Source organism: Priestia sp. 10L35 (assembly GCF_056395685.1).
The window spans coordinates 57,672-173,014 of sequence record NZ_JBFTKA010000005.1 but is presented as its reverse complement, the minus strand read 5'-3'; the positions used below and the strand labels follow the sequence as shown (position 1 = coordinate 173,014).

The window sequence follows — 115,343 nt, the reverse complement described above, 5'->3', positions numbered from 1 at the left end:
AGGGCAAAGTTTTGAAAAACCATGCTCATTTTTTTTCGGCGCATGTCGCGGAGTTCATCTTTGTTCATTTTTACTACATCGTCACCGTCTAAAATAAGGGATCCAGATGTTGGTTCAACAAGGCGATTAAACATACGAACTAAAGTGGATTTACCACTTCCAGACAGGCCCATAATAACGAAGATTTCACCGGATTTGATTTCGAAGTTTGCTTGATTAACCCCTATTGTCATTCCTGTTTCTTCTAGAATTTCTTTTTTTGTTTTTCCTTTTTGAAGTAAATCAATCGCTTTTGACGGATTCTTACCAAACACTTTGGTTATATTTTGTACTTTTAATTTTACGTGTTCCATATGTCCACCTCAATTGTTGTTTTCTTTTACGTCCATTAATCTTTTGTCCAACTGTCAACTAGCTTTTTATGCTTTTTTACCCATTCTTGCGCTGCTTCTTCAGGATTCGAAGATTTTTCAACTTGTGATAGAAGAGGACTGATTAATTTATCATTCATCTCTGCATTATTCATCCATTTTATGACTTGAGGATTTGTCTTTTTAAATTCCTTGCTTGTCATTGTGTAAATGTTGTCAGGGTCTCCAAACGAATTTTTAGGATCTTTTAAGTATTTGATATCAAAGTCTGCAAAAGCCCAGTGAGGATTCCACATAGTAACAACAATTGGTTTTTTGGCATCATAGGCTTTGCGCAGTTCACTGAGCATGGCTGCCTCAGACGATTTTACAAGCGTATAGCTTTTAAGGTCATAATCCTTTAACGCCTGTTCGGCTAATCCATTAATACTGGAGCCTGGGTCAATTCCAATTACTTTGTTATCGACATCAGAAGCAACCTTAGCAAGGTCTTCCGTTGTGTTCACATCTTTCATATAGGCGGGAACTGCGAATCCTAAGCGCGCGTTTTTTAGCCAAGGGTCTTCGATGTTCACTTGATCTTTATACTTTTTGTAAAAAGGCGCATCTGTTGTAGGCAGCCATGGTGCAAACGAAATATCAATGTCGTCATTGGCCGTTCCTACCCAAACACCGGCTTTCTCTAAGAAAACAGTTCTAACCTTGTAGCCTCGATCTTCTAAAATCTGTTTCCATACGTACGTGTAGGCGATGTTTTCAGTATAGTTATTCATGCCGATGGTAATGGTTTTTTTATCTTTAAATGCGCCATTACCGTTGCCGCAAGCCGAAGTAATAACTAGAAGAAAACAAATCATGCTGATTAACAATAGTTTCTTCATGCAATGTAACTCCTTTATAAAGTTTTAAATCAATCTGACTGATATGTAGAACGAGTGCTAAACACAACGAAGTGTATACCCGGTTTTTTTAGGTGGTAAACATAGAAAATATAAAATGTGAAATAGAGTGGGTGATTTTTCGGCGTTATAAAGTTATTTTTAGCTAAAAATGTACATCGTAGTTAAGAGAAATTATGGGAAATAAATGGATAAAATAAGTGACTGTAGAATCAGTTTTACATGTTACCACTCTTTTTTTTACTCCGTCAACTTCGAGTGAAGAGTAATTAAGCGATAAAGCTTTATAAATAAACGCAGAAAAGTATCTTTCTACTAAAGATACTTTTTCAGAAAAATAGTTGCTTAAAGAGCGTTGTATCAGCTTTTACTTTGGATGGTGAAAGGAAGAGAAATAACAGTGAGACATATAAAAAGAGCGAGGGTAAAATGATAAAATAAAAAAATATTTTGAAGGCGGCATGCGACCGATTTTTTAATTAAATTTAAAGATTCAGAAAATTTTATCTTGCATAATTTGTGTTGCTTATAGTAAAATGAATGAAAGTCATTCATTTTATAGGTGGAGGGAAAGAGTTGGTTACAAGCACAAGTGAAAAATACGATAAAATCTTACAGGCAGCGATTGAAGTTATATCTGAAAAGGGGCTTGATAAAACGTCAATTTCAGACATTGTAAAGCGTGCAGGCGTAGCTCAAGGAACTTTTTATCTTTATTTCAGATCCAAAAATGCCCTTGTTCCTGCGATTGCAGAAAACTTACTTTCTTTGTCGCTTGAAAAAATTAAAGAAAGAGCTAAAACAGCAACGGATTTTTTAAGTACATTAGAGGTAATGATTGACGAAACGTATAAAACAACTGATGAATATAGAGATGTTCTTGTTTTATGCTATTCGGGGCTCGCTTTTGACTATTCATTAGAAACATGGGAAGCTATTTACTTACCTTATTACAACTGGTTTGAAGAGGTATTAAACGAGGCTGTTAGAAAGGAAGAAGTCATTAAGCAGCTTAATGTTAAATGGACAGCTAAAACGATGATCAATTTGATTGAAAATGCTGCGGAACTTTTTTATATCGGGCGAGAGCAAGATGTCACACTTGAGCAATCAAAGGAAGAACTTTTTCAATTCTTAAAGCGTTCTCTTGTGCCATCCGTGTAATATTAGCGCTGCTGATATTACACCTATCAAAATGACTGACATTCATTCAAACTATATAATTAATTATCAGAATTATAAGTTTTTAAAAGTTTAAAATGACTGACAATCAGTCGTTATTTAATAAGGAGGTATCTTATGGATCGTACAGCCGTTAAAACGTTAACTTTAAATATGTACATAAACGGAGAGTGGAAAAAAGCAGAGAAGCAACGTCCTACTGTTAACCCAGCCACAGGTGAAGTAATTGGATATGCTGCAGAAGGCAGCGCAGAAGATATGAAAGCAGCAATTGAAGCTGCACGGGAAGCCTTTGACAGCGGAAGTTGGTCTGAGACTTCTGCATCTGAAAGAGCAGCTATCTTATTTAAAATTGCCGATAAGCTTGAAGAAGCGAAAGAGGAATTAGCAGCGCTAGAAACAATGGATAACGGAAAGCCATATCGCGAGGCTGAGGCTGATGTGGAAGATGCAGCTGCTTGTTTTAGATATTACGCTGGATTAATTACAAAGCCAGACGGTCAAACGTACAGTGTTCCTGCACCTATGCAAGCAATGGTTATAAAAGAACCAATTGGGGTGTGCGGACTGATTGTACCTTGGAATTATCCGCTGTTGATGAGCGTGTGGAAAATTGCACCTGCTTTAGCTGCAGGAAATACGATTGTATTTAAACCTTCTGAAGTGACACCGGTTACTCCTACAAAACTTTTTGAGATTTTAGAAAGCGTAGGATTGCCAGAAGGAGTAGCAAACCTTGTTATGGGAGCCGGAGATACTGTAGGAAATACGCTTATTCAAGATAAGCGTGTTGATAAGATTTCCTTTACGGGCGGAACGGTAACTGGAAAACACATCATGCGTCAAGCAGCAGAGAATGTAACGAAAGTCTCTTTAGAACTTGGAGGAAAGTCACCGAACATTATATTTGCTGACGCTGATTTTGAAACAGCTGTAGATTATGCCTTATTTGGAATTTTTGCAGGGAGCGGCCAAATTTGCGCTGCAGGTTCTCGTATTTTAGTAGAAGAAAGCATCGCTGAGAAATTTATTGAACGTTTTGCAGAGCGTGCTCAAAAAATTAAAGTAGGAAATGGAATGAATCAAGAGATTGAAATGGGCCCTCTTGTAAGTGAAGAACATATGAAAAAAGTATTAAAGTACATCGAAATTGGAAAGCAAGAAGGCGCCCGCCTTGTATGCGGAGGCAATCGAATCACCAGCAGTGGATTGGAAAAAGGATTCTTTGTAGAACCTACGGTTTTTAGTAACGTTACGTCAAATATGAAAATTGTGCAAGATGAAATCTTTGGACCCGTTGTTGTTATTCAAACGTTTAAAGACGAAAAAGAAGCTATTAAGCTTGCAAATGATACGGAATATGGTTTGGCAGGCAGTGTGTTTACAAACAACGGTGCAAAAGCTCTTCGGGTGATTAAAAAGCTGCGTGCGGGCATCACTTGGGTAAACACATATCATTTTACATTTAACGAAGCGCCTTGGGGCGGATATAAGCAGAGCGGAATTGGTCGAGGGCTGGGCACGTTTGGATTGGAAGAATTTCAAGAAGTAAAACAAATTAATATTAATTTACAAGTAGAGCCAATCGGCTGGTTTAAAAATTAAAAAGTAGAGAAGGAGCGATATTAAAATGAATACAGTGACGAAAAATCAAGAGGTAAACAAAGCATATGGTGAAGTAAACGAATATATCAACAAAGTGCTGGGACTTATTGAAAAAAGCGAAGTTTCAGCTGAAGAAGCACAGTGGATTACGAAAGAAACAGTAGACGGATTTCGTGAGCATGTTAACCCAGGCTTTTTAGAATATCGCAAAACAGTAACGGTGGATACGCAGTTTGCAGCTGTGGAATGGTCAGATGAAGGCTCTTGTTTTACGGATGTAAACGGTAAAAAATACATTGATTGTTTGGGCGGATTTGGAATTTATAACGTGGGGCACCGCCATCCTAAAGTAGTCAAAGCTGTTCAAGATCAGCTTCAGCGTCAAGCGCTCCATAGCCAAGACTTATTAGATCCACTTCGTGCGATGCTTGCGAAAATTTTAGCAGATATTACACCGGGTGATTTGAAGTATTCCTTTTTCACAAACAGCGGAACAGAAAGTGTAGAAGCCGCTTTAAAATTAGCGAAAATGTATAGTGATCGAACAACGTTTATTTCCACAACACGTTCTTTTCACGGAAAAAGTCTAGGTTCTTTATCAGGTACGGCAAAAGGAATGTTCCGTAAACCATTTCTGCCGTTAATTCCAGGTTTCCGTCACGTGCCGTTTGGTGATATTGACATGATGCGCAAAACATTTGAAACGTGCGCGCTTGTAGGGGAAGATGTGGCAGCTGTTTTATTAGAACCAATTCAAGGAGAAGGCGGCATTATTCTTCCTCCTGAAAATTATTTAAAAGAAGTGCGTGCACTATGTGATGAGTACGACGCTATCTTAATTTTTGATGAAGTTCAAACAGGTATGGGACGTACCGGTGAAATGTTTGCATCAGAACTATACGATGTTGTACCCGATATTTTATGTCTTGCTAAAGCGTTTGGAGGAGGAGTTATGCCTGCTGGCGCGGTTGTAGCAAAAGAAAAAGTGTTTTCAAGCTTCTTTGATAATCCGTTTATGCACACAACAACGTTTGGAGGCAACCCGCTTGCCTGCGCAGCCGCTATTGCAACCATTAACGTGTTGATTGAAGAACAGCTGCCAAACCGTGCAAAAGAGCTGGGAGAATATTTCCTTGCTGGTTTAAAGAAAGCAGCTGAAAAACATGGAGATAAAGTACTTGAAATCAGAGGGCAAGGTTTAATGATTGGAATTGAGTTTCACCAAGATGAAATTGGCTACGCGCTTTCTAAAGGTATGTTTGATGAAGGGATTCTAGTAGCCGGCACGCTTGTAAACTCTAAAACAATTCGTATTGAGCCACCGTTGACTATTTCAGCGGAAGAAGTAGATCAAGTCATTTCTACATTTGAAAAAGTATTAAATGAGCTGAACCACCAATAAATGTAACAAGGAGCAACGAATATGAGTCGGCAAACGTTTCTTATTCCCGTATTGCTTTCAATGATTTTAGTAGTGGAAATGCCTAGCGACTAACTGAAATCATTGAAACGGAGGAGTGAATTATGAAATATCCATTGTCCCCAGATGTCAAACCAGAATTTTGTACAACGGGCTCATTTATGAGGCTGCCAGCGGAAAGAGAAAATGCAAAAGTAGGGCTAGTAGGGATGCCGTTTGATACGGCAGCATCTTTCAGAGTAGGTGCGCGCTTTGCACCTCAGGCAATTCGGCAAGCTTCCATGACGCTGTTTCCTTATCATCCGGTACACGACGTATATCCATTCGATGATACAAATGCTATCGATATTGGTGATGTGCCCGTGATTCCGCATAATATTCACAGAAGCTATGAATTAATGGAAGAAGCGGTAGGCACTCTTATGGATAGAGGAATTGTTCCAATTGGAATTGGAGGAGATCATTCGATTACCTTGGCAAGCCTTCGTGCTGCTGCTAAAAGATATGGTCCAGTGGCTATGATTCATTTTGATTCTCATACAGACACGTGGGATACGTATTACGATGAAAAATATTGGCACGGATCTCCTTTTATACGCGCATATGAAGAAGGGCTAGTAGATCCAAAGAAGGTCTTTCAAATTGGTATCAGAGGAACATTAAATCATCCGGGAGATGTTCAAGAAAGCAAAGACCTCGGTTATCATGTAGTAACGGCCGGGGAGCTTGAACATCAAGGATTTTCAGTGATTTTAGAGCAAATGAAGACAGCGATTGGAGATACTCCGTGCTTTTTAACGTTTGATATTGATTTTGTTGATCCTTCTTGTGCACCAGGAACAGGAACGCTTGAAGTAGGCGGATTCAGCAGCAGAGAAACGCTGAAAATGATCCGTTCTCTGGCGGAATTTAACTATGTTGGATTTGACCTGGTGGAAGTGCTGCCTTCTTATGATCCAACTCAGATAACCTCGTTGCTTGCAGCTACAATCATTCATGATTTTGCTAGTTTAGTTGCAGTGAAAACGAAAAGAGAGTCATTGGATACGATGATTGAATAACGGCTTGTAAGCAGAAATCCCTCTTATTCAGAGGGTATTTCTGCGTTGATATAGCAGGAGATTAGGAACATATAGCTATTTAAAATAAAACGCTTTCATAATATGATAAAAGAAAAAGATAGGTTGTTAGCAACCCTTACCAACTTAAAGAAATAAATCATATATTTGCTATAGTAAATGTAACTACTCTTTATATAAAAATGAATGAAAGTCATTCATTTTTATATAAAGAAATTAAATACAGGCATTTATGGATTTAATTGTCAGAATGTTCTTAATAAATAGAAGGGGGAAGATAAATGAAACATGAAACAGTAACATTAAAAAGGTCGTTGAAATTATGGCAGATTGTATTAATGGGGATCGGATATATGACTCCGATGGTAGTGTTTGATACGTTTGGGATTGCGTCTGATATGACGAATGGACACGTTCCCACGTCTTATATCATAGCCCTTGTCGGGATGCTTCTCACGGCAGTAAGCTATAAAAAGATGATTCAAGTGTTTCCAAATGCAGGGTCAGCTTATACATATACGCAAAAGACAATCAATCCACATTTAGGATTCTTAGTTGGCTGGTCTGCACTAATGGATTATCTCTTTTTACCGATGGTTAACGCACTTATTTTTCAAATTTATTTATCATCTATTTTTCCTTCGGTACCATCGTGGGTTTGGGTTGTCAGCTTCGTCATTATCGTTACGCTGCTAAATTTACGAAGCGTTAATTTCACCGCCAATTTCAATACGTTTCTTGTTATATTTCAAATGACGATTTTAGTATTGTTTGTTGCTGTTTCAATCAAAGCCTTGCTAGGAGGAATGGGGGAAGGTACTCTTTTTTCTATGAAGCCTTTCTTTAATCAGAACATGACGTCATCAGGGCTAATAGCGGGAGCCACACTTATGTGTTTTTCCTATTTAGGATTTGATGCAGTGGCTATGTTATCAGAAGAAACGCCTAATCCTAAAAAAACGATTCCGCAAGCTATTTTTTTAGTTGCGTTAATCGGAGGAGTCATGTTTACCGTGACATCTTATTTTATTCAAGCGGTTTTTCCAACGTTAGAAGGATTCAAGCATCCAGACGCTGCGGCTCCTGAAATTGCTATGTATGTGAGCGGTACGCTGTTTCAAATTGTCTTTTTAGCTGGAGGAATTGCAGGAACATTATCATCAGGCATGTCATCGCATGCAAGCGTTTCGCGTTTATTATACGTAATGGGACGCGATCGAATTTTACCTCAGTCATTTTTTGGTTATGTTCATCCTAAGCTGCGCACCCCTTCGCGAAATATTGTATTAGTCGGAGTTGTATCAGCAAGTGCCATTTTCTTCAGTCTGGCAACAGCTACGTCATTTATTAATTTTGGAGCACTCATTGCGTTTTCTTTTGTTAATATTTCGGTTATTGCGCACTATGCTGTTCATCAAAAGCAGCACCGGTCGGCTAAGGGATTTTGGTCATACATTGTTATGCCACTATTAGGAGCAGCAGCGATTGGCGTTTTATGGCTTAACTTGGAGCGCAACTCCTTTTTACTTGGTATTGGCTGGGGGATTGCTGGTTTGGTTTATTTAGCGTATGCAACGAAAGGTTTTAGAAGGCAGCTGTCTTCCATTGAGTTTAAGGAAACAGAAGAAATGTCACCTTTGATGAAAGTCGGAGAAAAGTAAGGATAGAAACTACCTGTTTAAGCCTATCTTATTAAGGAAGCCACATTTATGGATTACGCATTTTGAACGTGTTACTATGTAAGAACGATAAGATAGAAAAAGGTAGGTAAATTATGATTAAAGCAGTTGTGTTTGATTTTGATGGATTAATTATTGATACAGAATCAGTGTGGTATGAGGTATACCAAGAAATGTTAGAAGACAGGGGAGTAGATCTACCGATTGCAACGTTTGCTTCTTATGTGGGAACGGATGCTACGGCACTTTACGATTACTTGCTTCAGCAGTTTAACAATGAGTTCACAAAAGAGGAACTAGCTCAAGAATCGTTAAGACGTCATCAAGAAAAAATGAAATCATTAGTAGCCCGAGAAGGTGTAGCGGAGTACTTGGCAGAAGCAAAAGAACTTGGATTGAAAATTGGTTTAGCAAGCAGCTCATATCGCGACTGGGTAACAGCTTTTTTAAAAGAGCTAGATTTGCTGCACTATTTTGAAGTCATTCAAACGCGCGATGATGTAGAAAAAGTGAAGCCAGATCCGGCTCTTTACCGAAATGTAATTGAAAAGCTAGGAGTAGAGCCCTCTGAAGCTTTGGCATTTGAAGATTCTTCTAATGGAGCAAAAGCTGCTATGGCAGCAGGCTTGCGCTGTGTGATTGTACCAAATCCGTTAACTAAACATCTGTCGTTCGAAAGATATCACTTACACATCGAATCGATGAAAGAGAAAAGTTTAAAAGAAGTGATTCAGTATCTTTGTATTGAAGATTAAAAAGAAAGGACGCTCCTGCTGCGTCCTTTCTTTTTTTATAGAATAGATATAATTTTTTTAATTAAAAAATAACGAATCAGCTTGTTTAAATAGATAAAACTGATATAATGATAACGATTATCAGTTTCAAGAGTCGATTATCTACATAAAGATACAAGCAGGAGGAATGACATTTGAATAAGAAAAAAATAGGACTGCTGGCTTTTATTACAATGCTGGCAATCGGAATGCTTATCGGCTGCAGCAGCACGAATAAGGGAGATTCAGCTGATGAAAAAAGTGAAAAAACAAGAGTGGTCAAGCATGAGCTTGGAGAGACAAAGGTAAAAGAGAATCCAAAGCGAGTAGTCGTATTAGAGTTAGGCTTTATTGATGCATTGTTAGATGCTGGTATCAAACCTGTAGGAGTAGCTGATGATGATAAAGCAGAACAGCTTATTGATAAAGATGTACTAAAAGAAATCAAAGGATACAAATCAGTTGGCACGCGAGCGCAGCCAAGCTTGGAATCGATTAAACTGCTGAAGCCCGATTTGATTATCGCCGATTCAGAACGTCATAAAAATGTATACAAAGAGTTATCGAAAATTGCGCCAACTATTGAGTTAAAAAACTTAAATGCTAATTACGATGATTTACTAAATACAGAGTTAAAAGTAGGAGAAGCGGTTGGCAAGAAAGCAAAAGTTGAAAAAGTGGTAGAAGAGCATAAGCAAAAAATGAAGGATTTAAAAGCAAAAGCACCAAAAAATCCGGGCAACGTACTTGTTATCGCTGATGCAAATGGTAATATTAATGCTAGAACTTCAAATTTCTTTACAACGGGTGTTCTTGAGCAATTAGGCTTCAAAAATGCATTAACAGATCCTACAAAAGAGTACAGTGTAAAAATGACAATGGAACAGCTTGTAAAAGCAGATCCGGACAAACTCATTGTTATGCGAAATGAAAAAGGTCATACGCCTTTAGCAAAACAGCCATTATGGAAAGAGCTAAAAGCGGTTAAAAATAATCAAGTGTATGAAGTTGATGTATTTAAATGGTCTCTTCGCCGAAGTGTACAAGGTGCAAATGGTATTGCAGATGAAGCAGAAAAGTTATTATTTGAAGGCAAATAATAACGAAGAAAAGAACAATCCAGCGGGATTGTTTTTTTTCTTTTTAATGAACTTTCAAATAGAAGGAGGCGCATTCTACTATGAAAGCTGTTCACGGCTTATCCAAAAGAAACAAATCTCCGCTTCGTATAATAGCTATTTTTTTTGCGGTTATTATTCTTTTACTGATTTCAATGTTTTTATCTATTTCCATCGGTTCTATACATATTTCTTTTGGAACGATTAAGCAAGCTATACTAAATTTTGACGGATCAAAAGAACAGTCTATTATTCAAACTGTCCGTCTGCCTCGCTTACTGGTAACGGCATTTGTTGGCGCTAATTTGGCTGTCGCTGGAGCGTTGATGCAAGCATTAACTAGAAATCCATTAGCTTCTCCTGGTATTTTTGGTATTAATGCCGGCGCATCAGCGGCAATGGTATTTTTAACGGTTTTAGTGCCTAGTGTAAGCATGATTGGCGGGGTATTTGGTGCATTTTTAGGAGGCGCATTTGCTGCTGTTATTGTTTATGTCATGAGTTCGTTGATTAAAGGAGGCGACAGTGATGTAAAGCTTGCTTTAACAGGTGTTGCTATACAAGGTATGCTTATGTCTCTCACGCAAACGCTGCTGATTTTTAATGAAAGCAAAACAGAAGGCGTTATGTTCTGGCTCACTGGTTCAGTTATTGGGCGAGATTGGGGACATGTTCATGTATTGGTTCCTTTTAGTATCGCGGGCCTGCTTATTGCGTTTGGTCTGGGAAGAGCGTCTTCTTTATTGTCTTTAGGAGATGACGTAGCTAGAGGACTGGGGCAGCGAGTCTTTGCCATTAGAGCGTTCACTGCAGTTGTTGTGATTGTATTAGCAGGTGTTTCGGTGGCAATTGCGGGTCCCATTGGCTTTGTAGGGCTTGTTGTTCCTCATATGGTACGCTATTTAATAGGTGTAGATTACCGGTTCGTTTTGCCAATGAGCGCGCTGCTTGGTGCATCTTTATTGCTGCTAGCAGACGTATTATCACGATTTATTACATACCCGTATGAGACTCCTGTAGGTGCAGTAACAGCGTTGCTCGGAACGCCGTACTTTATTTACTTAGCGAGACGCAAAAAAACAGAAAGGAAGGCATGAGTTATATGCAGACTGTCAATAAAACAAAAAAGCAGCCATCTCGATTCAAGTCTGTCGGCCTGTTTATCATTCTTTCTGTCTTAATTATAGCGCTGAGTGTGATAAGCCTTAGCTTAGGAGACATTAACATACCTCCTCTAGACATTATTACGTCTTTTATTGGTATTGGCGATCCTGACTTGACGTCCATTTTAGTAGAATTTCGTCTGCCTCGTATTTTGCTGGCTATTTTAACAGGAGTCGGCCTAGCTGTGTCCGGAGTCGTCGTACAGTCCATTATGAGAAATCCGCTCGCTAGTCCAGATACATTAGGTCTATCAAGCGGATCAGGATTAGCAGCTGTTGCAGTCACTATTTTACTGCCTTTAGCAAGCCCATCTGTTTTATCTGTCGCTGCGTTTGCAGGAGGCTCGCTTGTCTTTGTAATCGTCTATTTGCTTGCTTATAAAAAAGGAGTAGAACCTATTCGATTTGCATTAATAGGTGTAGCAGTCAGCGCTTTTTGTTCATCCGGTATTCACTTGTTAATTTCAAAAGCAAATCCAAACGTAAATGCGGCACTGATTTGGCTGAGCGGCAGCTTATGGGGAAGAACATGGGATCAATTAATTGGTTTACTTCCCTGGGTCGTTATATTAGTACCGTTGATTTGGCTGTTAGCTGCTCGGTTAGATTTAATTCATTTAGGTGATGAAGTGGCTCGAGGACTAGGGGCTAGAGTAGAGTTAATTCGTCTAGTATTGCTGGCAAGCGCAGTGGCAATGACGGCTGCGGTTGTATCGGTGGTTGGCACAATTGGCTTTGTAGGGCTTATTATTCCTCATGTGGCCAAACGGTTAGTGGGACCGAGACACAAAAAATTGATTCCTACAGCCGCTTTGCTTGGCGCTTTGTTTGTATTAGCAGCAGATTTAATTGGGAGAGGAATTGCTCCTCCGATTGAAATTCCGGCTGGATTAATCATTGGCATTATCGGCGCTCCGTATTTTCTTTATTTACTGTGGAGAGAATCTAAAAAATGAGGCTGTGACAAAAGTAGTGTAGTTAAAGTTAAACACGAACTATTCATCAAAAATGGATGAATAGTTCGTGTTTTTTTGTAATCATGGTGAACGTAGGTTTCATATATGCAGGTGCTTCTAGCTGTTGTTTGTAGAGCAAGGCGAAGACTCCTGCGGGAAAAGCGCAACAGGTGAGACCCCGCAGGAGCGCAAGCGACGAGGAGGCTCAGCGGGCGCCCGCGGAAAGCGAAGCCTTTCACGGAAATCAACAGCGGTGTCACAAGCAGTCCAACTCATTGCTCGTCTTTAGATTGGGTTCATTTCGTTATGTCCCAATCTCATTTTTATTCCAAATGAATTTTTGGGAATGGAATATGCGGAGGCTCTTCTAGCCATCCTTGTTCAATGCTTATTCTTGATACTTCTTTGGCGTATTCCAAAATTTCATTCGTGAAGTTTGTATAGTTTAAAGCGAGATCTAAACGCGGGCTCGTTGACATCGCCAGCCCGTATCCACGTACATTTTCAGTAATCATCGCAGCCAGGTGAAACATCATGAGTTTTTCTGAAAATGGAGGAACGGAAGACTTTTCTACTCCGTAATCCCACTTCATTGTGACCGGTATGTTTTCTACCATTAGCGGTTGTGACAGGGATTCAATGTGCTGCTGTACCTGCTCTCTACCTTTTAACAAAAAAGCTTGAATTTCCTGAGAAGGAGCTGTTTGAGCAAACCCTAAAATTAAATCCTTTGCAATTAAGTTCGTCTGTATGCTTGACACGATATGAGAAATTTCAATGACCGTTAACGGCCGCTTTTCATCAAAATAGCTTCCTAAGAAGAGTTCTTTATCGTTCATATCAGACGCATCTGCAATAGGAATAGGAGGAAGCTCTATAAAAATTTGTTTTTCTAACAGCAAATCTGTAATCGTTTGATTAAGCTTTTCTGCTTTTAATAGCAAGCTGCGAAAAAAAGATCGTACATCACTTCTTGCGGCAACATCGACGCCCGTAGTTGCTGATAGCAGAAGGACATTTGAAATATGCTTCAAATAAAGCAAATAAAAAGAATCCGAAAATAATTTTGGAGCTTCAATATTAAGGTCTTCTTCGCCGAAACCTAGCGGGATTGGCATATTTTCTTTTAAAAAGATAGCAGTGAGCGCATCACTGTTTTTTGTTGTGATATGCAGTGTACCTTGAATCGCTTTTTGAATATCTAAATCGTCTACATGACACAGAAAATGTTTAAGCATACAAGAAATTGCTTTATCGTTCATATATTGCTTCCAAATAACAGCCATCTCGGCGGCTGATAGTGGAGAAAATGATTGATTGTTCATAATAAACTCCTCATATATAGATAAATAACAAGTTTCTAAAAGGTTATCAACTAGTATAAGTCAAAGGAAGTAAGATAAACACTATAGAAAGTAAAAAAGGTATCAACATTTTACTATAAGAGTAACCGTCATGCATAATTTAAAGGTTCTTTTAGGAAAAGAAGAGTTCAACCGCTTCTTTCTTGCAAAGCAGAAATAAAACCGAAATAATAAATGAAGAAAGTTAGGCAAGAAAGGAGTTTCATTATATGCCAGAAGGTCCAGAAATTAGACGAGCAGCCGATGAAGTGGAAAAAGCGATTATTAGTCTTCCCGTTAGAGAGATATGGTTTGCTTTTCCATCTTTACAGCATTACGAAGAAGTATTAACGGGTGCTCGTATTAAAAGGGTAGATACAAAAGGGAAGGCTATGCTTATTCGTTTTGACAATGGTTATACCATTTATTCACATAATCAGCTTTATGGAAAATGGTATGTACGTTCATCTTACAATTATCCATCTACAAACAGACAGCTGCGTCTTGCTATTCATAATGAAAAAAAATCAGCGCTGCTCTATAGCGCTTCTGATATTGAAGTATTGCGTGATGAAGAAGTTTCTGCTCATCCTTTTGTATCAAGAGTAGGTCCGGATATTTTAAGTGAAGAAGTAACGGCAGAAGAGCTTTTAGATCGCTTTTACTCTAAGTCATTTTACTGCAGAAAATGGGCGTCACTGCTGCTAGACCAAAGCTTTATAGCGGGGATTGGAAATTATTTGCGCAGTGAAATCTTATTTGTAGCGGGAATTAATCCTGCAGCTCGTCCGGTAGACTGCACGGAAGAACAGCTTAAAAAGGCAGCTGAAGCAACCATTTCTCTTGTCAAACGGTCCTATGAAACAGGTGGCATTACAAATGATGTAAAGCTTGCTGAAACGTTAAAAAAGAAAGGCCAAAAGCGCTCTGAATACCGCCACTGGGTTTTTAACCGTGAAGGAGAAGCTTGCCGAATTGACGGCACGCCTATCTTAAAAGTGCAAGCTGCTTCTAGAAGGCTTTATTACTGTCCTACTTGTCAAAAATAGCAGGATATATTTATTCTGCTATTTTTTTGATGTAGGAATGAATGACTGTTCATTTTTTGTGATATAGTTAAAAAGTAAAGTCATAATCTTAAGGGGAGGGATAAGATGGAATGTAAAACAGGAGATACATTTACGTGGCAAAGAACGTTTCAAGAGGAAGAAATCATGCAGTTTGCGGAGATGACTGGAGACCGGGGCAAACATCATATAGAACGTGACGAAAAAGGGCGGATAATGGTGCATGGACTTATGACTGCTAGTATTGGAACAAAAATAGGAGGAGACTTAAACTACATTGCAAGAGAAATGGTGAGTGAATTTCTTCGTCCAGTTTTTGCAGGAGATACAGTTACCTGTGAATGCATATTAACTGAAGTAGAAAAAGCAGATGGTTTTAAAAAAGTGAAAATCAAATCAGTGTATCGAAATCAACAAGGTAAAGAAGTACTGATAGGGACAAGTAATGGAGTTATTAGAGATTAAAATGAAAACGCTAACAAAAAATAAGTTATGAATGTTGTTAGAAAAGTCACGGATTCGTGACTTTTTTATTATGCAATTTCCTTCTTTTGTTGGTTACCATTTAAATGTAAATATGGTAATTTAGTAAAGTTGAGTTTCGCAAATGGTAAAAATGTGTATTTACTAAGTACATAGATTCTTATTTTTGGAAAAATATTTAAAAAAGGAGTTTCTTATATGAAAAAAATAATGAATACAGGCTTAGCACTATCATTCGCTCTATTGCTTTCGGCATGTGGGATGCCGTCTTCAGAGGAATTAACGGGTGACGTGAAAGAAGCACAAGAAAAGGTGAAAAATGTTCAAGTGAAAGTCACTGGAAAAGCAGAAGGATCCTCTGATTACCAAGTAAACGGAGTACAAGAGTTTGATTTTAAAAGTAAAGCAGGTTACATTAACACAAAAATGAACGGCGAAGAATTGAAGATGTATCATGATGGTGATGAAACGCTAGCTGTGGCTGGAGAAGAAAGCACAAAAGTACAGGGAGAAGAAAAAAAGTACGTTGCGGCTTTAATTAATAACGCTATGGAGCTTCAACAAAATCCAATACGCTACTATCAAAAATATGATAAAAATCTTCCAAATGAATTTGGCGTCACCGAAAAAGACAAAGAGTATGTATTAACATTTAACGGAGACAAAGACAAAAAGCAAAAAATTGTAGCAGGTGATGCTAAAGCTTATTATAAAATAACAAATCAAGGCAGCGATACCGCTGTAGACCTTGACCAAATTAAGGGAAAAGATTTTTCGCTTGTTGTGACAATTGATAAAGAAACGAAGCAAATAAAGAAAGTAGTAAAAAATCAGTCGTATTCAGTTAAAGTAGACGGGAAAACAGAAAACTCAAAGTCTAAGCAAACGTATACGTATACATATAACCAATTAGACAATGTAACAAAACCAAAAGTGGAAGCAAAAGCCGCTGCTGCTTCTAAAGATAGCAGCACCGAAACGCCAAGTAAGGAAAAGCAAGCTGCCTATGCCAAGGAAGCAGGACAATACGTGGATGCTTTAATTCAAGCAACTGTTTATCAAAATACAGATCAATTTGTTGCTAAACATCCGAATCAGCAAGATAAGAAACAGGTGAAAGAAAAAGGGGAGTTCCAAAAGAGTTCGTTTGTAGAGTTTTTTGAAACGAATTTTAAAGGTGCTTTATCATCATTGAGCTCAAATATAACCGACGAGCAGTTAAACGAAGTAAGCAGCGCTTTTCTAAAAGCTCTTTCATCTACAAAATATAAAATTAAAGATGCAGCGTATAGTGATGAAGATGATGCGTACGTCGTACAAGTCGAAATTCAAGGATTTAACGATGCAAGTGTATTAGCGGAAGTCATGACACCACTTGCAGAAAAATATCAGGCGGGTGAGCTGAGTAACGAGCAGTTAGTAAACGAACTTATTAACGGAGTGGCAAAACGCTATCGTGAGCCAGTTGAATTACTTCCTGCAAAAACAGTCCCTGTACACGTCGTAAGAAATGGTGAACAAGATTACGAAGTTTTAATGCAAGATGAGTATCTGTTAACATTTGCTCAACAATCATAAATAGACATAAAAAAAGATTTTAGCTATATGCCAGAAGTCTTTTTTTGTGTTTTTCAAAATATAATTTTAAAAAATAAAATAAATTATTGAAATTATATTTCAAACAAATTATAATAGCCATAACTTCACTATATGATGAAAAAGGAGCCCAAAAGATGAATGAACAGCTTACGTTATTAACAACAGAGTCCCAAAACGAACACACAATGAAGATAGATACAGCTAGTACAAAGGAAATTTTAAACATAATGAATAATGAAGATCAAAAAGTGGCGCTGGCTGTACAAAAAGTACTTCCAGACGTAGAGGTGGCAGTTGAATTTGTAAGTGAATCGTTTCAAAAGGAAGGCCGGCTTATTTATGTCGGAGCAGGAACAAGCGGGAGGCTGGGAGTATTGGATGCTGTTGAATGCCCGCCTACTTTCAGTACCAATCCCAATCAGGTACAGGGATTGATGGCTGGAGGAGAAAAAGCATTTGTTAAAGCAGTTGAAGGTGCTGAAGATAACGAAGAATTGGGAGCAGCAGATTTACAAAAAATTCATTTGAATGAACGAGACACAGTCATTGGAATTGCTGCAAGCGGACGCACTCCTTATGTGATTGGTGCATTAAGATATGCAAAATCTGTAAAAGCTAAAACGGTGGCGCTGTCTTGCAATGGTAATTCTCTTATTGGAAAAGAAGCGGACCATAGTATTGAGGTGATAGTAGGTCCGGAAGTGCTAACAGGTTCCACAAGGTTAAAAGCAGCAAGCGCTCATAAAATGATTCTCAACATGATTTCTACAGCGGCTATGATCAAAGTAGGAAAAGCGTATGAAAACTTAATGATAGATGTTCATGTGAGTAATGAAAAGCTTAAAGAACGAGCAATAGGTATTATTTGTAAAATTACGGGTGTTTCTTATGAGCAAGCAAGTCGAACGCTTGAAGAAGCAAATAATGAGGTAAAAACAGCAGTGGTTATGATCAAAACAAATGAAAATTATGACACCGCGAAGATGTTACTGAATAATGCGGACGGTTATGTGAGAAAAGCGATTGAACATTACGTATAAAGGAGAGAAACGATGTCAACAGGCGGATTAACAATGATTAAAAACACGGTGGCTAAGCTTCCTGATTCGGAGAGGAAAATTGCTGAATATATTTTAAACAACCCGCATACTGTGGTAAACAGTACGGCTGGGGAACTAGGTAGACTAGCGAATGCGAGCAGTGCTGCTGTTATTCGTTTGTGTAAATCTATCGGGGTTAGCGGGTTTCAAGAATTAAAGGTAAGAGTAGCCGGTGATTTAGCTAGAGATACGGAGCAAGGATACCGCGATATTGAAACAAATGAAACGATTCAATCTATTGTCAAAAAAACGGCAAGCAACAGCATTCAAAGTCTAAGTGATACGGCCGAGCTTGTGAATTACAAAGAAGCAGAGCGGGCTGTTTTGGCGCTGATTGAAGCTAAAAACATTCATTTTTTTGGAATCGGTGCTTCACATATTATTGCTATGGATGCGCAGCAAAAATTTCTTCGAATTAATAAAAATGCGACTGCTTTTGCAGATAGCCATCTAGCAGCTACACTTATCGCAAATGCAAGTAAAGACGATGTAGTTGTGGGCATCTCTTTTTCAGGGGAGACTCCTGAAGTAAGCAATGTCTTATCTTTAGCTAAAAATCGCGGAGTAAAGACGATTAGCTTAACCAAGTACGGACAGTCTACCGTTTCGTCTTTAGCTGATATTTGTTTGTATACGTCTTATTCTCAAGAAGCGCCGTTTCGAAGCGCAGCTACATCGTCTCGTTTAGCCCAGCTTTATGTGATTGATGTGTTATTTTTAAGTATTGCAGCGCAGCAGTATGACCAGACGATTGAGTATATTGATAAAACAAGGGATGCCATTCAGTTTTTGAAAACTAAGAAATAAAAAAAGAAAACGATTACAAAAGAGGGTTTTGTGGTCTGTTTCCTCAGTACCGTGTCCATCTAAGAGGAAAATACAAAGGGGGATTAACATGTCTGTAGATAATCATCAATTAGCAAAGGTTATTTTGGAGATGCTTGGGGGAGCATCAAATATTGAAGCGTATACGCATTGTATGACTCGGCTGCGCGTGACTGTAAAAGATGATTCAATTGTAAAAAAGGCAGATATACGAAAGCTTGAAGGCGTACTTGGATTAGTTGAAGAAGAAACGCTGCAAATCATTATTGGTCCTGGAAAAGTAAACAAAGTAACAGAGGAATTTGGAAAGTTAATTGATGAATCTGGCGGTATTAATTTAGAAAATCGTGCGGCTCAGCGGAAATCGGAGCTGAAAGAAAAAAATGCAACGCCGTTTAAGCTCTTGCTTCGCCGAATTGCGAGTATTTTTATTCCGTTAATACCTGCTCTTGTAGCATCTGGACTTATCACCGGAGTGACAAAAGCAGCTGTTCAAGCGAAGTGGCTTCCGGCAGATTCACAGATTGCTATTCTTTTAACCGTTATCGGAAGCGGTTTATTTGCTTATCTTGGTATTTTAGTAGGTATTAATGCGGCAAAAGAATTTGGTGGTTCGCCGGCTCTAGGAGGCTTAGCCGGTATTTTAGTCATTAATCCTACCGTAGCTGATATTAAACTTTTTGGTGAAGCACTTTTGCCGGGACGGGGCGGCTTAATAGGCGTATTGCTTGCAGCAATCTTTATGGCCGTAGTGGAAAAACGAGTGCGTAAATTTGTCCCTCAGTCACTGGATATTATTATTACACCGACCGTTACGGTGTTAATTACAGGCATTATTACGTATGTAGTGTTCATGCCAATCGGAGGTTTGATTTCAGATGGAATCACAAAAGGCCTTTTAGGAGTTTTAGAGGTTGGAGGAGTTGTAGCAGGCTTTGTTTTAGGAGCAACGTTCTTGCCGCTTGTCATTACAGGACTGCATCAAGGTCTTACTCCTGTTCATTTAGAGCTTATCAATTCAATTGGAGATGATCCGCTTCTTCCTATACTAGCAATGGGCGGAGCCGGTCAGGTAGGTGCTGCTTTTGCTATTTATATCAAAACGAAGAAAAAACGTTTAAAGCGAGCAATTGGAGGCGCTCTTCCTTCAGGGCTGCTTGGAATCGGAGAGCCGCTTATTTTTGGAGTCACACTTCCTTTAGGGCGTCCATTCTTAACCGCTTGTCTCGGAGCTGGAATCGGCGGAGCGTTTCAGGCGCACTTTCATATTGCAACTGTAGCGGTGGGGGTATCAGGTTTACCGCTTACGTTTTTAGTTCATGCGCATCAAATTCTTCTTTATTTACTTGGATTAGTTGTTGCTTATGCAGCAGGCTTTGTTTGTACCTATTTCTTTGGATTTAACGATGAAATGGCGAGGGAGTTTGAATGATCGGTATTTCGTTTTATTTAAATGATAGTGATGCCCCCGAAAAATTAATAGAAGCGAGTGAGTGCGGGGTTACACGTGCATTCACTTCGCTTCACATTCCAGAAGAAAAAGGGGATTTGGCTGAACGGGCAAAAGAATTGCTTCATGTGGCTAGAGATTGTGGAATAAGCGTGTATGCAGACGTATCTAAGCATACGCCAGTTCATTTAGGTATTGAAAGCCTTATGTCGCTATCTTCACTTGGCGTATCTGGTATTAGACTAGACGATGGCTTTAGCGCAGAAGAAACTCTTTCGCTTGCGAATGAATTTTATATTGCTGTTAATGCAAGTACGTTATCCAAACAAGAAATTGAAGCACTCTTATCTGCAGGTCTTCATCATCATCAGCTACTTGCATGGCATAATTTTTATCCGCGGCCTGAAACAGGGCTTGAAGAAACGTTTTTTCAACAGCAGACAGATTTATTTAATGAACTTCGTATTCCAGTCTGCGCTTATATTCCTGGAGAAGACGAAAAAAGAGGCCCTATTTATCAAGGTCTTCCTACTAGAGAAAAAGACCGTAATAGATGTCCTTTTACCTCTGCAGTAGATTTATACGGATGCGGAGTAGCAGAGGTTTATATTGGAGATCCATGCGCCGGTTCAAGTTTATTAAAGCGTTTGGTTCAATATCAAGAAAGCCGTATTATTCCGCTGCGCATTCGTTCACCTCATATAGAGGGAACATACAGCGTGCGTCCGGATGTATCAAAAGACGTTCTGCGTTTAGTTGATACTCGATCTGTAAAACCAGTACCGCCATTTCATACAGTAGAGCGCAGAATGGGAGCAATTACAATGGACAATGGTGGCTACGGACGTTACAGAGGAGAGGTTCAAATAGCTAAAACGAATTTGCCTGCAAATGCTAATGTGAATGTGATTGGGTATGTAATAGAAGAAGATCATGAGCTGCTTTCGTTAGTGAGACCGGGGCAAAAACTTGAGCTTGTCACTGTCTAAATGGAAAAACCGCGTATTTTTAAAAAAGCCGCTAACTAGTAAGCTTATAAAAGTAAAGAGCACACACTGCTTAAAAAAGGTGTGTGCTTTTTATTTTACTAAAAAGGAAACTATTTTCATTGCTGAATCATGAACCTTTCTATTGAATAAAACGCTTTACTATGATAAAACTATTACAGGTAAACATATGATAATCGTTTAATTTTATAGAGATACAACGCCACTAGGGGTGCTTTCTAAGCTGAGAGAGACGAGAAGTCTTAACCCTTATAACCTGAACTAGGTAATACTAGCGTAGGAAAGAGGTATTGTAATGGATGTTTTGTATGGTATTTCCTTACGAACTCGTTATAATAATTTTTTGTATATAAACAAAAACACTTCTTTCCTGCGAAAGAAGTGTTTTTTTATGCGTAAAGGAAGGTGTCATACATGGAAGAAACAATTGATTTGATTGTCAAACAGGTAGAGGAGCGCAAAGGGGAGCTAATCCAGTTAGTAAAAACGCTTGTTTCATATAAAACGCCGGCGCCTCCTGCACGAAATTCTCATGAAGCGCAGCGTTACGTAGCAGATTTCCTTAAAAACTGCGGTTTTTCCATCGATATGTGGGACTTATATTCCAACGATCCCATCGTAGTAGGTACGTTAAAAGGACAAAAATCAGCTGACTATCAAAGCTTGATTATTAACGGGCATATGGATGTTGCTGAGGTACAAGAAAATGAAAAGTGGGGGACAAATCCGTTTGAAGCTGTGGTAAAAGACAATATGATAATCGGACGCGGAGTTGCTGATATGAAAGGCGGCTTGGCAGGAGCATTATTTGCAGTGCAGCTTTTAACGGAAGCAGGAATTGAACTGCCGGGAGACTTGATTTTTGAATCCGTTGTAGGAGAAGAAGTGGGAGAAGCAGGTACGCTGCAATGCTGTCAGAAAGGATATACAGCTGACTTTGCGCTTGTAGCCGATACGAGTGATTTACATATTCAAGGTCAAGGCGGAGTAATCACAGGATGGATTACGATAAAAAGCAGCAAAACCTATCATGACGGTACACGCCGAAGCATGATTCATGCTGGAGGAGGGCTGTTAGCTGCGAGCGCTATCGAAAAGATGGCAAAAGTGATCGGAGGGCTACAAGAATTGGAGCGCCACTGGGCTGTTACAAAGAGCTATCCAGGATTTTTGCCAGGAACAAACACGATTAACCCAGCAGTAATCGAAGGCGGAAGGCATGCTGCGTTTATTGCAGATGAATGCAGGCTGTGGATCACCGTTCACTATTATCCTAATGAATCATACGACCAAGTATCAAAAGAAGTGGAAGAATACATTTTAGCTATTGCAAAAGCAGATCCATGGTTAAAAGATAATCTGCCAACCTTTGAATGGGGAGGCACATCAATGATTGAAGACAGAGGAGAAATCTTTCCGTCATTAGAAATTGATGAAGGTCATGCAGGAGTGCAGCTGCTTGCACATACTCACGAACAAATTGAAGGGAAAAAGCCCCCAATCGATGTGTCAACTAGCGTAACAGATGGCGGTTGGCTAGCTGATGCGGGAATTCCGGCAGCTATTTATGGTCCGGGAAATTTAGCAAATGCACATGCTGTGAATGAACAATTAGATATGAATCAGCTTATTCAATATACAAAAGTGATGGTGCAGTTCATTTATACGTGGCTGCATACGCATAAGGAGTGATCATCATGAAATTTAGTGAACGATTATACGAAAAGCTGCAGCCTATTTGGCGTCAAAATCATAATCATCCCTTTGTACAGGGAATGGGAGACGGAACGCTTGAAAAGGAGAAGTTTCGCTTTTACATGATTCAAGATTACCTTTACCTAATTGATTATGCTAAATTATTTGCGATTGGAGCCATGAAAGCTACCGATGTTCAAACGATGGGGAAATTTGCTGCACTTTTGGATTCTACATTAAACGAAGAAATGAGCCTGCACCGTGAGTATGCCAAGAAATTTGAAATCAGCGAAAAAGAATTAGAAAAAGCGCAGCCATCTCCTACAACGCTTGCATACACACACTATATGCTGCACGTTGGTCAAAGCGGAACATTAGCTGAATTAGTGGCGGCTCTTTTGCCTTGTATGTGGAGCTATTGGGAAATAGGAAAAGAACTCAGTGAAAAGCCCGGAGCTAACAATGAGTTTTATCGTGAGTGGATTGAAATGTATAGCTCAGAAGAATTTGGAGAACTAGCGACATGGTGTATTAATTTATTCGACTCACTTACTGAAGACAAATCAGAAGCGGAGTTAGAAAAGCTCGAAGAAATTTTCTTAAATACAACGCGTTTTGAGTATATGTTCTGGGATATGGCTTATAACGAAGCGATGTGGCCAATTCATGAATAAGTCTGTGTTATCTTTTCAAAACGTCAGTTTTACGTACAAAAATGGTGATCAACCGATTTTAACATCATTAAACTTAGACGTGAAAGAAGGCGAGTTTGTCAGTATAGTTGGAGCGAGCGGTTCTGGGAAAAGTACGTTGTTTCGTCTCATTACAGGTCTTGAACAGCAGAGTGAAGGCGATATCGTGATTAACGGACAGTCTTATGAAAAGCGGCTTGGAAAAGTAGGCTACATGCCGCAGCAAGATTTGCTTCTTCCGTGGCGCACGATTTTAGACAATGCAGCGCTGCCGCTTGAGCTTCACAATGTGTCAAAAGCAAGTGCTCATAGGCAAGTATCTCAGCTGCTCGAAGAGTTTGGTTTAAAAGGGTATGAAAATCGTTTTCCAAGTGATTTATCTGGAGGGATGAAGCAGCGTGTTTCTTTTCTGCGAACTGTATTAAGCGGTTCTAACGTACTGCTTTTAGATGAGCCTTTCAGTGCGCTTGATGCCATTACGCGTTTGTCGATGCAAGAATGGCTGCTTGAACAATGGCAAAAGCGTAAGCACACCATCTTATTTATCACTCATGACGTAAACGAAGCGCTTTTTTTATCAGATCGTATTTTTATCTTTTCAGACAAGCCGGTAAGTCATCTTGAAGAGATTCAAGTGCCGCTTAGCAGACCTCGAACGCAAAAAGATTTGAATCAACAGCGTGTGCTTGACGTAAAAGATTATTTAATTGAACAGCTTAGATCGAAGGTGAACACATGAAAAAGTACGGAGCTTCAGTGATATTAGTAGTCATTTTACTGGTTGCTTGGGAAATTGGAGCACGCATTGTAAACTATCCGTTTATTTTACCAACGCCCACCGGTATTTTAACGAAGCTTTGGGATTTGCGAATGGATTTATTGTTTAAGCATTTACCAGCTACGTTATCTATTGTCGTAATTGGGCTGGTTATATCCGTTGTGCTAGGGGTTCTGCTGGCCGTGTGGATGAATTGGAGCTCGCTTATTGAGCGTGCTTTCTATCCGCTTATTATTGCGTCACAAATGATTCCGACCATTGCCATTGCTCCTGTATTTGTTCTCTGGTTTGGCTACTCCATTTGGAGCAAAGTGATTGTGACCGTATTAATTACGTTTTTTCCCATTACCGTTAGCACGTTTGACGGGCTTCGTTCCACAAACAAAGAGTTAAAAGAACTCATGTTAACGATGGGAGCAACAAAAAAAGATATTTTCTTTAAGTTGAACATTCCTTCTGCACTGCCTCATTTTTATTCAGGGCTCAAAGTAGCGGTTACCTTTAGTATAATAGGTGCTGCCATTGGCGAATGGTTAGGTGCACAAGCAGGCTTAGGATATTTCAGTCGTCGTATGATGACACAGTTTGATGCAGCTGGTGTATTTGCACCAATTGTAATTTTATCTGCGCTTGGTATTTTATTCTTTATTATTGTAGTAGGTTTTGAAAAACGTTCATTAAAGTGGAGGAAAACAGAATGAAAAAATGGTTTGTAATTGGCTTAAGCCTGATGCTTGTTTTGATGCTCGCTGCTTGTGGTCAGAACAAGGAAAATAAAGCTGGTGACAGTAAAAAATTAAAAGACGTTACAATTATGCTTGATTGGTATCCAAATGCAGTGCACAGCTTCATTTACGCTGCACAAGAAAAAGGATATTTCAAAAAAGAAGGGCTGAATGTAAAAGTACAGTTTCCTGCTAATCCAACAGACTCGCTTAATTTAGCAGCTGCGGGGAAAGTTACGCTCGGCCTTTATTATCAGCCTGATGTAGCAATGGCACGAGCAAATGAAGATGTGCCGGTAAAGTCGGTAGGAGCAATCGTAAGGTCTCCGTTAAACCGAGTTGTGGCGCTGAAAGATAGCGGTATTACGCGTCCTAAAGATTTAGAAGGAAAAGTAGTAGGCTACAGCGGAACACCATTAAGCGAGTCTGTTCTAAAGAAAATGGTGAAAAGCGATGGAGGAGATCCGAATAAAGTCAAACTAGTAGACGTAGGATTTGAGTTAAATTCATCGCTGATTAGTAAAAAAGTAGATGCCGTAATAGGGGCATATATTAATCATGAAGTACCATTGCTTCACAAAAAAGGATACAAAACGGTTGACATTGATCCTTCGGATTACGGCGTACCATCTTACTATGAGCTAGTGGCAGTTACTGGGGATCAAACATGGGCAAAAGATTCTGATACGATTAAAGCGTTTTGGCGTGCTGCGACAAAAGGATATGAGTACACAGAGAAGCATCCAAAAGAATCACTTCAAATTCTATTAGATAACCAAGATAAATCAAACTTCCCTCTTGAAAAAGACGTGGAAACAAAAAGTTTAAATATTTTACTTCCGAAAATGAAGTCTGAACACGGATTTGGCAGTCAAACGAAAGAATCATGGCAGTCAAATGTGGACTGGTTAAAAGAGTCAGGATTAATTAAGAAAAAGCCAAATGTAGATGAAATGTTTGAGAATATCGGAGAATCTAAGTAAATAATTTAAGACGAATTTAAAAAAACCTTCTTATACTGAACGTAACTTTCTGAACGAGAAAGTGAAAAGGTAAAGGAGGTTTTTTTATGGCTTTTACGATGGTAGATAAGGAAACATGTATTGCTTGCGGAGCATGTGGAGGGAGCGCACCAGATCTTTATGATTATGATTCAGAAGGTCTTGCTTATGCGTTGTTAGATAACAACGAAGGAATAAAAGAGGTTCCTGAACATCAGCAAGATGAGATGATGGAAGCGTACGAAGGATGCCCAACAGACTCGATTAAAGTTGCAGAGCAGCCCTTTTATGGAGATGCAACAAAATTCGAATAGGGTTTTTGAAAAAAGTTAACGATAAAGTACATTTAGTTATGCGATAAATAAATATTTGGTGAAATAGAAAGTTTCAAAACAAAAAAGGTCTTGCCTAGAGCAAGACCTTTTTTTATTCTAAATTTGCATGCTTTCCGTACATTGTATGGGTATCAAGTTCTTTCTTCTCCATGAAGCGAAGAATCAGCGCATCGTAAAAGAGAAGAAGCGTTTGTTCAAACAATGATGCCATAGGCTGTACTGTTTGATAACTGCTTTGTTCTTGATCCTTCGGAGCACCGGGCAGCTTCACGATAAAGTCAGCCAGCTTGCCAAGCGTGGAGTCGGGAGAAATTGTGACTACTCCAACTTTTCCTCCAAGTTCTTTTGCTTTTTGAGCGATAGGAATCAAGCTCTTCGTCTCCCCAGAACCTGATCCGATGATTAATAAATCATCCTGCGTGAAAGTGGACGTCACGGTTTCTCCAATGACATACGCATCAATGCCCATATGCATCATACGCATAGCAAACGACTTGCCCATAAGACCTGAACGGCCTGCTCCAGTGACAAACACTTTTTTAGATGAGATGATGCCATTTACAAGCTGCTCAGCTTCATCATCAGCGATTAGAGCTGTTGTTTGTAAAAGCTCATTCATAACTGTTTTTAAATGTTCGCTCGTCTGCATAGAAAACTCCTTAATTTGTAATAAGCTCTTTCATTTGAGAAGCAACTGATTTTTTATCGTCTTGGCTCGTGATTCCTCCGCCAACGATAACAAGATCAGGCTGTGCTTTTACTACTTCAGGTAAAGATTCTAATTTAATTCCGCCAGCAACGGCTGTTTTTGCATTTTTTACAACGCTTTTAATTGTTACTAAATCTTCAAAAGAGTTTTGACCAACAGCTTGAAGATCGTATCCTGTGTGTACACAGATATAGTCAACGCCAAATTCGTCTAGCTCTTTTGCGCGTCCTTTAATATCTTTTACCCCAATCATATCGACAAGAATTTTTTTACCTTGTTTTTTGGCTTCTTCAACTGCACCTTTGATTGACATATCTTCAGCAACACCTAAGATGGTAATGATGTCTGCTCCAGCTTGAGAAGCTTGCTGTACTTCATAGCCAGCTGCATCCATAATTTTTAGGTCAGCTAATACTTTTAAATTAGGAAATGCTTCTTTAATTTCTTTAACGGCGCGAAGCCCTTCATTGATTACAACGGGCGTACCGATTTCCACGATATCAATATGTTCTTCAACTTCTTTTACTACCTCTTTTGCTTGAGAGATATTAACAAGATCTAATGCTAATTGTAATTCCATTCTACTCCACTCCTTACAGAAATGTATAAATACCTTTTGTGCTTTTTTATATATAAAGCAGCTGGTGTAGTTATTGTACCCCCAGTTTGAGGTTCTTAAAAGTACGCACTTTTCCCACAAATAGTGTGGGGAATGATAGTATACAGAAGTATACTAATGGACATATCAGTCTTGTAACCGCTTAATCTTCATTAAAAATGCGGATGATGTTGAGTAACATCATCCGCATAAAAAAATAAAAACTATGGAATAGAAGGAGTAGTTTCCATCATTTAATCAACGTTTCCGCCTTTTGTTCTTGATTGATCAGCACTGTATCACGGTAATTTTTACCCCAATCATACATGGCTGTCAAAATGGGCATTAAACTTTCTCCTTCTTTTGTAAGTGAGTATTCGACTTTAGGTGGTACGACAGGATAAACTTTACGGTTAACAATTAGATCTTCTTCCAGTTCCCGCAGTTGGTTAACCAGCATACGCGGCGTAATATCAGGAATAAGCGATTTTAGTTCCCCGAACCGTTTTGTTCCTTCACGTCCTAAGTGCCATAGTATCAGCATCTTCCATTTCCCACCGATAATAGCAAGCGTTAATTCTTTTTCACAGTTAAATTCCTTATTAAGCTGGCTCAATTGCTTCACCCCTATGACCAATAGTATAAAATTTATTTTAAAGTACTTCTTATTATACCGGTGCTGACAATCCTTTTACAAAAATCCGGCTTGCGCTTTTCCGTTAAAAAAGGGGAGCTTTTTTAATACATAGTTATTCTTGACTAGTGGGAGCAAAAAGGTGGCCTTTAGTCATGTTTTTTGTGTTCAATTGTTTAAATATAAAAAAAGATGGGAATTCACTCAATAACAATGCTAAAGGAGGCAGTAAAAATGGAAAGAAGCCGATCTGAATTACAAAACCCTGCTTTAAGCAACAGCGCAGGCATTAATAACGACGTAGGAATCAATAACAATCCACAGACAGCTAATAGCACTACTGCTGTTAGCACTGGAAAAAGCTGCAGCAGCAAGCTAGTAAAAGGTGTTGTTGTCGGGGCAGTTGTGGGTGGATGTATAACATTACTTGATAATAAAACTCGCTCATCTGTTAAAAGAAGAGCCGTTACATTAAAGGACTCTTCTGCAAACATGATTAATCAAGTAAAAGAGAACCCTCAAGAAACAAAAGAAAAAATGGTGCAGCAAATGAAAAACGCATCGAATCTTTTAAAAGATGCAATTAATGATGCTAAACATTTGTACGAGCGTGTAAATGAAGATTTCTTTAAGCAAGCAGAAGATGTGAAAAGCGTTACGCATGATGCAAAATCGACGGTAGAAGATGCTAAAAGTGATTTACAGCAAATTGGTGAAAAAGTGAAAGATGCAACTTCTGAAATAAGTAAGGAAAAGATGACGCCAGACGAAAAACCAGAAGCTGAGCGTGAAAGAACATACCAGTCTATTCACTAAAAGGGAGATGTTAACTGTGAGTCAAATGAATGAAGGAACTACAAAAGACATGAATAAAATTGAAGAAACGGCAGATAATTTAGGGACGGAGAAAAAAGAAGCAATTTTGCAGAACTTTGATACGTTTACCGATTATTTAAGTCAAAAAGTTCATGTCGGTAAAAAGCTCGGGTTAAGTGAGGAACAATTAACGGCCGCTACAAAAAAAGTGGCTAGCTATTTAGCCAAAAATGAGGAGCCTCGAAACCGAGAAGAAAAAGTCCTTCATGAGTTATGGAAAGTCAGCAGTGAAGAGGAAAAGGAAGTCCTTTCTCATCTCATTTTAAAACTAGTTGCGTAACATTAAAAAAGCATCCCATCTATCAGGATGCTTTTTTAATGTATTAAGATGATTGATTTTGAGCCTCTTGAATCGTTTTATCCCAGTCAATACCGCAATCATCCGTTGCACAAGAAGATTGCTGTGCGCAGCTTGCACATTTTCCCTGAGTACTCTTGCGGAAGAATTTTGTCATATGATAAAGAGCATATCCAAATATCAAAACCCCAATTAAAATGTTAATAATCAATGTTATTCACTCCTTTTAAGAAAAACCAAGTACTTTTCCAATAGTGTGTACAAGCAAAGCTACGAGATAAGCGACAACCAAAGGGTAGGCCACAGCAAATGCTGTCCATTTCAATGAGCCGGTTTCTCGTCGAATAACAGCGACGGTTGCTAGACACGGAACATAAAGAAGAACAAACACCATAAACGTATAGGCTGTTAGCGGTGTAAAGAATGTCTTCATTGTGTCGCCAAGCTGTCCTTCTTGTACTTTATAAATGATGCTCATAGTCGAAACAACCACTTCTTTTGCTAGGAAGCCTGTAATCAGTGATGCTACAGCTTGCCATGTCGCAAAACCTAAAGGGATAAATAGCGGAGCGATAGCACCTCCAATAATAGCCATAAAGCTATTTTCCATATCTACTCCAAAACCGCCAGGGCCAGCGTAAGATGATAGCCAGATAAATACAGAGCCAGCTAAAATAACCGTACCTGCTTTTCGGACGAAATTTCGGCCTTTTTCCCACGTGCTTCTCCAAAGAGTCTTGGCTTGAGGTACGCGGTAAGGAGGAAGTTCAACAATAAAAGTTGATTGTTCGTCTTTAAGAAGCGTTACTGATAAAATTTTCGTTACAACAAGTGCTAAAATAATGCCAAGCAAGTACATAGAAAACACCACAGCTGCTCCGTTTTGTACAAAAAACGCACCTACAAACAAAGCGTATACAGGAAGGCGTGCTGAGCAGCTCATAAATGGATTTACTAAAATGGTCATAAGGCGCTCTTTTCGCTGTTCAATTGTACGCGCGGCCATGATCCCTGGTACGTTACATCCAAAGCTAATAATCATCGGAATAAATGCTTTTCCGTTCAAACCGAAAAATTCCATGATACGATCCATTACTACAGCAATTCGAGCCATGTATCCTGAATCTTCAAGCAGTGAAATGAAAAAGAACAGGACAAAAATTTGTGGTACAAATACTAGTACGCCGCCTACGCCTGCGATGATGCCGTCCACAATTAAATCATGAATAAATGGAGCGGCACCAGCTGCAGTTAGAAGAGAATCAGCGCCTTTACTAAGCGTTCCGCCAAAAAAACCGTCCAGTTTATCAGAAAGAGGAACGCCAATCCAAGTAAACGTAATATTAAAAATCAAATACATTAAGCCAAGAAAAATAGGGAGACCAAGCCACTTATGCGTCACAATTCGATCGATTCGATCTGTGAAGGTTAGAGGTGTTTCGCTGCCCTTTATGATACACTCGCTGGAAATGCGTTCAATAAATGCTGTACGCACGTCGAAGAAATGCTCGCTAAGCGGCTTGGTTAATTTTTGTGCAGCCGCTTTTCGAAGCTCAAGCAGCTCTGAGTAACTCGTTTTTTCTTTTAATGTTGATTCGATTACGCTATTTTCCGCTAAAAATTGAATGGCAATCCATCTGCTGACATCCGCTTTTGTTTGAATCATATGAATTGCTTGTTCAGCGGTTTCCCCGTAATTTAATTGAAATGAAGGGGCTTTTAAATCTTGCTTCAAAGTGGAGAGAAGCTCATTAATTCCTTTTCCATTGCGGGCAATAATTGCAGAAACCGGAATATGTAATGATTTGCTAAGCTTTTCCAAATGAAAAGTTAATCCACGTTTTTCCGCTACATCAATCATATTTAAGCCGATTACTAATGGCTTTCCATATTCCAATGCTTGAATAGTGAGGTGCATGCTTCTTTCAAACTGAGAAGCGTCTACAATATTCAGCATACTGTTAAATTCTCCGGTTAACAAAAAGTTAGTTACCACTGCTTCATCTGAAGAAAGAGGAGTAAAATCATATACACCCGGCAAATCAACCAGCTGGCTGTTTTGCTTTTTAATAGACCCAACTTTCTTTTCAACGGTTACACCGCTCCAATTTCCTACGTATTCATAGGAATCTGTTAATATATTGAATAAAGAAGTTTTTCCTGTGTTTGGATTTCCTAAAAGTGCAATTGTACTCATGCTGTCTCAACCTCAATTTTAGCCGCATCGCGTTTTCGGATGCTAATCATTTGACCTTGACATTCAATAATACAAGGTCCCCCTAAGATGGTTTTTTGCTTCATGCATAGTTCGCAGCCTTTTTTTACTCCAAAAGAAAGAAGGCGGCGTTCTAATGATCTATCTAAAAATTCAATGTTTTTAACTTTTACTTTGTCGCCAATACTCACGGTAGTTAAATTCATCATTCAGCACTCCTGTTAATGATAATCATTTTCAATTTGTATCTATCTCGATTATACATAAGGTTCTAAAATCAATCAATGCTTCTAGAGCGTTACAATTAAAAATATATATTTATAACTATATTTTTCAGGTGAAATTATGTACGATTTTAGCAGCAAATTGTCAGGAGGGATGTGAGTGGAGGTAATCATTCGCAAAATGAGAAAAGAAGATATTACGTCTGTTCAATACGTCGCAAAGATGAGCTGGTATGATACATATGAAGGGATTATTCCTAGAAGCGTTCAGAATCGGTTTCTTTCAGAAGCATACTCCAATAAAAGGCTGCTGTGGCGCTTGCGCAATTCGTTCATTTATGTAGCAACTATTGATGAGAAAATCGTAGGGTACGCTAACTTTTTCCGACTACAAAACAGAGGGGAAATAGAACTAGGATCTATCTATATACTTCCTGCTTATCAAGGAAAAGGAATCGGTTCGCAATTGTTAGAAAAAGGAATGAAGCGCTCGAAGGAATTAAAAATCGTTTACATTAACGTAGAAAGGGAAAACGGAATAGGCCGTGCTTTTTATCAATCAAAAGGTTTCCAGCTCGTGGATGAATTTGATGATGAATTTGAAGGGCACTTGTTAAAAACGATGCGGATGAAGTTAATGATTTAAGCCTATAGCATGAACGTTATCTTAAAAAAGCTGATTTTAAACTTTCTGCTAAAATCAGCTTTTAATTACAGAATAACGATTGACCTTATTCTTGTGAATATGGTAACATTAATCAGAACTTAATGACCGAAAATGTTTTTCGGTCAAACAGTCAGGCGGAAGTAAGGATTATTGGAGGCTAAAAAACATGAATATGATTAAAGGAGAATGGAAAAAAATCTTTTCCAAACCAATGACTATTGTTGTGATTTGCGGATTGTTATTTGTTCCATTACTTTATAATGTCATCTTTTTATCTGCTTACTGGGATCCATATGGAAAAACAGATCAAATTCCAGTTGCAGTGGTAAATGAAGATAAAGGTGCTACGTTAGATGGAAAGAAATTGAATGTCGGTCGTGATTTTGTTGATGATTTAAAGAAAAATGATAAATTTGACTGGAAATTTACGAACAAAGAAAAAGCGTTAGAAGGCCTAAAAAATGAGGACTACTATTTAGTTTTAGAAATTCCAAAGAATTTCTCCAAAAATGCAACAACATTAATGGATAAAGATCCTAAAAAAATGAAATTTATCTATCATACAAATGCCGGAAAGAACTATTCAGGCGCTCAAATTAGCTCAAATGCAGTGGCTAAAATCAATGATCAGATTAAAGAAGCAGTCACAAAGCAGTATGCTGAAACGGTATTTGACAGCTTTAAGCAAGTAGCGGACGGTCTTCAAAAAGCAAGTGACGGTGCAGGAGAGCTCGAAAATGGTTCAAAAACGCTGCGGGATAACATGAAGAAATTAGCAGACAGCACGGTTACATTCGAAGACGGTACAGCTAAATTGGCAAGTGGGTTAACGGATGCACGAAAAGGAGCGACAGATTTAAATGCAGGTGCAGCTAAGCTCCTAAACGGTGCGGATAAGATTAATGAAAACTTAGGCAGTCTAAACAGCGGTTTAGGAAAGTTAGAAAGTGGGAGCGGACAGCTTTATGCGGCTTCTAAAGAACTTGAAACAGGTGCGGGGAAGCTTAGTAATGGATTAGGACAACTACAAGACGGAACTGCAAAACTGCAAGGAGCAACACAGCAGCTCAATGAAGGAACAAAGACACTTCAAGGGAAACTACCACAGTTTACAAGCGGCTTAAATCAAGTGGACGCTGAAGTGAGCAGCGTTACGCAGCAAATTAATCAAGCGGAACAGGAAATTACACAGATTAAACAGCAGGTTGATTCAAAAAAAGCAGAGTTTGAACAGCAGCAGCAAGCCCTCATTGACAGCATTAACAGCAACGAGTCCATTCCTGATGAGCAAAAACAAACGCTGATTGCAGGAATTAAAAAACTCACGTCTCAGCAGTTTATGGATGAACAGCAGCAAAAAGCAGAGCAGCTAAAAGCAAAAGTAGATAAAGTGCAAGAGTTATCAGCAGCGCTTCAAAAGCTCTCTAAAGGCGGAGAAGATATTCAAAGCGCTATTAATAAAATTGCTGATGGACAAAGTCAGCTGTACAATGGCCAGACAAAATTATATAATGCCCAAACTCAATTATACAACGGTGCTGTTAAACTAGCAGACGGAGAAAAGCAGTTCAACAGCAAATTTGCAGAATTAAACAGCGGTATTACTGACGCTCATACAGGAGCTGGAAAGCTTGCTGACGGGCAGCAGCAAATTGTGGATGGACTTAAGAAGTCTGAACAAGGAAGCGCAGCGCTAGCAAATGGTTTAACACAGCTAGAAAACGGGGCAACCAAATTAGCAAATGGTTCTAAAGAGTTAACAAATGGTTCGTCTAAACTATATGATGGTTCATCTAAATTATCAGATGGAACAAGCGAGCTTCATTCATCTTTAGCAGATGGTGCAAAAGATGCAAAAGATGTTAAAGCGGATGATAAAACATATAGCATGTTTTCAAATCCAACGGATTTAAAATCAGATAAACAAAACAACGTAGATAAGTACGGTGTCGGATTAGCTCCATACATCTTATGTATTGGCTTGTTTGCGGGAACGTTAATGTTCTCAGCGGTATATCCAATGAAAGAGCCATCAATTCGACCGACATCAGGCATTTCGTGGTTCTTAAGTAAGTTTAGTGTCATCACTATTGTAGGTATGCTGCAGGCAGCGATTGCTGTTACAGCTCTTCTATGGGGCTTGCATTTAAACGTAACAAGCATTTGGCACTTCTATATCTTTACCATGATTACAGGTGTGACGTTCTTTACACTTATCTTGTTCTTAACAACAGGGTTAGGAAAAGTAGGGCAGTATTTAGCCTTCATTATTTTGCTGCTTCAAATTGGCGGCAGTGCAGGTACATTCCCTAAAGCACTTGTGCCGGAATTCTTCCAGGCAATTAATCCGTACTTGCCTATGACCTATGCAATTCGCGGTTTCCGTGAAATCATCTCAATTGGTGATGATTTCGGCTATGTATGGCATCAGGCTGGCGTACTTGGAATCTTTGCAGCAATCTTCATCACTCTTTCATTGATAATGTTTTATATCAATGCCAGAAAAGAGAAGCATCACACAGAGGAAGAGGCAGCAGCATAATTTAACTAATATAAAAAGAGAGTTCCAGTTTAAAAAGGAACTCTCTTTTTCTTTATGATAGTATAGGTTTACGTATAAAAGAGGGGAACGTGAATGCATGCAGCTTACAAAATTTTCGGTATATGAAAGTGATCGTGTAAAAAAGTGGCAGGAAGGGCTGAAAGAATGGGACGGTTCAATATCGGAACGGATGATAAACGACCGAGCTGAAGATGAATTTTGGCAGCAGTATTTAGAGAAAATGTCTTTTAATTCAGTAAATGACCCTGTAGTAAAACAGCTTCAACAAGAACTTCTTGCTTTTTTGAATCCAAATGACTCTGTTATGGAAATTGGCCCTGGCTGGGGAAATTATACGTTTTCGATTGCTGATTATGTAAAAGAACTTACGTGTATGGATTGTTCGCCAAGCATTATTCGCTACTTACAAACGCAATCAGATGCCCGCTCTAATCTAAAGTTCATAGAAGGTAAATGGGAGTATGAGCGTCTAACAGATAACTACGATGCCGTAGTAGGAATAAACTGTTTTTACCGTATGCATAATATTGTCGATGGTCTCTTAAATATGAACGATTCGGCTAATCGTTTGGCGGTTATAGGCATGTCAACGGGTCCAGAAAAGCCTCACTACGTAGAGTTACATAGAAAGCTTGGGTACGAGATTAAATGGCGCCGTAAGGAATATATTGACTTACTAAATATTTTATATGAACTGGGTATTTACGCAGATTGTAAGCTGGTTCCTATAACCAAAACGGTAACTTATGAGACGTACGAAGATCTCATCAAGAAGAACTCGACAAAGGTGCTTTCTAAAGATATTGACAAGTTAGAAACTGAGAAGATTATTTTACAGCATGTAAAGAAAATAAATGGCACATATGAATATACGTATCAATATCATATGGCTTTTATTTATTGGAAACCGATAAAAAGAACCCGTTGAGTAAAATCAGCGGGTTCTTTTTAGTAGGGATAAAGCTGTAATTTAGAATAAGCAATATTAAAATCGTCGCCGCTTAGAAGAACTTTCAATTCCTGCTTCTTCACGGTATTTAGCTACTGTTCTTCTTGAAATTTGAATTCCTTCGCTGGAAAGAAGAGACATGAGCTTTTGATCTGAAAGAGGTTTTAATTTATTTTCTTCGGCAATTAATGTTTTGATTTTTTCTTTTATAAAGGCAGTAGAATTGCTTTGTTCGCCATCAGTTCGCTCTAAGGAATTGGTGAAAAAGTATTTTAACTCAAACAGCCCGCGTGGCGTTTGAATATACTTTCCGTTAGTCGCACGACTTACCGTTGATTCGTGACAGTCTATTTTTTGAGCAATATCTTTTAAGTTAAGCGGCTTTAGCCCCGAAATACCCATTTCAAAAAAATCTTGCTGATGTTCCACAATGGCTTTGGACACGTTGTAAATCGTCGCATTACGCTGCTCAATACTATTGATTAGCCAAGTAGCTTCATGAATTTTTTCCTGTACGTATCGATCGGTTGTTACGCATGCAGAGCGATGAACCAGCTTTTGATAGGTGCCGTTAATTTCGATGGGCGGAAGCAGCTCGCTATGAAGAATAACATGATAGCGGCCGTCAACTTTTTGTACCGTTACATCAGGCGAGATGTACTTTGTAAGCGGGACGTGGAAATCTCCTGCTGGACGAGGATTTAATGTCCGCAAGCAGTCAACAATTTCTTGTACTTCACGCATCGAAATAGAGTATTTTTTTGAAATGTTCCGATATTTTTTGTTGGCAATATCTTCAATATCGTGTTTTACCACGTCGTATAAAAGAGGAGGCTTTGACTTTTTGGCCTTAATTTGAATAAGCAGTGAATCGACAAAATTTTGAGCGCCCACGCCAATCGGATCAAAGCTTTGCAAAACGTGAATCATATCGTTGACTTCGTTAATTGAAACATTCAGCAGTTCGGCTGCCAATTTTGGCTCAATTGCTAAAAAGCCGTTTTTATTTAAGTTTCCAATTAGAAATTGAACGATGTGTTTTTGGTGTGAGTGTAAATGATTTAGCATAGACAGCTGCTCTAATAAATGACTCTCTAAAGTCACAGTTTGATCAGATATATAATTAAACGGATTATAATCGTCATCGGTATAACCTTTTGAATATGAACGCTGTTCTCGAGTATCAAATGAATCTTTTTGCTGAGAGTCGCCAGCAGACAGTTTAATTACAGGATTTTCATTGACTTGCTGATGAAGATAATGAACTAAATCGGCCGTAGAATAATTTAAAATGTTGATAGACTGACGTAATTCAGGTGTCATGGCCAATTTTAATAGTTGTTTTTGGGATAAATCTAAACCTAATTGCATCATTGAATCACCTATCATTCTTGAGTTTTATTTCGACAATTCTGGCTGCATCGTTCGACATCATCATAGCTGAAAATGCGAAAGAATTCTATAGTGTTGTCAGATGTTCTTACACAGGGGCTAATCGCAAGAAAGAGTAGGAGAATAGATAAAACAAAAACGAATAGCTCCTGGCAATAGCTATTCGTTTGTTTTAACAAAGCCGCTAGGAGAACTTAGCTACAATTTGGGGTGTTTCCCATTCTTCTATCTCCCCATGCGCACATCATATTTAAAATTTCTCGTAAGGTTTCGCCTTCTTCACTGAGTGAGTACTCTACTTTAGGAGGAACTTCATTGTATACTTTTCTATTAACCACACCGTCTTTTTCTAATTCTTTTAGCTGTTGAGACAGCATTTTTTTGGTAATAGCAGGCATAGCTCGCTGAAGTTCACTAAAACGTTTTTCACCTTCTTTTAATAGGCATAAAATAACGACTTTCCATTTCCCGCCGATTACTTCAAGCGTTGCTTCAACAGGTACATTATAGTGGGGTGCTTTCACCGTTAATCCTCCATTCATAAACAGATATGAAATATGGATATAATAATTTAATATCCATAGACCTAGGTTACCGGGAAGGTACCTGGTTACATGAAAGTGCCGTCTTTTGTAAACAACATGTATTTATTATACTGAAAAAGAACTTTTAATTGAAGGAAGAAATGTAAAAGGGGAGATCTTGATGAAAGCTTTACTGCTAGAAGGCAAAGGGAAAGTAAGTGAGATGAAAGTCGGAAATATCCAAAAGCCACATCCAGCTAAAGGTGAAATTTTAGTTAAAATTAAAGCTACTGCTTTGAACCCTGTAGATTATAAAACAGGAAACGGCGGTAATCCTAGTTGGACATATCCTCACGTATTAGGACTTGATTCAGCGGGCGTTGTCGAGGAAGTGGGAGAAGAAGTCACAGCTGTCAAAGTCGGAGACCGCGTTGTATATCATAGCGATTTATCAAAAAAAGGCGGGTTTGCACAATACGGAGTGACAACAGCCCACACAGTTTCTCTTATTCCGCAAGGGGTTTCATTCGAAGACGCTGCGGCTATTCCATGTGCGGGATATACAGCATATCAAGCATTGTTTCACAAAATGAACGCTTCAAAAGGACAAACGATTTTAATTCACGCAGGTGCTGGAGGGGTTGGAGGATTTGCCATTCAGCTTGCCCAAAATGCAGGTCTTACAGTGCTCACAACCGCATCTTCTGCCAATCATGAGTTTGTAAAAAGTTTAGGTGCTGATTATGTAATCGACTACCGTAAAGAAGACTTTGTGAAAAAAGTGCTGGAGCTTACCGATGGAATCGGTGTAGATTTAGTCTTGGATACCGTTGGACGAGACAATGCAGACGAGTCGGTAAAGGCTCTTGCTTTTAATGGTCAAATTGCATTCATCGCAGGACCGCCTAATGTAAACGATGCGATTTCGTTTGCGCACCCACTATCGTTTCATCAAGTTGCATTAGGGAGTGTACATCAGTCTAATAACGTAAAAGAACAGCAAAAACTTGCTGAGATGGGAAATAAAATGCTTTTGCTTTTACAAGAAAATACGCTAAATGCACTCGTGGAAAAAGTCATTTCACTAGAAGAAGTGCCAGCAGCATTAGATGAACTGGCGACTCGTCGAGTAAAAGGGAAAATTGTAGCTGTAATAGATAAATGATAGAACGAAAAAGAGATTGAGACATAACTACATCAATTCAATCTAAAGACAAACAAATGGAATAAAGGAGCTCGTATCGACCATTTATTACACCGCTGTTGATTTCCGTGCAAGGCTTCGCTTTCCGCGGCCGGCTGATGAGCCTCCTCGTTGCTTGCGCTCCTGGGGGTCTCATCCCTTCCGCTGTTCCCGCAAGAGTCTTCGCTTTGCCCTCCAATCAACAGCTAGAAGTAGCTAACTGGATGAACCCTACGTTTACCAGCACAATGAAAAGGTCCGAACGATTACTCGTTCGGACCTTCTTTAAACTAACATACTTTTTATTTTACCTCTTTTAAATTGTAAACTGCTGCGTATAGAGTTGGTGATAAAACCCTTGTTTTTCTAGCAGCTCGCGATGATTTCCTTCTTCAATAATTTGTCCGTCTTTTAAGACAAGAATTTGATCTGCATTTTCAATCGTTTTAAGGCGGTGGGCAATGACAAAGCTTGTTTTTCCTTTTAATAGATTACTCATTCCTCGTTGAATATCAATTTCTGTTTTTGTATCAATGTTGGAAGTAGCTTCGTCTAAAATTAAAATATCACAGTCAGAAAGCATGGCTCGAGCAATCGATAAAAGCTGCTTTTGACCTTCACTTAAATTTCCTCCGCCAGCTGAAATCGCGGTATTGTATTGCTGCGGCAAATGTTTGATAAACGAATGAGCATTGGCCATTTTAGCTGCGCTTTTCACTTCTTCATCGCTGGCATCTAACCGGCCAAATCGAATGTTATCCGCAATCGTACCGGAAAATAAATAGGTATCTTGAAGAACAATGCCGATTCGGTTTCGTAAATCATGGATGTTATAGTCACTGATGGAACGTCCGTCAATTTTAATGTCTCCGTTTGAGATGTCATAAAATCGTGTGAGCAAGTTAATGATGGTTGTTTTACCAGAACCTGTGGGACCGACCAAGGCAACTATTTCACCTTTTTTTGCTGTCAGTGTAACATTTTTTAAAATCATTTTTTCATCGTTATAGCCAAATGATACGTTCTCAAAAGCAACGTCTCCTGCAAATTTTGTAACAGAAAGAGCGTTTGGCTTGTTTGTGACGTCCGGCTGCTCATCCATAATCGCAAACACGCGCTCTGCGCCGGCAATAGCCGAAAGAATGGTGTTTACTAAGTTTGCCATTTGACTGATTGGGCGAGAGAACTGACGTGAGTAGTTAACAAATGAAGCGATCATCCCAACTGTAACGCTACCTTGAACAGCCATAAATGCTCCCGCTCCGATCACTAGTGCTAAGCCTAAGTTGTTAATAAAGTTTGTGACAGGACCTAAAAAGCCTGAAAATGTTTCCGCTTTTGTTGCTGAACTTCTCAGCTGTTCATTTCGTTCATTAAAAACAGTTAAAAAGTCTTTTTCCTTACTAAAAAGCGTAACAACTTCTCCTCCAGAGATTGCTTCTTCTACAAAGCCGTTTAGCTCACCTAAGTCTTTTTGACGTTTGACAAAATTTTCACTGCTGCGTTTTAATATTTGTCGAACGATTATAACCATCAAGGGAATAACAATCAGCGTGATAATGGCAAGAATCCAGTTGAGCGAGAACATCGCAATGGTAATGCCGACTAAAGACAAAATAGAGGACAGAGCCTGAATAACGCTTTGACTCAGAGCGCTGTTTAGATTATCAATATCATTTGTGACTCTGCTCATTAACTCTCCGTGAGCTCGTTTGTCAAAAAAACGAAGGGAGAGAGTCTGAAGCTTTGCAAATAAATCTTGTCGAAGCATTCCAATAGTCGTAAACGAAACGTTCACCATTAAATAGGTTTGCAGCCATGTTAACAAAGATGTCGTAATATAAATTCCTGCAAGAATAAGGGACATTCGTATCGTTCCGCTGATATCTTTAGGAATAATATGCTCATCAATAATAACTCCAATTAAATAAGGGCCTAATAAATTAAGCAGGGAAGTCACAATAACTAAGATTATCGCAGCCGCAAGCGGAGGTTTTCTTTTCCCCATATATGACCAGATTCTGTACAGTGTTTTTTTCGCATTTTTTGGCTTAACTACAGGGCCTTTCATCATTCCTCTAGGGCCGCGAATAGAGCTCATTTGATTTTTACCTTGGTTATTCACTAGGCAACACCTCTTTTCCGCCTTGTGCAAGGTAAATGTCGTAATAAAGAGAGCGATAACGAAGCAATTCTTCATGAGTCCCTTGTTCAGCAATTTTGCCTTCATCCATGACGATAATATGATCAGCGTGGAGAAGAGACGAAATTTTAGAAGCAATAATGATAACGGTCGCATCAGCAAACTCTTCTTTTAAATGTTTTAGTACCTGCGCTTCTGAGACAGCGTCTAATGCCGAAGTTGCATCATCGATGACCAGGATAGCGGGCTTTCTAACAAATGCACGCGCAATTGAAAGACGCTGCTTTTGCCCTCCTGATAAATTGGTTGCTCCTCGCGTTAAAGGATACTCATATCTTTCTGGAAGTTTTTCAATAAACTCCGTTGCGCATGCAAAATCCGCAGCATCTTCAATTTCTGAGGAAGAAGCCTGATCTTTTCCCATTCGAATATTCATATCAATCGTGCCGGTAAACAGCGTAGCTTTTTGAGGAATAAATCCAATGGATGAGCGAAGCACTTTTACGTCATAGTCCGTAAGGTTTTTTCCATCTACGAAGATTTCGCCGTCATCAGGATCATATAAGCGGGAAATAAGTTTTGCAAGCGTCGACTTCCCGCTTCCAGTAGAGCCGATAATGCCAATGGTTTCCCCGTGTCTAGCAGTGAACGAAATATCTTTTAATACGTTTTCGCCATTTTTACTATAGCTGTATGTAACGTTTTGAAACGATAGATCACCTTTAAGTCTGTTGATTTGAGCAGCAGAGTTTGGTGGAGGGATGTCTATTTTTGTTTTTAAAACAGAATCGATTCGTTCAGCTGAAGGGAATGCGCGTGTAATTTGCATCAGCACCATGCTGCTTGACATAAGTCCGTTTAAAATAATCGTTAAGTAATTAATAAAAGCTAAAATCACACCTGCTTCAATTTTTCCTGCTTCGACTTGAAGTCCTCCCAGCCATAGAGTAGCTACCATTCCGATATTTACGACAAATAAAATAACGGGCATTAAAAGCGAAATAAGCTGAACAGCACTCATATTAGCTCGCGTCAAGGAACTGTTTGCTTCTTTAAACTGATTGATTTCATACGATTCTCTTACATAAGCTTTTACTACACGCATCCCTGATAAATTTTCTTGGACTTTTGTATTTACACGATCAACGCTTTGCTGAACTTTTTTAAAAAGTTTTCCAGCTTTCGTGATCACAAACCAAATGCATAAAAATAAAATAGGGACGACCACAACGATAATAGGAAACAAAGAACGAGCGGTTAATAACACGATCACAATACTTCCTGCAAAAAGTAAAGGACCTCTAACTAATACTTTTAGCGTCATATTCAATGCGTTTTGAACACTCGTTACATCATTTGTTATGACGGTAATTAAGTGACCAGTCCCTAGTTTGTCTCTGTTGCTGTTTGAGAGGTTTTCAATTTTTTTAAAAAGCGATTTCCGAATATCGGTAGAAAAATTTACTGCCGCTTTTGTGCTAAGGATGGCGCAGACGATACCGGCAGCTAAGCCAATGACTGCTAACATAAGCATAAGGATACTTCGAGTGATAACATATGTTTGATCGTTGTTTGCAATGCCATAATCAATGATATGCTGCATAATAGTAGGCTGAAGAAGGTCAGCTAACACTTCAATTACCATCAATAGCGGGGCAAACAGCGCGAGCCATTTGTAAGGTTTTAAGTAAGGGTACAAAGATTTAATTGTATTCACACATTGTGGCACTCCTTTCTGTAAAAAATATGGTAACATAGAATAAGTTTAGAAGTTTGTTTCAAGCACCATTTATTATACGCCAATGCAAGCAGAAATCCACTTTTTGAGAGGGTCAGGTATGCAATGAATCAAACATTACGAGTACATCATCCGCTTTTTGGATCTTTGTTATATGACTCGGCCTGGGTTGGAGAAAAACAGGTCACTTTCTTTGGACAAAAACAACAGGTGTTGCTGACAATTGATGGAGATAAAGAGAAGCCATTTCAAAAACGACAAGAAGAGGCCTTTCAAGCATTTTGGCTTCAAGGTGAATTATTGTTAAAGAGGACGGAAAAAGCTCTTTTTGATTATTATCAACAGGTGCGAGATGAATACAGAACTCAAGTTGAAAAAGACGTGGTAGACTTATTAGTTCCGAATGTAAAAAAGCGAAAAGACATCGGGTTTTTAGTTGAGTGTATTCAAATCTTTGTTCCTGAAGCACCTCATGATACAAGAGAACTTGGTTTGTTTTTTGAATGTACGTGGGAAGAAGAGCATATGTTAGCTGTAAAGTTTAGAAATGAACAAATTTCCGCTATTGGTTTACAAGAAGATTTATTCTAGTAAAAAGCCTTGAAGCAACCTGCTTCAAGGCTTTTTGGCATTAATGCTTGACGGGCTCTTCGATTCCCATACCTGTATTTGCTTTTACTAAAATCTCATCAAATTTCTTTTCGTCTGCTTTTTTAGACGAAAGAAGTGTTCCTATAAAAGCAGCTAAGAAGCCTAGAGGAATAGAGATAATACCAGGGTTTGTTAGCGTAATGAGCGGTTCACCTACAAAGATAGCAGCTCCCGGCTCAGGTGCCCATACGTTAGGACTAATGGCAACTAAAAACAGGGAGCTGAACAGTCCAACCAGCATGCCAGTGACTGCTCCTGCTGTATTAAAACGTTTCCAAAAAATAGTGAGAAGAATAATTGGCAAGTTAGCGCTCGCTGCTACCGCAAACGCAAGTGCCACTAAAAATGCCACGTTCATGTTTTGAGCAAATAATGCAAGAATAATAGATAAAATGGATACCCCAATAGAAGCCCATCGTGCAGCCACTACCTGTTCTTTTTCAGTAGCAGCTCCTTTACGCAGAATATGACTATAGAAGTCGTGCGCGAATGCTGAAGCTGCTGAGAGCACCAGTCCAGCTACAACAGCTAAAATTGTAGCAAATGCTACAGCTGAAACGAACGCAAAAAGAAAGTCTCCGCCAAGAACTTGAGCGAGCAGAGGAGCCGCCATATTTCCTGCTGCATTTGCTTTGATAATATCATCATATCCTACAAAAGCAGCAGCACCGAATCCTAAAAAGATTGTCATAATGTAAAAAACGCCAATGATCCACGTTGCATAAATAACAGACTTTCTTGCGGTGATGGCATCTTTTACTGTGAAGAAACGAATAAGGATATGAGGCAGGCCTGCTGTACCAAGAACAAGAGCTAAATTCAACGAAATCATGTCCAGCGGATTTTTGAATTTATTTCCTGGATTTAAAAAGCCGTCACCAAGAGGAGTTGCAGTTTTCATCTCGGAAAACATTTTAGCTAAGCTAAAATCAAATTTTGAAAATACGATAATGGAAATAATGAACGTACCAATCATCAGAAGCAAGGCTTTGACAATCTGCACCCAGCTAGTCGCTGTCATTCCTCCAAATACAACGTAAACCGTCATCAAGACGCCGACAATCAAGACAGAGTACACGTAATCTAGACCAAGTAATAAATGAATTAATGCTCCTGCTCCAACAAGCTGCGCAATCATATAAAAAATGGAAATGGTGATCGTGTTTAACGCAGCAACTCCCCGCACTTTCTTTTCGTTAAAACGAGCTGCTATCATATCTGCCATCGTGTACTTTCCTAAGTTGCGAAGGGGTTCAGCTACAATGTATAACACAACCAGGTAGGCAACTAAAAAGCCGATGCTGTAAAAAAAACCGTCAAATCCAGAAAGCGCTACCATCCCAGCTATGCCTAAAAATGATGCAGCAGACATATAATCTCCGGCAATTGCCATACCGTTTTGCCAGCCGGTTAAACTTCCATCTGCTGTATAAAAGTCACTGGTCGTTTTTGTCCGCTTGGATGCCGCATACGTAATGATTAGCGTAAGACCTACAATGGCTAAAAAAAGTGAAAAAGCTAGTACGTTCATTCATTTAACCCCCTATTTAATTTGCAGCTTCTTTTTTAATCGTGTCAACAAGTTCATCGAATTTCGAGGCTCTTTTTGTGTATAGAATGCATAGGGTCCAGGTCATCACAAACTGTGAAAAAGCAAATACCCACGCCCAGGTAATAGAAGCAAAAGCTGGTTTGTTTAGGACGGTTGTGTAAGCCGTTAAGATAGGCAAGGTAAAATAAAAAGCAAGAAAAAACAGAGAGAGCGGTAAAATAAAATTGCGTTTTTGTTTCAAAAGCTTTTGAAATGAAGCAGACTGTACAATTTCTGTGTAATCAGGAGAGGAAGAAGCATTGTTTACCTTCTTTAAAGAATTTTCATTCATCGCCAAGCGGAATTCCCCCTTTGATAATAAATAGATGAAGCGAAAAGCTTCATATCACTTGAATTATATTATTTTCGGAATAAAAAGTAAATTCTGTCTTTTTGTGAGAATGGTAACTGTGTAGGTTTTTTAATATACTGAAGGTTCGTAATAAATGCATACTGACATAATAAAAAAAGAACAACATTTAATACAAAGGAAAAATCATTCGCAAAAGAAATGTTGAAATTAATCCTTAGTTTCTTATATATATAAGGCTTTTCTTTATTATTTAAACGTTATTTGTTTGTTTGATCTTTTGAAAAATAAGAGAAGATGATGATAGAATCATAAGCACACGATAATGCTTAGAGAGGAAACAGGTTGAGAAAATAAGCTATTATTTAGAGATGGTTATAAATAGACAAGATATTATGAAAGATTTCTATATGAATGATATTTTTTCTTTATAGTAAACAAATCATGTGACTACTTATATAAAAGAGAAAAGGTGAAAGAATGGCATTTGGAATTAAACGCCCGGAACTAAACGCATGGAAAGCAGCTGTTAAGCGAGGAGAGATCGCGTTTTTAACTCATTATTGGCTTGATGAGCGTTTTCCACATGCAACTACCGTAACAAAAGTAGGTTGCAGTGACTTAAATAAGCTGATTAAGTGGGGAAAAAAGTACGGTATTCCCCCTAAGTATATTGATAATCGATCCGCCTATCCTCATTTCGATTTACTAGGTGAGCGTCAGAAAGAAATTATGAAAAAGGAAAATCAGCTGGAGCAGCTGAAGCGATTTGAAGAAGTTAACGAGTGAAAAGCAAAACTAATTTCAAAAAATGTAAAAAAATTCTATTGTTAAGACTTTTTTTATGTTTAAATAGAAAAAACAGTGGAATAGATTAAGAAGAACAATTACGTTATGTATTCTCTTATATAGGGAAAATAATTTAGTGTAGTTTCCTTATTTGATACGATAAAGAGCTTTGTTTTATAATAAAATTGTTGTTCGGATAAAAGGAGGAAGAAGGGCATGTCCGAGGTTGGAACTTTAAAAAAAGGATTAGATATCTTCTCTTTGCTTTTAAACCGTCCGAATATGACTATTCCAGAAATGATGGAAGCGCTCGGTTTTAATAAGAGTACGATGTATCGTCTTGTGAGCACGCTTGAGCAAAACGGATTTATTGTAAGAAACCCGTCTAACCGCTATACGGTTTCACCGCAACTGGTGCTGGCACTCGTGCAAAATACGATGCATACGAACTATGAAATGAATTGGCTCTCTGTTCCTGCTATGCAGAAGCTGAGTGAAGAGACCAAAGAGACCATTTATGCGGGAATTCTCCATCATAAACAAATGGTTACAACTCAGGTGGTTAACGGGCAATATAGCACTCGTACGCATTCTGAAGTAGGAAATAAAAAGCCGCTTCATGCAAATGCTATTGGAAAGTGTATTCTTGCTTATCAAGAGGACAGCGTACAAAAATCTATTCTTCATGAACTTTCGCTTGAAGCTTATACAGATCGAACGATCACCGAGCTGGACAAGCTTGAAGCTGATTTAGCTTTAAGTAAGGAAAGAGGATATGCTGTCGACGATGAAGAACGGGAGCCGGGCGTTCGCTGTATTGCAGCCCCTATTTTCAGAAAAGGAAAAATAATGGCGGCTATTGCTTTATCAGGTCCATCCTTTCGTATTTCACAAGAGAAAGACGAAGAACATGCTGCACTTGTTAAACAGTGCGCAGAACAAATTTCACAAGCAATTACTCTTTACGAATAATTTAATAGTAAAAAAGGGGATGAACAGCAACATGGAAAACTTACAGTCAACGACGACCTTAGCAAACGGCGTTAAAATGCCTTGGTTAGGTTTAGGTGTTTATAAAGTAGAAGATGGTCAAGAAGTTGTAGATTCAGTTAAATATGCAATCAAAGCTGGATATAAAAGCATTGATACGGCTAAAATTTATGAAAATGAAGAAGGCGTGGGACAAGCGATCAAAGAATCAGGTGTTTCTCGCGAAGAACTGTTTGTTACATCAAAAGTGTGGAATGCAGATCAAGGATATGACACAACTATTCAAGCGTTTGAAACAAGCTTAAACAAGCTAGGTCTTGAATATTTAGATTTATACTTAATTCACTGGCCAGTTGAAGGTAAGTATAAAGATACGTGGAAAGCACTTGAAAAGCTTTATAAAGACGGGAAAATTCGTGCAATCGGCGTATCGAATTTCCAAGTACATCATTTAGAAGACTTGATTGCAGATGCAGAAGTCAAGCCGATGGTAAACCAAATCGAATTTCATCCACTTTTAACACAAACAGAAGTGCGTGAATACTGCAAAAAACAAGGAATCCAAGTGGAAGCATGGTCACCGCTTGCACAAGGTGAGCTACTTGATAACGAAGTGTTAACTCAGATTGCTGAAAAGCACGGAAAATCAACTGCTCAAGTTATCTTACGTTGGGACTTGCAAAACGAAGTAGTAACTATTCCTAAGTCAACAAAAGAACATCGTATTATCCAAAATGCAGACGTATTTGATTTTGAATTAAATGCAGATGAAGTTGAAAAAATTAACGCATTAAATCAAAATCATCGCGTAGGTCCCGATCCGGATAACTTTGACTTTTAATTTTAAAGCAAGACTAAAACGTCTTGTAAGATAAATAATAAACAAAGCGCTATTGTCATTCATGCAGTAGCGCTTTGTTTATTAAAGAGTAAATGCGATGGTTGAACGAGGAGGAAAAGTAATGAAGATGTCAGAAAATACTATTTTAATTACGGGCGGAGCATCAGGAATTGGGTTGGCGCTTGCAGAACGGTTTTTAAATGAAGGAAATGAAGTTATTATTTGTGGAAGAAGGGAGTCAAAGCTGCAAGAAGCAAAAGAAAGATTCCCTTCATTACATACAAAAGTGTGCGATGTATCAATAGAAGAAAGCAGAGTAGAGCTAGTAAAATGGGCGACTGAAAGATTCCCGAAATTAAATGTTATTGTGAATAATGCAGGCATTCAGCAGCGCGTAAATCTTTTACACATGCACAAAGAGTGGCAGTATTACGAAAAAGAACTAATGAGTAATGTAAGTGCTCCTATTCATTTAACGTCGTTATTGATTCCTCATTTCGTTCAACAAGAACGTGCTGCGGTTATTAACGTTACTTCCGGGCTGTCTTTAACACCTGGAGCATGGGTGCCAATCTACAGCGCAACAAAAGCGGCATTAAGGTCGTTTACGATTAGTCTAAGACATCAATTAGAAGAAACAAATACCGAAGTGATAGAAATTCTTCCTCCAGCCGTGAACACGGATTTAGGAGGACCGGGACTTCATACATTTGGAGCACCGCTTGATGACTTTGCCGATTCGATATTTGAAGAATTGAAAAAAGGTAAAATCGAAATTGGCTATGGAGACAGCGCTAAGAGGCTTCATGCTTCCAAAGAAGAAATTGAGAAAGCTACAGCACAGGCTTGGAGTGGATTTTTGAAAAATAATCCTGAATTTTAAAGACAGCAAACAAAAAGCTTCCTAAACTCGTCAATAGTAGCGGGTCATAAAAAGCGTGTGTCCATAAAATAAATGAACACACGCTTTTTAGCATTAACGATCTACAGTTTGTCTAATTCGTTTTTCCATTTTTTCAAGCATGCGGAGGTACTCATCCTGTTCTTCAGGAGTTAGAGCAAAAAGCATGTCTTGCCAAAATAAATTCCGCTGCTCAATTACATAGTTCACTAATGTTTCGCCAGCCTCTGTTAAGGATATCCATACAATTCGGCGGTCTTTTTGGTCACGTACGCGCTTAATGAGTGCATCAGCTTCTAATTGATTTAATAAAATGGTAGTAGCCCCGGAGGTTAGCTTTAGATTTGAAGAAATTTCGGCTACCATACGTTTAGAGCTGACTCCAATGAATTTTAGAATTAAAAATTTCGTAATGGTCAAATTATAGGGCTGCTCACTGATTTTATCTTCCAAGAGCTTTCGCTTGAGTTCAAATAATGAGGTTTTAACTTGGTCAAGTTTTTCTAGTTTATCTATTAACTGCTGATCCATTATAATCACCTTTTCTTTATCATTATAGGTGTTAAACAATTGCTGCTAGTTACCTATTGTGGTTTATGTATATAGGGAGTTTGTTCCAAAAAAAGAAGCTGTTTTTGTGTATAACCCTATGCTTATGTATCTAACTTTAAAGTAAAGTAAAGTACTTGTAAAGAAACCAAAACTTTTAAGTTGTATTTCAGTTAAAGATGTAGTAAAGTATTCAGTCGGGAAAACTTTATGAAACATAAATGTTTAGTTTTAAAAATAAATTAAAATCAAAGTTATTTACAACTAAATATCTTTGTGATAAAGTTATCTAGCGTAATACTTAACTGAATGAAATATTAAGGAGGTAAAATAAATGTCAAGAGGGCGTTTAATTTTAATGAACTTTATCGGAATTATTGTAGTATTAGCTTTAATTATTGGTGGGGGATACTATTATATTCAAAAATCTAATTATGTATCCACAGACAATGCAAAAGTGTCCGGCGACCTTTATACAGTAGTAGCACCAGCGGCAGGTAAAGTAGCAAGCTGGAACGTTGAAGAAGGTAAAGATGTTTCAAAAGATGATGAGGTAGCTAAAATCCAATCAGAAGATGGAGAAAAAACAGTTACAGTACCAGAAGACGGTAAAATCATCAAAACACAGGTAAAAGAAAATCAAATGGTTCAAGCTGGTCAACAAATTGCTAGCGAAGTAGATATGAATAACTTATTCATCATTGCAAACATTAAAGAAGACAAATTAAAAGATATTGAAGCTGGCGATGACGTTGATGTAACAGTTGACGGAGATACTAAAACAACAATCGATGGAAAAGTAGAAGAAATCGGTTATGCAACAAACTCAATTTTCTCATTAATGCCAAGTTCTAATTCAGACGGCAACTATACGAAAGTATCACAAACAGTTCCTGTTAAAATCTCTATTTCTAACTACTCTGAAAACGTACTACCAGGTATGAACGCAGAAGTTAAAATCTCTAAAAACTAAGAACGTACATGATTAAGAAGAGAAGAAAGGAGGAAGGAACTGATGTCAGCAAACACGATACAACCAGAGGAAAGCTCAGTTAAAAAACATATTCCGCTACTAGTCGTACTTATGCTTGGATTGTTCTTAGCAATTTTAAATCAAACGCTGCTAAATGTTGCGATCCCGCATCTGATTACAGAGTTTGGCGTTACGGCTAATACGGCACAGTGGTTGCTTACAGGATATATGCTTGTAAATGGTGCACTTATTCCATTATCAGCCTATTTAATTGAACGTTTTGGAGTTCGTCGCTTATTCTTATTTGCAATGGCCTGCTTTACAATAGGGGCACTTGTCTGCGGAATTGCGCCGACTTTCTCGATTATGCTAATCGGACGTCTGGTTCAAGCAGTCGGAGGCGGAGTGCTAGCACCTCTAGTTATGACCATTATCGTATTTATTTTCCCTCCTCATATGCGCGGAAAAGGAATGGGTATCTTTGGTTTAGCCATGATGTTCGCTCCGGCAATTGGACCGACGCTTTCAGGATGGGTTATTCAAAACTATGACTGGCACATTTTATTTACGGGAATGGTGCCACTAGGTGCGCTCGTACTTATTATTGCAGCTTTTAAATTAAAAGATATTAAACCACCTCAAAATGTAAAAGTAGATCTAATCTCTGTGTTTACATCTCTTGCAGGTATGGCTTTACTTCTATACGGCTTCAGTGAAGCTGGAAACGATGGCTGGACGGATTCAGTTGTATTGTCAACGATGATTGGCGGTATTGTCTTATTAATCATCTTTGTCATGCAGCAGCTTCGACTTAAGAGTCCATTACTTGATGTGAGAGTATTTAAATACAGTATTTTCTCATTATCTAATATCATTAGTATTGCCATCACAATTAGCATGTATGCTGGTATGTTCTTATTGCCAATTTACTTGCAAAACATTCGTGGCTATTCAGCATTTGATTCAGGTTTATTAATCTTGCCTGGTGCACTTGTTATGTTAGTTATGTCACCAATTTCTGGTACGCTGTTTGATAAATTAGGACCGCGTCCACTAGGGATTGTCGGGATGTTGATTACGGTTGTGACAACATTTGAATTTACAAAATTAACGCTTGAAACACCGTTTAGTCATATTGTTATTATTTATATGATCCGTGCATTCGGTATGTCATTATTGATGATGCCAATTATGACGGCTGGTTTAAATCAGCTGCCGGCAAAATTAAGCAGCCATGGTACATCAATGGCGAACACGCTTCGTCAGGTGAGTGGTTCAATCGGTATCAGTTTAATGACTACAATCTTTACAAATCGCACAACATATCATGTGAATGAAATGAGCAGTTCCATGACTACATCCGATCCATTCTTTATGAATAACTTCCAGGCATTTGTGCAAAAGATTGCTCAAACGCTTCACCTTTCTCAAACAGAGGCGCAAAAACAAGCTTTAACAACATTAGCTGGAAAAGTTCAAGCGCAAGCAACTGTACAAGGAATTAACGACGCGTTTTATTGGACAGTTATTATTGCCATTATTGGATTGATTTTAAGTTTCTTCCTACGTGATGTTCGTAAAGATGCAGTAGTAGAAGTAGAAGAGACAGAAAAAGAAACAACAGACAATATTCGTATGTTACCGGCACCAAAAGATATGAACTCATAAGCAACGGAGGGATAAAGGATGAAAATTTGTATCGTATATGATAGTGAAGGCGGACATACAGAGGCATTAGCAAAAGCGATTGCTTCTGGCGCCGAGCTGTCTGGAGAAGCAACTGTATATGTAAAGCATGTAGAAGAAGCAGATGTACGTGAACTGCCTGAAATGGATGCTATTATTTGGGGCTGCCCAGGGCATTTTGGAACAATCAGTTCAGGGTTAAAAACGTGGATTGATAAATTAGGTTATTTATGGGCAGAAGGTAAATTAATTGATAAAGTAGGTGCGGTGTTCTGTACAACAGCTACAACGCACGGTGGCTTAGAAGCAACGCTTTTAAATTTAATTACACCTATGCTTCATCAAGGAATGGTTATCGCTGGCTTACCAGGTAACATTCCAGAAAATGCGCTGTACGGTACTTATTACGGTGTGGGAATTACTTGTCCAATCGAAGGTGACGAATTATTAACAGAGAACGACCAAGCGCTAGGTAAAGCGTTAGGAGAACGTGTTGTTCAAGTGACTAAACGAATGACACAAGGACAGTAGGTGACAGTATGTTAGGTATTTTACTGATCGTTGTAGCTGTGATTCTGGTTGTACTAATTATTACAATGAATGCTAAAGCATCATCTTCTAAGCGCCAGCGTACAGTTCCACCTAAAAAAGAAGCGGCTGCTTCAAATGCTCCTAAAGAGCCAAAAGTAGAAGAGAAAAAAGTGGCAGAAAAAAAACCTGCAGCACCAAAAGAAGAGCCAAAAGAGCCGCAGGCCAAGACGGAAACAAGAACATCTAGATATAAGAAAGAAAAAGATGTCATGAACGATGATATGTATCGTCAAGTGCTGCAAAAGTTTAGAGAAGGCGAAAAAGACAACACGGTTTTTACAAAAGAAGAACGTGACGTTATGAATGATGACGCTTTTCGTAAGGCTTTAAGATCGTTTAAGAAAAACGATAGTGAATGAGTTTCTTCTATTATAATAGTACGGAATAAAATAGATAGAAAATAGGTTATAAGCATTCTGCGAAACCAGCCGCTCTCCCCAGGCTAGGTTTCGCTTGGAGTGCAGCAGGGGGCTGACATGTTAACATCGACTCCCTGATTATAAGAAAGGGGACGTCAAAACATGGAACAGCTCACATTTATTGAAGAGGTCCAGAGAATTTCGATATCCCTTAACAAAAAGGTAATGACAGAGATAAAAGAAAGGTTACTTTCACAAGGGATTACACCTTTTCAATATCATATCTTATTAATTATCGGTAAGTGCAGTCACATTGGGGTAACCAAGCTGGCAGAAGAGATGCGCGTCAAGCCTAGTGCGATTACTCCTGTTATTAATCGTTTAATAGACTTAGAGTTAGTTTCACGTTATCACTCTAAAGAGGATCGCCGCAAAGTAAACATTGAGTTAACAGCTAAAGGTGAACAAGTGATTGAAGAAGCAAATGAAATTGTGCAAAAGATGATTGCTCATTTCTTTTCTTGCTATGAACCGAAAGATCAAGAGCAATTTTTGAAATTATTTAAGAAACTAGACGCTAATATCTAATGAAAGAAAAATCACTTCTTAATGAAGTGATTTTTTTAAATAAAAAGATTGTCAACTTCACTTTTCCATGTTATCATTTGTGTAAACGGTTACATATATGAAGGGAGGGAAATAAAGTGGTAACAATTCGTGATGTAGCAAAAGAAGCAGGCGTGTCCGTTGCGACCGTTTCGCGCGTTTTAAACAGTACAGGATATGTAAAAGAAGACACGCGTGTGCGAGTAATGAATACAATTCAAAAATTAAACTACAGCCCTAACGAGGTAGCCCGTTCGCTTTATACACGTGAATCTCGTTTGATTGGTCTCTTGCTTCCAGACATTACAAACCCTTTTTTCCCTCAGCTTGCACGAGGAATAGAAGATGAAGTACATAGCCATGGATTTCGTTTAATTCTTGGCAATAGTGATGAGCAGTTAGAGAAAGAATTAACCTATCTCCAAACGTTTACGCAAAACCATGTAGTAGGGATGATCACGGCAACAACAAGTCTAGCTCAGAAACTATATGAAGGTCTTACATTTCCCGTCGTGTTTTTAGATAGAAGTTCTGAACAGTATCCATCCGTTTATGCTGATGGTTTTGAGGGTGGAAAACTTGCTGCAGAAGAAATAATCAAAAGAGGAAGTAAAAGAATTACACTTATCAAAGGTCCAGTAAATGTAAAGCCTGCCCAGGAACGCTTTCAAGGCTCTCTGTCTGTTTTGAGTCAGTCTGATGTAGACTTTTACGTATTAAATACAAATTCTCTAGCGTTTGACGATGCGCAGAAATGGGCAAAGGAAATCTTTCAAAAGTACCCTGAAACGGACGGGATTATTGCAAGTAATGACATTGTAGCCACAGCCGTTTTACACGAGGCGTTTCGATTAGAAAAAAGCGTGCCTGATGATCTACAAGTAATTGGTTTTGATGATATTCCGCAAAGCCGCTTTTCGTTTCCAGCGCTGTCTACAATTCGTCAGCCTGCTTATGAAATGGGCAAGCAAGCAGCAGGTCTGTTAATAAAATGCATTAAGAAAGAACCTTTAATTCAAAAGCAAGTACAACTACCCGTTACGTTTATTGAACGAAATACGACACGAAAGGTTGAGGAACATGGCTAAAGTAACTGTGATTGGAAGTTCATCAATGGATTTAGTAGTAACATCAAATATTCGTCCTGGAGCTGGAGAAACAGTGTTAGGAGAATCATTCAAAACTGTTCCCGGAGGAAAAGGAGCGAACCAAGCTGTTGCAGCAGCCCGTCTTGGAGCTGATGTGAGTATGATTGGGTGTGTGGGCGAAGATCATTACGGAAAAGCAATTCTGGAGAATTTCAAATCAAACGGTGTATCCGTGAAAAATGTGAAACCGGTTACAGGTTCAGATAGCGGAACAGCGCACATTATACTCGCTGAAGGAGATAACAGCATTGTAGTTGTCAAAGGAGCAAATGATTATATTACTCCAGACTACGTGGAAAAAGCAAAAGAAAAAATTAAAGAAGCGGATATCGTACTTATTCAGCAAGAGATTCCAGAAGAAACGGTTGAATATGTTGCTGAGCTTTGTCAGGAACTTAAAGTACCGCTTTTGTTAAATCCGGCGCCTGCAAGACCATTAAAAGCAGAAGTGATTGAACAAGTTTCTTACATCACTCCAAATGAACATGAAGCAGAGCTTTTATTTGAAGGAAAAGAAAAAGAAGAAGTATTAAAACAGTATCCAAATAAATTGTTTATTACAGAAGGAAAACAAGGTGTGCGCTATTTTAACGGCAAGAAAGAAGTATTGGTTCCTTCTTATCAAGTAGAAACGATTGATACAACAGGAGCAGGAGATACATTTAACGCAGCGCTTGCTGTGGCACTTGCCGAAGGAATGGGTTTTGAAAAAGGAATTCAGTTTGCTAATCGCGCAGCTTCGCTATCCGTCACTAAATTTGGTGCGCAAGGCGGTATGCCGACTCGCAAAGAAGTGGAGGAGAGTCTGTAAATGAAACGTCACGGAATGATTAACAGTCATATTACGAAAATACTAACAGATCTAGGTCATACAGACACTATTGTCATTGCAGATGCAGGGTTACCTGTTCCGAGTGACGTGCCTAAAATTGATTTATCTTTAAAGCTAGGGGTGCCTAGCTTTAAAGATGTAGTAGTAGCTGTGTTAGAAGATATGGCTACAGAAAAAATAGTGATTGCTTCTGAAATGAAAGAAAGAAATCAAAAGGCTTACGAGTTGATGGAGAAGCAAAACATCTTAGTAGAAGAAGTATCGCATGAACAATTAAAAATGCTGACAAGCAAAGCGAAAGTTGTGATTCGTACAGGAGAAGCAACTCCTTATGCAAACTGCATTTTACAAGCGGGAGTTATTTTTTAAAAGAGGTGAACAGCATGCATATTGCAATGAGAGGGATTCATAAAGCCTTTGGAGCAAACCGTGTACTAAGGGGCGTGGATTTTGAATTACATGAAGGTGAAGTTCACGCACTAATGGGGGAAAATGGAGCGGGGAAATCTACGCTGATGAATATTTTAACCGGCCTTCATAAAAAAGATGAAGGGCAGATTCTGATTGATGGCAAAGAGACGTATTTTCAAAACCCAAAAGAAGCAGAACAAAACGGAGTTACCTTTATTCATCAAGAGCTGAACGTTTGGCCTGAAATGACGGTGCTTGAGAACTTATTTATCGGCAAAGAATTAAAAACGCCTTTAGGTTTTTTAAAAACAAAAGAAATGAAAGCGTTAGCAAAGAAGCAGTTTGAAAAATTAGCTGTGACCATTCCTCTTGATCAAGAAGCGGGACTTTGTTCTGTCGGACAGCAGCAAATGATTGAGATAGCCAAAGCGCTGATGACGAATGCAAAGGTCATTATCATGGATGAGCCAACCGCAGCGCTTACTGAAAGAGAAATTCAAAAGTTATTTGACGGAATTAATGCGCTGCGAAAACAAGGTGTATCGATTGTCTATATTTCACATCGTATGGAAGAGATTTTCGCTATTTGTGATTCCATTACGGTCATGCGTGACGGACAGACAGTAGACAAAAAGCCGATTCCAGAAACCAGCTTCGATGATGTTGTTCGCAAAATGGTAGGAAGAGAGCTAACGGATCGATTTCCTGCTAGGACATCTCCTAAGGGAGACGTTGTATTTGAAGCAAAAGGCTTGGAGAGAAAAGGTGTATTTCAAGACGTTCATTTTTCAGTGCGATCAGGAGAAATTGTCGGTGTTGCGGGGCTAATGGGAGCTGGCAGAACCGAAATTATGCGCGCTATCTTCGGGCTTGATCCGTTAGAAAAAGGCGAAATTATATTAAATGGCAAACGGGTCAGTATCACAAAGCCCGACCAAGCCATTAAATTAGGTCTCGGGTTCATTACAGAAGATCGTAAAACAGAAGGGCTCGTCCTGGATTTTTCTATTCGAGAAAATATTGCGCTTCCAAGTCTATTCAGCTTTTCGCCAAAAGGCTTTATTGAACAAAAAAGCGAGCAGCAATTTGTAGATTTACTTATTAAACGTTTAACGATCAAAACTGAGTCGTCTGAGACGAGTGCGGGTAACTTATCGGGAGGAAATCAGCAAAAAGTAGTTATTGCCAAGTGGATTGGCATTGGACCAAAAGTGCTGATTTTAGATGAACCAACTCGAGGAGTTGACGTCGGGGCAAAGCGTGAAATTTATCAGCTTATGAATGAACTGACAGACAGAGGCGTGGCTATTATCATGGTGTCTTCAGAGCTTCCAGAGGTACTGGGCATGAGCGATCGCATTTTGGTTGTACATGAAGGAAAAATAACAGGTGAACTGACAAGTGAAGAAGCAACTCAAGAAAAAATTATGACATTTGCAACAGGAGGTCAGTAAAATGAAAGCAAACACAGCGATAAAAGAAAATCGCGTTGATAACGTGATGCAAAAGCTAGGTCCGTTACTAGGTCTATTTATTCTTATTGTCATTGTATCGATTTTAAATCCAAGCTTTTTAGAACCTTTAAATATTTTAAACTTGCTGCGTCAAGTAGCCATTAATGCCTTAATTGCATTCGGTATGACGTTTGTCATTTTAACAGGCGGAATTGATTTATCGGTTGGCTCTATACTTGCTTTATCAAGTGCGTTAATGGCAGGTATGATTGTGTCAGGTGTAGATCCTATTTTAGCTATTTTAATAGGATGTGTGTTAGGAGCTGTAATGGGTATGATTAACGGCTTGCTTATTACAAAAGGAAAAATGGCGCCGTTTATTGCAACGCTAGCGACGATGACAATTTTTAGAGGGTTAACGCTTGTTTATACAGATGGAAATCCGATTACGGGGTTAGGCGAAAACTATTACTTCCAGTTATTTGGCCGCGGCTATTTTCTAGGTATTCCTGTTCCGGCAATTACGATGGTACTAGCATTTGCTGTCCTATGGGTGATTTTGCATAAAACGCCGTTTGGCCGTAGAACATATGCAATCGGAGGAAATGAAAAAGCAGCATTTATTTCAGGAATTAAAGTACCAAAAGTTAAGGTTATGATCTACTCGCTAGCAGGATTATTGGCAGCGCTAGCAGGAGCGATTTTGACTTCTCGTTTGAACTCTGCTCAGCCAACGGCAGGTACGTCTTACGAGTTAGATGCTATCGCTGCAGTAGTACTGGGTGGAACAAGCCTTTCTGGAGGACGTGGACGCATTGTTGGAACGTTAATTGGTGCGCTGATTATCGGAACGTTAAACAACGGCTTAAACTTACTCGGCGTTTCGTCCTTTTACCAAATGGTCGTAAAAGGAATTGTTATTTTAATCGCGGTATTAATTGATCGCAAAAAGTCAGCTTAGGAGGGAAAAACATGAAGAAAATTTGGCTCGTGCTATTATCATTTTCATTATTACTGTTAGGGGCTTGTTCACTTCAGCCTCCTGAGTGGGCGAAACCATCTGAAAGTAAAAATTTAAAAGATATTAAAATTGGTTTATCCGTTTCTACATTAAACAATCCGTTCTTTGTTTCGCTAAAAGAAGGGGTACAAAAAGAAGCAAAAAAACTGGGCATGGAAGTAGTTGTAGTAGATGCTCAAAATGATTCAGCAAAACAAATTAACGATGTAGAAGATTTAATGCAGCAAGGTGTTAACATTCTACTTATTAACCCAACGGATTCAGCTGCTATTTCAACAGCTGTACAATCGGCTAATAATGTAGGTATTCCAGTTATTACACTAGATCGTTCAGCAGAAAAAGGAAAAGTAGAAACCCTAGTAGCTTCAGATAATGTAAAAGGTGGTCAAATGGCTGCTGATTACATTGTGAAAAAAATAGGGGAAAAAGCTCAAGTAGCAGAACTTGAAGGCGTGCCGGGAGCTTCAGCAACTCGTGAGCGAGGAAAAGGGTTCCACAACGTTGCGGATCAAAAGCTAGATATTACGGCTAAACAGTCGGCTGATTTTGACCGTACAAAAGGCTTAAACGTTATGGAGAATGTTCTTCAAGGAAATCCTGGTATCAAAGCCGTATTTGCTCATAATGATGAAATGGCATTAGGAGCTATTCAAGCGATTAACAGCTCAGGAAAAGATGTGCTAGTAGTAGGGTTTGATGGAAACGACGATGCAATTAAAGCGGTAAAAGAAGGGAAGCTAGGAGCAACTGTAGCCCAGCAGCCTGTTTTAATCGGTAAACTTGCCGTAAAGTCTGCTAAAAATGTTCTTCAAGGCAAAAAGGTAGATAAGCAAATTCCAGTGCCTTTAAAACTAGTAACCTCTGACAAATAATGGTTTTATACGTGTGTAGAAAAAAGACGCTCATTTGATTTATGGGCGTCTTTTTATGTATATAAAGTGTAAAAAAGAAGTGAAAAAGTCACAACTTTATAAATAGTGTAGGAATTATGTAGGTGGAATTTATGTAATAAAAAGTAAAAAACACCGAAAAAAGACGCTAAAACACATAATTTTCTGTGAAAAATTTGTAATATACCTGTAATAATAAGCGTTTATTTCTATTTTTAAAGAGTGATTTTGCCCTGTTTATGACAAAAATATATCTTTTTTAATAAACAGTAAACCTCTCTATCAAGGGATTTTGGTGATGAATTCCCAGAAAGAGATTCTTGGTTATACAGATTATGGGAAACTTTTAACTGTATTGTAACATAAACAGATAGTTTTTTATGGTATAACTATGTCTATGAGGAAAGGGGACTATTACTTTATGAAAATTTTTAAGCGTATGACTCTTGCAGCAGTCACAGGAATTTTCTTCATGACCGGCATCACAGAGACTCACGCCCAATCGAATGAAGAAGCGCTCCAGAGTACTGAAAATAAAATTAAAGAAACAGAAAAGGCTGTTCAGCAAAAAGAGAAAGAGAAACAGTCTATCAATTCAGATGTTCAAAACATTCAATCACAATTAAATTCATTACATACAGTAATCTCTAGCAATAAAAAAGAGTTAGCATCGACTGAAAAGCAGATTTCAGAAGCGAACAAAATGATTGAGAAAAAGAAAAAAGAAATCGTTTTGCTTCAGGAAAAAGTGTTAAGTCGTAAAGATATTATTGAAAATCGATTAGTTGCTTTACAGCAAGACGATAAAACAAGCGTTGTTATTGATACATTAATGAATGCTGATAACTTTGGAGATTTTGTTGCACGTATGGGTGCTGTCACAACGTTATTGTCAGCAGATAATGATATTTTAAAGCAGCATCAAAATGATTTAGATCAAATTGAAAAAGATAAAAAAGAAATTGATAAGCAAGAAAAAGTATTAGAAGCAGCAAAAGGTAGCTTAGCGGTTAAACAAGCTGAATTAGATAAAAACGTTGCCAAACAAACAGCAACGTTAACAACTATGCAAGAAAAGTACAGCACGGTCGTAAATGAAATTGATGCAGCTTCTTCAGAAAAAGCAAACCTTCAGTCTGAATTAACAGGCATTCAAGATAAGATTGCAAAAGAAAAAGAAGCAGCTCAAAAGCAAGCTGAGCAAGTGGCAAAACAGCAGGCAGCTGAAAAGGCTGAGGCTGATGCAGAAGCAAAGCGTCAAGCTGAACTGGCAACAGCTAAAAAAGAAGTAAAAACAGAGCCAAAACAAGAAGTAAAAACAGCTGCAGCTACAGAGAAGAAAGCAACCGTTTCTTCAGAAGCAAAAGAAACGAAAAAAGAAGAAAGCACCCAAAAGCATTCTGGAAAAGAAATGTATGTAGAAGCAACAGCTTATACAGCTAATTGTGCAGGGTGTAGCGGCGTAACAGCCACTGGACAAAATGTGAGTTCAGGCACTCATAAAATTATTGCGGTAGATCCATCCGTTATTCCATTAGGTTCAAAAGTATACGTAGAAGGATACGGAGTGGCAACAGCAGGTGATACGGGCGGTGCGATTAAAGGATATCGAATTGACGTATTAGTACCTTCCGAGTCAGCTGCAAAAGCATTTGGACGTCGTACAGTGAAAATTACGGTGTTAAATTAAAGAAATAGGCTGAAAATATTTTAGTTGCAGGAAAATCCGAACGATGAATCGTTCGGATTTTTTCATTGTTGTAGTGAACGTAGGTTTCATCTAGTTAGTTGCTTCTAGCTGTTGATTGGAGAGGAAGGCGAAGACTCCTGAGGGAAAAGAGGAAGTGATGAGACCCCGCAGGCCCGTAATCGATGAGGAGGCTCATCGGTCGCCCGCGGAAAGCGAAGCCTTACATGGAAATCAACAGCGGTGTCACAAGTGATCGATACCAGCTCATTACTCCCATTTGTTCGTCTTCGGATTAGATGGATGTAGTTATGTCTCAATCTCTTTTTTGCATATTTAGTGAGCAAGTTGCTAGCTAATCTATACTCTTTTCGTTACCATACAATAAAGTAAATGGAAGAAAAGGAGTAGGTAAAATGAAGATAGTCGATCCAGCGGTACAAAGTGTAAAAGACAATTATCATTTGTTAACAGGGGTCGTCATTCCCCGGCCGATTGCGTTTGTTACAAGTCAAAATGATGACGGTGTAGTGAATGCCGCACCGTTTAGTTTCTTTAATGTAGTTGCGGCAGAGCCTCCGCTGATTGCCATTTCAGTTTCGAGAAGTGAAGGTCAAATGACGAAAGATACGGCCAAAAATATTAGTTCATCTAAAGAATTTGTAGTTCATCTTGTAGACGAAAACTTAGTGGAACAGGTGAATCAAGCGGCATCTTCTTATCCTTCTTCCGTCAGTGAAGTCGAAGAAACAGGGTTAACGCTAGCACCGAGCAAAAAAGTGCAGGTTCCCGGAATTCAAGAAGCCAGCATTCGGATGGAATGTAAGCTTCACCAAATTGTGCCATTAGGAACGGATGAGGCATACAGCTCAGATTTGTTTATCGGTGAAGTTGTGATGTTTCATATTAGTGAAAAAGTGATAGAAAACGATCGCGTTTCTGCAGAACGTGTGAAGCCAGTCAGCCGACTTGCGGGTTCTAACTATAGTAAATTGGGGCAATTATTTTCCTTAGAACGTCCTAAATAAGCAAGAAAGTGTTACTTATGTAGCAAAAAAATAGTATACATTGGATTTTTTTAAATAAGCGATTGTGTTCTGTTTCAACAATGACAGTACATTCGCTTTTTTTCATGAACGAAAAAGTTAATAGAAACCATAATAACAAAATCAATTTAGAAAAAGGCAAAAATGTAAGGTTTTTGCCTTTTATATTTACCATTGAGGAAAAGGGTATTCATTCATATAATTTAGATTAAGTAAATTATATACGCTTTCAATATACAGAATTATTTTTCAATAATTCTCTCGAGAAAGAGTCATGAGCGTTTACAAAAAAACTTGCCACACTAGGAGACAAGATTATAGGAGGGGTATTCATTGAAACGTTGGTTTAGTTTAATCAGTTTTGCACTCATTTTAACCCTAGTACTTGCAGGATGCGGAGGAAAGTCCGCTAATGAAACAAGTGGTAGCGGTGGAAAAGAAGTTGTTGCATGGGCTTGGAATATTAACGTACCGGTATTAAAGAAAGCAGCAGCAGAATATCAAAAAGAGAATCCAGGTTTTAAATTAAAAGTAGTGGATATGGGACGTGAAGACGTTTATTCAAAACTAACAACAGGATTGCAAGCTGGCGGAAAAGGCCTTCCTGATATTGTATTAGTAGAAGACGATCGTTTCCAAGGATATTTAGATGCATTTCCAAAAGCATTTTTAAACCTATCTAAAAAAGGATTTGATAAGCAAGAAGATAAGTTTCCTGAGTTTAAGAGAGCCCTTTTATCAAAGAATGGAGATATGTACGGCTTCCCGTTTGATGCAGGTCCAACAGGCGTATTCTATCGCACAGATTACTTTGAAAAAGCAGGCGTAGATCCAAACAGTATCAAAACATGGGATGATTATATTGCAGCTGGTAAGAAAATTAAAGAAAAAGTTGGCGTTGATTTACTAGGTTTAGATTTTAATAATGACGATGGCTTATTCCGAATGACGCTGACACAGCAAGGTACGTTCTACTTTAATAACAAAGGAAAGCTAAATTTAACTTCTAAAGAAGCGAAAAAAGCAATGGAGTTAAATAAGAAGTTAAAAGAAGCAGGCATTGTTAAAAATACAGTGGGCTGGGATGCTTCAATCAGTGCCTTAGCAGAAGGTAAAGTAGCAAGTTCACCATCTGGTGCTTGGCTATCCGGTTCTATTACACAGCAGGCTCCGGATTTAAAAGGAAAATGGGGAGTGTTTTTATTACCTTCGTTTGAAGAAGGAGGTAACCGTGCTTCTAACTTAGGCGGAAGCAACTATGTGATTTCAGCAACTAGTCAAAAAGCAGATGAAGCGTACAAATTTATGGAGTATTTCTCAACAACGGATAAAGTTCAAGAAGAAGCGATGAAGGGCGGATTATTCCCATCATTAAATACCGTATACTCTTCAAAATTATTCACTGCACAAGATGAGTACTTTAACAATCAGACGATTTGGAAAACATTCGCAGATGAAATGAAAGATATTAAACCGGTTAATTTTACGGGCAATTACTCAGTTGCAAACAGTGAAGCAGTCAAAGCTGTGTCAGAAGTAACAAATGGTAAGGGTGTTACAGACTCGCTTGAAGCAGCTCAAAAACGCTTAGAAAACCGAATTAAAAAATAATCAAGAAGCATAGAAGGTGATTTATGGAAAATTGCCTTCTATCTCTTCTTCTTGCGGTACTAGGAGGTCATCATGAAGACAAATAAATCGTTGCCTTACTTATTTATTGCTCCAGCACTTTTGCTGTTCGCGCTGTTTACCATCTACCCTATTTTTTCATCGTTTGTTTTAAGCTTTCAGAGTATGGAAGGCGGAAAGTATGTATTTACCGGGTTATCAAACTATACACGTTTGCTCGGAGATGATATTTTCTGGAAAGCGCTTGGGAATACGGGGATTATTTTAATCGTTCAAGTACCCGTTATGATTTTATTAGCTCTTGTACTAGCTAACGCGTTAAACAGTCAGCTTTTAAGACTAAAAGGTTTTTTCCGAGTTTCATTTTTCTTGCCGGCAGTAACGTCACTAGTTGCCTACTCTATTTTGTTTTCAATCATTCTTCAAGATGAAGGAATTATGAATACTATTTTAGGGTTTTTCGGTATCGATGCCATTCAGTGGCTGGGAGATCCATTTTGGGCTAAAGTCTCAATCATCGTTGCGATGACTTGGAGATGGACAGGTTATAACATGGTTATTTTTCTAGCAGCTCTTCAAAGTTTATCTCATGAAGTTTACGAAGCAGCTGATTTAGATGGAGCAAATCGTATTCAAAAGTTTTTCCACGTAACGGTTCCACAATTAAAACCCGTTATCTTGTTTGCTACTATTTTATCAACAATTGGCACGCTTCAATTGTTTGACGAACCTTTTAACTTAACAAAAGGCGGCCCTGCTGATTCTACTATGACGCTAGGCTTATATATTTATCAAAATGGCTTTAAATACTTTGATTTTGGATATGCATCGGCCATTGCGTACGTTGTTGTATTATTAGTTGGTATTTTAACGTTCTTCCAATTTAAATTTACGGGTGATAAATCATGAGTGTATTAGAGAGAGTAGAAGCAACCGCAGTAGTTACCGTTCCTAAGGTCAAAAAGAAAAGGCACATCATGCGTAAAATAGGACTATACAGCTTGCTTGGGCTGTTTACGATTATCTCAATTTTTCCTTTTTACTGGATGTTTATCGGCGCTACGAATGAATCAGGAAAAATGTTTACAAACCCTCCAACGCTGAAGCCTGGCGATCAATTTATGACAAATCTACAAAATTTAAATGCTTCAATTGATTTAGGGCGCGTCTTTTTTAACTCAGTATTTGTTTCAGTCGTGTATGTGATTGTAGCTTTAATGGTCTGCTCCACAGCTGCATATGCGCTATCTAAATTTGAATTCAAAGGCCGAAACGCAATTTTCACTACGCTTTTATTGTCTATGATGATTCCATATCAAGCAACGCTCATTCCACTTTTTCAGCTGATGTCGAATTTTAATTTGCTTGACACGTATTTTGCACTTATTGTTCCGCAGCTGTGTTTTCCGTTTGCTATCTTTTTATTACGTCAGAACTTTTTAGCTTTTCCAACGGAACTTATTGAAGCTGCTCGTTTGGACGGAGCTGGAGAGATGAGAATCTTTTTAACTATTGTGCTTCCTTCTATGAAGCCTGCTATGGCTGCAGCAGCTATTTTCTTATTTATGACACAGTGGAATAACTTTATGTGGCCTTTAGTTGCGACTACATCTAACGAAATGGCTACATTACCAGTTGCTCTTTCAAGCTTAATTGGCTTATCGATTATTGATTACGGTCAAGTAATGATGGGAGTAACAATTGCAACCATTCCAATCATTGTCTTCTTCCTGGCACTTCAGCGTCATTTTATTTCAGGAATGCTTGGAAGTGCAGTAAAATAAAAGCAGAAGCTCCTATTATAGGAGCTTTCTTAATGAACAGGGGGAGAGAAGATGGGAGAAATACCTGTAGGAGTTCAGCTTTATACGCTGCGTGAAGAAATGAAAAAAGATTTTAAAGGAACGCTTCAAAAAGTAGCTGCTTTAGGATATCAAGGGGTAGAATTTGCAGGGTACGAAGGATATACAGCAAAAGAAGTAAAAGCATGGTTAACGGATTTACAGCTGAAGCCGGCTTCTAGTCATGTGCCGCTTGAACAATTAGAATCTAATTTAGAGCAAGTGATTCACTTTGAACAGCAAGTTGGAAATTCACATATTGTTTGTCCTTATTTAATGCCTGAACGTCAAACTGAAAAAGGATATCACGTGCTTATTGATTCTTTAAATGATATTGATACGTATTGTAAAAAAGAAGGTATGTCGTTTAGCTATCATCATCATGATTTTGAGCTGAAGAAATTGTCAACTGGAAAGTCAGCTCTCCAAACAATCTTAGAAGAAACTGAGGTAAACGTAGAACTGGACATTTATTGGCTGACTAAAGCAGGTGAAGATCCAGTGGAGTGGATGCAGCATTATCAAAATCGTACGCCTTTTATTCATTTAAAAGATATGACAACAGACGGCGAGCAGTTTTTTGCTCCTCTTGGTACCGGAGGAGTAGATGTAAAGGCTGTAATGCAAGAAGGACATAGAGCAGGCGTAAAGCAGGCGTAAAATGGTGGATCGTTGAACAAGATCACTGTATAGAAAGTCCACTTAGCAGCATTAAAAAAAGCTTAGCATATATCAAATAAAAAACGAACAGACAGCGTCTGTTCGTTTTTTATTGATAAGCTGGAGTCCACTCAATTTCTCCGCACTTATTCGTATAATCAATATTCACCTCAAAGTTATGTTTTTCATAAAAATGAATCAATCTTTCGAGATGATCCCAATCGCGCTCAGCGATATCGCCTTTAATGACATGAACATTTTGATCAACCGCTACTTCTTTTAAATAATTCATACATACAGAGCCATATCCCTTATTAGCGGGCCCTTTAATGTCACCAATAAAAATCGTGTGATTATCTTCATATACGCCATCGATGGCAAAATCCCAAGCCCCTCTATAGGGTTTTGTACATTCATTTAGCATAATTTTACATGCGTTTCCGTCATTTTGTGCCGATACAATAACTAACTGATTATCTTCAGGCTGATCGACACCAATAACTTCATACTTTTTAGCAATTTCTTTTAAATTATCCTGCATGCGAAATAGCTGAAACTCTAAATCATCAAGTGTTTCTTTTAGTTCTTCTGCATTCTGGTTTTTTTCTGTAAGCTGAGTAAACATTTTATACTCCTTTCCGTCTGTTTTCGGTCTAAGTGCGCCTATGACAAAGAGGACACGGTGTATAAAGCGAAACTTTATTTAGCAAAGTATCTACCTTAGTAAAAATATAAAAAGGAAAGAACCTGATTTGATTGATTATTCATCAAAACGGCTGCTTTCCTTAGCATTCACTTTTAAATTTTTCACAACGTGTATAAGGGTAACAAAGACTCATTAATTTTGTCAATAAGGTTGTAGGTCTATTTATAAAGAAGATAACAGGTCATTTTACTTATTGGGAAGAAAAAATAATGAGTGAAAAAAGAATCATTTTAAAGTAAAATCATTGAAGGAAAAGTATGGTTAAAAAGGAATTGCTTTTCATTTGGAAAAAACATACTTAAAATAAAAGTAAGAAAATATTTCATTTACTTACAAAATATTATAGAAAAATGGATGGAGTAATATGGGGTAAGTGTTAACTATATCGAACAAAGGGTGTATAAGATGGATAAATATCAAATTGCATTATTAGCTAATGTCCGCAAGCAGCTGCAAGAGTGGACCGATCAAAATGAAGAAATACCTCATGAAGAAGTGTACCGCTTTTTGCATTCAATTTCTGGAACGTCTGCAACTATTGGACTGAATTATTTAGGAGATCGTTCCCGCGAGTTAATGGAAGCTGTTGAAAAAAATCAGAAAAAAACCTGGGGTTACGCGGAGTTGAATACATTTTTATTAGATATTATTAAAATTTGTTATCAAGATGAAATTCAATCCGTAGAAGACATAAATAAACCGATAGAAATTAGTGAACAAACAGCGAATGTTTTACTTGTGGATGATGATCTTTCAATGCTGATGTATTTAAAAGAACAGTTTGAAAAACAAGGGTGGTACGTATTAGCAACTGCCTCTAAAGAAAAAGCCATTACGGCTTTTTACGAATTAAAGCCGGATTGTTTTGTTGTTGATGTACATATGAAAGACTGTACAGGCTTTGACATTCTTTCATTTTTACGTGATAAAACAAAGCAACTGTTCGTCCCCATTGTCATGATGAGCGTTGATAATCAAAGAGAGACGCGTTTGAAGGCTTTTAAATTAGGGGCCGATGATTTTTTTGTTAAACCTCTCGATATGGAAGAAAGTCTACTTCGAATTGGTCACCATATTGAACGAAAGCAGATGTTTAACTCCTATTTAATGTTTGATGAATTAACAGGAGCCTATAACCGAACGTATTTAAAAGAAATCTACAGTCAGCAGCTATCCAGCTACGACCGCTTAAAAGATCCTTTTTGTTTAGCGATTTTAGATTTAGATTTCTTTAAGAGAATAAATGATCGATATGGACATCTTATGGGAGACCGTGTGCTGCAAGCATTTGTAGAGTATATGAAGCATGAAATTCGTCCAACAGATCACATTTTTAGATATGGAGGCGAAGAATTTATTCTTTTACTGCCAAAAACCAATATAAAAGAGGCAGAAACAGTATTAAATAGACTGTTGGATTTCTTTGTGGAAAAAGTGTTCACACATCAAAGCAATTCGTTTTATTGCAGCTTTTCCGGCGGAGTTGTAGAAGTTCATAACACTGAATGGCCGTTAGAAAAAGCTCTTCATCAAGCTGATGAGGCATTATATATAGCGAAGGAATCAGGACGTCAAAAAATTGTAGCTTCTTCTCAAAGCAAGCTGGTTAAAAAACGAACGCTTCGTATGGCTATTATTGATGATGATTCTATCATTCGAACGATGCTAAAAGAGCTTTTAAGTAAGATTGATGTAGGAGATCGCTATGAAGTGAAAATAGAAGTGTTCAAAGATGGCATTGAATTTTTTGAGTCTCAATGGATTCATTCTAGCGATCAGTACTTTGTTATTTTAGACGGAATGATGCCTAAAATGGATGGCTTAGAAGTGCTGCAAAAATTAAGACAGAATAAACGTCACGATCAGTATACGGTTATTATGCTTACATCAAGAAACAGCGAACAAGATATTCAAAGAGCATTAGAACTTGGGGCAGACGATTACATGACAAAGCCATTTAAGTTAATGGAGCTTGAAGCGCGCGTGCGTCATTTAATGAAGAAGGTGAAATAAATGGCGATGTCAATTCAAGTGGTATATGTCTTATTTGGCGGATTGCTATTGCTTTTAGTCTGTTTTCTGAGTTATTTACTTATTCAAAAAGCGCGTTTAAACGCTTTTCGAGCAAAAGTAGAATTCTATAAAGATAGTATGAAAGAATCTCTTTTTATTTATTTATACAGAAAAGATGAAGAACACCGGTTAGAGCCTAAAAATAGAATAGAGCTGGCGGGTGTAGAGGAACTATTGAGCGGTTTTTCTGCAGCTGTACAAGGCGATGAAATTCTAAATAACATCACGCTCTATGCGGAGAAGGTTTTTACACCCAAATATAAAAAAGAGCTGCATCATTCTAGATGGAGTGTCAGAATGAATGCCCTTTATGCTATTGAAGATTTTGGTCTAACTACGCTAACAGACCAATTAGTAGAAATGTATGAGAAAAAAAATAGTACAGCGGCTGAAAAAAATCAAATTTTAAAAATTTTAGTTAAGCTGAACCGCCCTGAGTTTGTTGTGTACATGACAAACGCTTCTAGACCGCTGTCTGAATTTATGTACCGCTCTTTGTTTGGAACTATGAACAGTGAGCAGTTTCAGCAATTTATTAATAAATTTGAAAATCTACAAGAAGAAATTCAGCTGCCTCTTATCGATATGATCGGTATCAATCATAAGTTAGAGTATATAGATTTCTTAAAAATGCACATGAAAAGTTCATCAGAAGAACTGCGAATTCGTTCATTGAAATCACTTAATGCTTTATCTTTTCCATTAAGAATAGAGGAGCTCACGAACCATCTTCAGTCAGGTATTTGGCAAGAAAGAATGATGGCTACAAAACTAATAGGCAAAACGAGAGATGAGAAGGGATTGTCACTTCTTGAGCAGTCGCTAAAAGATTCTCATTTTCTTGTGCGTTCGAATGCTGCTCAGTCAATGATGAAAATCCCAACAGGTAAAGAATACTTAGTTCAAGTATACAAAACGACTGATGACAAGTTTTCGAAAGATATGGCAGCAGAATGGCTTGAAAAAGGAGGAATTACGGTTGTGGAATAGTGTTTGGCATCTTTTATTGTCCATTTGCGGATGGGCTGTATTTGCTTATATGATTTTTGTGCTTTGTTTTTATTTTATGATGTTTATCATCTCTGCTTTTCAACTGCGAAAGCAATATCAATTAAATGATGAAGAACCTTATGAAGATTTGCTTGCGGTTAGCTATACAACACCGTTATCTATATTAGTTCCCGCTTATAACGAATCTGTCGGGATTATTGGAAGCGTGCGTTCGCTGCTTGGAATTGAATATCCGGAATATGAAGTAATTGTAGTAAACGACGGATCTTCAGATGATACGTTAGAAAAGCTAATCGAGGAGTTTTCTCTTGTGAAAATGAATCGAGTTGTGAGAAAGCAAGTAGAGACGAAAGAAGTAAAAGCTGTATATCGTTCTAAATTATACGATTATTTATATGTAGTTGATAAACAAAATGGGGGAAAATCAGATGCATTAAATGCAGGAATTAATTTATCCAACTATCCTTATTTTTGTTCGATCGATGGCGATTCAGTGTTAGAAAGAGATGCTTTTTTAAAAGTTATGAAGCCAATTATTGATTCAGACGGAGAAGTAATTGCTTCAGGGGGAAGTATTCGAATTGCAAATGGATGTAAAATCGAAAACGGTGCGGTCGTATCGATTGGACTTGATACACAGCCGCTTGTTGTGATGCAGATTATTGAATATTTACGTGCATTTCTTATGGGGCGCATTGGTCTCAGTCGCCATAATTTATTGCTTATTGTGTCAGGAGCATTTGGCGTATTTTCTAAACGCTGGGTGATTGAAGCTGGGGGTTATTCTCATACGGTCGGCGAAGACATGGAGCTCGTTGTTCGCCTGCACCGACTGATTAAACAGAAAAAAACCAACAATCAAATTGTTTATATTCCAGATCCCGTATGCTGGACAGAAGCACCCGATGAAATCAAATATTTGCGAAGACAGCGGAACCGCTGGCACCGTGGTTTATTTGATAGTCTTTGGAAGCATAAAGAGATGCTGTTTAATCCGAAATACGGAAGCATCGGAATGATTTCTATGCCTTATTTTGTGTTTATTGAACTAATCGGACCGGTCATGGAAATGTTAGGCTATTTGTTTATTGTTATTTCTCTAGTTGTAGGCGGGATTTATGTAGAATTTGCTTATTTGCTTTTTCTTTTAATGGTTGTATATGGTTCTCTTTATTCAATGGCGGCCGTTTTGCTAGAAGAGTGGAGCCTTCGTAAATATCCAAAAGTATCCGATATTGCTAAGCTATTTGTCTTTTCCCTGACTGAATCCTTTTGGTATCGCCCTCTAACTGTTATATGGCGCTGTCATGGATTGTTGGATGTTATTCGCAATAAAAAAGGCTGGGGAGACATGCAGCGAAAAGGAGTTTCACAATGAAAAAATGGTTATTAATCGGCGGCATTATTTTGGTTATGGCGATAACGGCTTCTCCATTTCTTATTTGGCAGCTAAAGAAACCAACTGATTTGAATATGCTTGTTATTGATAAAACAGTGCCAGATCAAACGTTTCGAGAGCATCAAGGCTTAATGTGGATGCTGAATCAAGCGAAAGTACGCAAAGACGGGAAGCCTTATGAAATCTCAAAAGATTATGCAGGGTTTTACCCAAAAGGAGATAAAACATACAGCATTAAATCTCTGCCAAAAACAAACTCTGCAGATATGATTTATATCACCGACACGTATGGTGTATACAAAGAAGATTTAGGCGTAAAAGCTAAAAGAGGAGATCGCTCTCAATTGGTGTATGGCGGCATGACTTCTGAAGACGTGAGCTCTGTTAAGAAAGCGCTGAATGGACGTACAAAAACGCTGATTGGAGAGTTTAATACATTTGGAAGCCCTACTTCCTTAGACGTTCGCAAAGAACTGTATGAATTGTACAATGTTACGTGGTCTGGCTGGATTGGTCGCTACTTTGAGGAATTCGGCAGTGAAGAAGTTCCTGCTTGGGTGAAAAGTGCTTACAAAAAGCAGTACAACAAAGAGTGGAGCCTTACAGGAAAAGGCTTATTATTCGTTAATGAATCCAATAAGCTCGTTATTATAACGGAAAAAGAATTAAAAGAAAATCCAGTATGGTTTCAATATACAAAACAAGGAAAGAAAACATTAAATTTACAGGATGAATCTGCTTATCAATATTGGTTTGACGTAATTACACCCCAGCAAAAAAGTGATGTGCAGGCTCAGTTTGTCTTTCACTTGGATTCTGAAGGAAAAAACAAGCTAAAGGAAAATGGTATCCCTTTGTCCATACCAGCAGTCGTTCATCATAATAAAGAGCGATATGATACCTATTACTTTGCAGGAGATTTTGCAGATCAAGGAGAAGTACCTTCCATTTATCAAACCTCTTTTTACCCCGTGTGGAAGAAATGGACAGAGAAAATCGGAAAAGAAGATGAGTCTTCTTTTTACTGGACTGTTTATCTGCCTCTTATGAATAAGATCATAGATCAACAGCAAAATGAATCGCAGCCTGCTTCTGTTACTTTTAATGAAAATATGGAAATCTATGAAGATGCTGACCGTAAAGTAGCAGGGAAAGTAGGAAAAGATTATTTGCAAGTTTATCAAAATGGCAAGTGGCAAGATTTGCTGATTAAAGGAGTAAATATGGGCATTAGTAAGCCAGGACATTTCCCTGGTGAGACTGCTATTTCGAAAGAAGAATATTTGCGCTGGTTTAAAGAAATTGGAAAGATGAATGCAAACTCAATCCGCGTATACACCATTCATCCTCCCGCCTTTTATGAAGCGCTTGCTGAGTATAATCAAAAAGCCAAAGAACCCATTTATCTTTTTCATGGGGTATGGGTGAATGAAGAAGTTTTCTATGATTCACAAGATGCTTTTGCAAAGGAAAATACAAAAGAATTTGAAGCTGAAATGAAAAGGATTGTAAACGTTATTCATGGAAATGCCACACTGCCAAAACGGACGGGACATGCAAGCGGAACGTATACAGCAGACATTTCTCCTTATGTTTTGGGCTGGATTATAGGAGTTGAATGGGATCCCACGGTAGCTCTTTCGACAAATGAAAAACATAAAGGAATGAAAGATTTTAAAGGGCAGTACATCTATACCGAAAAAGGCAACCCCTTTGAAATTTGGCTTGCTCAGCTTATGGAAAAAACAATTTCCTATGAGCAGGATAAATATGATTGGCAGCGGCCTATGAGCTTTACAAACTGGGTGACGACGGATTTGCTTACTCATCCATATGAGCCTTCTGAAGACGAAGATAAAGTGTCCGTTAATCCTAATTTAATTCACACAACTAAAAAATTTGAGCCGGGCTTATTTGCCTCTTATCATATTTATCCGTACTATCCTGATTTCTTAAACTATGAACCTCGTTATCTCGCTTATCGAGATCATCGAGGAGAGAAAAATAACTACGCAGGCTATTTGCAAAATATGAAAGAAGTTCATCATATGCCCGTTCTTGTTGCTGAATTTGGCATTCCGGCTTCGCGAGGACTCACCCATAGAAACGTATACGGGTGGGATCAAGGCTTTCACACGGAACAAGAACAAGGAAAGATTCTGTCACGCTTATACGAAGACATTGTCGAAGAAAAAATGGCTGGCGGTATGGTCTTTACATGGCAAGATGAATGGTTTAAGCGAACGTGGAATACGATGGAGTACGACAATCCGAACCGAAGGCCATTTTGGACGAATTTGCAAACGGGAGAGCAGCATTTTGGCCTTTTGAGTTTTGATCCAGGAACGAAGCTGAAAGTCAAAGTAGACGGTAAATCAGATGATTGGAAAAAGCTGAACAGCAAGTCGGTATATAAGCCGTCTAAAAAGTTAAAAGCATTGAACATTACAAGTGATGAAGGTTATCTATATCTACACGTGAGTGCAAAAGAACTGGAAAATCAAAAGCTTTATTTCTTATTTAACACGATTAACAATCAGGGACAGTCAAAGATTCCCCAAATTCCTTCCTTAAAAACAAAAGGAATTGATTTTGTAGCAGAATTAAACGGGAAAGAAGACAGTCATTTGTGGATAGACAGCTATTACGATACGTATTATTTTTCATATGCTCATCAGCTTCAAATGATTCCGGCCGTAAAAGGAACCGATACAAAAGACAACGGCATGTTTAATCCAATCAGGCTCGCCCTTAACAAAGAGTTAGCGATTGGAGAAGGGAAAAACAAGAGAACCATTCCTTTTGACGCCTATGAAACTGGGAAGCTCCAAGAAGGAAACAGCGATCCTAACTCTTCATCATTTGATTCGCTAGCAGATTTTAAAGTAAATGAATCAAGTGGAATTGCTGAACTTCGCATTCCTTGGGCGCTTTTAAATGTAAAAGACCCGAGTCAAAAAGAAATAATGGGAGATATTTGGTCCAAAAAAGGATTAGAATCCAGCGAGAAAATAAAAGGGATTCAAGTGGGAGTCGTAGCTGTTAATAAGAAGAGCAATGACGTAGAAGATACGTTTCCGACTCAGAAAAAAGGAGAACTTTTATTAAAAGATTTTTACTTATACAAGTGGAGAAATTGGGAGTATCCAACTTTTCATGAACGAATAAAGCCGTCCTACTTCATATTGCAAAAAACGTATGGACGACTACAAGCGGAGGAATAACAATGGCAAAAATTTTATTAGCAGAAGATGAAGAAGTGCTTCGTATGTTAGTGGTAGATACCCTTGAAGATGAAGGACATGATGTGACGGAAGCAGAAAATGGCGAAGAAGCTTTGGAATTTATTAAAGAACGTGATTTTGACTTAATTATTTTGGATTATATGATGCCCGTGTTCACCGGGCTTGAAGTCATTCAACAGCTGAAAGAAATGAAAGATAAGCGCCATACAAAAGTATTGATGCTTTCAGCTAAGAATCAAGCTGCTGATCAAAGCCGAGTGTTAGAAGCAGGGGCTGCGTATTTTATGTCTAAGCCGTTTAGTCCCCTCTTGCTAGCCGAACGTGTCGAGGGAATTTTAGATGAACAATAAACTAAAACGAAAAAGTATCTCAATCCAGTTCATCCTCTTAGCAAGTATCCTTTTACTTGCTTTTGCGGCGGGTTCAACTGTACTTGTTGTACGGCAAAAAGAAATTACAGCTGATTATGCCCAGTACAGGGCACAAGTACGGGAAAAGGCACAGCTGCTATCTACAATTGATAAATCAATGAACAAGGCTTTTTTGCAGGCTCGTGGGTTTATTGCATTTGATTCAGAGGATATGTATAACGAGGCTGCAAGTCAGCAAAAAATTATCGAAGAAAATCTTGATCGACTTTCAGGTCTAGCCGCAGATAGACGTGAGCGTACGTTTGTAAATGAAGCGACGGTGATGCTAAACACGTATTTTAATCAAACGCTTCCTTATTTTAAAGATATTTACGACAAAAAAGGTATTGAAGGAGTCCGCTCTAGTCCTGAGCGGAAGGCTGCTTCTAAATCAATAGAACAAATGCAAAAAGAACTTGATGACTACCAAAAGGAATTAACTAAAGACTTAAATACACAGTACGATGATACGTCGAGTGACATGCAGAAAAGTCAAACGCTCTTTATTTTATTTTTAGCGTTTACAGTGGTCATTTTATTATTGCTTACACGGGTACTGCTAAATAAGTTTGTAAAGCCGCTGAGTCAACTCGCATATACGGCAAGCGAAATTGCTGCCGGAAAAGAAATGCCTATGACATTTGATGAACATAGAAGAGATGAAATTGGTATGCTATCTCAAGCCTTTTACAAAATGGTATCGACTTTGCAAAATAATGAACAGGAGTTAACGGCTCAAAATGAGGAGCTGATTGCACAGCAAGATGAATTGCACAGTCAGCAAGATGAACTTCAGCACGCGTTAGAATTGACCAAGGAACGAGAAGGGGAGTTAGAATTGCGCAATTTATTTGTGCATGGACTAACAAATTCTCTTCACAAGCAAGAGGTTCTCACGAGTGCTGTCACAAACATGAGCCGGGTGATGAAAGCTGATCACGGGTTTATTATGCTAGCCGATGAAAAGACACATGCTTCATTTGGTCTATCTTCATCAAGTGTTCAACAGATGGTGGCAAATCTTCATAATAATTACGTTGATCATGTGCAAAAGACGAAAAAATGTATGGTAGTAAAAAGAGAGTGTATAGAACATGAGCGCCTATATCATCAGCAAACGTTTTATTTGTATGATGTTATCGTACCGGTGCTCTCTTCACAGGGAGATATGCTAGCCTATATGTTTTACAGCCGCTACGCGGATGAATACACAGAACATGAATTACAGACATTTGAAATACTGGCAAAACAAATTACGATTGCCCTTGAAAAAATTTATATTTACGAAGAGTCTGAGCATGACCGATTGCTATCTCAAGATATTTTAAATTCGATTCAAGAAGGAATGCAGCTTGTAGATACAAGAGGTACGATTCTACAAGTGAATACGAAGATTAGCGAATTGTTTCAATATGAGCATCAAAGCGGACTTCTTCAGCTCTCTTGCAATCAATGGCTAGATGCTCTTTCTCAAAAAGTCGAAAATATACAGCAGCTGAGACAATACGTTGAAGCCATTTGTAAGGGAGAGCAAGCAGAAAAGTCTTTTGTTTATTACCTGCACACGGAAGGTAAGCGAAAAGTTATAAAAGTTTATAGCGAATACGTATATCGAAACCGTCAGATGTTTGGCGTATTGTTCGTTCATCGGGATATTACGAAAGAATTTGAAGTTGATCAGATGAAGTCGGAATTTGTAAGCACTGTGAGTCACGAACTGCGCACACCTTTAGCAAGTGTATTAGGGTTCACTGAGCTTATGCTAAACAAAACATTAAAAGAAGAAAGACAGAAGAAGTACTTAACTACTATTTATCAGGAAGCACAGCGGTTAACATCTTTAATCAACGATTTTCTGGACGTCCAAAGAATGGAAGCGGGGAAACAAACCTACGATAAAAAGTATCAAGACATTCTGCCGCTTATTAAGCAGGTGATTGAGGTCCAGAAAATACAAACAAGTAAGCACGAATTTGATATGATTTCCGATCAAGAGCATTTTACAGTAATGGGAGATAAAGATAAGCTGCTGCAATTGTTTAATAATGTAATTAGTAATGCAGTGAAATATTCCCCCGATGGAGGGAACGTTACAGTTAAAGTGTATCAAAAGGAACACGCTGTTTATATTGATATTCAAGATGAAGGGATTGGTATACCAAATAAAGCGCTAGGTCAATTGTTTACCAAATTCTACAGAGTAGATAACTCCGATATGCGCAAAATTGGCGGAACAGGTCTAGGATTAGCAATTGTAAAAGAAATTGTAAAAGCTCATGGCGGAGACATTACTGTACAATCGGAATGGAAAAAAGGAACAACATTCACGGTTGTTCTCCCGCTTCTATATGAAGTTCAGTACGATGAAGAGATGATAAATACGAATGATAGCCGTAAAAGTGTAGTGATTGTAGAAGATGATAAAAGTTTAGCGACGCTTTTACAGGTAGAATTAAAAGAAAGCGGTTTTCACGTTCGGTATTTTAACAATGGAGAAGACGCATTAAACTCTATTCATCAGCAAAAGCCTGAAGTGGTTGTTCTAGATATTAAGTTAGGAGAAAATAAGTTAGACGGCTGGGATGTTTTAAGACAGCTCAAAGAAAATACAGAGACAGAAAAAATTCCTATTTTAATCTCATCTGCTTTAGACGAAAGAAGCAAAGGGTTAGAGCTTGGAGTGTGTGAGTTTCTGATTAAACCCTATCAGCCTAGTAAATTATCCAAAACGATTCTCCAGCTGCTTTTGAAAAAACAAGAGCACGAAGGAGAAATTATGATTCCATCAGATAAAGAAGAGTAGAAATTTGGTGAGGCTTCGTTATATTTACGGAGCCTCATTAAACGAAAAGAAAATTAGCAAAGTAATATAAAAAAACATTGAAAACGCTCTCAAAATGTGGTTTTATAGAAAGTAGGCATAACATGATGACCTTAGAATTACCTTTTTCCACCTCCTTACATGCGTAAGGAGGCTTTTTTGTATAAATATAGTAAGATAAGATAACAAAACCTGATGCAGAATCGTTCATTGAATTTCAGCTAATTAAGAAACTGCTCAAGAAAGTTTGATAGTGAAAGGAGTGAAGCTCTGGAAATTATTTTACAAAGAGAGGATAGTCTATCCAAGAAGTGAAGGTAGTTCAAATTTTATAATCATAGTATAATAAAAAATACGGTTATAAAAGCTGTGTTTATTATACATCTTTTATATAGAAGGTAAGATTGAATTTTATATTTGCTTAAAGGAGGTCTTTCCTTGGATATTGCGTATATAATTGCTGAAGAAAGAATTAGACAAGCAATAAAAGACGGTGACTTTGATAAGCTGCCTGGGGAAGGAAAACCATTAAAGTTAGAAGATTTATCACATATACCTGAAGAACTGCGCCAAGCGTATAGGATATTAAAAAATGCAAACATGATAACGGATGAACAAGAGCTGAAACGAGATATGGCTACAATAGAAGAATTGATTTCTATATGCACGGATGCTAATGAAGAACAAAGGCTAACAGAGATGCTTACGGAAAAGCGTTTGCGCTTTGAGCAGCTCGTTGACAAAAAAAAGATGACAAGTTCTGCAGCTTACAGGACGTATCAGAATAAAATTTACTCCAAATTTTTTTATTAATGAGTGTAATGGACCAGACGATCGGAGGGTGAGAACTTGCGGCTGTTAATTTTATTGATTAGTATCATACTATTTATTTCGCTTTGTTTTTATATTTTTGCCCCACAAATAAAACGAGGTGCCCAATCGAAAAATGTGCCGGTTTTATTTATTCATGGTTATTTAGGCAGTCAAAAAAGCTTAGGGAAAATGATTAAACGATTTGAACAAAACGGATGGGGAACTAAAGTAGCTTACTGCGTTGTTCAAAAAGATGGAGCTATTCAGTGGAAGCACATTATGAAAGCAAAAGAGGGGAAACTTCCTCTTATTCATATCGTCTTTAAAAAGCCAGATGCCAGTATTGCACAGCAGCAAAAATGGATTGAAGCTATTATGCAAGATGTACGTGATACATATAAAGCATCTTCTGTTGATTTAGTTGGACATAGTATGGGAGGAGTAACAGCAGCAGCTGTTAGTTTGTCTAACCCTCAGTATATTCAAAAGTTAGTTACGTTAGGATCGCCAATTCAAGGATTAGATTATCAGGAATTAATGGAGATGTATCCTCATGCACGCAATCATATTGAATCTATGGGTGCTCGTGATTTAGCTTTTCACTCTATAGCGTTAAACAAGCTGTACGAAAGTCGTCAAGATTTCTCAAAAGAAATCGACGTTTTTTCAGGAGCAGGAGATGTGGGAGATAAGACAGATGGAGTGGTAACAGTAGAAAGTGCGTACGGACTGCAAGAGTTCACCGAACACATTCATCTCCACACGTTTCATGAAGCACATTCAGATTTACATGAAAGCTCAGAGGTTGATAAAGCTGTCTATCAATTTTTAAAACGGGATTAAAGGGGGATTACGATGCTTTACTTAATTAGACACGGACAAACAGATTGGAATAAAAACAAACTTATTCAAGGGCATGCTGATATTCCGCTCAACGAAGCGGGAAAGCAACAAGCTAAACGCGTAGCGGAACGTTTTCGAGATATCCATATTGATGTAATCTATACAAGCGATTTGCTTCGCGCGCAGGAGACCGCTAGGGAAATTGCAGCTGCTGCTAAAGTAGAGAAAATGGAAGTTTGTGAGCAGCTGCGTGAGCGCTCTTTTGGAGAACTAGAATCAAAGAACGTAGAAGTTCTGCATGAGCTTGTGCCAAACTATGCGACAAATTGGGGAGAAGAGCCTTTATATAATATCGAAACACTCGAAGCGGCTCAAGAACGGATGGTTCAGCGGTTAACGGAAATTATGAAGAAGTCTATCGGAAAGAAAGTAGCAGTTGTTAGTCACGGGGCAGCAATTAATACATTCATTCATCATGTAACAAGCGGAGAACAAGGAACAGGGACTACTGTTTTACAAAATACATCGATTACAACTTTTGCTTATGAAAGTGGAAAATGGCGTCTTGAAACGATCAATGATGCCAAACATCTTGAATAAATATACTTAAAGAGGCTGTGGCAGTAGTATTTTAGTTGAGGGAAAATCCGAACGATTAATCGTTCGGATTTTTTTATGGTGATGGTGAACGTAGGTTTCATATATGTAAGTACTTCTAGCTGTTGATTTGGGGACAAGGCGAAGACTCCTGCGGGAAAAGCGGAAGGGATGAGACCCCGCATATTAATTTCATATATAAATATTTATACAATTGATTTTAATAAAAATGCATAGTAAAATAAGTTTTATTACTATTCTATTAAAGCGTTTAGTATAACTGAATTTCCTAATATTGTTTAATAAGTAACTATATTTCGGAATAAGATTAATTGATTTGTATAATTTCAAGGAGGATGTAGTATGTCAAAAGATTGGAGTCACTTATTTGAAAGAATGCCTGAATTGCTAGCACCGACGATGGCTAAAGACCATCCGAATTTGCCCGTTGTAAAAGAAGAAGGATGCTATTATTATGGATTGGATGGTAAAGAATATCTCGATTTTACTTCCGGAATCGCTACGACTAATGTAGGACACAGACATCCGAAAGTAGTAAAAGCAATCAAAGACGGAGCAGATCAATTATTGCACGGTCCTTCAGGTGTTATTATGTACGAATCGATACTAAAGTTAGCCGATGAGTTAGGAAAAGTAACGCCGGGCAATTTAGACTGCTTTTTCTTTGGAAATAGTGGCACCGAAGCAATTGAAGGAGCCTTGAAATTAGCGAGACATGTCACAAAGCGTCCGTATGTTATTTCTTTTTTAGGGTGTTTTCATGGCCGCTCGATGGGAGCTTTAAGTGTTACAACCTCGAAAAGCAAATATAGACAATTTCAGCAGCCTTCAGGACTGACGTATCAAATTCCATATGCGAATCCAAAAGAGTGCCCTGCGGAGCTAGACAGAGATGTGTACTTTACTGAAAAGCTTGAAAAAGATTTTGAAATACTCTTTAAGCACCAAGTCACGCCTGAAGAAGTGGCGGCCGTTATTTTGGAACCAGTATTAGGAGAAGGCGGCTATATTATTCCTCCGAAAAGTTGGATGAAGAAGTTAAGAGAGATTTGTGATCGTCACGGAATATTACTTATTTTCGATGAAGTGCAAACAGGATTTGGCCGTACCGGCGAATGGTTTGCTGGACAAACGTTTGATGTCGTGCCAGATATTATGGCTATAGCAAAAGGAATTGCTTCTGGAATTCCGCTTAGTGCAACGGTAGCTTCTCAAGAATTAATGAAGCAGTGGCCCCTTGGCACACATAGTACAACGTTTGGAGGAAATCCTATTGGATGTTCAGCAGCCCTTGCAACTCTTGAAGTGATGAAAGAAGAACAACTGCTGGATAACACGAAAAAAATGGGCGCTTATGCGTTAGAAAAGCTGCATCTTTTAAAGGACAAACATTCAATTATTGGGGATATCCGTGGTTTAGGACTTATGATTGGAATTGAAATTGTTAATCCGCATACGGGAGAAGGCGATGGAGACGCCTTATTCGAGATTTTAGACTTAGCTTTAGAAAAAGGCGTGTTATTTTATTTTTGCGGAAATGCAAGTGAAGTTATTCGCATGGTACCTCCGCTTACTGTAACAAAAGAACAGATAGATGCCGGCATTCGTATGCTAGATGAGGCTATCACTTCTTTTGAGAAAAAGTCAGCTGTAAAAGCGTGATAAAAAAATATAAAAAAATTATATATTTGTAACCTAGTTGTCATAGTAATGGTAGCGATATCATAGTTTTAGAGGGAAAACAATTTTCTGAAAAGTAGTTGACATCTGTTTGTGCAGCATGTAACATAATATTTATCTTATCAACAATTATCAACAAAATTCGACAAACTTCTTATCAAGAGAGGTGGAGGGATAGGCCCTGTGAAACCTCGGCAACGGACTTTATAGAACCGTGCCAACTCCCACAAGCAGTGCTTGAAAGATAAGAAGAGACCAGGCTTACTAACAATTGTGATCCCAACCTCTTCTTACAGGCACTTAGACACTGTAAGTGGAGGTTTTAATTTTATGACAAGAAGATGACATTTAGATAAAAAACAGCAGGCGAAATTACCTGCTGTTTTTATATGCTATAAAATGATAAATAACCTACCATAATTCCTAGTAAAAGTACTCCAATTGTAATACCAACAATCCACCACATCATTTTTTTCATTATTTATTCCTCTTTATCAATTAACTGTAGCTGTTGATCCGCCTGAAGCGCCGGAAGCTGTACCGTAAGCAGTTTGTCTTTTGATTCCGGCATTTTTAGCTGCAATTTTCCACTGCCAGTCGATTCGCCCGTAGGCTCGATTATTTTGCACCCAAGATTTTGAGCTCTTTTTTGAAATAGACACAAGGGGGTTTACATTTTTCGTGACGACGCCTCGTACACTTTTGACTGAAGTCACCGATGAGTTTTTCGTGTAATAGTCTACATACACCGTTAGTTTTGTTGTTGTAAATCCAGCCGTTTTATAAGAAGCCGTATAAGCTGCTGTTTTGAATAAAGGTGAAGCCGTTCTTGCTCCGTATGCTGCTGTACTTGCAGCTTCGACCGTGCCGCTAGTTTCTTCAATATCCATTTTTAACAGAGATGGATCCTTTAGTGATTGTACAACTTTTTGTTTTTGTTGACGCGACAGTTTTGAAAATTCATACAGTGAACTTTTATCACTTTGCGCTTTCAAGAACTGCGTGTAAGAAGCAACCGTTAAATGTGCAGGTTTTTCACTAGCCATAACAGAGTTTGGTACGACTAATAGACATAATAACGCACTTATCAGGAAAAAAGAAAAAAACGTTCTTTTTGTAGCCATATTTATATAAATCCTTTCTAGTATTCTATCTTTATAAATAGATACGAAGTAATTTATCGTTTTGAAGAAGGACTGTGTGCTGACATATTAACTGTCATCACGACACGAGCTTGCTGTACAGATTTCATAAAACATTCGTATAGAGAAGCGAATACTTTGTTCACATCTCCTTCTAAAGCTGTTGCAAAAGGCACGGTTTCGGCAAATACTCCCTGTTGTTTAACTGCGCCAATTCCGCTTTTGATGATGTCTACATAATGCGGCGTATCTAATGGATACAAAGAAAATTGAGTGGATACAGGGAACGAAGCACAAAGCTGTTGGTTTGAAGATATGTTTTCTTTTGGTTTTATTTTTCTTTCTTCAAAATATTCTTCGTGCTGCCCTGTTGAAAACGTGGCATTCAGCACAATATGCTTTCCTGATTTTCCAGCACTTTTATAAACGGCTTGCACAACTTCAAATACGTCTTTAGCACTTCCTTCAATAAACGTACTAACACGGTCCGTTTTTCGCTGAACTTTAGACATATCCACTTCGTTTAGTGCGCCTAAAATAATATCGATAAAGTTATCACTCATAACGGAAAGCGTAAAACGGCAGCCAACATTTATTTTTTCCAAGTTAATCACCCCTAAAATATAGATTTGTAGTTTTTTAATCATACAAATCATAAAATAACTTTTCTGTTTTGTATAGAAACAGAAGATAGATTCTTTATTTTTAGGAAATATTACATAGAAGAAACGAAAATAAATTGCATAACATGAAAAATAAGGGTGTTAAGAAAAGTTACATAATAAAAAAGAATAAAAAAACAATGTTAGAACTTCTGACAAAAAGCTGGTATATAGACTGAAAACACCATATTATAAATACAAGATCACATTATTCTCCTGCGATTTCGTATAACCTCTTGAAAAAGGGACTTGGGATTTTATCATAAATCCAACCTCCTAGCTGTATAATCAGCTAGGAATTTTTTTTACCCAAACTCTCTATCGCGCATGAGGTTACCTACACTTATTCAACTCAGAGCATGCACCATATATATTTAAGAACAGTGTAAGAAAGATTGCTTGAAGATGTTAGTGTTCGGCTTGAGCTAGAAATAGAGAGATGTTACGAAAGAGGGGAAAGAAGGTATGACGCACACATTAATTAAAAATGCAGAGATTATTACGATGAATGAGAAGAATGATATTATTTACGGTGACCTTTATATTGTTGGAAATCGTATTGCAGCAATCGGGAAAAACCTGCATCCGGAAAAGGTAGATAAAGTCATTGACGCAGCAAATAAAACGATTGTGCCGGGCTTTATACATACTCATATCCATTTATGTCAAACGCTTTTTAGAGGGCAAGCAGATGATTTAGAGCTGCTAGACTGGCTAAAGAAGAAAATATGGCCGCTTGAAGCTTCACATGATGAAGAATCTATCTATTATTCAGCGCTGTTAGGGATCGGCGAACTCATTCAAAGCGGGACTACAACAATTGTAGATATGGAAACTGTTCATCATACGGACTCTGCTTTTCAAGCTATATCTCAAAGTGGAATCCGAGCTCTTGCAGGAAAAGTAATGATGGATAAAAAAGGCGATGATCTGCCAAAAGCTCTGCAGGAGACAACGGCTGACTCGATCAAAGAAAGTGTAGAGCTGCTTGAAAAATGGCATAATTCAAATAACAGTCGTATTCGATACGCATTCTCCCCAAGATTTGTGCTGTCGTGTACGGAAGATTTGCTGCGTGAAGTGAGCCATTTATCAGCTGCATATAATGTCCATGTACATACTCATGCTTCTGAGAATCAAGAAGAAATTCGCATCGTAGAAGCTGAAACGGGTATGAGAAATATCATGTACTTAGATCATTTAGGATTAGCCAATGAACGCCTTATTTTAGCGCACTGTGTGTGGCTAAATGATCAAGAAAAGCAAATTATTAAGAATCAAGGAGTAAAAGTTAGTCATTGCCCAGGCTCAAACTTAAAACTTGCATCGGGAATCGCAGATGTGCCCGGTTTATTAGAGCAAGGTGTATTTTTAAGTCTTGGCGCTGACGGTGCTCCTTGTAATAATAATTTGGATATGTTCAACGAAATGAGGCTGGCCGCTACGATTCATAAACCCTCGCACGGACCAACGGCCATGAATGCAAAGCACGTGCTAGAAATGGCTACAATCGGCGGAGCGAAAGCAGTCGGGCTTGAAAAAGAAATTGGAAGTTTAGAGGTCGGGAAAAAAGCGGATCTTGCTATTTTAAATTTAAATCAGCTTCATACTTTTCCATCTTACGGCGTAGACCCTATTTCCAGAGTTGTGTATTCAGCAACGCGAGGAGATGTAGAATTAACGATGGTTGATGGAGAAATTGTGATGGAAAATCGCGTGTTAAAAACAATTGACCAAGGAATTGTATTGAAAGAAGCAAATCATTCGATTGATCGTCTTTTAAAAAGAATCCCGCTTTTGATTTCATAAGATGTAAAACAAAGAAGAGGCTGGAATGAAAGTATTTTAACAAAAGTAAAACTCGAATTATTAATCGGAGTTATTGATTAATAATTCGAGTTTTTTTGTTGTCAAGGTGAACGTAGGTTTCATCTGTTTATTTGTCTTGAGAATGGATTTATTTAGTTATGTCTTAATCTCTTTTTTGTATAAATGAGTAAAAAGAGTACTCTTGCAACAGACTAAAAAGATAAGAGAAATAAATTTTCAAAATTCCAAACTAACGGAAGATAAAAATTTTTATAATGATAGCGTTTTCTACCTTTGCATATCTACAAATTAAGACTATAATAGGACAAAAGATTTTACTTTGCAACGTAAAATCCTCCTAAATCGTGTCTTTTTTAGGACATTTGAATAGGTAGGATTTTTTATTTTTTTTAGAAGTAGGGAGGCGCGCGTGTTGGAGCGTAACGGAATATTAGAGCGCTTGTTTAAACTATCAGAGCGCAACACAACACCAAAACAAGAAATACTAGCAGGACTTACAACTTTTATGACGGTCAGTTATATGGTAATTGTCAACCCCATTATCATGTCTGACGCCGGTATCCCCCGAGAAGCGGCTCTTGCAGCTACCATTTACGCCATTGTATTTAGTACGTTACTGATGGCTCTGTGGGCAAATTTCCCGATTGTAACCGGTCCAGGGATGGGTTTAAATGCGTTTTTTACGTATTCAGTAGTATTAGGACAAGGGTTGTCATGGCAAACGGCACTTGGAGCAGTTTTTATATCCGGGGTCTTATTTTTTGTTTTAACGGTAACAGGAATACGCGGAAAGATTATTGATGCCATTCCGAACGTATTAAAGTCTTCCATAGCAGTTGGAATTGGTCTTTTTGTTGCGTTTATCGGTTTGAAAAACGCTGGATTAGTTGTGGCAAACGAGTCTACTTTTGTAGGGCTTGGAAATGTCATGGATAAGGGTCCCTTACTGGCTATTTTTGGGCTGATATTAGCAGCTGTACTGATGGCTAAAAATGTAAAAGGCGCTCTCATTATAAGTATTTTTGCTACGACAATATTAGCGATGATTGTAGGAGTACAAGCAGTTCCTCATTCCTTGAAAGACGTCTTTTCAGCTACGCCGCCAAGCGTTGGAGAAACATTTTTTCAAATGGATTTAAAGGGCGCAGTTGCCTACGGCATTTTTTCAGTTGTATTTTCTTTCACCATCGTAGAATTATTTGATACGCTAGCGACATTGATTGGACTATCTAAAAAAGCAAACTTAGTAGATAAAAACGGTAAAATTCCAGGTTTAAATCGCGCGCTTGCAGCAGATTCAATCGGTACAATGGCGAGTGCTATTTTTGGAAGCACTGCGTTAAATACGTATATTGAAAATGCAACAGGTATTGCAGAAGGAGGGCGTACCGGCTTAAAGGCATTAACGGTTGCCATCTTATTTATATTTACTTTGTTTTTTGCACCGCTTATTCAATTTATCCCAAGCGTTGCTACAGCTCCAGCACTCATTATTATTGGTTCGCTTATGCTAAGTGACATTCGAAACGTTAACTTCGACGACTTTACTGAAGTTGTTCCCGCTTTCTTAACAATTGTCATGATGCCGTTAACCTACAGCATTGCAGAAGGTTTAGCGTTCGGCTTCATTTCATACACAGCGATTAAACTGTTTACAGGACGCCATCGCGAAATTCATTGGATGATGTATGTGATCACGATTGCCTTTTTTATCAATTTTTATATGAGTTCGCATTAGGAAGAAAAGACGTAGCCCCACGCTGCGTCTTTTTTTGTTACTGATTCCTTGTCAGAGAACATCGTGAAAGGATGAAGCTTTTCTTTTATTTTAGATAATTGTAAAATAATTATAAAAGGTGCGTTATAAAGGGTTGGTGGAATAAATTGAAACAAAGTAAACGCAAACGTGTAACCTTACAACAAGTGGCAGAACACGCGGGAGTATCTCGAGCTACTGCTTCGCTTATTGTGCGAAATAGTCCAAGTGTTTCTGAAAAAACAAGGAAAAAAGTTCTAGCTTCGATGAAAGAGTTAGGATATGTATATGATCGTATTGCAGCAAATTTAAGATCTCAAACTTCATCAACAATCGGAGTTATTATTACGGATATATCTAATACGTTCTTTACAGAATTGTTAATTGGAGTACACGAGGAGCTCGAGAAAGACGGATATACGGTGTTTTTAGGTACGACGTTTGATTCGGATAATCGACAGGATCAGCTGCTTTCTACGATGCTAGAGCATCGGGTAGGAGGCATTATTTTATGTCCTGTTGCGGGTACATCGGAAGATACGATAAGAAAAATTCAGCATTTAGATGTTCCTTCAGTACTAGCAGTAAGGGAGTTGCCTGAGGTGGAGTCAGATTATGTAGGGGTAGATTATAGCTTAGGCGTTCAAAAAGCGGTTCAACACTTACTTGAACAGGGACACAAAAGAATCGCATTTTTAGGAGGAACAACTGGTTCTACAACGTGGAAAGAAAGAATGGAAGGTTACCGCTCGGCTTTAAAGAACGCAGGAATTTCTATTGATGAAGAGCTTGTTATTCCGAGCGGTCCGACAAGAAGCGGCGGTGTAGAAGCTGCACGTCAAGTGCTGGACATTTCTGAGCCTCCAACAGCAGTTTTTTGTTTTAGCGACTTAGTTGCATTTGGTGTTATGCAAGGTTTAAAAGAGAAAGGGATTGTTCCGGGAGAAGATATAGCGGTAGTGGGATTTGATAATGTTATGGAATCATCCGTATGTCATCCTACTCTAACAACCGTCTCTTCTTTTGCAAGACAAATAGGAAAAGATGCTGCACGGTGTCTTCATAACCAAATTGTTGATAAAAAAGAACATCATCATCGCATTATTTTAACGCCTCAGTTAGTTGTTCGAGAATCCTCATCAAAAAAAAGAAGCAGTTAATGAACTGCTTCTTTTTTTTGTGAATTATTTAGACGGTTCATAAATATCCCAAGCCATTTTCAAGGAATCAACAATATAATTTGCTACTTCTTCAATATCCAAATTGTCAGTTTCTACTTTGGAGTGGTGGTTGGAATAAATTGCTTGTCGTGTATAAAATAATTCTTCAATATCCTCTAGACTTCTTCCTTGTAAAACAGGGCGACTGTCAATAATGAGACTGATGCGCTCTTTCCATGAATCCCATGAAAGGTCTAAAAAGAATACAATACAATTTGATAAGCATATTTTTTGAATTTCTTCTTGAAGAAATGCGCCTCCGCCAACGGATATAATTTTTAAACGCTGCTGAGATAACTGGCTAATTACTTCTTTTTCTTTATTTCGGAAAAACTCTTCACCAAACTCTTTAAAGATTTGTGATGTAGGCATTTGAAACATTTTTTCGATTTCTTGGTCTATATCGACAAAATCTCTGTATAATTTCTTAGCGACCAGTTCGCCGATTGTTGTTTTACCTACGCCCATAAAGCCAATAAATACAATGCTTTTTTCTCTAAGAGACATCTCGCTGTAAGTCATTTTTCAAAGCCTCTTTCTGTTTTTAACAATAAAAAACTTATTATTTTGTATTTTAGTTATTAGAATTATAATACAAATTTTACTGTTTGTAAAAACAGTGAAAGGTATATTATGTCCTAAGAAGCAAGTATCAGCTCACGTTTATAAAATTCTTGTTAGTCAACAGATGGTGATACGCTGTAACCAAAACAAATAAGTAATAGTTAAGCTCGAGCATAGTCATAAATCTTTGTCATATTGACAGTGCTGCTATCTTACATGCTCCTACAGTGTATGTAAGAAAAAAAAGGAAGTGAATGTGAAACTACTTAAACGAGTATAAGCAAACTGGACTCAGGATCAATAAATATTTTTAGAAAATTCTTTAATTTCCTATTGCTAGATTAAAATTTCTGTTGTAGGATTATGATAACGTTTACAAATTGAGTTATTACTTTAAATCAATAGGATTTATAGAAAACTGCATCAAAATTTAGATCGATCTAAATATAAAATTAGATCGATCTAAAAAGGGTCAGGTCAATTGTTAAAAGGAGAGATCACAATGAGCTTTAGACGAGCAAGACCTTATGTAAATAAAGAATGGCTTGAAGGTAATCGATCAGCAGTAAGTATTAAAAGTCCGTATTCGCAGGAAGTAATTGGTGAGCAAATTATAGCAACGCCAGAAGATGTTGAACGAGCGCTATCAGCTGCCTATGAAGCTAAAAAAACAATTGCGAGTCTGTCTTCATATGAAAGGGCCAAAATTTTAAAAGAAGCAGCACGGCTTTTGGAAAAGCAAAAAGAAAAGTTTGCTTCTCTCATCTCAAATGAGTTAGGAAAACCCCTGAAGAATACGTTGGATGAAGTATCTCGATCTGTAGAAACATTAGAGCAATCTGCGGAAGAAGCAAAAAGGCTTATCGGTGAAACGATACCAGGAGATGCTTCCGAACGAGGGGGAAAAGCGATAGCTTCCACATTCCGTGTGCCTGTCGGGGTTGTTGCTGCTATTACTCCTTTTAATGCACCTTTGAATTTAGTATGCCACAAAATTGGACCAGCTTTTGCTGCTGGCAACAGTGTTATTTTAAAACCAGCTCCGCAAACAGCCTTAGTTGCTTCAGAATTTATAGCTCTATTATTAGAAGCTGGAATGCCTGAATGCGCTATTAATATGGTTTTAGGGGGAGTAGAAACAGGACAGCAAATCGTAAAAGATGACCGTGTAAATATAATTTCTTTTACCGGTGGAACAGTGGCAAGCAGAAATATATGTGAACTGGCTGGAATGAAAAAAGTGCTTCTAGAATTAGGAGGAAATGCTTCAACGATTGTTCATGAAGATGCCGACATTAAGAAAGCTGCTGAAATGTGTGGGAGAACAGGGTTTAGCAACTCCGGTCAAAGCTGTATTTCAGTTCAGCGTATTTATGTACATGACTCAGTTGTTTCTGAATTTACAGAGCTTCTGAACAATGAGGTAACGTCTTTAAAAGTTGGTGATCCTCTGCTGCCGCAGACGGATGTTGGATGTTTAGTAGATGAAAAAGCAGCAAACCGAGTTTTGGCTTGGATTGAAGAAGCAGTCGCTCTAGGTGCAAAGCTGATATGCGGTGGTAAAAAGACAGGGGCTTCTATAGAACCTACTGTTCTATTAAATCCTCCTAAACAAAGCAAAGTGGTGTGTCAAGAAGTGTTTGGGCCTGTGGTGAGCATCATTCCTTATAAAGATATTGAAGAAGCTATTCGGGAAACAAATGATTCATCATTCGGTTTGCAAGCAGGGCTGTTTACAAATCAAATGGATTTAGCTTACCGTGTTGCTGAATCTTTAGAAGTAGGAGGAGTTGTGATTAATGGGACCTCTAATTTTCGGCTCGACCATTGGCCGTACGGCGGGATAAAAGACAGCGGCGTTGGTAGAGAAGGACCTCGATTTGCGATTGAAGATATGACAGAAACAAAAATGATTGTCCTGCAGCTATCGTAGCTGAGTTTATTACCTAAAAAAATATATAGTGAATTTAAAGGGGGATATACAATGGAAAAATTAATATCACATCAATTAGTAAATTATCTTGAGGAACGAGGCATTGAGCATATTTTTGGTTTGTGTGGTCATACAAACATAGCGGTACTAACAGCCTTAGAAGAAAGCAAAATTAAATTTATCAACGTTCGACACGAACAAATTGCAGCGCATGCAGCTGATGGCTATGCACGTGTGACGAAAAAAGCAGCAGTAGTATTAAGTCACTTAGGTCCTGGCTTAACAAATGCTGCTACAGGTGTAGCCAATGCAGCGTTAGATTCAATTCCAATGGTGGTCATCGCTGGTGATGTTCCTACTCATTATTATGGAAAGCATCCGCATCAAGAGGTAAATTTACATGCTGATGCTTCCCAATATGAAATTTATCGTCCATTCGTTAAGCGTGCATGGAGAGTTGACCGGCCAGATTTATTTCCAGAAATATTAGAGAAAGCATTTTTACTAGCGGAAAGTGGAAATCCTGGCCCCGTATTAGTATCTGTACCTATGGATATCTTTTCAAAAAAGATCGATGTTGCTTTATTTGATCGATTGCATCGCCAAACGAAATCTTTGCAAAAACCTTCTATTGATGATGAAACGGCAAAGAGTATTGTACAAAAATTAATTAATGCTAAAAATCCAGTGTTATATGTAGGCGGAGGCATCCTATTAGCAGATGCAGCAAATGAATTAAAAGAGCTTGTGGACCACTTGAACATTCCGGTAGCCCACTCCTTAATGGGCAAAGGAGCACTTCCAGATGATCATGACTTGACTCTAGGGATGACTGGTTTTTGGGGCACGAAGTTTATCAATGAAAAGTGTCGGACTGCTGATTATATTTTAGCATTAGGAACACGATTTGCAGAAGCAGATTCTAGCTCCTGGGAGCCGGAATATACGTTTGATTTTTCAAAAACAAAATTGCTTCATATTGATATTGATCCTAGCGAGATAGGGCGTAATTACCCTGCCGAAATCGGTGCAGTGGCTGATTTAAAACAAGCCCTTAAAGTCTTAAATCGCGTAGCTAAACAGCTTATTCCGGAAGGAGTAAAAAATGAAGCATTAATCAAAGAGATTGCTTCTTATCGTGAAGAGTTTAAAGCTAGCAATGAAGAATATATTCACGACAATTCATTCCCAATGCAGCCGCAGCGAATTTTAAATGAAGTTCGCGAAGTTCTGCCGAAAGATGCCTATATTACTACTGATGTAGGCTGGAATAAGAATGGGGTAGGACAGCAGTTTCCAATCTATGAAGCTGGAAGTATATTAACTCCAGGAGGTTTTGCCACAATGGGATTTGGAGCGCCGGCAGCTTTAGGAGCAAAGGTAGCTCAGCCTGATAAAGTAGTTGTTTCTCTAGTAGGAGACGGGGGATTTGGCCAAAATCCAGCTGTGCTTGCTACGGCAGCCGAAGAGAATATCCCTGTGGTTTGGATCATTATGAACAACTTTGCGTTTGGTACGATCGCGGGACTGCAAAAAGCACATTTTGGAACTACTCTAGGCACGGTATTTGAAAAAGATGGAGAGGTATATTCTCCTGACTTTGCAAGTATCGCTAAAGCTTATGGAGTAGAAGGTATAAAAATTCAGTCAGCCGAAGAGTTTAAACCGGCACTTCAAAGAGCTGTTGCTTCTAATAGACCAGTTGTAATTGATGTGGCGATGTTAAACAATCCTGTACCAACGTCAGGACATTGGAACATCATGGATATTTACTCACCGGATAAGAAAGTACACCATGTATCTGTTTAACAAGTATGAAACAAATGCTGAAATGAAAACGGAAACATTTAACTTTGATAAAAAGGAGCTGTTCCTATGCTAGAACGAGGAGAAGGAGCTCATTCTCCAGTTATTTGTACGCCTTTAGTGGGCAAAGATCGCAAAGAGCTTTTAACAGAGCTAGCGGAAATTCTATTAAAAAAACCGGATATAATTGAATGGCGCTTAGATTTTTACGAAGAAATTCAAGATATAAACAGCGTCCTTTCTGCAGCTAAGGATATATATGAAAATAGTGAGCGCACGCCTATTTTGCTTACTGTACGTTCTCAAAAAGAAGGGGGGCAGCCTATTTCCTTATCAGAAAAGGAAGTAGTAGCCATACTTGCAGAGGTATGTAAGCATCCATATGTAGCAATTATTGATTTTGAAGTATCAAATCAGCCAGAGCATATCCGCTATTTACGTGAAGTTTCCAAGGAAAATAATAAGAAACTTGTGCTTTCTTATCATAATTTTTCTTTTACGCCTCCTAAAGCGGAAATTTTTAAAAGCTTATTTCTAGCTGAATTTTACGGAGCAGATGCAGCGAAAGCGGCTGTCATGCCTCAGAACAATCAAGATGTTTTAACTTTATTGGAAGCTACAAGAGAGGCTGAAAAAGAGCTCACCATTCCTCTCATTACCATGTCGATGGGAGGGTTAGGAGCTATTAGCCGGATCGTCGGGTGGATGTACGGATCTTCTGTTACTTTCGCTGTAGGGAAAAGCAGCTCAGCTCCTGGGCAAGTTCCAATTGATGAATTACGAAAAATAATTCAGTTAACAAAAAAAGTTACGGGTCCTGAGAGCCATTATTCTCATCAAATTGTTTCGATATAAAATAAAAAGCACAAGAGCATAGCATGCTCTTGTGCTTTTTATTTATCCTTTAAATGCATGGAAAGATACACTCGAGTATCTTTTTTGCGCTCGTACTTTGGATTAGCGCTTCGCGTATATTCTTTTGACTGATGTTCTATATGGTAGTTCTGTTCAAACTGTTTGATTGCTTCATTAATTTCTTCTTGTTTTCCCGTTAATCTTACTTGCAGCATTGCAACGTCTCCTTCCATATACTTTGCTTTTTGACTATATCATGAAATGAAAAAGAAGTAATTTTATTTTTTGTTGACGAACTTGTATATACAGGTTAGAATAAAAACATAAAACTTGTATATACAGGTTTGCGGTGAGATTTATATAGGGGATAGGAAATACAGGAGTAAAATGAAAACGGAAACAAGGGGGAAAAGACATGAATCGAGAATCTGTTGAACGCATTGTAGAAGCCGTTGGCGGAAAAGAAAATATCTCTGCTGCAACGCATTGTGTAACGCGTCTTCGACTTGTTTTAAAAGATGAAGGTAAAGTCAATCAACGTATGCTAGATGAGCACGAATTAGTAAAAGGATCTTTTTCTACAAACGGCCAGTTTCAAGTTGTTATTGGTCAAGGCACGGTTGATAAAGTATATAAAGAAATGGTGGCGCTTACAGGTATAGGTGAACTATCTAAAGAAGAAGTGAAAAACGAAGCGGCTAAAAACTTAAATCCGCTGCAGCGCGCAATAAAAACATTAGCTGACATCTTTATTCCCATTTTACCGGCCATCGTAACCGCGGGTTTATTGATGGGAATCAATAATGTATTAACAGGAGCCGGAATTTTTTACGATGATAAATCAATCGTAGATGTTCATACACAGTGGAAAGACTTCGCGAGCATGATTAATTTAATTGCCAATACGGCATTTGCCTTTTTGCCAGCTCTTATTGGGTGGTCAGCTGTTACGCGTTTTGGAGGAAGCCCTTTATTTGGAATTGTCCTTGGGCTCATGCTGGTCCATCCTGATTTGCTAAATGCCTGGTCTTATGGAGAAGCATTAAAAAAAGGGAGCATCGATACGTGGAATTTATTTGGTCTGCACGTTGAGAAAGTTGGCTATCAAGGGCAGGTTTTACCTGTGTTAGCTGCTTCGTTTGTGTTAGCAAAAATCGAATTGTTTTTACGAAAACGAATACCGGATGGTTTTCAGCTTTTAATTGTAGCGCCTGTAGCTCTTTTAGTAACAGGGTTTCTCGCTTTTATTGTGATTGGTCCGATTACATTTGCAATAGGAAATGTTATTACAGGTGCAGTTGTATGGCTGTTTAAAACGGCTCCATTTATTGGAGGGCTTGTATACGGAGGCTTATATGCTCCCCTTGTTATTACGGGCATGCACCATACATTTTTAGCCGTAGATTTACAGCTGATTGGAAGTGTGGGAAGTACGTTCTTATGGCCAATGGTAGCATTATCCAATATTGCACAAGGCTCTGCGACTTTTGCGATAATGATTCTTTCAAAAAATGATGAGAAATTAAAAGGACTGTCTTTAACGTCAGGGATTTCAGCGTGGCTTGGCATTACGGAGCCTGCAATGTTTGGTGTGAATTTACGCTTTAGATTTGCTTTTATTTCTGCAGTGATTGGTTCAGCTATTGCAGGTGTCGTCATATCCGTGGCGGGAGTGAAAGCAGCATCGGTGGGAATTGGGGGTATCCCTGCTCCGTTATCAATTGTTCCACAGAGCTGGCCAGCTTTTATTATTGGAATGATAATCGTAATTGTGGTGCCGTTTCTTTTAACGTTAACGCTTGGAAAGCTTCAGAAAAAATCAACCGTTACATCAACTGTCGCGGCTACAGAATCGTTTCAACATAATCCAAAGAATTAAATGGTGGTGTTAAAAATGCAAGAACCTTGGTGGAAAAAATCTGTTGTCTATCAAATTTATCCTAAAAGCTTTTACGATACGACTGGCAACGGCGTAGGTGATATAGCTGGCATTATTGAAAAGCTAGATTATTTGAAAAAGCTTGGCGTAGACGTTGTGTGGCTAACGCCAATTTATAAATCGCCGCAGCGGGATAATGGATATGATATAAGTGATTATTTTGTTATTCAAGAAGAATACGGAACAATGGAGGACTTCGATCGTTTAATAACAGAAGCGCATAAGCGGGATCTTAAAATCATCATGGATATTGTCGTTAATCATACGTCAACTGAACATGAATGGTTTCAAGAAGCTAAAAAATCGAAAGATAACCCGTACAGAGATTTTTATATTTGGAAAGATCAAAAAGAAGATGGAAGTGCTCCGACGAATTGGGTTTCAAAATTTGGAGGTTCGGCGTGGGAGCATGATAAGCTGACGGAACAATCGTATCTGCATTTGTTTGATGTCACGCAAGCGGATTTGAACTGGGAAAATGAGCGTGTGCGCCGCAGCGTGTACGATATGATGACGTTTTGGTTTGAAAAAGGAGTAGATGGATTTCGTCTGGACGTTATTAACTTAATTTCAAAAGATCAGCGCTTTTTAGATGATGATGGTTCTATCGCGCCAGGAGATGGACGGAAATTTTATACCGACGGTCCTCGCGTTCACGAATATATGCGAGAAATGAATCAAGAAGTTTTTTCAAAATACGACAGCATGACCGTTGGGGAAATGTCGTCGACAACTGTTGACCACTGTATTCAATATTCACATCCGGACCGGGGCGAGCTTAGCATGACGTTTAATTTTCATCATTTGAAAGTCGATTACCCAAATGGAGAAAAGTGGGCGCTAGCAGATTTTGATTTCATTAAATTAAAAGAGATTCTATCAACTTGGCAAACGGAGATGAATAAAGGAGGGGGATGGAATGCACTATTTTGGTGCAACCATGATCAGCCTCGCGTTGTTTCCCGCTATGGAAACGATGAACTCTATCATAATAAATCTGCCAAAATGCTCGCTGCAACGATTCATCTGATGCAGGGAACACCTTATATTTATCAAGGGGAAGAAATAGGGATGACAAACCCGAAGTTTTCTTCTATTGATGAATATAGAGATGTGGAGTCACTAAATGTGTATGAGATAAAACGTGCACAAGGAATGGCCGAAAATGAAATTTTGGAGATTTTAAAACATAAATCAAGAGATAATTCCCGTACACCGGTGCAATGGAGCGATGAGCCAAATGCAGGTTTTACAAAAGGAAAGCCGTGGATTAATCCAGCCGATAACTACTGTGAAATTAATGTGGAAAAAGCGTTAGATGATAAAGATTCAATTTTTTATTTCTATCAAAAGCTTATTGCACTGCGCAAGCAGTACGAGATTATCACCTATGGAAACTATGAATTGATTCTTGGAGAAGACGAGCAGATTTTTGCTTATATCCGAAATGGAGCAGATGAAAAGCTGTTGGTTATAAACAATTTCTACGGCAGCGAAACGACTTTTAAACTGCCAGAAAATCTAACTTTTGAAGAATATCATAGTGAAATATTGCTGTCTAACTACGAAGATTCATCAAAGGAATTCAAGCAAGTCTTCCTTCGGCCGTATGAATCAATCGTGTATCATTTAAAAAAATAAAGAAAAAGTAAAAAGAACGATGGGTGACAATCTATCGTTCTTTTTATACAATTGGGTATATATAGAAAGTAAAATAGGTGATGGCAATTGAAAGAAAATAAATTTATCAGCATTTACGAACAGTTAGTCGATAAAATTAAACGCGGTGACTGGCGTCCTAATACAAAACTTCCTTCTGAAAATGAACTTGTTGAACAGTATCAAACGTCTCGTGAAACGATACGGAAAGCGTTAAATTTACTTTCACAAAATGGGTACATTCAAAAAATGAAAGGAAAAGGCTCATTTGTATTGGACGTATCACGCTTTGATTTTCCAGTATCAGGACTTGTTAGCTTCAAAGAAGTAGTGGAAAAGCTGGGACATACATCGACCACTATTGTAAAAGAGTTTGAATTAGTCAAGGCCGATCAAGACCTGTGCACACAGCTTGGGGCGACGAAAAAAGATCTTATATGGAAAGTGGTTCGAGCGCGGGAAATCGATGGGGAGAAAATTATTTTAGATAAAGATTTTTTTCATAAAAAGTATGTTCCTCACCTCACAAAAGACATATGTAAAGGCTCTATTTATGAATACTTAGAAAAAGATCTTGGGCTGAAAATAAGCTTTGCCAAAAAAGAAATTTCCGTTGACGAGCTGACGGACGAAGATAAGTGTTACTTAGATTTAAAAGACTATGAACATATTGTGGTAGTAAGAAACTATGTGTATTTAGAAGATGCAAGCCTTTTTCAATATACGGAATCACGTCATCGTCTGGATAAGTTTCGTTTTGTAGATTTTGCCCGCAGAGGTATATAATGGTTCACTGCCTATAAGTTTTATCTTTTTGTTCATGTTTACAAAAAAACTGCTTTGGTATAAAAAACAAAGCAGTTTTTTTATGGGGAAAATTGAAAAAACGTGATCCTTTTGACGATAAAATTTTAAAAAGGTTGAATTTTTCTTTGGAGTTTGTTTTAGTAGAACATAAGATTATTTTATATTTATATAATGTTATCCATACAGGATAGGGATTTATTGTTCTTTTTTTTATTAGGTATATAAGAAATTGTTATTCGAAAACAACAATTCCATTAGTAATTCTAATGAATGTATCTAACTACAGCATTAAAGGGAGCTGCTCAAACAATACTAAGTAAAAAAGGAGGAGACGGAATGAGTCACGATTATCGACTTTATCCTCTTGGTGACAGCGGCATTGTCGTTTCATTTGGAGACGAAATTAATTTCGGTATGCATAAACGTATTCAGCAATTTACTGAGGTACTAGAGCAATCATTATGTAAGGGGATGATTGAATATGTGCCGGCTTTTACAACAGTTACAATTTATTATGACCCTTGGGTAATGAGTGAAAAAGGAAGAAGAAATCCTTACACAGCAATATCTACATATATTGAAGAGCTGCTTTTCCGCCAGGAAGAAAAATCTGAAGCGGTCGCTAGACAAATTGAAATTCCGGTGTGTTACGGAGGAAAGTACGGCCCGGACTTAGAGAGGGTAGCCGCTTTTCATTCATTAACGCCTGATGAAGTTATCTCCATTCATACAAATGGAGAATATTTGGTGTATATGCTAGGCTTTGCTCCTGGTTTTCCTTACTTGGGAGGGATGAGCGAAGAAATTGCGACTCCAAGAAAAGAATCACCGAGAAACAGCATCCCAAAAGGGTCAGTTGGCATCGCAGGAATGCAAACCGGCGTGTACCCAATTGAGACACCTGGAGGGTGGCAGTTAATCGGGCGTACTCCTCTTACACTATTTAACCCCAAAAATGATTCGCCAAGCTTGCTTCAAGCAGGTGATCGTATCCGGTTTGTTTCCATTTCTGAAACAGAATATGAAGCCCAAAAGGAGGTGGATGAAGATGAGTATTAAAGTGATACGTCCCGGTTTATTAACAACGATTCAAGATATCGGCAGACATGGATATCAAAAGGACGGCATGATTGTCAGCGGGGCAATGGACAAAGTTGCTTTAAGGATTGCCAACTTATTAGTAGGAAATCAAGAAAATCAGCCGGTTATTGAAATTACGTTAATGGGGCCAAAAATTGAATTTCAGCAAGATGCTTTGATTGCCCTGACGGGAGGGGATTTATCGCCAACTGTTAATGATGAAGCCGTAAAGATGTGGCGGCCTTTATATGTGAAAAAAGGGAGCGTGCTACAGTTTGGCGTTCCGACTTTAGGGTGCCGTTCTTATTTATCGGTTTCCGGTGCTTTTAATGTTCCTGCAGTTATGGGAAGTACATCTACTTCACTTCGCGCTCGGATAGGCGGGCTGCACGGTAAAGCATTACAGTCAGGGGACGAAGTATTAAGCCACCCTCCTACAGAAACGGGGGAAGCAATTATAAAGAAATTGGTGAAAAAGCAAACGGACCGCTCTTTTCAGCAGGCTTTTTGGACGATTCATCCTAAACTTCTTCCTTCATACGAGACGCCTATTATCCGCACGATGAAAGGTGCAGAATTTGATTGGTTTACAAAAGAAAGTCAACAGCATTTCTTTAATCAAGAATTTGACGTTACCCCTCAATCTGACCGCATGGGCTATAGGCTAAAAGGAAAGAAATTAGTCCTTGGTCAAGAAAAAGAGCTGCTCTCTAGCGCTGTGACGTTCGGTACGATTCAAGTACCAAAAGAAGGACAGCCCATTGTTTTATTAGCAGATCATCAAACGACAGGAGGATATCCTAGAATCGGACAGGTAGCAACTGCAGATTTTTCAGCGCTGGCGCAAATTTCTCCAGGGAAAAAGATTTCTTTTCAAGCAATTTCACTGGATGAAGCACAGCATTTATATATGGAGCAGGAAAAGAAAATAAATCATATTAAAAGAGCACTTCGAATGAAAATATAAGGGGGAAGAAGATGGCTACCGTTGATTTGAACTGTGACTTAGGGGAGAGCTTTGGGAACTATAGATTAGGAAATGATAAAAAAATTTTACGCTATGTAACGTCAGCAAACATTGCTTGTGGCTTTCATGCCGGAGATCCTTCGGTTATGAGAGAAACAGTAAAGCTGGCTTTGAGTGAAAATGTGGCGATTGGCGCCCACCCCGGATTGCAAGATTTAGCTGGATTTGGACGTAGATATATGAAAATTACGCCTCGAGAAGCTTATGATTTAATGGTGTATCAAATGGGGGCTCTTTCAGCTTTTATACGTGCAGAAGGAGGGACCCTTCATCATGTGAAACCTCATGGCGCTTTATATAATATGGCTGCAGGGGATCGAGACATAGCTAAAGCTATTGCTGAAGCTGTTTATAATGTTAGTGAGGAAGCTATTCTATATGGTTTGGCTGGAAGTGAATTGATTAAAGCCGGAAACGAAATGGGCTTGCGTACGTCTCAGGAAGTATTTGCAGATCGAACCTATCAACAGAACGGCATGCTGACGCCGAGAAACGTTGAAAACGCCGTGATTCAAGATGAAGGAGCGGCTATTTCTCAAGTAATTAAAATGGTCAAAGAAAAGAAAGTGTTTACTGTGCAAAATGAAGAGATTCCCATTCAAGCAGATACCGTTTGTATTCATGGAGACGGTGCACATGCTGTTGAATTTGCCAAAGCTATTTGTGACAAGCTAAAAGAAGAACAAATCATTATTCAACCACAATGAGGTGACATCATGAAAAAAGAGCGCAACTGGAGCGTGCTGCTCGGAGCAGCATTTTTAATGGCTACTTCAGCAGTGGGTCCAGGTTTTTTAACTCAAACAACGGTCTTTACACAAGCACTCGCCGCAAGTTTTGGTTTTGTCATTTTACTGTCGATTTTATTAGACATTGGCGTTCAGCTAAACGTATGGCGTATTATTGCCGTTTCAGAAAAAAGAGCACAGGATATCGCTAACAGTGTTTTGCCAGGTCTCGGCTTATTTATTGCTATTTTAATTGTAATCGGAGGCTTAGCATTTAATATTGGAAATGTAGGAGGAGCGGGTCTTGGCTTCAATGCGCTATTTGGTATTTCCCCTAAAGCCGGTGCAGTCATTACAGCCATCATTTCTATCGCAATTTTTTTAGTCAAAGAAGCCGGAAAATTAATGGATCGATTTGCTCAATTAATGGGCGGAATATTAATTATTTTAATGGTGTATGTGGCTATTTCGTCCGCTCCCCCAGTAGGAGAAGCAGTCTCTAAATCATTTTGGCCGGAGCACATTGACGTAATGGCGATTGTTACTCTTGTAGGAGGAACGGTAGGAGGATATATTACATTTGCAGGAGGTCACCGTTTATTAGATGCAGGAATTAAAGGAAAAGCCGCGATTCCTGAAGTAACAAGAGGAGCAGTATCTGGTATTACGATTGCTTCGATCATTCGAATTTTTCTATTTTTAGCGACATTAGGTGTGTTGAGTCAAGGGTTAAAACTGAATCCTGATAATCCACCAGCCTCTGTTTTTCAGTTAGCCGCAGGGGATATTGGCTATAAATTATTCGGTGTCGTCATGGCAGCAGCGGCTATCACTTCAGTTATTGGTTCAGCATATACATCGGTTTCCTTTGTTAAATCCTTCAGCAAAAGGATTGAGAAATATGAAAACTGGATTATCATTGCCTTTATTACGATTTCAACCCTAGTTTTCCTAACGATTGGCCAGCCGGTCACTCTGCTTATTTTAGCTGGAGCATTAAATGGGTTAATCTTACCTATTACACTCGGAACAATGCTTATAGCGGCGTATAAAAAGAAGATAGTAGGCGATTACAAGCATCCGACTTGGCTTACCATTTTTGGCGGTTTTGTGGTCGTTATTATGGCTGTGCTAGGAGTCTATACGCTTGTGACTCAAATGGCAAAACTGTGGTAAGGAATTCTATAACCAATTAAAAAAGGGCCAGAGGGCCCTTTTTTAATTGGTTATAGGCAATACATATAAAATGATTGCTAAAAAGTGGAGTACGGTTCCGCCAAGAACAAACATATGCCAAATCATATGATGAAAACGAAATCCTCGCCATACGTAAAAAACGGCCCCGATTGTATACAACACGCCTCCAACTACGAGAAGGACAATTCCTTGATGGGCAATGTTTTGAGTTAACGAATCCCAAGCAAACACAATCATCCATCCCATAAATACGTAAAGAATGGTAGAAATAAAAAGGAATTTCTTTACAAAAAAAGCTTTGAATACAATTCCTGCAAGAGCGATGCCCCATACAATTCCAAAAAGTGTCCAGCCGGTGGTTCCTTTTACTGCGATAAATAAAAATGGAGTGTACGTACCGGCAATAAACAAATAAATAGAAGAGTGGTCAAATATCTCAAAAAGATCTTTTACCTTACCTTCCGGAAAACTATGGACAAGCGTAGAGGAGACATAGAGAAGCAGCATGGTTACTCCGTAAATAGTAAAACTGATAACATGCCAAGGCGTTCCTTCTAACGAAGAAAGTACGATTAAAAGCGTTAATCCAACAATGCTGAGTACGGCTCCAACGCCGTGTGTAATCGCATTTGCAATTTCTTCTCCTCTTGTAAATGTGTGTGTAGTAGCCATTTACAAAATCCTTTCTTTACACAAATTTATCTTCTATTTTCTCAGAGGATCAGGTTTGAACATACCTGCTGAGAAAAAATCCGTAACTGTCAAAAACATGAGTGAAAAAGTCATTGGTTATTTCTTTATTATAGACCATTCTTTTGATTTTATCTATTTTGACTGGAGGGCCGAAAAGAGGAAAGATATATATGTGAATATTCACTAGCTGTAAAAAGCATGTATAGAAGAAAAAATTGCTTTTTGAAAAAATGGAAGAAAAGTTGTCATGAAGGCATGATTTTGAAATACATATAAAATAAAACTTTTAACAGTCAAGGTTACGATTACTGCTTAGCTCATTTGCAATAGATAAGTAACAAGATTGTAAGAAGGCAGGGGGATGGAAGCAGTGAAAAAAGAAGTTATTTTTGATGAAACAGGCACATACAAATACTCTCTATTATGCAAATGGAGTGAAGTAAACGAACGTAAACTTACGTTTATCTTGTCATTTCCAGAAAATACGTATGAATACAGCGACGATACAGCTGTATCCAAATGCATAGAACTGGCGCAAAAGTGGGGATTTGGAGTTTTAGAAATCGTTTATTTATTCAGCTATCAAACCGATCATGTTTCGTTTTTACGCATGCTTTCAAAAGAAGAAGCTGTTGGAACAAGAGCAGGTGAGTATATTCAAAAAGCAGTGGAAGATGCTGAACTGGTTGTGGTAGCTTGGGGTGATCATGGAAGCATTTATAACCGACAAGAAGAAGTAGAACGCTTTTTGAAACACAAGCCGGTATACTGTTTTGGAAAAACGAAGCAGCAATTTCCTCGCCATATTTTATCCGTCGTGCACCGCACAGAATTACAAAAATACGAAATGCCGGCTAATCGTGAAGAGTCGGAAGAAGTTTCTTCGTTTATTGAAGACATAGATCAAAGTTTTGGTGGAGAGGATTATTCTCCAATTAAACAACTAACAGAAGAAGAACCGCTTATGTTTATTGAAGACATTGCCAGTATGTATCGGTAAAAAGAAGAAGCGAGGTTTATATTCCTCGCTTTTTCGTTAGTATAAAACACCAAGTTTTGTCATATGGTTGTATCAAGAAGCGTGTGTGAAGGGGGAACTTTATGAAGTTAAATGAAGTATTGCACCGCATCACAACTATTTATAATGAGTTAGAAGAAGAGTGCTTTCAATATATAGGGACTGTGATCAACGAAAATGCAGAGCTGGATATTTCTCGTCTAGAAGAATTAAGTACGCTGTTAAACTTCGTATATGAATGCTCGGAGGATGTATTAGTAGGTTCTATTTTAACAAAATTGGATTATGGACAACCCATTTATCAATTTGCTATGTTAAAGCCTATTTCCCTTGAAGGAAATGAAGATAAGTTAGACATTTTATATGAAGAAAAGGTAAAAGTAGAAAGAGCTATTCTAGATGTGTATACAGCTCAGCGAAAGAAGTTATTGACTCAAGCAGCTGAAGACTTAAAAGAACTGCACTACGAGCTGCAGACCTATGTGTATGCTTGCAACATATAAATGAATCTGTTGAAATGGCAAGGCATATATACAAATAAAAGGGAACATGTTAGGATAAGTAAAAAGAACTCCTAATCAAAGAGTTCTTTTTATTGTAAAATATATGATTTTGAACTAGCAAAGCATAAAGACGGTGGTAATGGCAGTTACCCTTTTCTTTGTGCTTTTTTTATCCGATTGTGTTGATGATACTGCTTACTGCGTTAAAAAAGTTCATAAGTACCTCGTTTAGCATGTAATGTGCCTCCTCTCTTACTAAATATGTACAATCAAATTATCCAATTGTGTTAATGATGCTGCTTACCGCGTTAAATAAGTTCATTAAAACGTCGTTGAACATGTTTGCAACCTCCTTTATGATAGATTCATATAGTAATACGAGAAAACATAAAGTTTGGATCACATTTTTTTAATGTTTTTTTAGAAAAATAGTTAAAAAGAGAATTTAATGGAGGTTGAAGAAGATGAATTCGTTTACAAACGACGAAAAGCAAGCGGTGTACAAAGCGATTTACGGAAGAAGAGATGTACGAACATTTTTGTCTGATGAGATTCCGAATGAAACGGTTTATAACATTCTGCAGGCTGCTCACAGCGGACCTTCCGTCGGGTTTATGCAGCCTTGGAATTTTATATTAGTATCTGATACAGAAGTGAAAAATAAACTTGCCTGGGCAGCAGATAAAGAGAGAAGAGCACTGGCTATTCATTATGAAGGTGAAAAGAAAGAAGATTTTTTAGAGCTCAAGATTCAAGGATTAAAAGAAGCGCCGTTAACTATTTGCGTAACGTGTGATCCAACAAGAGGCGGCTCCCATGTTCTCGGAAGAAACTCAATTCCAGAAACTGATATGATGTCAACTGCGTGTGCGATTCAAAATATGTGGCTTGCTTCATATGCAGAAGGACTGGCAATGGGGTGGGTAAGTTTTTATAAGAAAAATGATGTACGTGACATTTTACATATTCCTCCTCATATTGATCCTGTAGCGCTTATGTCAATTGGCTATACAGATAAATATCCTGAGAAACCAATCTTAGAACAAGCTAACTGGGAAAAAAGAAGGGATTTAGACAGGCTAATTTATCATAATGTATGGGAAAATGAAAAAGAATAGCGGAGAGAAAATAAAGACATACTAAAAAGCGCCGAAATATAGTAAAATTTGAATATTAAATGATACACTATATATAGCGAAAGCGGATATGAGCGTCTAGCGTATCCGTTTTATTTATATGTATACAAATGACTTGGGAAAAAGAGAGATAGGAGAATTGAAGGTTTCATGAATATTGCAAGAAGTTGGCTTCACAACAAACTTACTGTTCGCATCATTACGCTTATTATCATTACAGTTTTACTTGTCAGCATTAGAAGTATGCTTCAGCTGCTGTTATTTACGTTTATTTTCACCTTTTTAATTGGTCGTCTTCAACAAACGTTAAGAAGAAAGCTTCCGCTTAATTCAACGCTTATACTCATCGTCATCTATATCGCACTGATTGGGGCGCTCGGTATTGTAGGATATGTATATATCCCGGTTATTATGACGCAAGTTACTGAGCTTGTACAGAAGCTGATGTATTTTTACAAACACCCCCCTGATAATACATTCGTCACCTATATTATCGATAATCTAAAGAGATTCAAATCACCAGAGAATATTCAGCAGAATATTGATTTAGTATACAGCTATTTATCTAATATTGGAAAAGTAAGTGCACAAGTTTTCTTAGCACTCTTGTTAAGCCTATTCTTTTTACTTGAAAAATCGCGGATTCACCGATTATTTGTCCAACTGGAACAATCTAGGCTGGGCTGGTTTTTCAAAGAAGCTGGCTATTTGGGGAGGAAATTTGTTAATTCCTTCGGCAAGGTAATAGAAGTTCAGTTTATTATCGCTTTTGTGAACAGCATTTTGTCCGTTATTGCGCTGTGGGTGTTAGGGTTTCCTAATTTGCTTGCACTTGGCGTTATGGTCTTTCTACTAGGGCTAGTGCCGGTTCTTGGGGTATTTGTTTCACTCATTCCACTTTGTACAATCGCTTACAGTTTAGGAGGCGGTGTAAAAGTACTATCTGTGTTAATTATGGTGGTAGTACTTCACGCACTTGAAAGCTATGTATTAAATCCAAAGCTCATGTCATCTAAAACAAACTTGCCAACGTTCATTACGTTTATCATTTTAGTGTTTGGTGAACACTTCTTGGGCGTATGGGGGCTAATTCTTGGTATTCCTATTTTTATTTTCTTTTTAGATTTAGTAGGCGTAGATTCAGCACAGCAACTGTCAAAAAAAGAAACCTCCGCAGACTAGTCTGCAGAGGTTTCTTTTTTTAAGCAGCGTATCGTTTTTTGAATAGTAGGATGATCGCGATGCTTAAGTTTATAAGCAAGAAAGATCTGATTTTTTACTGCTAAATGTTCAAGTTCGATTTTTACTTTTTTTTCTCGAAGCGCTTCTTGAATTAAATAGCGGGGAAGCAGGCTGATTCCCATGTGATGCTGAATGGCTTTTAACACCGTTTGAAGATTTGGAATCACGTGATGAGGCTGAATTTCAGGTCGTTTTTTAAAATGCTGCCGCCAAAAACGTCTAATAATAGGAAGTTCAAGACCATAGCTAATCCACCGCTGGTTGTATAAAAACTCTTCTACGTCTTTACTAGCTGTCATTTCAAAAGAAGGAGGGACGGTTAAGACAAACTCTTCTTCTTCAATGACCGTATATTCAATTCCAGGTATTTGCAATCTTTGGGTTGTAATCGCAATATCAATTTCGTCGCTTTGTATCTTTTCAAGCAAAACAGAAGCAATACCAAACTGGCTGTAGCAGCGGATGCCTGCATCTTTTATTCTTTCTAAAGCTTGTTCGGTAAAATACTCTACGGGAGAACCAATTTTTACGACCGGCAGCGCGTCGGGAGATGAAGCGGTCATTTTTAATTCAATTGAAGCAGCTTCTAGACTTTCAATTAACGGGACAATACGCGTGTACAGTTCTTTACCTTTTTCTGTTGGAATCATTTTTCTCGGTGCACGGATAAATAAACCTTCCCCTATTTCAGCTTCTAAAGCAGCTAAGTGCTGACTCATGGCCGGCTGCGTTAAGATCCTCGCTCTGGCTGCTTCAGAAACGGATCGATATTTGTAAATGCTAATAAAGCTGCGATACCATTCAAAATCAATCATTTATGCTATCCTTTCTTATAAATTTATTTATGGATATCTATTTATTTTCTAATTTGTATTATAGACAAGCTCTCTTTAAAATAAAAATAGTAAGCAAATCATTTTTAGATAAAATAATAAAAGCAACGCTAGGCAAATGATTTAAAAAGGAGAGTTAGACTGTGAAAGCATTATTATTGCAAGATAAAAATAAATGGACAGAAATGAAAGTAGAAGAAATAGAAAAACCTCTTCCAAATAAAGGGGAAGTAGTAGTTGAAGTTCACGCAGTGGGACTTAATCCCGTAGATTATAAAACGGCTACTAATGGAAATCCTTATTGGACATATCCTCACATTCTAGGTTTAGATGTAGCTGGGACAATTGATGAAGTTGGAGAAGGAGTAGTTGACTGGAAAAAAGGAGACCGCGTTGTCTATCACGGGGACTTTATGAAAAAAGGCGGATATGCTGAATATGCGGTTACAACTGCTCATTCAATTTCGCGCATTCCTGATGCTGTTACATTTGAAGAAGCTGCTGCTTTGCCTACTGCAGGTTACACAGCGTATGAAGCACTATTTCGTAAACTTCCAATGAACCATATTCAAACCATCTTAATTCATGGAGGAGCTGGAGGCGTAGGAGGCTTTGGCGTGCAGCTTGCTAAAAACGCTGGAAAAACCGTTTTCTCAACAGCTTCAGCACATAATCATGAGTATGTGAAGTCGTTAGGAGCTGATTATGTAATTGATTATCGCGAGGAAAACGTCGCGGAAAAAGTATTGGAGCTGACAAATGGCCGCGGCGTAGATGCTGTGCTTGACACGGTGAGCGCAAAGAACGCAACGGATTCTTTAGATATGATTGCCTATAGAGGACATTTAGCACATATTGCTGGTGCGCCTGATTATACAAAAGTAAAGCCTTTTACAAAGGTGATTTCTTATCATGAAGTAGCTTTAAATGCTGCACACCACATTGATGACATGATTGCGCAAGCGGATTTAGCAAAAATGGGTGATGAGCTTTTAGCATTAGTAGCAGAGAAGAAAGTAGCTCCGATGATTGAGCGCATCATCTCGTTAAAAGAAGTGCCAAGTGCATTAGAAGAGCTATCAAACCGCCATGTGAAAGGGAAAATTATTGCTAAAGTTAAATAATAGTAGGACAGAAAAGACTCTTTTATTACAACTAATAAAAGAGTTTTTTTTCTGCTATTTTCTTTTTTTGCGTTACTTCACTTATAAACTGCATATGATAGAAGATAATCAAATATAGCAAACGGGTGCGTATGAGCTTTTTTTACTAGTAAAATTGCTTTGAAATCGTGAAATTTTGAATAGTTTGAGTTATGATGAAAGAACGTGAAATTTGTATGATTGAAAGGAGAAAAAAGGTGCAAGGGTTTATTGATTTTGTACAAAATTTAGGCATAGTGGGCATCTTTATTGCTACAGCAATCGAAGCTGCGGCAATTCCTTTTCCGTGTACGTTATCGATTTTGCTTATTGGCTCGGTGCTGCAGCTCTCAATATGGAAAATCCTTATTGTTTCAGCTGTCAATACCGTTATTTATATCGCATTCAACTATATTCCGTTCGTTATGGGATACAGGTTTGAATCTATTACCAAGCGCTGGTTTGGTGAAAAAAATATAAAGCGTGCCCAAAAATGGTTTCATAAATATGGAAAATGGAGTATTACGATTTCTCGTCCCATCAGTATCGCAAACTATATAACCTATTTGGCAGGTCTTAGTAAAATCAAATCTAGGGACTTTGTTTTATACAGCACCTTAGGCATTTTTCCGTGGTTTGTTTTTTTGCTCTATGTAGGAGGACTTGGAGATATTGAAAAAATCCAAAAATATTTGCATGATGTTGATCGTTTAATATTTGTTATTCTTATAATCGGAGTGATAGTTGGTGCAGGCTGGTGGATGAAAAAGAGAAGAGAAAGCCACGCTCAAGAATAAAGCTATAATTATGGTTATAGCTTTATTTTAATATAAAGAAATTCTTTAAATAAAAAGATTTTTCTGAAAAGTAACAAAAAAACATTTTTCCTTTTAAAAAAATGTGATACTATGATACATAAGGTCGCTAAGAGTTGTCTTGGTTCACCGGGTGTTTACTGCATTCATTTAATAAAAGAAGCCAGGTATAGGTGAAAGCTTTGTTTCTAGTAATGTTGAGAAATGCTGCCTTGGGAAGGGAGGTAAAACGTACAGTACATGTCAAACTTATGTTATTAAAGTCGTAAATTTGTAAGCGGTTTCTTTATTTTTACATGTGAGTAGAGCAGCTTTGGTTTTGAATGCAGCTTGTTACAGGTTGGTTGAATAGTCAGTATATCTTAAAATTAGATCGATCTAATTATCTGTATTATATGAATTCGAAATGTGTTTGATTGTAAATGAAGATAAGCTGAAAAAGTACAGGTTAGGTACCACAAATATTTCTGAATTTTAATAAAACAGGAGGTAAAATCATGAAAAGCGTAGGGCGTATTAATGGTAAAACTCAGCTCATCGGCCTTTTAGCAACTCCAATTGGACATTCATTGTCACCATCTATGCATAATATGGCCTTTAAAAAACTGGGATTAAATTATGCTTATTTAGCTTTTGAGGTAGGAAATGACTCGTTAGAAGATGCAATTAAAGGGCTGAGAGCGTTAAATGTTAAAGGTTTTAATGTATCCATGCCCAATAAGACAAAAATTCTCCCGTTTCTTGATGAATTAGCAGACAGCGCCAAATTTTCAGGAGCTGTCAATACCGTCGTAAATGATAATGGCGTACTAGTTGGGCATAGCACAGACGGCATGGGTTACATTCGAAATTTAAAAGAGCACGGCGTGGATATCACAGGAAAAAAAATGACGTTGATCGGTTCGGGTGGAGCAGCGACGCCTATTGCTATTCAAGCAGCTTTAGAAGGGCTTGAAGAATTAACAATTTTTGCTCGTCACGATGAATTTTATTCAAAAGCTGTAGAAAACGTAAAAATTATTAATGAAGAGATGAAACATGTTTCATGTAAAGCGAAGCTGTATTCTCTTGAAGATACAGACAGGTTAAGAGAAGAAATTAAAACGAGCGATATTTTGACAAATGGAACAGGAGTGGGAATGAAACCGTTAGAAGAATTCAGCATTATTGAAGATATATCAATGCTGCGTCCGGATTTAATTGTAACCGATGTCGTGTATATGCCTATGAGATCAAAACTGTTAGAACAAGCTGAATCAATTGGATGTCACACCATTAATGGAATAGGAATGATGATCTGGCAAGGGGCCATGGCGTTTGAATTGTGGACAGGAAAAGAGATGCCTGTGGAGTATATTAAGGAACAAATGTTTGAACCAAGCTTACAGTATTAAAAACTCGTATCTTTAAACCTTACTAGAATTGTACGAATGAAGTGTCTGTATTTTCTGTTTTTTAACGCAATAAGAGAAAAATTTGTAAAATTAATACAGTTATTTTTGGATTTATTATATTAAAAAAGTGTGTATTTTAATTTTCTAAAAATTAAAAATATATATTGCGCAGGCAAATGTAATTCAGTATACTAAAGCTCAAGTTTGAATTGATTTTATATTAGGCTGTGTCAAAATACGACGCTTCGCGAAAAAAGGCAGGTGTTACAATGAGAAATTAAAAAAGCAGACGTTGATCATCATGTTCGGATATTTGAGTAGATCATAAAATATAAGCACCGTTCCGCAATATGTGAAGAGATTTCCGCTGGAATTAGATCGTTCTAATTAGAACTTTCTATTAATCTTTTTAGTTTCACTAATAAAATGTTTTTACGAAAGGATAAAAGAATAAGTAAATAGCTAGAGGATTAGGTTTTCAGCATTGCCATCTTTCAACTTGAGTTCAGACAGACTTTATGTAAGCAAGTAATTATAAATGGGATCTGAGCAAAGAGATATTTTGCAAAAAAATGAAAGCGCATACTTAAAATCTTATGAGTGAGGGAAAAGAATGAAAAAACATCGTTGGTCGATTGTATTCTTGATTGCGGTTGGTGTAGTTGTAAACTATTTTGATCGAATTAATATGTCCATTGCTATGCCATTGTTACAAAAAGAATTTAACTTGACAGCAGGTCAGATGGGGATTTTCCTATCAGCATTTGCATGGTCTTACGCTTTACTTCAACTTCCTATAGGGCCTTTGCTAGATAAAATAGGCGTAAAATGGGTAACGCGTGTAGCGACCGTGATATGGACAGTAGCTTGTCTTTTAACTGCAGTAGCAAATGGATGGGGGTTAATTATTTTATCTCGAGTGCTGTTAGGAGTTGGAGAAGCACCGTTCTTTCCATCTGCTGCTAAAGCAGTTAGCCATTGGGTTCCGCGTCAGGAACGCGGAAAAGCTATCGCAGCTTATGATTCTCAATCCAAACTTTCCAACGCCATCGGAGCGCCTATATTAGCACTAATTGTAACAGAGTGGGGCTGGCGAGGCGGTTTCTTAGCAACTGCTATTCTTAGTTTCATATATGCTATTGTTTATTGGATCTGGTATCGTGAACCTCATGAAGATGAGCGTTTGACGAAAGAAGAATATGACTACATTGTTCAAGGCGGTTCTCAAAGTTCAGAAGAAGTTAAAGGCAGTGCAATGGAGAACATTCGATATTTGCTAACTAAAAGAAAAGTCTGGGCAGTATTCATTGGATTTGCGGCATACGGCTATTCATGGTTTTTGTTCTTGACTTGGCTTCCTGGATATTTAGCAACAGAAATGAACATGTCTATTTTAAAATCAGGCTGGTACTCGGCCATACCGTGGATTGTAGGTACCATTACTGAAATAGTAATCGGGGGTTGGCTTGTTGATCGTCTTATTAACAAAGGGTATAACCGGACGCGTGTCAGCAAGTTTTTTCTAGTAATAGGTATGGTATTTGGTTTGTCAATTATTGGGGCAGCGTTTACTCACAGTGCGAACGTAGCTGTATTTTGGATTTCAACAGCACTTGGAGGTCTTGTTGTCACATCTGCTGTTGCCTACAGCATTCCTACATTTATTGCACCAAAAGGAACGGTAGGAACATTAACGGGACTTTTAACATTTGGGAATAACTCGATGGCTATTGTTGCACCTATTACGACTGGGTTTATTGTTCAAGCCACGGGTTCATTTATGTATGCTTTCCTTTTAGCAGCTGCTTTTTTAGTGATTGGAATTTTAAGCTATACGTTCCTATTAACAGATTTAGACCCGATTGAAAGCAAAGAGTCTATTCTATTAGAAGAAAAAGAGTTAACTTTAGAAAAATAAATAATCTTAATATTCCGACTAATGATATTCATTTTTAACATATCAAAGGAAATCTACTAATTAATTATCTTAATTAAGCATACAAACAGTTATTACCGGAGGGGATTCAACGTGTTAACCAAAAATTATGGACCTTTAACAGGAGTTCAAATACTAGATATTTCTACTATGATTGCTGCTCCCTTTGGAGCTACTTTACTAGCGGACTTGGGGGCGGAAGTAACCAAAATTGAGCTTCCGGGAAAAGGAGATACGCTTCGGACTGTAGGGCCTTGGAAAGGGACTGAACCTTTAAGGTGGCCCGGACTTGCTCGCAATAAAAAGTCTGTTACGCTGGACATTCGATCAGAAGAAGGAGCAGAAATTTTCAAAAAGCTAATTAGTGGCGTAGACATTTTAATTGAAAATTTTCGCCCGGGTACACTGGAAAAATGGAACTTAGGATATGAAGAGCTTAAAAAAGTTAACCCTAAGCTAGTAATGGTGCGCGTATCAGGTTATGGACAAACAGGTCCTTATCGAGAGAAAGCTGGATTCGGTACACCGGGGACAGCATTTAGCGGACATACTTATTTACAAGGATATTCAGATCGTCCGCCCGTCAGTCCTTCTTACTCTTTACTAGATTATGTAACGGGCATATATACCGCGTTCGCTTGTGTAAGCGCTATCTATCATAGAGATGTGCACGAACAGCCGGAAGGTCAAGTAGTAGAAATGGGATTATATGAATCTATTTTTCGAATGATGGAGTTTTTAATCGCTGAATATGATCAAAACGGAAAAGTAAGAGAGAGAAGCCCTGGACTTGCAGGTCACTCAAGCCCAGCAGGCACATATGAAACAAAAGACGGAAAGTTTGTTGTATTAGTATGCAGTACAGACTCTACCTTTGATCGTCTTGCAGAGGCAATGGAAAGAAAAGATATGTTAAAGGATCCGCGATACTATACAAACGTAGAGCGTCTAAAGCATGATCATGAAGTTCAGGAAATTGTATCAAATTGGATTAAGTCCTTCACTCAAGACGAGCTGCAGGTAAAGTTAGATTCATTTGGCGTGCCAGTTAGCCCTATCTACAGCATTGAAGATATATTTAATGATCCCCAGTATAGAGAACGAGAAAACATTGTAGAAGTAGAGCACCCCCGCCTAGGGAAAATTAAGGTTCCGGGAGTAGTGCCAAAGTTTTCACATACACCGGGAGCAATTCGTCATCGTGCCCCTGAATTGGGAGAACATAATGAAGAAATTCTAGGCGGAAAACTGGGGTTATCAAGTGAAGACTTAGCGGTGTTAAAAGAAAAGGGGGTTATTTAATGAATACTATTCAAAAAATAGAATTACCGGAAAAAGTCATAATCTGTGAAGTAGCCCCAAGGGATGGGTTTCAAGCTGAACATGAGTGGATTCCTACAAAAGAAAAAATATCTATTATCCGTCAGCTAGCCAAGACAGGCATTCAATCAATGGAAATTACATCTTTTGTACATCCGAGAGCGATTCCTCAGTTAAAGGATGCCGAGCAGGTCGTAGAAAGTGTTCAAGATTTAACAAATATCAAATTTCGCGCGTTAGTGCCGAATGTAAAAGGTGCACAGAGAGCCATTGACGCCGGAGTGAAAAAGTTAAAGCTTATGCTTTCAGCTACAGATTCTCACAGCTTGTCTAACGCAAATTGTTCTGTAGAAGAAGCCCAAAAAGGTTTTTATCCTATTATCGAATTAGCGGAAAAGCATAACGTTAAAGTGGGAGGTTCAATTTCGGTAGCGTTTGGATGTCCTTATGAAGGAAAAGTTGCTATAGAACGCATTTCTTCTATTGTAGAACGATACAGAATGATGGGTGTCGAAGAAATTTCTTTAGCAGATACAACAGGGATGGCAAATCCTCAGCAAGTGTATCGTATGCTAGGGTTTCTTAAACAAAATTATCCCGGCATTATTTTCTCCATGCATTTGCACAATACGAGAGGAATGGCATTTTCTAATGTAGTGGCTGCTTTGCAGCAGGGTGTTATTCATTTTGATAGTTCTATTATCGGGTTAGGAGGGTGTCCTTACGCTCCAGGTGCCACTGGAAATATAGCTACAGAAGATCTGGTTCATGGATTAAGTGAAATGGGAATTCATACGGGCATTGATCTTAACAAGCTTATTGAAGCAGCAAAAGAGGTGAAGCAAGTAATTGGTCATGACGGTGGAAGCTATATGCTGCAAGCAGGTCCTTGTTCAGAACTTCATGCCAAGCCAAAGGTTCAAGAGAAATTAGTATAACTAAGCCGTGAACATGATAACCTTTTAGGAGGTGA

The 115,343-nt window shown here is 38.3% G+C and carries 107 protein-coding genes, 1 pseudogene and 2 riboswitches (1 of these 110 only partly in view); of the genes and pseudogenes, 84 read left to right on the top strand and 24 right to left on the bottom strand.

Going from position 1 to position 115,343, the window contains the following annotated elements; genetic code table 11:
• Together AC1DEF_RS19135 and AC1DEF_RS19130 are read right to left on the bottom strand one after the other, a co-directional pair.
• Nucleotides 1–353 carry the start of a quaternary amine ABC transporter ATP-binding protein gene (locus AC1DEF_RS19135; RefSeq protein ID WP_097824252.1) on the bottom strand. The gene continues 853 nt to the left of window position 1, outside the view, so the window shows 353 of its 1,206 coding nt (coding positions 1–353); it begins with the start codon at nt 351–353; its stop codon lies beyond the left edge, outside the window.
• Nucleotides 354–388: 35 nt separating this feature from the next.
• On the bottom strand, nt 389–1,252 hold the full coding sequence (locus AC1DEF_RS19130; RefSeq protein ID WP_097824251.1) for a glycine betaine ABC transporter substrate-binding protein: 864 nt from the start codon (nt 1,250–1,252) through the stop codon (nt 389–391).
• Nucleotides 1,253–1,846: 594 nt separating this feature from the next.
• On the opposite strand from AC1DEF_RS19130, the gene AC1DEF_RS19125 reads away from it, so the two are divergent.
• From AC1DEF_RS19125 to AC1DEF_RS19080, 10 genes are all read left to right on the top strand, one after another.
• Nucleotides 1,847–2,434, top strand: coding sequence for a TetR/AcrR family transcriptional regulator (locus tag AC1DEF_RS19125; RefSeq protein ID WP_097824250.1), 588 nt, complete (start codon nt 1,847–1,849; stop codon nt 2,432–2,434).
• Nucleotides 2,435–2,569: 135 nt separating this feature from the next.
• Nucleotides 2,570–4,057, top strand: a complete 1,488-nt coding sequence (locus AC1DEF_RS19120) for an aldehyde dehydrogenase family protein (RefSeq protein WP_097824249.1) — start codon at nt 2,570–2,572, stop codon at nt 4,055–4,057.
• 25 nt (nt 4,058–4,082) lie between these two features.
• Nucleotides 4,083–5,459 carry a putrescine aminotransferase gene (locus tag AC1DEF_RS19115; RefSeq protein WP_028407593.1) on the top strand — a complete coding sequence of 459 codons (1,377 nt, stop codon included), beginning with the start codon at nt 4,083–4,085 and terminating at the stop codon, nt 5,457–5,459.
• A 122-nt stretch (nt 5,460–5,581) separates the two neighbouring features.
• Nucleotides 5,582–6,538 (top strand): agmatinase, encoded by a 957-nt coding sequence (speB, locus tag AC1DEF_RS19110; protein ID WP_043980238.1) that lies wholly within the window; start codon nt 5,582–5,584, stop codon nt 6,536–6,538.
• 299 nt (nt 6,539–6,837) lie between these two features.
• Nucleotides 6,838–8,217 (top strand): APC family permease, encoded by a 1,380-nt coding sequence (locus tag AC1DEF_RS19105; protein ID WP_097824248.1) that lies wholly within the window; start codon nt 6,838–6,840, stop codon nt 8,215–8,217.
• A 113-nt stretch (nt 8,218–8,330) separates the two neighbouring features.
• Entirely contained in the window at nt 8,331–8,990 is a 660-nt protein-coding gene (locus AC1DEF_RS19100) for an HAD family hydrolase (RefSeq protein ID WP_097824247.1), read from the top strand.
• Between the two features lie 173 nt (nt 8,991–9,163).
• Nucleotides 9,164–10,108: an ABC transporter substrate-binding protein gene (locus AC1DEF_RS19095; RefSeq protein WP_097824246.1), complete on the top strand. Its 945-nt coding sequence runs from the start codon at nt 9,164–9,166 to the stop codon at nt 10,106–10,108.
• An 80-nt stretch (nt 10,109–10,188) separates the two neighbouring features.
• On the top strand, nt 10,189–11,223 hold the full coding sequence (locus tag AC1DEF_RS19090; protein ID WP_097824245.1) for a FecCD family ABC transporter permease: 1,035 nt from the start codon (nt 10,189–10,191) through the stop codon (nt 11,221–11,223).
• 5 nt (nt 11,224–11,228) lie between these two features.
• Nucleotides 11,229–12,245: a FecCD family ABC transporter permease gene (locus AC1DEF_RS19085; RefSeq protein WP_013081899.1), complete on the top strand. Its 1,017-nt coding sequence runs from the start codon at nt 11,229–11,231 to the stop codon at nt 12,243–12,245.
• A gap of 124 nt (nt 12,246–12,369) precedes the next feature.
• Nucleotides 12,370–12,534: a hypothetical protein gene (locus tag AC1DEF_RS19080; protein WP_176521264.1), complete on the top strand. Its 165-nt coding sequence runs from the start codon at nt 12,370–12,372 to the stop codon at nt 12,532–12,534.
• A gap of 34 nt (nt 12,535–12,568) precedes the next feature.
• Here the strand turns inward: AC1DEF_RS19080 and AC1DEF_RS19075 are convergent, their stop codons facing one another.
• Nucleotides 12,569–13,570, bottom strand: a complete 1,002-nt coding sequence (locus tag AC1DEF_RS19075; protein WP_097824244.1) for a DUF3231 family protein — start codon at nt 13,568–13,570, stop codon at nt 12,569–12,571.
• A gap of 248 nt (nt 13,571–13,818) precedes the next feature.
• Here AC1DEF_RS19075 and nei point away from each other — a divergent pair, with 248 nt between their 5' ends.
• The 13 genes from nei to AC1DEF_RS19010 all read left to right on the top strand — a co-directional run bounded on the left by nei (nt 13,819) and on the right by AC1DEF_RS19010 (nt 26,324).
• Entirely contained in the window at nt 13,819–14,637 is an 819-nt protein-coding gene (gene nei / locus AC1DEF_RS19070; protein WP_097824243.1) for an endonuclease VIII, read from the top strand.
• Between the two features lie 105 nt (nt 14,638–14,742).
• Nucleotides 14,743–15,120 carry an FAS1-like dehydratase domain-containing protein gene (locus tag AC1DEF_RS19065; protein WP_043980224.1) on the top strand — a complete coding sequence of 126 codons (378 nt, stop codon included), beginning with the start codon at nt 14,743–14,745 and terminating at the stop codon, nt 15,118–15,120.
• Nucleotides 15,121–15,336: 216 nt separating this feature from the next.
• Entirely contained in the window at nt 15,337–16,716 is a 1,380-nt protein-coding gene (locus tag AC1DEF_RS19060) for a DUF6612 family protein (protein WP_097824242.1), read from the top strand.
• A 155-nt stretch (nt 16,717–16,871) separates the two neighbouring features.
• Entirely contained in the window at nt 16,872–17,777 is a 906-nt protein-coding gene (gene murQ / locus AC1DEF_RS19055; protein ID WP_097824241.1) for an N-acetylmuramic acid 6-phosphate etherase, read from the top strand.
• Between the two features lie 12 nt (nt 17,778–17,789).
• A complete protein-coding gene (locus AC1DEF_RS19050) occupies nt 17,790–18,644 on the top strand; it encodes a MurR/RpiR family transcriptional regulator (RefSeq protein WP_013081906.1) in 855 nt (284 codons plus the stop codon).
• Nucleotides 18,645–18,732: 88 nt separating this feature from the next.
• The gene (locus tag AC1DEF_RS19045; RefSeq protein ID WP_097824240.1) at nt 18,733–20,094 is read left to right on the top strand and encodes a PTS transporter subunit EIIC; all 1,362 of its coding nucleotides are present in this window, start codon (nt 18,733–18,735) and stop codon (nt 20,092–20,094) included.
• Entirely contained in the window at nt 20,091–21,101 is a 1,011-nt protein-coding gene (locus AC1DEF_RS19040) for a MupG family TIM beta-alpha barrel fold protein (protein WP_097824239.1), read from the top strand. The genes AC1DEF_RS19045 and AC1DEF_RS19040 overlap by 4 nt, the downstream gene beginning before the upstream one ends.
• 215 nt (nt 21,102–21,316) lie before the next feature.
• Nucleotides 21,317–21,419: riboswitch (TPP riboswitch) on the top strand.
• Nucleotides 21,420–21,533: 114 nt separating this feature from the next.
• Nucleotides 21,534–22,811 carry an acetylornithine deacetylase gene (locus tag AC1DEF_RS19035; protein ID WP_097824238.1) on the top strand — a complete coding sequence of 426 codons (1,278 nt, stop codon included), beginning with the start codon at nt 21,534–21,536 and terminating at the stop codon, nt 22,809–22,811.
• 5 nt (nt 22,812–22,816) lie between these two features.
• Nucleotides 22,817–23,488 carry a thiaminase II gene (gene tenA, locus AC1DEF_RS19030; RefSeq protein ID WP_060744898.1) on the top strand — a complete coding sequence of 224 codons (672 nt, stop codon included), beginning with the start codon at nt 22,817–22,819 and terminating at the stop codon, nt 23,486–23,488.
• Entirely contained in the window at nt 23,481–24,245 is a 765-nt protein-coding gene (locus AC1DEF_RS19025) for an ABC transporter ATP-binding protein (protein ID WP_013081911.1), read from the top strand. The genes tenA and AC1DEF_RS19025 overlap by 8 nt, the downstream gene beginning before the upstream one ends.
• On the top strand, nt 24,242–24,985 hold the full coding sequence (locus AC1DEF_RS19020; RefSeq protein ID WP_097824237.1) for an ABC transporter permease: 744 nt from the start codon (nt 24,242–24,244) through the stop codon (nt 24,983–24,985). Before AC1DEF_RS19025 ends, AC1DEF_RS19020 begins: the two co-directional genes overlap by 4 nt.
• Nucleotides 24,982–25,992 (top strand): ABC transporter substrate-binding protein, encoded by a 1,011-nt coding sequence (locus AC1DEF_RS19015; RefSeq protein WP_097824236.1) that lies wholly within the window; start codon nt 24,982–24,984, stop codon nt 25,990–25,992. The genes AC1DEF_RS19020 and AC1DEF_RS19015 overlap by 4 nt, the downstream gene beginning before the upstream one ends.
• Before the next feature lie 86 nt (nt 25,993–26,078).
• Nucleotides 26,079–26,324 (top strand): ferredoxin, encoded by a 246-nt coding sequence (locus AC1DEF_RS19010; RefSeq protein WP_097824235.1) that lies wholly within the window; start codon nt 26,079–26,081, stop codon nt 26,322–26,324.
• Between the two features lie 112 nt (nt 26,325–26,436).
• Here the strand turns inward: AC1DEF_RS19010 and hxlB are convergent, their stop codons facing one another.
• From hxlB to hxlR, 3 genes are all read right to left on the bottom strand, one after another.
• Nucleotides 26,437–26,994 (bottom strand): 6-phospho-3-hexuloisomerase, encoded by a 558-nt coding sequence (hxlB, locus tag AC1DEF_RS19005; RefSeq protein ID WP_013055598.1) that lies wholly within the window; start codon nt 26,992–26,994, stop codon nt 26,437–26,439.
• A 10-nt stretch (nt 26,995–27,004) separates the two neighbouring features.
• The gene (gene hxlA, locus AC1DEF_RS19000) at nt 27,005–27,634 is read right to left on the bottom strand and encodes a 3-hexulose-6-phosphate synthase (protein ID WP_013055599.1); all 630 of its coding nucleotides are present in this window, start codon (nt 27,632–27,634) and stop codon (nt 27,005–27,007) included.
• A 268-nt stretch (nt 27,635–27,902) separates the two neighbouring features.
• Entirely contained in the window at nt 27,903–28,268 is a 366-nt protein-coding gene (gene hxlR / locus AC1DEF_RS18995) for a transcriptional activator HxlR (RefSeq protein ID WP_013055600.1), read from the bottom strand.
• A 252-nt stretch (nt 28,269–28,520) separates the two neighbouring features.
• On the opposite strand from hxlR, the gene AC1DEF_RS18990 reads away from it, so the two are divergent.
• Together AC1DEF_RS18990 and AC1DEF_RS18985 are read left to right on the top strand one after the other, a co-directional pair.
• A complete protein-coding gene (locus tag AC1DEF_RS18990; RefSeq protein WP_043980198.1) occupies nt 28,521–29,102 on the top strand; it encodes a hypothetical protein in 582 nt (193 codons plus the stop codon).
• A gap of 16 nt (nt 29,103–29,118) precedes the next feature.
• Nucleotides 29,119–29,442: a DUF3243 domain-containing protein gene (locus AC1DEF_RS18985; protein WP_013055602.1), complete on the top strand. Its 324-nt coding sequence runs from the start codon at nt 29,119–29,121 to the stop codon at nt 29,440–29,442.
• Nucleotides 29,443–29,485: 43 nt separating this feature from the next.
• On the opposite strand, the gene AC1DEF_RS18980 is transcribed toward AC1DEF_RS18985, so the two are convergent.
• Genes AC1DEF_RS18980 through AC1DEF_RS18970 form a run of 3 tightly spaced genes read right to left on the bottom strand, consistent with a single transcriptional unit; the run spans nt 29,486 to nt 31,884 of the window.
• A complete protein-coding gene (locus tag AC1DEF_RS18980; RefSeq protein ID WP_013081918.1) occupies nt 29,486–29,671 on the bottom strand; it encodes a FeoB-associated Cys-rich membrane protein in 186 nt (61 codons plus the stop codon).
• A gap of 15 nt (nt 29,672–29,686) precedes the next feature.
• Entirely contained in the window at nt 29,687–31,657 is a 1,971-nt protein-coding gene (feoB, locus tag AC1DEF_RS18975; protein WP_043980190.1) for a ferrous iron transport protein B, read from the bottom strand.
• Complete coding sequence (locus AC1DEF_RS18970; RefSeq protein WP_013055605.1) at nt 31,654–31,884, bottom strand: FeoA family protein; 231 nt, start codon at nt 31,882–31,884, stop codon at nt 31,654–31,656. The genes feoB and AC1DEF_RS18970 overlap by 4 nt, the downstream gene beginning before the upstream one ends.
• Before the next feature lie 175 nt (nt 31,885–32,059).
• Between AC1DEF_RS18970 and AC1DEF_RS18965 the strand changes: the two genes are divergently transcribed.
• The 3 genes from AC1DEF_RS18965 to AC1DEF_RS18955 all read left to right on the top strand — a co-directional run bounded on the left by AC1DEF_RS18965 (nt 32,060) and on the right by AC1DEF_RS18955 (nt 36,057).
• Entirely contained in the window at nt 32,060–32,545 is a 486-nt protein-coding gene (locus tag AC1DEF_RS18965; RefSeq protein ID WP_078081507.1) for a GNAT family N-acetyltransferase, read from the top strand.
• Between the two features lie 187 nt (nt 32,546–32,732).
• Nucleotides 32,733–35,108, top strand: coding sequence for a YhgE/Pip domain-containing protein (locus AC1DEF_RS18960; RefSeq protein ID WP_097824234.1), 2,376 nt, complete (start codon nt 32,733–32,735; stop codon nt 35,106–35,108).
• 97 nt (nt 35,109–35,205) lie between these two features.
• Complete coding sequence (locus tag AC1DEF_RS18955; protein ID WP_043980186.1) at nt 35,206–36,057, top strand: class I SAM-dependent methyltransferase; 852 nt, start codon at nt 35,206–35,208, stop codon at nt 36,055–36,057.
• A 57-nt stretch (nt 36,058–36,114) separates the two neighbouring features.
• Here AC1DEF_RS18955 and rpoN read toward each other — a convergent pair whose 3' ends face one another.
• Both rpoN and AC1DEF_RS18945 read right to left on the bottom strand, forming a co-directional pair.
• Complete coding sequence (gene rpoN, locus AC1DEF_RS18950; protein ID WP_241771363.1) at nt 36,115–37,452, bottom strand: RNA polymerase factor sigma-54; 1,338 nt, start codon at nt 37,450–37,452, stop codon at nt 36,115–36,117.
• Between the two features lie 212 nt (nt 37,453–37,664).
• Nucleotides 37,665–38,012: a winged helix-turn-helix transcriptional regulator gene (locus tag AC1DEF_RS18945; protein WP_034668472.1), complete on the bottom strand. Its 348-nt coding sequence runs from the start codon at nt 38,010–38,012 to the stop codon at nt 37,665–37,667.
• Between the two features lie 163 nt (nt 38,013–38,175).
• On the opposite strand from AC1DEF_RS18945, the gene AC1DEF_RS18940 reads away from it, so the two are divergent.
• Nucleotides 38,176–39,159: a zinc-binding dehydrogenase gene (locus AC1DEF_RS18940; protein ID WP_097824233.1), complete on the top strand. Its 984-nt coding sequence runs from the start codon at nt 38,176–38,178 to the stop codon at nt 39,157–39,159.
• Between the two features lie 32 nt (nt 39,160–39,191).
• Here AC1DEF_RS18940 and AC1DEF_RS18935 read toward each other — a convergent pair whose 3' ends face one another.
• From AC1DEF_RS18935 to AC1DEF_RS18925, 3 genes are all read right to left on the bottom strand, one after another.
• Entirely contained in the window at nt 39,192–39,380 is a 189-nt protein-coding gene (locus AC1DEF_RS18935; protein WP_477727532.1) for a hypothetical protein, read from the bottom strand.
• 113 nt (nt 39,381–39,493) lie between these two features.
• A complete protein-coding gene (locus AC1DEF_RS18930) occupies nt 39,494–41,278 on the bottom strand; it encodes an ABC transporter ATP-binding protein (RefSeq protein ID WP_097824384.1) in 1,785 nt (594 codons plus the stop codon).
• Nucleotides 41,279–41,294: 16 nt separating this feature from the next.
• Complete coding sequence (locus AC1DEF_RS18925; protein WP_097824232.1) at nt 41,295–43,037, bottom strand: ABC transporter ATP-binding protein; 1,743 nt, start codon at nt 43,035–43,037, stop codon at nt 41,295–41,297.
• Nucleotides 43,038–43,163: 126 nt separating this feature from the next.
• Here AC1DEF_RS18925 and AC1DEF_RS18920 point away from each other — a divergent pair, with 126 nt between their 5' ends.
• Nucleotides 43,164–43,649: a DUF6985 domain-containing protein gene (locus tag AC1DEF_RS18920; protein ID WP_013055615.1), complete on the top strand. Its 486-nt coding sequence runs from the start codon at nt 43,164–43,166 to the stop codon at nt 43,647–43,649.
• Between the two features lie 40 nt (nt 43,650–43,689).
• Here the strand turns inward: AC1DEF_RS18920 and AC1DEF_RS18915 are convergent, their stop codons facing one another.
• Both AC1DEF_RS18915 and AC1DEF_RS18910 read right to left on the bottom strand, forming a co-directional pair.
• Complete coding sequence (locus AC1DEF_RS18915) at nt 43,690–45,240, bottom strand: solute symporter family protein (protein WP_013081928.1); 1,551 nt, start codon at nt 45,238–45,240, stop codon at nt 43,690–43,692.
• Between the two features lie 16 nt (nt 45,241–45,256).
• Complete coding sequence (locus AC1DEF_RS18910; protein WP_477727531.1) at nt 45,257–45,592, bottom strand: DUF485 domain-containing protein; 336 nt, start codon at nt 45,590–45,592, stop codon at nt 45,257–45,259.
• 498 nt (nt 45,593–46,090) lie between these two features.
• Here AC1DEF_RS18910 and AC1DEF_RS18905 point away from each other — a divergent pair, with 498 nt between their 5' ends.
• The 4 genes from AC1DEF_RS18905 (at nt 46,091) to AC1DEF_RS18890 (ending at nt 49,113) form a co-directional block, all read left to right on the top strand.
• Nucleotides 46,091–46,399, top strand: coding sequence for a hypothetical protein (locus AC1DEF_RS18905; RefSeq protein WP_097824230.1), 309 nt, complete (start codon nt 46,091–46,093; stop codon nt 46,397–46,399).
• Nucleotides 46,400–46,615: 216 nt separating this feature from the next.
• Nucleotides 46,616–47,371, top strand: coding sequence for an IclR family transcriptional regulator (locus AC1DEF_RS18900; RefSeq protein ID WP_043980166.1), 756 nt, complete (start codon nt 46,616–46,618; stop codon nt 47,369–47,371).
• Nucleotides 47,372–47,402: 31 nt separating this feature from the next.
• The gene (locus tag AC1DEF_RS18895; RefSeq protein ID WP_075421316.1) at nt 47,403–48,230 is read left to right on the top strand and encodes an aldo/keto reductase; all 828 of its coding nucleotides are present in this window, start codon (nt 47,403–47,405) and stop codon (nt 48,228–48,230) included.
• A 121-nt stretch (nt 48,231–48,351) separates the two neighbouring features.
• Nucleotides 48,352–49,113: an SDR family oxidoreductase gene (locus tag AC1DEF_RS18890; protein ID WP_097824228.1), complete on the top strand. Its 762-nt coding sequence runs from the start codon at nt 48,352–48,354 to the stop codon at nt 49,111–49,113.
• 93 nt (nt 49,114–49,206) lie between these two features.
• Here AC1DEF_RS18890 and AC1DEF_RS18885 read toward each other — a convergent pair whose 3' ends face one another.
• Nucleotides 49,207–49,662, bottom strand: coding sequence for a MarR family winged helix-turn-helix transcriptional regulator (locus AC1DEF_RS18885; RefSeq protein ID WP_043980161.1), 456 nt, complete (start codon nt 49,660–49,662; stop codon nt 49,207–49,209).
• A 352-nt stretch (nt 49,663–50,014) separates the two neighbouring features.
• On the opposite strand from AC1DEF_RS18885, the gene AC1DEF_RS18880 reads away from it, so the two are divergent.
• From AC1DEF_RS18880 to AC1DEF_RS18800, 17 genes and pseudogenes are all read left to right on the top strand, one after another.
• A complete protein-coding gene (locus AC1DEF_RS18880; RefSeq protein ID WP_013055624.1) occupies nt 50,015–50,653 on the top strand; it encodes a biotin/lipoyl-containing protein in 639 nt (212 codons plus the stop codon).
• A 42-nt stretch (nt 50,654–50,695) separates the two neighbouring features.
• The gene (locus AC1DEF_RS18875) at nt 50,696–52,321 is read left to right on the top strand and encodes a DHA2 family efflux MFS transporter permease subunit (protein WP_097824227.1); all 1,626 of its coding nucleotides are present in this window, start codon (nt 50,696–50,698) and stop codon (nt 52,319–52,321) included.
• An 18-nt stretch (nt 52,322–52,339) separates the two neighbouring features.
• Nucleotides 52,340–52,870 carry an NAD(P)H-dependent oxidoreductase gene (locus AC1DEF_RS18870; RefSeq protein WP_014461382.1) on the top strand — a complete coding sequence of 177 codons (531 nt, stop codon included), beginning with the start codon at nt 52,340–52,342 and terminating at the stop codon, nt 52,868–52,870.
• Nucleotides 52,871–52,878: 8 nt separating this feature from the next.
• Entirely contained in the window at nt 52,879–53,289 is a 411-nt protein-coding gene (locus AC1DEF_RS18865) for a hypothetical protein (RefSeq protein WP_097824226.1), read from the top strand.
• Between the two features lie 162 nt (nt 53,290–53,451).
• Nucleotides 53,452–53,877, top strand: coding sequence for a MarR family winged helix-turn-helix transcriptional regulator (locus tag AC1DEF_RS18860; protein ID WP_013055628.1), 426 nt, complete (start codon nt 53,452–53,454; stop codon nt 53,875–53,877).
• Nucleotides 53,878–53,993: 116 nt separating this feature from the next.
• Nucleotides 53,994–54,983 carry a LacI family DNA-binding transcriptional regulator gene (locus AC1DEF_RS18855; protein ID WP_043980156.1) on the top strand — a complete coding sequence of 330 codons (990 nt, stop codon included), beginning with the start codon at nt 53,994–53,996 and terminating at the stop codon, nt 54,981–54,983.
• Nucleotides 54,976–55,854, top strand: coding sequence for a ribokinase (gene rbsK / locus AC1DEF_RS18850; protein ID WP_097824225.1), 879 nt, complete (start codon nt 54,976–54,978; stop codon nt 55,852–55,854). The genes AC1DEF_RS18855 and rbsK overlap by 8 nt, the downstream gene beginning before the upstream one ends.
• Nucleotides 55,855–56,244, top strand: coding sequence for a D-ribose pyranase (gene rbsD / locus AC1DEF_RS18845; RefSeq protein ID WP_097824224.1), 390 nt, complete (start codon nt 55,855–55,857; stop codon nt 56,242–56,244).
• 14 nt (nt 56,245–56,258) lie between these two features.
• On the top strand, nt 56,259–57,740 hold the full coding sequence (locus tag AC1DEF_RS18840; protein WP_097824223.1) for a sugar ABC transporter ATP-binding protein: 1,482 nt from the start codon (nt 56,259–56,261) through the stop codon (nt 57,738–57,740).
• A gap of 1 nt (nt 57,741) precedes the next feature.
• Entirely contained in the window at nt 57,742–58,701 is a 960-nt protein-coding gene (rbsC, locus tag AC1DEF_RS18835; protein ID WP_097824222.1) for a ribose ABC transporter permease RbsC, read from the top strand.
• Between the two features lie 11 nt (nt 58,702–58,712).
• Entirely contained in the window at nt 58,713–59,633 is a 921-nt protein-coding gene (gene rbsB / locus AC1DEF_RS18830) for a ribose ABC transporter substrate-binding protein RbsB (protein WP_097824221.1), read from the top strand.
• A 439-nt stretch (nt 59,634–60,072) separates the two neighbouring features.
• The gene (locus tag AC1DEF_RS18825; protein ID WP_097824220.1) at nt 60,073–61,341 is read left to right on the top strand and encodes a 3D domain-containing protein; all 1,269 of its coding nucleotides are present in this window, start codon (nt 60,073–60,075) and stop codon (nt 61,339–61,341) included.
• A 413-nt stretch (nt 61,342–61,754) separates the two neighbouring features.
• A complete protein-coding gene (locus AC1DEF_RS18820; RefSeq protein WP_043980143.1) occupies nt 61,755–62,366 on the top strand; it encodes a flavin reductase family protein in 612 nt (203 codons plus the stop codon).
• A gap of 351 nt (nt 62,367–62,717) precedes the next feature.
• A complete protein-coding gene (locus AC1DEF_RS18815; protein ID WP_097824219.1) occupies nt 62,718–63,995 on the top strand; it encodes an ABC transporter substrate-binding protein in 1,278 nt (425 codons plus the stop codon).
• Nucleotides 63,996–64,067: 72 nt separating this feature from the next.
• Nucleotides 64,068–64,922 (top strand): carbohydrate ABC transporter permease, encoded by an 855-nt coding sequence (locus AC1DEF_RS18810; protein ID WP_013055639.1) that lies wholly within the window; start codon nt 64,068–64,070, stop codon nt 64,920–64,922.
• A 68-nt stretch (nt 64,923–64,990) separates the two neighbouring features.
• Nucleotides 64,991–65,797, top strand: a complete 807-nt coding sequence (locus tag AC1DEF_RS18805) for a carbohydrate ABC transporter permease (protein ID WP_026106517.1) — start codon at nt 64,991–64,993, stop codon at nt 65,795–65,797.
• Nucleotides 65,798–65,848: 51 nt separating this feature from the next.
• Nucleotides 65,849–66,594: pseudogene (locus AC1DEF_RS18800) on the top strand (sugar phosphate isomerase/epimerase family protein).
• Between the two features lie 29 nt (nt 66,595–66,623).
• On the opposite strand, the gene AC1DEF_RS18795 reads toward AC1DEF_RS18800, so the two are convergent.
• Nucleotides 66,624–67,139 carry a GNAT family protein gene (locus AC1DEF_RS18795; protein WP_097824217.1) on the bottom strand — a complete coding sequence of 172 codons (516 nt, stop codon included), beginning with the start codon at nt 67,137–67,139 and terminating at the stop codon, nt 66,624–66,626.
• 486 nt (nt 67,140–67,625) lie between these two features.
• Between AC1DEF_RS18795 and AC1DEF_RS18790 the strand changes: the two genes are divergently transcribed.
• From AC1DEF_RS18790 to AC1DEF_RS18745, 10 genes are all read left to right on the top strand, one after another.
• On the top strand, nt 67,626–69,233 hold the full coding sequence (locus AC1DEF_RS18790; protein WP_097824216.1) for a GGDEF domain-containing response regulator: 1,608 nt from the start codon (nt 67,626–67,628) through the stop codon (nt 69,231–69,233).
• Nucleotides 69,234–70,283 (top strand): HEAT repeat domain-containing protein, encoded by a 1,050-nt coding sequence (locus AC1DEF_RS18785; protein ID WP_097824215.1) that lies wholly within the window; start codon nt 69,234–69,236, stop codon nt 70,281–70,283.
• On the top strand, nt 70,273–71,682 hold the full coding sequence (locus AC1DEF_RS18780; RefSeq protein WP_043980132.1) for a glycosyltransferase family 2 protein: 1,410 nt from the start codon (nt 70,273–70,275) through the stop codon (nt 71,680–71,682). The genes AC1DEF_RS18785 and AC1DEF_RS18780 overlap by 11 nt, the downstream gene beginning before the upstream one ends.
• On the top strand, nt 71,679–74,927 hold the full coding sequence (locus tag AC1DEF_RS18775; protein ID WP_477727525.1) for a hypothetical protein: 3,249 nt from the start codon (nt 71,679–71,681) through the stop codon (nt 74,925–74,927). The genes AC1DEF_RS18780 and AC1DEF_RS18775 overlap by 4 nt, the downstream gene beginning before the upstream one ends.
• Nucleotides 74,928–74,929: 2 nt before the next feature.
• The gene (locus tag AC1DEF_RS18770) at nt 74,930–75,298 is read left to right on the top strand and encodes a response regulator transcription factor (RefSeq protein WP_075421332.1); all 369 of its coding nucleotides are present in this window, start codon (nt 74,930–74,932) and stop codon (nt 75,296–75,298) included.
• Nucleotides 75,288–78,161, top strand: coding sequence for an ATP-binding protein (locus tag AC1DEF_RS18765; RefSeq protein ID WP_097824213.1), 2,874 nt, complete (start codon nt 75,288–75,290; stop codon nt 78,159–78,161). The genes AC1DEF_RS18770 and AC1DEF_RS18765 overlap by 11 nt, the downstream gene beginning before the upstream one ends.
• 456 nt (nt 78,162–78,617) lie before the next feature.
• On the top strand, nt 78,618–78,992 hold the full coding sequence (locus tag AC1DEF_RS18760) for a DnaJ family domain-containing protein (protein WP_043980127.1): 375 nt from the start codon (nt 78,618–78,620) through the stop codon (nt 78,990–78,992).
• A gap of 36 nt (nt 78,993–79,028) precedes the next feature.
• Nucleotides 79,029–79,835: an alpha/beta fold hydrolase gene (locus AC1DEF_RS18755; RefSeq protein WP_043980124.1), complete on the top strand. Its 807-nt coding sequence runs from the start codon at nt 79,029–79,031 to the stop codon at nt 79,833–79,835.
• Nucleotides 79,836–79,847: 12 nt separating this feature from the next.
• A complete protein-coding gene (locus AC1DEF_RS18750; RefSeq protein ID WP_097824212.1) occupies nt 79,848–80,435 on the top strand; it encodes a histidine phosphatase family protein in 588 nt (195 codons plus the stop codon).
• 360 nt (nt 80,436–80,795) lie between these two features.
• A complete protein-coding gene (locus AC1DEF_RS18745; RefSeq protein ID WP_097824210.1) occupies nt 80,796–82,115 on the top strand; it encodes an aspartate aminotransferase family protein in 1,320 nt (439 codons plus the stop codon).
• Between the two features lie 169 nt (nt 82,116–82,284).
• Nucleotides 82,285–82,384, top strand: a riboswitch (SAM riboswitch).
• A 243-nt stretch (nt 82,385–82,627) separates the two neighbouring features.
• On the opposite strand, the gene AC1DEF_RS18740 is transcribed toward AC1DEF_RS18745, so the two are convergent.
• On the bottom strand, nt 82,628–83,257 hold the full coding sequence (locus AC1DEF_RS18740) for a hypothetical protein (protein ID WP_477727524.1): 630 nt from the start codon (nt 83,255–83,257) through the stop codon (nt 82,628–82,630).
• Between the two features lie 53 nt (nt 83,258–83,310).
• On the bottom strand, nt 83,311–83,889 hold the full coding sequence (locus AC1DEF_RS18735) for a YkoF family thiamine/hydroxymethylpyrimidine-binding protein (RefSeq protein WP_255255764.1): 579 nt from the start codon (nt 83,887–83,889) through the stop codon (nt 83,311–83,313).
• Between the two features lie 513 nt (nt 83,890–84,402).
• Between AC1DEF_RS18735 and AC1DEF_RS18730 the strand changes: the two genes are divergently transcribed.
• From AC1DEF_RS18730 to AC1DEF_RS18720, 3 genes are all read left to right on the top strand, one after another.
• Complete coding sequence (locus AC1DEF_RS18730) at nt 84,403–85,746, top strand: 5'-deoxyadenosine deaminase (protein ID WP_043980115.1); 1,344 nt, start codon at nt 84,403–84,405, stop codon at nt 85,744–85,746.
• Nucleotides 85,747–86,179: 433 nt separating this feature from the next.
• Nucleotides 86,180–87,505: an NCS2 family permease gene (locus AC1DEF_RS18725; protein ID WP_016763224.1), complete on the top strand. Its 1,326-nt coding sequence runs from the start codon at nt 86,180–86,182 to the stop codon at nt 87,503–87,505.
• A gap of 146 nt (nt 87,506–87,651) precedes the next feature.
• Complete coding sequence (locus AC1DEF_RS18720; protein ID WP_013081964.1) at nt 87,652–88,683, top strand: LacI family DNA-binding transcriptional regulator; 1,032 nt, start codon at nt 87,652–87,654, stop codon at nt 88,681–88,683.
• 24 nt (nt 88,684–88,707) lie between these two features.
• Here the strand turns inward: AC1DEF_RS18720 and AC1DEF_RS18715 are convergent, their stop codons facing one another.
• Nucleotides 88,708–89,265, bottom strand: a complete 558-nt coding sequence (locus AC1DEF_RS18715) for a shikimate kinase (protein ID WP_013055659.1) — start codon at nt 89,263–89,265, stop codon at nt 88,708–88,710.
• A gap of 544 nt (nt 89,266–89,809) precedes the next feature.
• Between AC1DEF_RS18715 and AC1DEF_RS18710 the strand changes: the two genes are divergently transcribed.
• The 3 genes from AC1DEF_RS18710 to aroD all read left to right on the top strand — a co-directional run bounded on the left by AC1DEF_RS18710 (nt 89,810) and on the right by aroD (nt 93,901).
• Complete coding sequence (locus tag AC1DEF_RS18710; protein WP_016763225.1) at nt 89,810–91,240, top strand: aldehyde dehydrogenase family protein; 1,431 nt, start codon at nt 89,810–89,812, stop codon at nt 91,238–91,240.
• 51 nt (nt 91,241–91,291) lie between these two features.
• Complete coding sequence (locus AC1DEF_RS18705; RefSeq protein ID WP_034654011.1) at nt 91,292–93,049, top strand: thiamine pyrophosphate-binding protein; 1,758 nt, start codon at nt 91,292–91,294, stop codon at nt 93,047–93,049.
• A gap of 66 nt (nt 93,050–93,115) precedes the next feature.
• Entirely contained in the window at nt 93,116–93,901 is a 786-nt protein-coding gene (aroD, locus tag AC1DEF_RS18700; RefSeq protein ID WP_477727523.1) for a type I 3-dehydroquinate dehydratase, read from the top strand.
• Nucleotides 93,902–93,939: 38 nt separating this feature from the next.
• Here the strand turns inward: aroD and AC1DEF_RS18695 are convergent, their stop codons facing one another.
• A complete protein-coding gene (locus AC1DEF_RS18695) occupies nt 93,940–94,116 on the bottom strand; it encodes a YvzF family protein (RefSeq protein WP_016763228.1) in 177 nt (58 codons plus the stop codon).
• A 200-nt stretch (nt 94,117–94,316) separates the two neighbouring features.
• Between AC1DEF_RS18695 and treP the strand changes: the two genes are divergently transcribed.
• The 7 genes from treP (at nt 94,317) to AC1DEF_RS18660 (ending at nt 102,317) form a co-directional block, all read left to right on the top strand.
• The gene (gene treP / locus AC1DEF_RS18690; protein WP_097824206.1) at nt 94,317–95,780 is read left to right on the top strand and encodes a PTS system trehalose-specific EIIBC component; all 1,464 of its coding nucleotides are present in this window, start codon (nt 94,317–94,319) and stop codon (nt 95,778–95,780) included.
• A gap of 15 nt (nt 95,781–95,795) precedes the next feature.
• On the top strand, nt 95,796–97,481 hold the full coding sequence (gene treC / locus AC1DEF_RS18685) for an alpha,alpha-phosphotrehalase (protein ID WP_097824205.1): 1,686 nt from the start codon (nt 95,796–95,798) through the stop codon (nt 97,479–97,481).
• 87 nt (nt 97,482–97,568) lie between these two features.
• The gene (treR, locus tag AC1DEF_RS18680) at nt 97,569–98,285 is read left to right on the top strand and encodes a trehalose operon repressor (RefSeq protein ID WP_097824204.1); all 717 of its coding nucleotides are present in this window, start codon (nt 97,569–97,571) and stop codon (nt 98,283–98,285) included.
• A gap of 357 nt (nt 98,286–98,642) precedes the next feature.
• Nucleotides 98,643–99,365 carry a 5-oxoprolinase subunit PxpB gene (pxpB, locus tag AC1DEF_RS18675; protein ID WP_097824203.1) on the top strand — a complete coding sequence of 241 codons (723 nt, stop codon included), beginning with the start codon at nt 98,643–98,645 and terminating at the stop codon, nt 99,363–99,365.
• Complete coding sequence (locus AC1DEF_RS18670) at nt 99,355–100,353, top strand: 5-oxoprolinase subunit C family protein (protein ID WP_097824202.1); 999 nt, start codon at nt 99,355–99,357, stop codon at nt 100,351–100,353. The genes pxpB and AC1DEF_RS18670 overlap by 11 nt, the downstream gene beginning before the upstream one ends.
• Before the next feature lie 11 nt (nt 100,354–100,364).
• A complete protein-coding gene (locus AC1DEF_RS18665; RefSeq protein WP_097824201.1) occupies nt 100,365–101,120 on the top strand; it encodes a LamB/YcsF family protein in 756 nt (251 codons plus the stop codon).
• 9 nt (nt 101,121–101,129) lie between these two features.
• Nucleotides 101,130–102,317 (top strand): NRAMP family divalent metal transporter, encoded by a 1,188-nt coding sequence (locus AC1DEF_RS18660; RefSeq protein WP_162213694.1) that lies wholly within the window; start codon nt 101,130–101,132, stop codon nt 102,315–102,317.
• Between the two features lie 42 nt (nt 102,318–102,359).
• On the opposite strand, the gene trhA is transcribed toward AC1DEF_RS18660, so the two are convergent.
• Nucleotides 102,360–103,010, bottom strand: a complete 651-nt coding sequence (trhA, locus tag AC1DEF_RS18655; RefSeq protein ID WP_013055671.1) for a PAQR family membrane homeostasis protein TrhA — start codon at nt 103,008–103,010, stop codon at nt 102,360–102,362.
• 382 nt (nt 103,011–103,392) lie between these two features.
• On the opposite strand from trhA, the gene AC1DEF_RS18650 reads away from it, so the two are divergent.
• The 4 genes from AC1DEF_RS18650 (at nt 103,393) to AC1DEF_RS18635 (ending at nt 106,870) form a co-directional block, all read left to right on the top strand.
• Nucleotides 103,393–104,031, top strand: coding sequence for a DUF1643 domain-containing protein (locus AC1DEF_RS18650; RefSeq protein WP_230183673.1), 639 nt, complete (start codon nt 103,393–103,395; stop codon nt 104,029–104,031).
• A gap of 101 nt (nt 104,032–104,132) precedes the next feature.
• Nucleotides 104,133–104,552 (top strand): hypothetical protein, encoded by a 420-nt coding sequence (locus tag AC1DEF_RS18645; protein ID WP_043980102.1) that lies wholly within the window; start codon nt 104,133–104,135, stop codon nt 104,550–104,552.
• Nucleotides 104,553–105,016: 464 nt separating this feature from the next.
• Complete coding sequence (bluB, locus tag AC1DEF_RS18640; RefSeq protein WP_097824199.1) at nt 105,017–105,670, top strand: 5,6-dimethylbenzimidazole synthase; 654 nt, start codon at nt 105,017–105,019, stop codon at nt 105,668–105,670.
• 168 nt (nt 105,671–105,838) lie between these two features.
• Entirely contained in the window at nt 105,839–106,870 is a 1,032-nt protein-coding gene (locus AC1DEF_RS18635; protein ID WP_050691267.1) for an AI-2E family transporter, read from the top strand.
• Here the strand turns inward: AC1DEF_RS18635 and AC1DEF_RS18630 are convergent.
• Complete coding sequence (locus AC1DEF_RS18630) at nt 106,867–107,745, bottom strand: LysR family transcriptional regulator (RefSeq protein ID WP_043980098.1); 879 nt, start codon at nt 107,743–107,745, stop codon at nt 106,867–106,869. The two genes, AC1DEF_RS18635 and AC1DEF_RS18630, sit on opposite strands and share 4 nt — an antisense overlap.
• Before the next feature lie 161 nt (nt 107,746–107,906).
• Between AC1DEF_RS18630 and AC1DEF_RS18625 the strand changes: the two genes are divergently transcribed.
• The 6 genes from AC1DEF_RS18625 (at nt 107,907) to AC1DEF_RS18600 (ending at nt 115,308) form a co-directional block, all read left to right on the top strand.
• Nucleotides 107,907–108,887 (top strand): zinc-binding dehydrogenase, encoded by a 981-nt coding sequence (locus AC1DEF_RS18625; RefSeq protein ID WP_097824198.1) that lies wholly within the window; start codon nt 107,907–107,909, stop codon nt 108,885–108,887.
• Between the two features lie 236 nt (nt 108,888–109,123).
• Nucleotides 109,124–109,702, top strand: a complete 579-nt coding sequence (locus AC1DEF_RS18620; RefSeq protein ID WP_016763242.1) for a DedA family protein — start codon at nt 109,124–109,126, stop codon at nt 109,700–109,702.
• A 515-nt stretch (nt 109,703–110,217) separates the two neighbouring features.
• The gene (locus AC1DEF_RS18615; protein ID WP_013081987.1) at nt 110,218–111,114 is read left to right on the top strand and encodes a shikimate dehydrogenase; all 897 of its coding nucleotides are present in this window, start codon (nt 110,218–110,220) and stop codon (nt 111,112–111,114) included.
• 613 nt (nt 111,115–111,727) lie between these two features.
• On the top strand, nt 111,728–113,032 hold the full coding sequence (locus tag AC1DEF_RS18610; protein WP_013081988.1) for an MFS transporter: 1,305 nt from the start codon (nt 111,728–111,730) through the stop codon (nt 113,030–113,032).
• A gap of 111 nt (nt 113,033–113,143) precedes the next feature.
• On the top strand, nt 113,144–114,352 hold the full coding sequence (locus tag AC1DEF_RS18605) for a CaiB/BaiF CoA transferase family protein (RefSeq protein WP_047933602.1): 1,209 nt from the start codon (nt 113,144–113,146) through the stop codon (nt 114,350–114,352).
• Nucleotides 114,352–115,308: a hydroxymethylglutaryl-CoA lyase gene (locus tag AC1DEF_RS18600; RefSeq protein ID WP_034653992.1), complete on the top strand. Its 957-nt coding sequence runs from the start codon at nt 114,352–114,354 to the stop codon at nt 115,306–115,308. Before AC1DEF_RS18605 ends, AC1DEF_RS18600 begins: the two co-directional genes overlap by 1 nt.
• Nucleotides 115,309–115,343 lie beyond the last annotated feature (35 nt).

Coding starts and splice junctions, on each gene's coding strand:
- AC1DEF_RS19130 (WP_097824251.1), bottom strand. CDS start 1,252: ATGAAGAAACTATTGTTAATCAGCATGATTTGTTTTCTTCTAGTTATT.
- AC1DEF_RS19120 (WP_097824249.1), top strand. CDS start 2,570: ATGGATCGTACAGCCGTTAAAACGTTAACTTTAAATATGTACATAAAC.
- AC1DEF_RS19115 (WP_028407593.1), top strand. CDS start 4,083: ATGAATACAGTGACGAAAAATCAAGAGGTAAACAAAGCATATGGTGAA.
- speB (WP_043980238.1), top strand. CDS start 5,582: ATGAAATATCCATTGTCCCCAGATGTCAAACCAGAATTTTGTACAACG.
- AC1DEF_RS19105 (WP_097824248.1), top strand. CDS start 6,838: ATGAAACATGAAACAGTAACATTAAAAAGGTCGTTGAAATTATGGCAG.
- AC1DEF_RS19100 (WP_097824247.1), top strand. CDS start 8,331: ATGATTAAAGCAGTTGTGTTTGATTTTGATGGATTAATTATTGATACA.
- AC1DEF_RS19090 (WP_097824245.1), top strand. CDS start 10,189: ATGAAAGCTGTTCACGGCTTATCCAAAAGAAACAAATCTCCGCTTCGT.
- AC1DEF_RS19085 (WP_013081899.1), top strand. CDS start 11,229: ATGCAGACTGTCAATAAAACAAAAAAGCAGCCATCTCGATTCAAGTCT.
- AC1DEF_RS19075 (WP_097824244.1), bottom strand. CDS start 13,570: ATGAACAATCAATCATTTTCTCCACTATCAGCCGCCGAGATGGCTGTT.
- nei (WP_097824243.1), top strand. CDS start 13,819: ATGCCAGAAGGTCCAGAAATTAGACGAGCAGCCGATGAAGTGGAAAAA.
- AC1DEF_RS19065 (WP_043980224.1), top strand. CDS start 14,743: ATGGAATGTAAAACAGGAGATACATTTACGTGGCAAAGAACGTTTCAA.
- AC1DEF_RS19060 (WP_097824242.1), top strand. CDS start 15,337: ATGAAAAAAATAATGAATACAGGCTTAGCACTATCATTCGCTCTATTG.
- murQ (WP_097824241.1), top strand. CDS start 16,872: ATGAATGAACAGCTTACGTTATTAACAACAGAGTCCCAAAACGAACAC.
- AC1DEF_RS19050 (WP_013081906.1), top strand. CDS start 17,790: ATGTCAACAGGCGGATTAACAATGATTAAAAACACGGTGGCTAAGCTT.
- AC1DEF_RS19045 (WP_097824240.1), top strand. CDS start 18,733: ATGTCTGTAGATAATCATCAATTAGCAAAGGTTATTTTGGAGATGCTT.
- AC1DEF_RS19040 (WP_097824239.1), top strand. CDS start 20,091: ATGATCGGTATTTCGTTTTATTTAAATGATAGTGATGCCCCCGAAAAA.
- AC1DEF_RS19035 (WP_097824238.1), top strand. CDS start 21,534: ATGGAAGAAACAATTGATTTGATTGTCAAACAGGTAGAGGAGCGCAAA.
- tenA (WP_060744898.1), top strand. CDS start 22,817: ATGAAATTTAGTGAACGATTATACGAAAAGCTGCAGCCTATTTGGCGT.
- AC1DEF_RS19025 (WP_013081911.1), top strand. CDS start 23,481: ATGAATAAGTCTGTGTTATCTTTTCAAAACGTCAGTTTTACGTACAAA.
- AC1DEF_RS19020 (WP_097824237.1), top strand. CDS start 24,242: ATGAAAAAGTACGGAGCTTCAGTGATATTAGTAGTCATTTTACTGGTT.
- AC1DEF_RS19015 (WP_097824236.1), top strand. CDS start 24,982: ATGAAAAAATGGTTTGTAATTGGCTTAAGCCTGATGCTTGTTTTGATG.
- AC1DEF_RS19010 (WP_097824235.1), top strand. CDS start 26,079: ATGGCTTTTACGATGGTAGATAAGGAAACATGTATTGCTTGCGGAGCA.
- hxlB (WP_013055598.1), bottom strand. CDS start 26,994: ATGCAGACGAGCGAACATTTAAAAACAGTTATGAATGAGCTTTTACAA.
- hxlA (WP_013055599.1), bottom strand. CDS start 27,634: ATGGAATTACAATTAGCATTAGATCTTGTTAATATCTCTCAAGCAAAA.
- AC1DEF_RS18990 (WP_043980198.1), top strand. CDS start 28,521: ATGGAAAGAAGCCGATCTGAATTACAAAACCCTGCTTTAAGCAACAGC.
- feoB (WP_043980190.1), bottom strand. CDS start 31,657: ATGAGTACAATTGCACTTTTAGGAAATCCAAACACAGGAAAAACTTCT.
- AC1DEF_RS18970 (WP_013055605.1), bottom strand. CDS start 31,884: ATGATGAATTTAACTACCGTGAGTATTGGCGACAAAGTAAAAGTTAAA.
- AC1DEF_RS18960 (WP_097824234.1), top strand. CDS start 32,733: ATGAATATGATTAAAGGAGAATGGAAAAAAATCTTTTCCAAACCAATG.
- AC1DEF_RS18955 (WP_043980186.1), top strand. CDS start 35,206: ATGCAGCTTACAAAATTTTCGGTATATGAAAGTGATCGTGTAAAAAAG.
- rpoN (WP_241771363.1), bottom strand. CDS start 37,452: ATGATGCAATTAGGTTTAGATTTATCCCAAAAACAACTATTAAAATTG.
- AC1DEF_RS18945 (WP_034668472.1), bottom strand. CDS start 38,012: ATGAATGGAGGATTAACGGTGAAAGCACCCCACTATAATGTACCTGTT.
- AC1DEF_RS18940 (WP_097824233.1), top strand. CDS start 38,176: ATGAAAGCTTTACTGCTAGAAGGCAAAGGGAAAGTAAGTGAGATGAAA.
- AC1DEF_RS18930 (WP_097824384.1), bottom strand. CDS start 41,278: ATGAGCTCTATTCGCGGCCCTAGAGGAATGATGAAAGGCCCTGTAGTT.
- AC1DEF_RS18920 (WP_013055615.1), top strand. CDS start 43,164: ATGAATCAAACATTACGAGTACATCATCCGCTTTTTGGATCTTTGTTA.
- AC1DEF_RS18915 (WP_013081928.1), bottom strand. CDS start 45,240: ATGAACGTACTAGCTTTTTCACTTTTTTTAGCCATTGTAGGTCTTACG.
- AC1DEF_RS18910 (WP_477727531.1), bottom strand. CDS start 45,592: ATGAATGAAAATTCTTTAAAGAAGGTAAACAATGCTTCTTCCTCTCCT.
- AC1DEF_RS18905 (WP_097824230.1), top strand. CDS start 46,091: ATGGCATTTGGAATTAAACGCCCGGAACTAAACGCATGGAAAGCAGCT.
- AC1DEF_RS18900 (WP_043980166.1), top strand. CDS start 46,616: ATGTCCGAGGTTGGAACTTTAAAAAAAGGATTAGATATCTTCTCTTTG.
- AC1DEF_RS18895 (WP_075421316.1), top strand. CDS start 47,403: ATGGAAAACTTACAGTCAACGACGACCTTAGCAAACGGCGTTAAAATG.
- AC1DEF_RS18890 (WP_097824228.1), top strand. CDS start 48,352: ATGAAGATGTCAGAAAATACTATTTTAATTACGGGCGGAGCATCAGGA.
- AC1DEF_RS18885 (WP_043980161.1), bottom strand. CDS start 49,662: ATGGATCAGCAGTTAATAGATAAACTAGAAAAACTTGACCAAGTTAAA.
- AC1DEF_RS18880 (WP_013055624.1), top strand. CDS start 50,015: ATGTCAAGAGGGCGTTTAATTTTAATGAACTTTATCGGAATTATTGTA.
- AC1DEF_RS18875 (WP_097824227.1), top strand. CDS start 50,696: ATGTCAGCAAACACGATACAACCAGAGGAAAGCTCAGTTAAAAAACAT.
- AC1DEF_RS18870 (WP_014461382.1), top strand. CDS start 52,340: ATGAAAATTTGTATCGTATATGATAGTGAAGGCGGACATACAGAGGCA.
- AC1DEF_RS18865 (WP_097824226.1), top strand. CDS start 52,879: ATGTTAGGTATTTTACTGATCGTTGTAGCTGTGATTCTGGTTGTACTA.
- AC1DEF_RS18860 (WP_013055628.1), top strand. CDS start 53,452: ATGGAACAGCTCACATTTATTGAAGAGGTCCAGAGAATTTCGATATCC.
- rbsK (WP_097824225.1), top strand. CDS start 54,976: ATGGCTAAAGTAACTGTGATTGGAAGTTCATCAATGGATTTAGTAGTA.
- rbsD (WP_097824224.1), top strand. CDS start 55,855: ATGAAACGTCACGGAATGATTAACAGTCATATTACGAAAATACTAACA.
- AC1DEF_RS18840 (WP_097824223.1), top strand. CDS start 56,259: ATGCATATTGCAATGAGAGGGATTCATAAAGCCTTTGGAGCAAACCGT.
- rbsC (WP_097824222.1), top strand. CDS start 57,742: ATGAAAGCAAACACAGCGATAAAAGAAAATCGCGTTGATAACGTGATG.
- rbsB (WP_097824221.1), top strand. CDS start 58,713: ATGAAGAAAATTTGGCTCGTGCTATTATCATTTTCATTATTACTGTTA.
- AC1DEF_RS18825 (WP_097824220.1), top strand. CDS start 60,073: ATGAAAATTTTTAAGCGTATGACTCTTGCAGCAGTCACAGGAATTTTC.
- AC1DEF_RS18820 (WP_043980143.1), top strand. CDS start 61,755: ATGAAGATAGTCGATCCAGCGGTACAAAGTGTAAAAGACAATTATCAT.
- AC1DEF_RS18810 (WP_013055639.1), top strand. CDS start 64,068: ATGAAGACAAATAAATCGTTGCCTTACTTATTTATTGCTCCAGCACTT.
- AC1DEF_RS18805 (WP_026106517.1), top strand. CDS start 64,991: ATGCGTAAAATAGGACTATACAGCTTGCTTGGGCTGTTTACGATTATC.
- AC1DEF_RS18795 (WP_097824217.1), bottom strand. CDS start 67,139: ATGTTTACTCAGCTTACAGAAAAAAACCAGAATGCAGAAGAACTAAAA.
- AC1DEF_RS18790 (WP_097824216.1), top strand. CDS start 67,626: ATGGATAAATATCAAATTGCATTATTAGCTAATGTCCGCAAGCAGCTG.
- AC1DEF_RS18785 (WP_097824215.1), top strand. CDS start 69,234: ATGGCGATGTCAATTCAAGTGGTATATGTCTTATTTGGCGGATTGCTA.
- AC1DEF_RS18775 (WP_477727525.1), top strand. CDS start 71,679: ATGAAAAAATGGTTATTAATCGGCGGCATTATTTTGGTTATGGCGATA.
- AC1DEF_RS18770 (WP_075421332.1), top strand. CDS start 74,930: ATGGCAAAAATTTTATTAGCAGAAGATGAAGAAGTGCTTCGTATGTTA.
- AC1DEF_RS18765 (WP_097824213.1), top strand. CDS start 75,288: ATGAACAATAAACTAAAACGAAAAAGTATCTCAATCCAGTTCATCCTC.
- AC1DEF_RS18750 (WP_097824212.1), top strand. CDS start 79,848: ATGCTTTACTTAATTAGACACGGACAAACAGATTGGAATAAAAACAAA.
- AC1DEF_RS18745 (WP_097824210.1), top strand. CDS start 80,796: ATGTCAAAAGATTGGAGTCACTTATTTGAAAGAATGCCTGAATTGCTA.
- AC1DEF_RS18740 (WP_477727524.1), bottom strand. CDS start 83,257: ATGGCTACAAAAAGAACGTTTTTTTCTTTTTTCCTGATAAGTGCGTTA.
- AC1DEF_RS18730 (WP_043980115.1), top strand. CDS start 84,403: ATGACGCACACATTAATTAAAAATGCAGAGATTATTACGATGAATGAG.
- AC1DEF_RS18715 (WP_013055659.1), bottom strand. CDS start 89,265: ATGACTTACAGCGAGATGTCTCTTAGAGAAAAAAGCATTGTATTTATT.
- AC1DEF_RS18710 (WP_016763225.1), top strand. CDS start 89,810: ATGAGCTTTAGACGAGCAAGACCTTATGTAAATAAAGAATGGCTTGAA.
- AC1DEF_RS18705 (WP_034654011.1), top strand. CDS start 91,292: ATGGAAAAATTAATATCACATCAATTAGTAAATTATCTTGAGGAACGA.
- aroD (WP_477727523.1), top strand. CDS start 93,116: ATGCTAGAACGAGGAGAAGGAGCTCATTCTCCAGTTATTTGTACGCCT.
- AC1DEF_RS18695 (WP_016763228.1), bottom strand. CDS start 94,116: ATGCTGCAAGTAAGATTAACGGGAAAACAAGAAGAAATTAATGAAGCA.
- treP (WP_097824206.1), top strand. CDS start 94,317: ATGAATCGAGAATCTGTTGAACGCATTGTAGAAGCCGTTGGCGGAAAA.
- treC (WP_097824205.1), top strand. CDS start 95,796: ATGCAAGAACCTTGGTGGAAAAAATCTGTTGTCTATCAAATTTATCCT.
- pxpB (WP_097824203.1), top strand. CDS start 98,643: ATGAGTCACGATTATCGACTTTATCCTCTTGGTGACAGCGGCATTGTC.
- AC1DEF_RS18670 (WP_097824202.1), top strand. CDS start 99,355: ATGAGTATTAAAGTGATACGTCCCGGTTTATTAACAACGATTCAAGAT.
- AC1DEF_RS18665 (WP_097824201.1), top strand. CDS start 100,365: ATGGCTACCGTTGATTTGAACTGTGACTTAGGGGAGAGCTTTGGGAAC.
- AC1DEF_RS18660 (WP_162213694.1), top strand. CDS start 101,130: ATGAAAAAAGAGCGCAACTGGAGCGTGCTGCTCGGAGCAGCATTTTTA.
- trhA (WP_013055671.1), bottom strand. CDS start 103,010: ATGGCTACTACACACACATTTACAAGAGGAGAAGAAATTGCAAATGCG.
- AC1DEF_RS18650 (WP_230183673.1), top strand. CDS start 103,393: ATGGAAGCAGTGAAAAAAGAAGTTATTTTTGATGAAACAGGCACATAC.
- AC1DEF_RS18645 (WP_043980102.1), top strand. CDS start 104,133: ATGAAGTTAAATGAAGTATTGCACCGCATCACAACTATTTATAATGAG.
- bluB (WP_097824199.1), top strand. CDS start 105,017: ATGAATTCGTTTACAAACGACGAAAAGCAAGCGGTGTACAAAGCGATT.
- AC1DEF_RS18635 (WP_050691267.1), top strand. CDS start 105,839: ATGAATATTGCAAGAAGTTGGCTTCACAACAAACTTACTGTTCGCATC.
- AC1DEF_RS18630 (WP_043980098.1), bottom strand. CDS start 107,745: ATGATTGATTTTGAATGGTATCGCAGCTTTATTAGCATTTACAAATAT.
- AC1DEF_RS18615 (WP_013081987.1), top strand. CDS start 110,218: ATGAAAAGCGTAGGGCGTATTAATGGTAAAACTCAGCTCATCGGCCTT.
- AC1DEF_RS18610 (WP_013081988.1), top strand. CDS start 111,728: ATGAAAAAACATCGTTGGTCGATTGTATTCTTGATTGCGGTTGGTGTA.
- AC1DEF_RS18600 (WP_034653992.1), top strand. CDS start 114,352: ATGAATACTATTCAAAAAATAGAATTACCGGAAAAAGTCATAATCTGT.